General features: G+C 71.3%; 92 protein-coding genes and 1 pseudogene (1 of these 93 running past the window's edge). 65 read left to right on the top strand and 28 right to left on the bottom strand.

Annotation, left to right across the window (positions count from 1 at the left end; all coding sequences use genetic code 11):
- Positions 1–1021 carry the 5' portion of a homogentisate 1,2-dioxygenase gene (hmgA, locus tag ACWC09_RS12340; protein ID WP_450850457.1) on the bottom strand. Its footprint begins 296 nt before the window's first position, so 1021 of the gene's 1317 nt are visible here — the first part of the coding sequence; its start codon is at positions 1019–1021; its stop codon lies beyond the left edge, outside the window.
- Positions 1022–1181: 160 nt separating this feature from the next.
- Between hmgA and ACWC09_RS12335 the strand changes: the two genes are divergently transcribed.
- From ACWC09_RS12335 to ACWC09_RS12285, 11 genes are all read left to right on the top strand, one after another.
- Positions 1182–1877 (top strand): hypothetical protein, encoded by a 696-nt coding sequence (locus tag ACWC09_RS12335; RefSeq protein WP_450850456.1) that lies wholly within the window; start codon positions 1182–1184, stop codon positions 1875–1877.
- A complete protein-coding gene (locus ACWC09_RS12330) occupies positions 1874–2491 on the top strand; it encodes a TetR family transcriptional regulator (RefSeq protein WP_450850455.1) in 618 nt (205 codons plus the stop codon). Before ACWC09_RS12335 ends, ACWC09_RS12330 begins: the two co-directional genes overlap by 4 nt.
- Positions 2492–2559: 68 nt before the next feature.
- Positions 2560–3420, top strand: a complete 861-nt coding sequence (locus tag ACWC09_RS12325) for a hypothetical protein (RefSeq protein ID WP_450850454.1) — start codon at positions 2560–2562, stop codon at positions 3418–3420.
- Complete coding sequence (locus tag ACWC09_RS12320; protein WP_450850453.1) at positions 3401–8839, top strand: caspase family protein; 5439 nt, start codon at positions 3401–3403, stop codon at positions 8837–8839. Before ACWC09_RS12325 ends, ACWC09_RS12320 begins: the two co-directional genes overlap by 20 nt.
- A gap of 129 nt (positions 8840–8968) precedes the next feature.
- Positions 8969–11200: a molybdopterin oxidoreductase family protein gene (locus ACWC09_RS12315; protein ID WP_450850452.1), complete on the top strand. Its 2232-nt coding sequence runs from the start codon at positions 8969–8971 to the stop codon at positions 11198–11200.
- Positions 11201–11321: 121 nt separating this feature from the next.
- Positions 11322–12725: a CitMHS family transporter gene (locus ACWC09_RS12310; protein WP_450850451.1), complete on the top strand. Its 1404-nt coding sequence runs from the start codon at positions 11322–11324 to the stop codon at positions 12723–12725.
- A gap of 69 nt (positions 12726–12794) precedes the next feature.
- Positions 12795–14027: an MFS transporter gene (locus tag ACWC09_RS12305; RefSeq protein WP_450850450.1), complete on the top strand. Its 1233-nt coding sequence runs from the start codon at positions 12795–12797 to the stop codon at positions 14025–14027.
- Between the two features lie 63 nt (positions 14028–14090).
- The gene (locus ACWC09_RS12300; protein ID WP_450850449.1) at positions 14091–14270 is read left to right on the top strand and encodes a hypothetical protein; all 180 of its coding nucleotides are present in this window, start codon (positions 14091–14093) and stop codon (positions 14268–14270) included.
- A gap of 167 nt (positions 14271–14437) precedes the next feature.
- Complete coding sequence (locus ACWC09_RS12295; protein WP_450850448.1) at positions 14438–15772, top strand: ABC transporter ATP-binding protein; 1335 nt, start codon at positions 14438–14440, stop codon at positions 15770–15772.
- Between the two features lie 135 nt (positions 15773–15907).
- Positions 15908–17296, top strand: a complete 1389-nt coding sequence (locus tag ACWC09_RS12290; RefSeq protein WP_450850447.1) for an aldehyde dehydrogenase family protein — start codon at positions 15908–15910, stop codon at positions 17294–17296.
- A gap of 11 nt (positions 17297–17307) precedes the next feature.
- Positions 17308–18387: a Zn-dependent alcohol dehydrogenase gene (locus ACWC09_RS12285; protein WP_450850446.1), complete on the top strand. Its 1080-nt coding sequence runs from the start codon at positions 17308–17310 to the stop codon at positions 18385–18387.
- A gap of 56 nt (positions 18388–18443) precedes the next feature.
- On the opposite strand, the gene ACWC09_RS12280 is transcribed toward ACWC09_RS12285, so the two are convergent.
- From ACWC09_RS12280 to ACWC09_RS12270, 3 genes are all read right to left on the bottom strand, one after another.
- Positions 18444–19379 carry a DMT family transporter gene (locus ACWC09_RS12280; protein ID WP_450850445.1) on the bottom strand — a complete coding sequence of 312 codons (936 nt, stop codon included), beginning with the start codon at positions 19377–19379 and terminating at the stop codon, positions 18444–18446.
- Between the two features lie 305 nt (positions 19380–19684).
- A complete protein-coding gene (locus ACWC09_RS12275; RefSeq protein ID WP_450850444.1) occupies positions 19685–20407 on the bottom strand; it encodes an ArsR/SmtB family transcription factor in 723 nt (240 codons plus the stop codon).
- A 45-nt stretch (positions 20408–20452) separates the two neighbouring features.
- Entirely contained in the window at positions 20453–21094 is a 642-nt protein-coding gene (locus tag ACWC09_RS12270; protein ID WP_450850443.1) for a TetR/AcrR family transcriptional regulator, read from the bottom strand.
- An 88-nt stretch (positions 21095–21182) separates the two neighbouring features.
- Here ACWC09_RS12270 and ACWC09_RS12265 point away from each other — a divergent pair, with 88 nt between their 5' ends.
- From ACWC09_RS12265 to ACWC09_RS12255, 3 genes are all read left to right on the top strand, one after another.
- Complete coding sequence (locus tag ACWC09_RS12265) at positions 21183–22334, top strand: acyl-CoA dehydrogenase family protein (protein ID WP_450850500.1); 1152 nt, start codon at positions 21183–21185, stop codon at positions 22332–22334.
- A gap of 61 nt (positions 22335–22395) precedes the next feature.
- On the top strand, positions 22396–22641 hold the full coding sequence (locus tag ACWC09_RS12260; protein WP_450850442.1) for a YiaA/YiaB family inner membrane protein: 246 nt from the start codon (positions 22396–22398) through the stop codon (positions 22639–22641).
- A 128-nt stretch (positions 22642–22769) separates the two neighbouring features.
- On the top strand, positions 22770–23393 hold the full coding sequence (locus tag ACWC09_RS12255) for a TetR/AcrR family transcriptional regulator (RefSeq protein ID WP_450850441.1): 624 nt from the start codon (positions 22770–22772) through the stop codon (positions 23391–23393).
- A 28-nt stretch (positions 23394–23421) separates the two neighbouring features.
- Here the strand turns inward: ACWC09_RS12255 and ACWC09_RS12250 are convergent, their stop codons facing one another.
- Positions 23422–23883 carry a MaoC family dehydratase gene (locus ACWC09_RS12250; RefSeq protein WP_450850440.1) on the bottom strand — a complete coding sequence of 154 codons (462 nt, stop codon included), beginning with the start codon at positions 23881–23883 and terminating at the stop codon, positions 23422–23424.
- 107 nt (positions 23884–23990) lie between these two features.
- Here ACWC09_RS12250 and soxR point away from each other — a divergent pair, with 107 nt between their 5' ends.
- The gene (gene soxR, locus ACWC09_RS12245; RefSeq protein WP_450850439.1) at positions 23991–24461 is read left to right on the top strand and encodes a redox-sensitive transcriptional activator SoxR; all 471 of its coding nucleotides are present in this window, start codon (positions 23991–23993) and stop codon (positions 24459–24461) included.
- Positions 24462–24494: 33 nt separating this feature from the next.
- On the opposite strand, the gene ACWC09_RS12240 is transcribed toward soxR, so the two are convergent.
- The 3 genes from ACWC09_RS12240 to ACWC09_RS12230 all read right to left on the bottom strand — a co-directional run bounded on the left by ACWC09_RS12240 (position 24495) and on the right by ACWC09_RS12230 (position 27099).
- Positions 24495–25562 carry an RNA ligase (ATP) gene (locus ACWC09_RS12240; RefSeq protein ID WP_450850438.1) on the bottom strand — a complete coding sequence of 356 codons (1068 nt, stop codon included), beginning with the start codon at positions 25560–25562 and terminating at the stop codon, positions 24495–24497.
- A 91-nt stretch (positions 25563–25653) separates the two neighbouring features.
- Positions 25654–26385, bottom strand: coding sequence for a 3-keto-5-aminohexanoate cleavage protein (locus ACWC09_RS12235; protein WP_450850437.1), 732 nt, complete (start codon positions 26383–26385; stop codon positions 25654–25656).
- A gap of 111 nt (positions 26386–26496) precedes the next feature.
- A complete protein-coding gene (locus ACWC09_RS12230; protein WP_450850436.1) occupies positions 26497–27099 on the bottom strand; it encodes a hypothetical protein in 603 nt (200 codons plus the stop codon).
- A gap of 222 nt (positions 27100–27321) precedes the next feature.
- Here ACWC09_RS12230 and ACWC09_RS12225 point away from each other — a divergent pair, with 222 nt between their 5' ends.
- Positions 27322–30105, top strand: a complete 2784-nt coding sequence (locus tag ACWC09_RS12225) for a penicillin acylase family protein (protein ID WP_450850435.1) — start codon at positions 27322–27324, stop codon at positions 30103–30105.
- A 236-nt stretch (positions 30106–30341) separates the two neighbouring features.
- Here the strand turns inward: ACWC09_RS12225 and ACWC09_RS12220 are convergent, their stop codons facing one another.
- Both ACWC09_RS12220 and ACWC09_RS12215 read right to left on the bottom strand, forming a co-directional pair.
- On the bottom strand, positions 30342–31661 hold the full coding sequence (locus tag ACWC09_RS12220; RefSeq protein ID WP_450850434.1) for a serine-threonine protein kinase: 1320 nt from the start codon (positions 31659–31661) through the stop codon (positions 30342–30344).
- 81 nt (positions 31662–31742) lie between these two features.
- Complete coding sequence (locus ACWC09_RS12215) at positions 31743–32981, bottom strand: exo-beta-N-acetylmuramidase NamZ family protein (RefSeq protein ID WP_450850433.1); 1239 nt, start codon at positions 32979–32981, stop codon at positions 31743–31745.
- Positions 32982–33170: 189 nt separating this feature from the next.
- Here ACWC09_RS12215 and ACWC09_RS12210 point away from each other — a divergent pair, with 189 nt between their 5' ends.
- Genes ACWC09_RS12210 through ACWC09_RS12200 form a run of 3 tightly spaced genes read left to right on the top strand, consistent with a single transcriptional unit; the run spans position 33171 to position 36238 of the window.
- Positions 33171–33944 (top strand): SDR family oxidoreductase, encoded by a 774-nt coding sequence (locus ACWC09_RS12210; RefSeq protein WP_450850432.1) that lies wholly within the window; start codon positions 33171–33173, stop codon positions 33942–33944.
- On the top strand, positions 33941–35608 hold the full coding sequence (locus ACWC09_RS12205; RefSeq protein WP_450850431.1) for a class I adenylate-forming enzyme family protein: 1668 nt from the start codon (positions 33941–33943) through the stop codon (positions 35606–35608). The genes ACWC09_RS12210 and ACWC09_RS12205 overlap by 4 nt, the downstream gene beginning before the upstream one ends.
- Before the next feature lie 36 nt (positions 35609–35644).
- Positions 35645–36238, top strand: coding sequence for a TetR/AcrR family transcriptional regulator (locus ACWC09_RS12200; protein WP_356349793.1), 594 nt, complete (start codon positions 35645–35647; stop codon positions 36236–36238).
- A 385-nt stretch (positions 36239–36623) separates the two neighbouring features.
- On the opposite strand, the gene ACWC09_RS12195 is transcribed toward ACWC09_RS12200, so the two are convergent.
- The 3 genes from ACWC09_RS12195 to ACWC09_RS12185 all read right to left on the bottom strand — a co-directional run bounded on the left by ACWC09_RS12195 (position 36624) and on the right by ACWC09_RS12185 (position 39407).
- Positions 36624–37838, bottom strand: coding sequence for an acyl-CoA dehydrogenase family protein (locus ACWC09_RS12195; RefSeq protein ID WP_450850430.1), 1215 nt, complete (start codon positions 37836–37838; stop codon positions 36624–36626).
- Between the two features lie 6 nt (positions 37839–37844).
- Positions 37845–38882 carry a phosphotransferase family protein gene (locus ACWC09_RS12190; RefSeq protein ID WP_450850429.1) on the bottom strand — a complete coding sequence of 346 codons (1038 nt, stop codon included), beginning with the start codon at positions 38880–38882 and terminating at the stop codon, positions 37845–37847.
- Between the two features lie 228 nt (positions 38883–39110).
- Positions 39111–39407: a hypothetical protein gene (locus tag ACWC09_RS12185; RefSeq protein WP_450850428.1), complete on the bottom strand. Its 297-nt coding sequence runs from the start codon at positions 39405–39407 to the stop codon at positions 39111–39113.
- A 121-nt stretch (positions 39408–39528) separates the two neighbouring features.
- Between ACWC09_RS12185 and ACWC09_RS12180 the strand changes: the two genes are divergently transcribed.
- Positions 39529–40497, top strand: a complete 969-nt coding sequence (locus tag ACWC09_RS12180; protein ID WP_450850427.1) for an NADP-dependent oxidoreductase — start codon at positions 39529–39531, stop codon at positions 40495–40497.
- 7 nt (positions 40498–40504) lie between these two features.
- On the opposite strand, the gene ACWC09_RS12175 is transcribed toward ACWC09_RS12180, so the two are convergent.
- From ACWC09_RS12175 to ACWC09_RS12160, 4 genes are read right to left on the bottom strand one after another with little or no spacing between them, the layout of a single operon-like run.
- Complete coding sequence (locus ACWC09_RS12175) at positions 40505–40828, bottom strand: DUF202 domain-containing protein (RefSeq protein WP_450850426.1); 324 nt, start codon at positions 40826–40828, stop codon at positions 40505–40507.
- The gene (locus tag ACWC09_RS12170; RefSeq protein ID WP_450850425.1) at positions 40825–41217 is read right to left on the bottom strand and encodes a YidH family protein; all 393 of its coding nucleotides are present in this window, start codon (positions 41215–41217) and stop codon (positions 40825–40827) included. The genes ACWC09_RS12175 and ACWC09_RS12170 overlap by 4 nt, the downstream gene beginning before the upstream one ends.
- 10 nt (positions 41218–41227) lie before the next feature.
- On the bottom strand, positions 41228–41752 hold the full coding sequence (locus tag ACWC09_RS12165; RefSeq protein WP_450850424.1) for an NUDIX hydrolase: 525 nt from the start codon (positions 41750–41752) through the stop codon (positions 41228–41230).
- 32 nt (positions 41753–41784) lie between these two features.
- Positions 41785–42678, bottom strand: coding sequence for a DMT family transporter (locus ACWC09_RS12160; RefSeq protein WP_450850423.1), 894 nt, complete (start codon positions 42676–42678; stop codon positions 41785–41787).
- A gap of 409 nt (positions 42679–43087) precedes the next feature.
- Here ACWC09_RS12160 and ACWC09_RS12155 point away from each other — a divergent pair, with 409 nt between their 5' ends.
- The 4 genes from ACWC09_RS12155 to ACWC09_RS12140 all read left to right on the top strand — a co-directional run bounded on the left by ACWC09_RS12155 (position 43088) and on the right by ACWC09_RS12140 (position 47106).
- The gene (locus ACWC09_RS12155; RefSeq protein ID WP_450850422.1) at positions 43088–44038 is read left to right on the top strand and encodes a hypothetical protein; all 951 of its coding nucleotides are present in this window, start codon (positions 43088–43090) and stop codon (positions 44036–44038) included.
- Between the two features lie 32 nt (positions 44039–44070).
- Entirely contained in the window at positions 44071–45606 is a 1536-nt protein-coding gene (locus tag ACWC09_RS12150) for an APC family permease (protein WP_450850421.1), read from the top strand.
- A gap of 137 nt (positions 45607–45743) precedes the next feature.
- Positions 45744–46496, top strand: a complete 753-nt coding sequence (locus ACWC09_RS12145; protein WP_450850420.1) for a molybdopterin-dependent oxidoreductase — start codon at positions 45744–45746, stop codon at positions 46494–46496.
- On the top strand, positions 46480–47106 hold the full coding sequence (locus tag ACWC09_RS12140) for a cytochrome b/b6 domain-containing protein (protein WP_450850419.1): 627 nt from the start codon (positions 46480–46482) through the stop codon (positions 47104–47106). Before ACWC09_RS12145 ends, ACWC09_RS12140 begins: the two co-directional genes overlap by 17 nt.
- Here ACWC09_RS12140 and ACWC09_RS12135 read toward each other — a convergent pair.
- The 5 genes from ACWC09_RS12135 to ACWC09_RS12115 form a co-directional block, all read right to left on the bottom strand.
- Complete coding sequence (locus tag ACWC09_RS12135) at positions 47044–48111, bottom strand: hypothetical protein (protein WP_450850418.1); 1068 nt, start codon at positions 48109–48111, stop codon at positions 47044–47046. The genes ACWC09_RS12140 and ACWC09_RS12135 overlap by 63 nt on opposite strands.
- Before the next feature lie 102 nt (positions 48112–48213).
- The gene (locus ACWC09_RS12130; protein WP_450850499.1) at positions 48214–49242 is read right to left on the bottom strand and encodes an L-idonate 5-dehydrogenase; all 1029 of its coding nucleotides are present in this window, start codon (positions 49240–49242) and stop codon (positions 48214–48216) included.
- 24 nt (positions 49243–49266) lie between these two features.
- Positions 49267–50025 carry a glucose 1-dehydrogenase gene (locus ACWC09_RS12125; protein WP_450850417.1) on the bottom strand — a complete coding sequence of 253 codons (759 nt, stop codon included), beginning with the start codon at positions 50023–50025 and terminating at the stop codon, positions 49267–49269.
- A gap of 10 nt (positions 50026–50035) precedes the next feature.
- A complete protein-coding gene (locus ACWC09_RS12120; RefSeq protein ID WP_450850416.1) occupies positions 50036–51433 on the bottom strand; it encodes a GntP family permease in 1398 nt (465 codons plus the stop codon).
- A 45-nt stretch (positions 51434–51478) separates the two neighbouring features.
- A complete protein-coding gene (locus tag ACWC09_RS12115; RefSeq protein WP_450850415.1) occupies positions 51479–52000 on the bottom strand; it encodes a gluconokinase in 522 nt (173 codons plus the stop codon).
- A 139-nt stretch (positions 52001–52139) separates the two neighbouring features.
- Between ACWC09_RS12115 and ACWC09_RS12110 the strand changes: the two genes are divergently transcribed.
- Positions 52140–52841, top strand: a complete 702-nt coding sequence (locus tag ACWC09_RS12110) for a FadR/GntR family transcriptional regulator (RefSeq protein ID WP_450850414.1) — start codon at positions 52140–52142, stop codon at positions 52839–52841.
- A 20-nt stretch (positions 52842–52861) separates the two neighbouring features.
- Here the strand turns inward: ACWC09_RS12110 and ACWC09_RS12105 are convergent, their stop codons facing one another.
- Both ACWC09_RS12105 and ACWC09_RS12100 read right to left on the bottom strand, forming a co-directional pair.
- Positions 52862–53614, bottom strand: coding sequence for a hypothetical protein (locus tag ACWC09_RS12105; protein ID WP_450850413.1), 753 nt, complete (start codon positions 53612–53614; stop codon positions 52862–52864).
- 4 nt (positions 53615–53618) lie between these two features.
- Entirely contained in the window at positions 53619–54038 is a 420-nt protein-coding gene (locus tag ACWC09_RS12100; RefSeq protein WP_450850412.1) for a helix-turn-helix transcriptional regulator, read from the bottom strand.
- Between the two features lie 230 nt (positions 54039–54268).
- On the opposite strand from ACWC09_RS12100, the gene ACWC09_RS12095 reads away from it, so the two are divergent.
- The 7 genes from ACWC09_RS12095 to ACWC09_RS12065 all read left to right on the top strand — a co-directional run bounded on the left by ACWC09_RS12095 (position 54269) and on the right by ACWC09_RS12065 (position 64280).
- Positions 54269–55198 carry a hypothetical protein gene (locus tag ACWC09_RS12095; protein WP_450850411.1) on the top strand — a complete coding sequence of 310 codons (930 nt, stop codon included), beginning with the start codon at positions 54269–54271 and terminating at the stop codon, positions 55196–55198.
- A gap of 21 nt (positions 55199–55219) precedes the next feature.
- The gene (locus tag ACWC09_RS12090; protein WP_450850410.1) at positions 55220–56269 is read left to right on the top strand and encodes a hypothetical protein; all 1050 of its coding nucleotides are present in this window, start codon (positions 55220–55222) and stop codon (positions 56267–56269) included.
- A gap of 299 nt (positions 56270–56568) precedes the next feature.
- The gene (locus ACWC09_RS12085) at positions 56569–58050 is read left to right on the top strand and encodes a hypothetical protein (RefSeq protein ID WP_450850409.1); all 1482 of its coding nucleotides are present in this window, start codon (positions 56569–56571) and stop codon (positions 58048–58050) included.
- On the top strand, positions 58047–58520 hold the full coding sequence (locus tag ACWC09_RS12080) for a hypothetical protein (RefSeq protein WP_450850408.1): 474 nt from the start codon (positions 58047–58049) through the stop codon (positions 58518–58520). The genes ACWC09_RS12085 and ACWC09_RS12080 overlap by 4 nt, the downstream gene beginning before the upstream one ends.
- Positions 58521–58542: 22 nt before the next feature.
- Complete coding sequence (locus ACWC09_RS12075) at positions 58543–61548, top strand: carboxypeptidase regulatory-like domain-containing protein (RefSeq protein ID WP_450850407.1); 3006 nt, start codon at positions 58543–58545, stop codon at positions 61546–61548.
- 12 nt (positions 61549–61560) lie between these two features.
- Entirely contained in the window at positions 61561–62775 is a 1215-nt protein-coding gene (locus tag ACWC09_RS12070) for a hypothetical protein (RefSeq protein WP_450850406.1), read from the top strand.
- Positions 62772–64280: a M20/M25/M40 family metallo-hydrolase gene (locus ACWC09_RS12065; protein WP_450850405.1), complete on the top strand. Its 1509-nt coding sequence runs from the start codon at positions 62772–62774 to the stop codon at positions 64278–64280. Before ACWC09_RS12070 ends, ACWC09_RS12065 begins: the two co-directional genes overlap by 4 nt.
- Here ACWC09_RS12065 and ACWC09_RS12060 read toward each other — a convergent pair.
- Positions 64277–64738, bottom strand: a complete 462-nt coding sequence (locus ACWC09_RS12060) for a YchJ family protein (RefSeq protein ID WP_450850404.1) — start codon at positions 64736–64738, stop codon at positions 64277–64279. The two genes, ACWC09_RS12065 and ACWC09_RS12060, sit on opposite strands and share 4 nt — an antisense overlap.
- 372 nt (positions 64739–65110) lie before the next feature.
- On the opposite strand from ACWC09_RS12060, the gene ACWC09_RS12055 reads away from it, so the two are divergent.
- Genes ACWC09_RS12055 through ACWC09_RS11960 form a run of 20 tightly spaced genes read left to right on the top strand, consistent with a single transcriptional unit; the run spans position 65111 to position 94841 of the window.
- Complete coding sequence (locus tag ACWC09_RS12055) at positions 65111–66976, top strand: phage tail sheath family protein (protein ID WP_450850403.1); 1866 nt, start codon at positions 65111–65113, stop codon at positions 66974–66976.
- 35 nt (positions 66977–67011) lie between these two features.
- Complete coding sequence (locus ACWC09_RS12050) at positions 67012–67536, top strand: phage tail protein (protein WP_450850402.1); 525 nt, start codon at positions 67012–67014, stop codon at positions 67534–67536.
- Between the two features lie 23 nt (positions 67537–67559).
- A complete protein-coding gene (locus ACWC09_RS12045) occupies positions 67560–68303 on the top strand; it encodes a T4 family baseplate hub assembly chaperone (protein ID WP_450850401.1) in 744 nt (247 codons plus the stop codon).
- Positions 68296–69015, top strand: a complete 720-nt coding sequence (locus tag ACWC09_RS12040; protein ID WP_450850400.1) for a hypothetical protein — start codon at positions 68296–68298, stop codon at positions 69013–69015. Before ACWC09_RS12045 ends, ACWC09_RS12040 begins: the two co-directional genes overlap by 8 nt.
- A gap of 31 nt (positions 69016–69046) precedes the next feature.
- Positions 69047–69895 carry a DUF4255 domain-containing protein gene (locus ACWC09_RS12035; RefSeq protein ID WP_450850399.1) on the top strand — a complete coding sequence of 283 codons (849 nt, stop codon included), beginning with the start codon at positions 69047–69049 and terminating at the stop codon, positions 69893–69895.
- Positions 69896–69928: 33 nt separating this feature from the next.
- A complete protein-coding gene (locus ACWC09_RS12030; RefSeq protein ID WP_450850398.1) occupies positions 69929–71854 on the top strand; it encodes an ATP-binding protein in 1926 nt (641 codons plus the stop codon).
- The gene (locus tag ACWC09_RS12025) at positions 71845–72141 is read left to right on the top strand and encodes a hypothetical protein (protein ID WP_450850397.1); all 297 of its coding nucleotides are present in this window, start codon (positions 71845–71847) and stop codon (positions 72139–72141) included. Before ACWC09_RS12030 ends, ACWC09_RS12025 begins: the two co-directional genes overlap by 10 nt.
- A complete protein-coding gene (locus ACWC09_RS12020; protein ID WP_450850396.1) occupies positions 72138–78593 on the top strand; it encodes an eCIS core domain-containing protein in 6456 nt (2151 codons plus the stop codon). The genes ACWC09_RS12025 and ACWC09_RS12020 overlap by 4 nt, the downstream gene beginning before the upstream one ends.
- Complete coding sequence (locus ACWC09_RS12015; RefSeq protein ID WP_450850395.1) at positions 78590–79807, top strand: hypothetical protein; 1218 nt, start codon at positions 78590–78592, stop codon at positions 79805–79807. Before ACWC09_RS12020 ends, ACWC09_RS12015 begins: the two co-directional genes overlap by 4 nt.
- Before the next feature lie 24 nt (positions 79808–79831).
- Positions 79832–80518 carry a hypothetical protein gene (locus ACWC09_RS12010; protein WP_450850394.1) on the top strand — a complete coding sequence of 229 codons (687 nt, stop codon included), beginning with the start codon at positions 79832–79834 and terminating at the stop codon, positions 80516–80518.
- Positions 80519–80531: 13 nt separating this feature from the next.
- Entirely contained in the window at positions 80532–80885 is a 354-nt protein-coding gene (locus ACWC09_RS12005; RefSeq protein WP_450850393.1) for a hypothetical protein, read from the top strand.
- Positions 80878–82017 (top strand): hypothetical protein, encoded by a 1140-nt coding sequence (locus ACWC09_RS12000; protein ID WP_450850392.1) that lies wholly within the window; start codon positions 80878–80880, stop codon positions 82015–82017. The genes ACWC09_RS12005 and ACWC09_RS12000 overlap by 8 nt, the downstream gene beginning before the upstream one ends.
- 34 nt (positions 82018–82051) lie before the next feature.
- Positions 82052–82588 (top strand): phage baseplate assembly protein V, encoded by a 537-nt coding sequence (locus ACWC09_RS11995; RefSeq protein ID WP_450850391.1) that lies wholly within the window; start codon positions 82052–82054, stop codon positions 82586–82588.
- 21 nt (positions 82589–82609) lie between these two features.
- Positions 82610–82945 carry a hypothetical protein gene (locus ACWC09_RS11990; protein ID WP_450850390.1) on the top strand — a complete coding sequence of 112 codons (336 nt, stop codon included), beginning with the start codon at positions 82610–82612 and terminating at the stop codon, positions 82943–82945.
- Entirely contained in the window at positions 82942–83334 is a 393-nt protein-coding gene (locus ACWC09_RS11985; RefSeq protein WP_450850389.1) for a GPW/gp25 family protein, read from the top strand. The genes ACWC09_RS11990 and ACWC09_RS11985 overlap by 4 nt, the downstream gene beginning before the upstream one ends.
- Positions 83331–86444, top strand: coding sequence for a putative baseplate assembly protein (locus ACWC09_RS11980; protein WP_450850388.1), 3114 nt, complete (start codon positions 83331–83333; stop codon positions 86442–86444). Before ACWC09_RS11985 ends, ACWC09_RS11980 begins: the two co-directional genes overlap by 4 nt.
- Positions 86441–90208 (top strand): putative baseplate assembly protein, encoded by a 3768-nt coding sequence (locus tag ACWC09_RS11975; protein ID WP_450850387.1) that lies wholly within the window; start codon positions 86441–86443, stop codon positions 90206–90208. The genes ACWC09_RS11980 and ACWC09_RS11975 overlap by 4 nt, the downstream gene beginning before the upstream one ends.
- Entirely contained in the window at positions 90208–92346 is a 2139-nt protein-coding gene (locus tag ACWC09_RS11970; RefSeq protein ID WP_450850386.1) for a hypothetical protein, read from the top strand. The genes ACWC09_RS11975 and ACWC09_RS11970 overlap by 1 nt, the downstream gene beginning before the upstream one ends.
- Before the next feature lie 54 nt (positions 92347–92400).
- Positions 92401–93954 (top strand): DUF6519 domain-containing protein, encoded by a 1554-nt coding sequence (locus ACWC09_RS11965; protein WP_450850385.1) that lies wholly within the window; start codon positions 92401–92403, stop codon positions 93952–93954.
- Positions 93954–94841, top strand: coding sequence for a peptidoglycan-binding protein (locus ACWC09_RS11960; RefSeq protein WP_450850384.1), 888 nt, complete (start codon positions 93954–93956; stop codon positions 94839–94841). Before ACWC09_RS11965 ends, ACWC09_RS11960 begins: the two co-directional genes overlap by 1 nt.
- 37 nt (positions 94842–94878) lie before the next feature.
- On the opposite strand, the gene ACWC09_RS11955 is transcribed toward ACWC09_RS11960, so the two are convergent.
- Together ACWC09_RS11955 and ACWC09_RS11950 are read right to left on the bottom strand one after the other, a co-directional pair.
- Positions 94879–96249 carry a M1 family metallopeptidase gene (locus ACWC09_RS11955; RefSeq protein WP_450850383.1) on the bottom strand — a complete coding sequence of 457 codons (1371 nt, stop codon included), beginning with the start codon at positions 96247–96249 and terminating at the stop codon, positions 94879–94881.
- An 80-nt stretch (positions 96250–96329) separates the two neighbouring features.
- On the bottom strand, positions 96330–100196 hold the full coding sequence (locus tag ACWC09_RS11950) for a Pls/PosA family non-ribosomal peptide synthetase (RefSeq protein ID WP_450850382.1): 3867 nt from the start codon (positions 100194–100196) through the stop codon (positions 96330–96332).
- A gap of 377 nt (positions 100197–100573) precedes the next feature.
- On the opposite strand from ACWC09_RS11950, the pseudogene ACWC09_RS11945 reads away from it, so the two are divergent.
- Positions 100574–100732 (top strand): annotated as a pseudogene (locus ACWC09_RS11945) (TetR family transcriptional regulator); the annotation flags it as partial.
- A 382-nt stretch (positions 100733–101114) separates the two neighbouring features.
- On the opposite strand, the gene ACWC09_RS11940 reads toward ACWC09_RS11945, so the two are convergent.
- Positions 101115–101714 carry a ScbR family autoregulator-binding transcription factor gene (locus ACWC09_RS11940; RefSeq protein ID WP_450850381.1) on the bottom strand — a complete coding sequence of 200 codons (600 nt, stop codon included), beginning with the start codon at positions 101712–101714 and terminating at the stop codon, positions 101115–101117.
- A 99-nt stretch (positions 101715–101813) separates the two neighbouring features.
- Between ACWC09_RS11940 and ACWC09_RS11935 the strand changes: the two genes are divergently transcribed.
- From ACWC09_RS11935 to ACWC09_RS11880, 12 genes are all read left to right on the top strand, one after another.
- On the top strand, positions 101814–102788 hold the full coding sequence (locus ACWC09_RS11935) for a ScbA/BarX family gamma-butyrolactone biosynthesis protein (RefSeq protein ID WP_450850380.1): 975 nt from the start codon (positions 101814–101816) through the stop codon (positions 102786–102788).
- Entirely contained in the window at positions 102785–103756 is a 972-nt protein-coding gene (locus tag ACWC09_RS11930) for an NAD-dependent epimerase/dehydratase family protein (protein WP_450850379.1), read from the top strand. The genes ACWC09_RS11935 and ACWC09_RS11930 overlap by 4 nt, the downstream gene beginning before the upstream one ends.
- 421 nt (positions 103757–104177) lie before the next feature.
- On the top strand, positions 104178–104957 hold the full coding sequence (locus ACWC09_RS11925; protein WP_450850378.1) for an alpha/beta fold hydrolase: 780 nt from the start codon (positions 104178–104180) through the stop codon (positions 104955–104957).
- A gap of 129 nt (positions 104958–105086) precedes the next feature.
- Entirely contained in the window at positions 105087–105782 is a 696-nt protein-coding gene (locus tag ACWC09_RS11920) for a type 1 glutamine amidotransferase domain-containing protein (RefSeq protein WP_450850377.1), read from the top strand.
- Positions 105783–105823: 41 nt separating this feature from the next.
- Positions 105824–106510 (top strand): phosphoribosylanthranilate isomerase, encoded by a 687-nt coding sequence (locus ACWC09_RS11915; RefSeq protein ID WP_450850376.1) that lies wholly within the window; start codon positions 105824–105826, stop codon positions 106508–106510.
- A gap of 11 nt (positions 106511–106521) precedes the next feature.
- Positions 106522–107193, top strand: coding sequence for a uracil phosphoribosyltransferase (gene upp / locus ACWC09_RS11910; RefSeq protein ID WP_450850375.1), 672 nt, complete (start codon positions 106522–106524; stop codon positions 107191–107193).
- Between the two features lie 86 nt (positions 107194–107279).
- Positions 107280–107954, top strand: a complete 675-nt coding sequence (locus ACWC09_RS11905; protein WP_450850374.1) for an NAD(P)H-dependent oxidoreductase — start codon at positions 107280–107282, stop codon at positions 107952–107954.
- A 69-nt stretch (positions 107955–108023) separates the two neighbouring features.
- Positions 108024–112079 (top strand): amino acid adenylation domain-containing protein, encoded by a 4056-nt coding sequence (locus tag ACWC09_RS11900; protein ID WP_450850373.1) that lies wholly within the window; start codon positions 108024–108026, stop codon positions 112077–112079.
- 10 nt (positions 112080–112089) lie between these two features.
- Positions 112090–113037 carry a pseudouridine-5'-phosphate glycosidase gene (locus tag ACWC09_RS11895; RefSeq protein ID WP_450850372.1) on the top strand — a complete coding sequence of 316 codons (948 nt, stop codon included), beginning with the start codon at positions 112090–112092 and terminating at the stop codon, positions 113035–113037.
- Positions 113037–113999 (top strand): ribose-phosphate diphosphokinase, encoded by a 963-nt coding sequence (locus ACWC09_RS11890; RefSeq protein WP_450850371.1) that lies wholly within the window; start codon positions 113037–113039, stop codon positions 113997–113999. The genes ACWC09_RS11895 and ACWC09_RS11890 overlap by 1 nt, the downstream gene beginning before the upstream one ends.
- Before the next feature lie 47 nt (positions 114000–114046).
- The gene (locus ACWC09_RS11885; protein WP_450850370.1) at positions 114047–114769 is read left to right on the top strand and encodes a methyltransferase; all 723 of its coding nucleotides are present in this window, start codon (positions 114047–114049) and stop codon (positions 114767–114769) included.
- A 139-nt stretch (positions 114770–114908) separates the two neighbouring features.
- The coding region (locus tag ACWC09_RS11880) for an S-adenosylmethionine synthetase N-terminal domain-containing protein (RefSeq protein ID WP_450850369.1) at positions 114909–115343 on the top strand (435 nt) is incomplete at its 3' end.

The raw sequence follows: 115343 nt of genomic DNA, 5'->3' as shown, positions 1-115343 counted from the left end.
TCACGTTCCGGTGGAAGTACGGCGGCCGGAAGGTGTCCTCGCCCACCAGCCAGCGCGGCGCGAAGACCACGAAGTCGACGGCGGCCAGGCCCGGGGTGTCCGACGGGGACGTCAGCACCGTGAAGATCGACGGGTCGGGGTGGTCGTAGGAGATGGTGCCGATGACGTTGAAGCGGCGCAGGTCGTAGACGTACGGGACGTGGTTGCCGTGCCAGGCGACCACGTCGAGCGGGGAGTGGTCGTACGTCGCCTGCCAGAGGTTGCCGCAGAACTTGGTGACCACTTCGACCGGGCCCTCGACGTCCTCATAGGCGGCCACCGGTGCCCGGAAGTCGCGGGCGTTCGCGAGGCCGTTGGCGCCGATGGGGCCGAGGTCGGGGAGGCGGAAGGGGGCACCGTAGTTCTCGCACACATAGCCGTGGGCGGACCCGTCGAGCAGCTCCACACGGAAGCGGACGCCACGTGGGATCAGCGCGATATGTGCGGGCTCCACATGGAGTTGCCCGAACTCGGTGTGCAGCAGCAGTCCGCCCCGCTGCGGAACGATCAGCAGCTCCCCGTCGGCGTCGCTGAAGACACGGTCCATCGAGGAGTTGGCGTGGTACAGGTGCACGGCCATGCCGGTGCGCTGGGTCGCGTCGCCGTTGCCCCCCAGGGTCCACAGGCCGGCGAGGAAGTCGGTGCCGTCGGCGGGGTCCGGGAGGGGGTTCCAGCGCAGGCGGTTGGGGTCGGGGACGGACTCCGTGAAGGGGGCCGTGCGGATCCAGCCGTTGTGGGTGTGGGTGAACGGCGGATGGGCGGCGGAGGGGCGGATGCGGTAGAGCCAGGAGCGGCGGTTGTGGGCGCGGGGCTCGGTGAAGGCCGAGCCGCTCAGCTGCTCCGCGTAGAGGCCGAGGGGTGTGCGCTGCGGCGAGTTGCGGCCCTCGGGGAGGGCGCCCGGCACCGCCTCGGAGCTGTGCTCGTTGCCGAAACCGGAGAGGTAGGTCAGCCCCTCCGCGGTCTTGCGCGCGTCCCCGCTCATGATCGCTCCCTTGCGCATCGATTCCTATGTATCACCGTAGGATTGCGGTTTCGCGGGCGCAAGGGGTGCGCCGGACCTCCTCACCAGGGAGGACGGGGATCAGCCAGAACCAGCCTCCAGGGGGATCCGGCTGTCGGACCGTTGTTCTACGCTCCCGGACATGTCGTGGACGCGGGGACTTCTCGCCGTGCTCGCGGTCTGTGTCCTGATGCTGGCCGGATCCGTGGGGTGCGGCGCCAGTAATGCTCACGAGGGGACGGACGGGAAAGACGGTGCGTCGGTGTCACCTGTGGGCAAGGTGCTGGACGGTACGGACAAGGAGGGCCGGCATCTGCGGCAGGTGGACAAGAACGGTGCGCCCGAGGTCGGCATCGAGGTGCAGCCCGACACCGGCGACAGCTGGGACGTACGGCTGACCGTGCACCACTTCCGCTTCTCGACGGCCGGTACGAAGGCCGAGCCGGTGGTCGGCCGCGGCTTCGCCCGCCTCTACGTCGACGACCGCCTCGTCACCCGGCTGCGCACGACCGGCTACCGCCTCCCGGCCCGCCTGGTCCCGCGCGGCACGCACCATGTCACCGCCCGGCTGTACGCCGACGACGGCACGGTGTGGGCGGTCAAGGGCGAGCCGGTCGAGAGCACGGCCGACATCACGGCGTCGGAGCCCGCGCCGAGCGGGACACCCGGTGGTACGCCGGGTGCGGCCACGCCGAGCGGCACCCGCGGCGGCACTCCGAGCAGCACGCCCGGCGGTACTTCTGGCGGCACGACCGACACGACCTCGATGAGTGCACCGAGCATCAATCTCCGTACCGGGGGGCGAGGTTCACCGGACCGCGTCGGAAAGGCATCATGAAGTCCGTGCCCCAAGCGACATCGCTACGCCGAGCGCCCGTGCAGCGGCGCAGCGCAGAACGGCTCACCAGGATCCTCGACGCCTGCGCCGACCTCCTCGACGAGGTCGGCTACGACGCCCTGAGCACGAGGGCCGTCGCTCTGCGCGCCGGCGTCCCCATCGGCTCGGTCTACCGCTTCTTCGGCAACAAGCGGCAGATGGCCGACGCCCTCGCCCAGCGCAACCTCGAACACTTCACGGAGCGCGTCACCGAGCGCCTCAAGGAGCCCGGCGAGGGAGGCTGGCGCACCGCCATGGACGCCGTGCTCGACGAGTACCTGGCCATGAAGCGCACCGCGCCCGGCTTCTCCCTCGTCGACTTCGGCAACCAGATCCCGGTCGGCGCCCGCGACGCCGAACCCAACCACCGCGTCGCCGACCGCCTCACCGACCTCCTCTCCGGCTACCTCGACCGCGAGCCCGACGACGACCTGCGCCGCACCTTCCTGATCGCCGTGGAAACCGCCGACACCCTGGTCCACCTGGCCTTCCGGGTGTCCCCGGAGGGCGACGCGAGGATCATCGAGGAGGCTCGGGAGATGCTCAGGGCTTATTTGGCGCGGGTGCTGGACTGAGACGGGCGCGGGGCAGCCCTCGCGTTGCTATGGTGATCTGATCCTTGGGTCGTGCATGGGGGGCGGCGATGACTCGGGTGGTCTGCGTTCACGGGGTGGGTCAGCAGTACACGGGGGAGCGGGAGCTGCACGGCCTGTGGTACCCGGCGCTGGGCGACGGCCTGACCCGGGCGGGCGCGCCATATGATCTGGGGCCGGACGACGTCGGCTGTGTCTTCTACGGCGACCTGTTCCGCCCTCCGGGACGCACCCTCGCCGCCCAGGACCCGCCCCTGACCAGTACCGACGTGGCGGAGGGCTTCGAGACGGAGCTCCTGATCGCTCTGTGGGCCGAGGCCGGGCGCACCGACGCCGCCGTCGTACCGCCCGACGCCCGTACCCTCGCCCGCACTCCGCACACCGTCCAGCGCGCCCTGAACGCCCTCAGTCGTTCGCGTTTCTTCGCGGACGTCGCTCTGCGCGCTCTGATCCTGGACCTCAAACAGGTCCGCGCCTACCTGTGCGACCCGGCCGTGCGCGAGGCCGTCCAGCAGCGCGTCACCGCCGCCGTGACCGACCGCACCCGAGTTGTCGTCGGCCACTCCCTGGGCAGCGTGGTCGCCTACGAGGCGTTGTGCGCCCACCCCGAGTGGCCGGTACGCGCCCTGCTCACGCTCGGTTCTCCGCTCGGCGTACGCAACCTCGTCTTCGACCGGCTGTGCGCGGGGGACGGCCGGAAACCCGGAGACTGGCCCGGCGGTCTCGAGCAGTGGACGAACATCGCGGACGAGGGCGACGTGGTCGCGCTGGTGAAGGACCTGCGGCCGCTGTTCGGCCCCCGCGTCGCCTGCCATCTGGTTCGCAACGGCTCCCGGGCCCACGACGCGACCCGCTACCTCAACACGTCCGAGGCCGGCCGGGCGGTCGCCGATGGCTGCGCTCCCGACTGAGGCGCAGGCGCGCGCGGCCTCCGGCGCCGCGCCGGTTGCCCGGCGCTTCCTGATCTCCGCCGCCGTCACCGACGTACGCGCACACCCGGAGGCCGAACGCCCCGAACTCGCCGACGACGTAGGGCGGATCGACGACCTGTTCCTCGGCGAGCTCGGCTACCGCAGGGGCACGGAAGTGGGCCTCAACCCCACCAGGTCCCAACTCGTCGATGCCCTGCGCGCGTTCGCCACTGCACCGGACCGGCGTCCCGAGGACTACGTCGTCCTCTACCTCGCCACACACGGACTCACCGCTGAACACAGCGGACGCCACTACCTGCTCCTGCACGACAGCGACACCCACGACCTGCTGCACACCGCCCTGCCCACCGAGGAGTTGGTGGCCAACCTGTGGGAGGACACCGCCATCGAGCGGCTCCTGGTGCTCATCGACGCCTGCTACTCGGAAGAGGGCGCCGACAAGGCACTGCGCGGAGCCCTGGAGGCCCGGCGCTTCCGGGAACCGGTGACCGAACACGGCAGCACCGGCCTGGCCCTGGTCGCCTCTTCCCGACGCAAGGAGGAGACCTATGTCGGCGCCCTGTCGGCGGCCTTCACCCGGGCCGTGCACCGACAGGCCGTCGCCGGGCACGCGCCCGCCCACATCGGTCTCGACCTGGTGATGGCCGCCATCCGCACCGACCCCGAAGTGCCGCCCGCGCAGCGGCCGGTCTGGTCGCTCGCCGACGCCAGCGGCGGGATACCCGCCTTCCTGCCCAACCCGCGGCATGTTCCGGGCTCGGACGGTCTCAAGCTGGAGGAGATCGACCGCATCCTCGCCCTTGGCAGCCGTGAACGCGGCGCCCGGGAACAGGACATGCGCGACTTCTTCCTGCCGCGTGCCCGAGGGACGGACGTGCCCACCGAGGACGTGTGGAACTTCACCGGGCGGCACGCGGCGATCGGTGACGTCACCGCATGGCTCTCCCCGGCGCGCGCGGACGACCGGCTGTGCGTGGTCACCGGCGATCCCGGATCCGGGAAGTCGTCCCTGCTCGGACTGGTCGCCGTCCTCACCGACCCGACGCGTGCCGCGTCGGTGCCGCGCGCCGGACTGCCCGCCGCGCTGCCCGGCCCCGGCGCCGTCGACGAGCGGATCAACGCCGGCCATCTCTCCACCCGGCAACTCCTCGACGCGCTGTCCGCGGCCGCGGGCTGCGCCGCCGAGTCGCTCGGCGGCATCACCGCCCACCTCCAGACCAGAACCCGCCCGCTCGTCGTACTCATCGACTCCCTGGACGAGGCGCTCGCCCCGCGTGAGGTCGTCGACGAGCTGCTCACCCCCCTCACCGACCCCGAACGCCGCCTCCCCCTGCGGTTGCTGGTGGGTGCCCGCCCCCACGTCGCCGCCCGGCTGTCGGCCTCCGCCCCGCGCATCGACCTCGACTCCGAGCGGTACGGCGACCCGGAGGCCGTCCGTTCCTACGCCCGCAAGTTACTGTGCCCGCCCGGCTCCGCTCTGACGGTCGCTCCGCCCGGTCTGGTGAACGCCGTCGCGGAGGCCGTCGCGGAGGCCGCCGGCCGTTCCTTCCTGGTGGCCCGCATCACCGCCCGCATGATCGCCCGCGAACCGAGCCTGCCGGACCCGCACGACCGGCAGTGGCGGGACGAACTCCCACGGCTGCCGGGCGAGGCCATGGAACGCGACCTGGCACACCGCCTGGGAGCGGAGGCGGGCCGCGCCCGCGACCTGCTCCTGCCGCTCGCCTACGCCCAGGGCGCCGGTCTGCCCTGGGCAGGCGTCTGGCCCCGGCTGGCCTCGGCGATCACCGGCCGCTCCTACAGCGACGACGACGTCGTATGGCTGCGGCAGGAGGCGGGCTCGTACGTGGTGGAGAGCGTGGAGGGCGGCGGCTCGGTGTACCGGGTCTATCACCGGGCACTGATCGAGTACCTGCGGGAGGGGCGGGACCCGCAGCGGATCCAGAGAACGGTGACGGAGGTACTGCGGGATGTCGAACATCCCTATGTCCGACGGTATTTGGCACTGCACGCGGGGGAGGGCGGGGTGCTGGACCCGCTGGTGCAGGACGCCCGTTTCGTGTTGTCCTCCGACCCGGGTCGGCTTCTCGCCGCCTTGCCCCGGCTGCGGACGGCGGACGGGCACCGGGCGGGGCAGGCGCTGCGCGATCTGGAGCACATGCTCCGCGAGCATCAGGGGGCCGGACCCGACCCCGAAGCGCGGGCCCGGCTGCGGCTGGCGGCCGTGTGCCGCAGGGCGCAGCTCCTGGCGGACTCGTGCGACACGGGAGAGGAGCAACTGCCGTGGCGGGCACGGTGGGCGGCGTGGAATCCGAATGAGGGGGCGCGGCGCTATCCGGGGATGACGATCGGGCTCGGGTACGGGATCGTGGCTGCCACCGCCGCCGGGGCGCGGTATCTCGACCTGATGGCGCGGCAGGGCGCGACCTGGCACGACCTGGACGACGGATCGGTCCGCTCGGTCGGCCGACAGCCGGTCGGGTGGTTCCGGGCGACCTTGACCGCACCTCCCCAACTGTCCGGTACGGCCGCCGCGTTGTGGGTCGACCGTGATCGCGTCCTGAAGAAGGGGAGCGTGACGACGGGGGACTACGTGCGCCTGCTTCACCTGTGGGACGGGTACGACCACCGGGAGTACGTGCTGCCGTCGGGCCCGGACTTCGACTCCGAACCCGATCGCCGGGTGCCGGACCCGGGGGAGCAGTTGGTCCTGCTGGCCGGACGGGACGGCACACCCGAGGTGGCGGTCCTGAGGTTCCGCACGGGGCACGTCCTTGTTCACCGGCTCCTCGGACTCCGCCGCTATCCGCCCCTCACCCGCGCGCAGCGCCGGTCGCTGTACAGCTGGGAGATCGAGCAGTGGGAGGAGCTGGCCAACAGGCTGAGTGCCGATGTCCCCGAGGTCCTGGCACCGCAGGGCCCGGGAACACGCATCACCGCTTGCGCGGCGCCCGCCGGGATGCCGGCGATGTCACTCCTGCTGGGTTACGAGGACGGCCACGTCGCGCGGTACACGGCTTTCACCGACGAGCCCATGGCGAAGACGACCACCGGCCACGAAACCGCCGTCACCCACATCGATCTGGTGACCGGCCATCCGCAGGGCCCGCTCGTCGTCACGGCCGGCGCCGACCACACCGTCCGGGTGTCCTCCACCGCCACCGGTGCCCCCGTCAGAACCCTCCTGACGAGCGGCCATCCCATCGCCTCGCTGGCCATACGCCACGTCGGCGTGCAGTGGATCGTCGCCGTGGTCACCTCCGACGGACAGCTGCACCGCGTCGACCTGGACAGCGGACGCCCCATCGGCCTGTCGCAGCGGGTCGACGCAGGGAGGTCCGTGAGGGTCGCGGTCTTCGCCCTGGGATCGAACGACTGTGTGTCCGTCCAGGGCGACAACCGTGGTCTCCAGCTGTACGACCTGGTGACCGGGGACCGCCTGGCCGGGCAGGTCCTGCGGCACGCCGCGACGGCCGTGTGTCTGGCGGGCGACACGGTGTGTGTGGGCGGCTCCGACGGGGTCGTGCGCTTCTGGCCCACGGTCCACGCTGCGGACTCCGTCCATGTCACCGCCCACGATCGCCGCGTCCTGGCCCTGGGAGAGGTCCGCGGCCCGTCGGGCACGCCCGCCCTCGTCAGCGTCGGCGGGGACTACCGGATCCGTTGCTGGGACCTGGCCCGGCGGCACGAGCTGTGGCGGCGCGAGGTGCTGGACCCCGGGCGCTGGGAGGTCCCGCTGATCGGCTGCGCGGCCGTCGGACGCACGGCCGACGGGCGGGACTTCGTCGCCACAGGCGAGTACGGCGGACGCGTGCGGCTTCTCGTCCTGCGTGCCGGACTGCCGGTCGCCGAGCAGGAATTCACCGCCCCCGACATCGTCACGGCGCTGGAGACCGGCCGGGTCCGCGGCCGGGACGTGCTGGTGGCCGGCACCGACTCCGGCCGTATCGTCTGCTGGGACGTCGGCGCGGGCCGCATGTTCGTGTACGGCTCCCTCCCCGAGGAAGCCGTGTGGACCGCGAGTCTCGCCCTCGCCCCCGACGGCTCGGGGCGGCTGGCGGTCGGCGGATCCGACGGGACGGTGCGCGAGTGGTCGCTGCCGACGTGCCGGCCCACGGGGCCACCCCGTCACGCGCACCGGGGTGGCGTGAGCGCACTGGCGTACACCGCGGCAGGGCTCGTCGGCTTCGGCGACGACGCTCGCCTTGTGTCCTGCGTCGACGGCTGGGACCGCCACATGCCGGAGCCGGGTGTCTCCTTGCACGCGACGGACGACGGACTGCTGTGCGGGGACGAGGTCGGCCAGGTCTGGTGGATGCGGGAGACACCCGAGGGGCGGCACGTGGTGGAGGCGCTCGACGCGGTGCGGCCCGTGTCGGCCGTCGCGGCCGTGCCCCAGGACGGTGGACCGGCGGTCGTGGTGGGCGCGGCCGACGGCTCGCTCCAGGTGCGCGACGGCGAGCGGGGCGAACTGGTCCGGCGGCTGCGGCCGGTCGACCACAGCGCGGTGGAACAACTGGCCACGGTGGCCTGGCGCTCACCGGGCCGGGACGTCCGGTCCCTGCTCTTCTCCCGCAGTGAGTACGGCCTGCTGGAGTACTGGGACTTCGGGACCGCGAACACGGTCGCCTCGGCGGGCAGGCCGCTCGTGACGCCGGTGCCCCACCAGCACGAGGGGGCGCGTCTCGCCGTGGTGCCGGACGGGACCGGAGCGGAGTCACTGCTGTCCCTCCACGTGTGGCAGGCGGACTCGCCCCGGTACTTCCTGAACCCGGACGGGGACGGCCGTGTCTGCGTCCACGACGTCGCCCGGGGACCGCTCCCCGATCAGCCGTGCTCGGCACCCGGTGACGAGGGGATCTCGGACGCCGAGCTGCACGCGGTGCGGTGCGCCGGCCGTCTCCTGGTCCTGATGCCCGTCCGCGATGACGTACTGCGCGTGCTGGACACCACCAGCCGCCGCTGGGCATCCTTCTGGCTGCGTGACGACAGCCTGTGGCACGCGCTGGCCCTGGCGCCGGACGAACTGTTGCTGATCGGCGTCAACCGCACCAGGATCGTCCCCTGGGCGGCGCTGCGCGGACGTTTCACCGCACGCGGCGAGAGGCCTCCCGGACACCGCAGGCTGGGCCGCCGATGGCTGCCGGACCGGCGCCCGGCCCCCGAGCCTCGCGTCACGCACGAGTACGAGACACCAGGGCCGGCCAGGTTCGCCGCCCTGCTCCCCGGCGGCGAGGCCTTCGCCGTGGCCGGCTACACCACACTGACCGTCGTCGGCACCCGCACCGGCACGGTCCACCGCACCCTGGACCTCCCGTCCCCGTCCACGGCGCTCACCGTCGGCCCCGGCGGCGAACTGATCGTCGGCACCCGCAACGGACCGATCCTCTTCGACTGAGCCACCCGTCCGGCACCGCCCGGCTCGCGAATTCCCGACCTCACCCCTGACAGGCCTCCCCCGCATCCATACCGATCGGTATGCTCGGCCGCGTACGAGCGTCACAGCCGCCGCCCACCGGGAGGACCCGTGTCCCGCACCGCCCTGCGAATCTGCCCCCTCTGCGAGGCCACCTGCGGGCTGACGCTCACCATCGAGGGGACCCGGGTCACCGGGGCCCGCGGTGACCGTGAGGACGTGTTCAGCAAGGGGTTCATCTGCCCCAAGGGCGCCTCCTTCGGCGCCGTCGACGGGGACCCCGACCGGCTGCGCGGACCGCTCGTGCGCAAGGACGGCGAGCTGCGGGAGGCCACCTGGGAGGAGGCCTTCGACGCGGTCGCGGCCGGCATCCGGGGCGTGGCCGAGCGGCACGGCCCGAACTCCGTCGGCGTCGTCCTCGGCAACCCGAACGTCCACACCATCGCGGGCGGCCTCTACCCGACGGTGCTGCTCGGCGGGCTCGGCACCCGCAGCCTCTTCACCGCGTCCACGGTCGACCAGATGCCCAAGCACGTCTCCAGCGGACTGCTCTTCGGCGACGCCAACGCCATCCCCGTGCCGGACCTGGACCACACCGACCATCTCCTCCTCATCGGCGCCAACCCCCTGGAATCCAACGGGAGTCTGTGCACCGCCGCCGACTTCCCCGGAAAGCTCAAGGCCCTCAAGGCCCGCGGTGGCACCCTCACCGTCATCGACCCGCGCCGCACCCGCACCGCCAAGCTCGCCGACCGCCACATCGCGATCCGGCCCGGCACCGACGCGCTGCTCCTCGCGGCGATGGCGTACGTGCTGTTCGACGAAGGCCTCGTCGATCCGGGCGAGTTGGCGCCGCATGTCGAAGGCCTCGAGGAAGTCCGCGTGGAGGTGCGGGACTTCACTCCCGAAGCCGTCGCCGGCGCCTGCGACGTGGACGCCGACACGATCCGCGCCCTCGCCCGCGAACTCGCCGCAGCGCCGACGGCCGCCGTGTACGGCCGCATCGGCAGCTGTACCGTCCCGTACGGCACCCTCGGCAGCTGGTTCGTCGACGTCCTGAACGTCCTCACCGGCAACCTCGACCGGCCCGGCGGTGCGCTGTTCCCGCAGGCGGCCACCGACCGGACGCCGCGCCCCGCCGGTCCCGGCCACGGCTTCCAGCTCGGCCGCTGGCACTCCCGGGTGAGCCAACACCCCGAGGCCAAGGGCGAGTTGCCGCTGTCCGCGCTCGCCGAGGAGATCGACACCGCGACCCAGCAGGGCGAGCCGATCCGCGCCCTGGTCACCGTCGCCGCCAACCCCGTGCTGTCGGCGCCCGACGGAGACCGGCTCGACAAGGCCCTGGACGGCCTGGACTTCATGGTCAGCGTCGACCCGTACCTGAACGAGACCACACGCCATGCCGACGTCGTGCTGCCGCCGCCCCCGCCCTCCCAGAGCGCGCATCACGACTTCGCCTTCAACACCCTCGCCGTCCGCAACCAGGTCCGCTACACCCGCCCCGCGGTCCCGCTGGAGCCCGGCCGCATGGCCGAGACGGAGATCTTCGCCCGACTGATCCTGGCCGCGACCGGCATGCACGGCGCCGACCCCTCGGCCGTCGACGACCTGGTCATCGGCCAGACCCTGGGCAAGGCGGTCAAGGAGCCGCACTCACCCGTCCACGGCCGTGACCCGAAGGAGCTCGCCGGCCTGCTCACCGGCGAGAGTGGCCCCGAGCGCCGCATCGACATGATGCTGCGCCTCGGCCCCTACGGCGACGGCTTCGGCGTACGACCGGACGGGCTGTCGTTGGAGCGGCTGCTCGCGCATCCGCACGGCATCGACCTCGGGCCGCTGCGGTCGCGCCTGCCACAGCCGCTGAAGACCCGCAGCGGCAAGGTCGAGCTGCTGCCGCAGCCGATCGCCGACGATCTGCCCAGGCTCCGGCGCTCGCTGGACGAGCTGCCGGACGGGCTCGTCCTGATCGGCCGCCGCCATCTGCGCTCCAACAACAGCTGGATGCACAACGTCCCGGCTCTCACCGGCGGCTCCAACCGCTGCACGCTCCAGATCCACCCCGAGGACGCCGAGCGGCTCGGTGTGCGGGACGGGGAGGCCGTACGCGTGAAGGGGGCCGGGGGAGAGGTGACCGCGCCCGCCGAGGTCACGGACGGGGTGCGCCGGGGTGTGGTCAGCCTGCCGCACGGCTGGGGCCACGACCGGCCCGGCACCCGGCTCAGCCACGCCGCCGTCGACCCCGGCGTCAACGTCAACCAGCTCCTCGACGGCAGCCTCCTCGACCCCCTGTCGGGCAACGCGGTCCTCAACGGGGTACCCGTCCAGATCATGGCATCGCTGTGACCTGCAGTTTTGCGCTTATTGCTCACGCGTCACCATCTTGTTAACGGCGTTTGAACGGACCTAACGTCATCGCACCGCCTGCCCGGCGGGATGTTCAAGGGCGAACGTTAGGTATCCACTCATGCTGACCATCCTCGGCTTCGCCATGATCGCGACCTTCCTGGTCCTGATCATGCTGAAGAAGATGTCGCCGATCGCGGCGCTCGTGCTGATCCCGGCACTGTTCTGCGTCTTCGTCGGTAAGGGGGCGAAGCTCGGCGACTACGTCATCGACGGCGTCACCAGCCTCGCCCCCACCGCGGCGATGCTCATGTTCGCGATCGTCTACTTCGGTGTGATGATCGACGTCGGCCTCTTCGACCCGATCGTTCGGGGGATTCTCAAGTTCTGCAAGGCCGACCCGCTGCGGATCGTCGTCGGTACGGCGCTGCTCGCGGCGATCGTCTCGCTGGACGGCGACGGCTCGACCACCTTCATGATCACCGTCTCGGCGATGTACCCGCTGTACAAGCGCCTGAAGATGAGCCTGGTCGTGATGACGGGTGTCGCCGCGATGGCCAACGGCGTGATGAACACCCTGCCCTGGGGCGGCCCGACCGCCCGTGCCGCGACCGCGCTGAAGCTCGACGCCAGCGACATCTTCGTGCCGATGATCCCGGCGCTCGCCATGGGTCTGCTGTTCGTGATCGCCCTCTCCTACGTCCTCGGCCGCCGCGAGCGCAAGCGGCTCGGTGTGCTGACGCTGGACGAGGTGCTGGTCGAGGAGAAGGAGACCGAGACGGTGCTGGTGGGCGCCGGCGGCTCCGGTGACGGCAAGTCCCGGGCGGGCGGCGGGGGTTCGGGTGCCGGTGCGGACCTGCCCGAGGAGGACGAGGACCAGGGCCTCCAGGGCCTCGACCCCCACCGCCCCACCCTGCGCCCCAAGCTGTACTGGTTCAACGCGCTGCTCACGGTCGTGCTGCTCACCGCCATGATCATGGAGTGGCTGCCGATCCCGGTGCTGTTCCTGCTCGGCGCCGCGATCGCGCTCACCGTCAACTTCCCGCAGATGCCCGACCAGAAGGCCCGCCTCGGCGCCCATGCCGAGAACGTCCTGAACGTCTCCGGCATGGTCTTCGCCGCCGCCGTCTTCACCGGCGTCCTGCAGGGCACCGGCATGGTCAACAGCATGGCCGAGTGGCTCGTCGACAACATCCCGGACGGCATGGGCCCGCACATGGCGTTCGTCACCGGCATCCTGAGCATCCCGCTCACGTACTTCATGTCGAACGACGGCTTCTACTTCGGCATCCTCCCGGTGCTCGCCGAGGCCGGCCAGGCGCACGGCGTCTCGTCCCTGGAGATCGCCCGCGCCTCCCTCATCGGCCAGCCCCTGCACATGTCCAGCCCGCTCGTCCCGGCCGTCTACGTCCTGGTCGGCATGGCGAAGGTCGAGTTCGGCGACCACACCAGGTTCGTGGTCAAGTGGGCCGCGCTGACATCTCTGGTGGTGCTCGGGGCAGGGATTCTCTTCGGCATCATCTGACCTTCCGGAAAAGGGAATTCGGCCGGAAAAGGGAACTCGGCCGGAAAAGGGATTCAGGAGGACTTCACCATGGGGCCCGGTAGGAACCGCGGCTGGCTGCTCCGCCTCGTCGTCGCCTTCTCCTTCGCGCAGGGGGCGGTGTCGATGGCCCGGCCCGCCGTCTCCTACCGGGCCCTCGCGCTGGGCGCCGACGAGCGGGCCGTGGGCATCATCGCGGGCGTCTACGCCCTGCTCCCCCTCTTCGCCGCCGTACCACTGGGCCGCCGCACCGACCACGGCCGCTGCGCACCCCTGCTGCCGGTCGGCGTGATCCTCATCTCCGGCGGCTGCGTGCTCAGCGGCCTCGCCGGCTCCCTCTGGGCGATGGCCCTGTGGAGCGGGGTGATGGGCCTCGGCCACCTCTGCTTCGTGATCGGCTCCCAGTCCCTGGTCGCCCGCCAGTCCGCCCCGCACGAACAGGACCGCAACTTCGGCCACTTCACCATCGGCGCCTCCCTCGGCCAGCTGGTCGGCCCGATCACGGCGGGCGCGCTGATCGGCGGCCGGGACATGGCGGGCACGAGCGCGCTGGCGCTGGTCGTGGCGGGCGCGGGGGCGGCGGTCGCGTTCACCTCGCTGTGGCGCATCGAGGACCGGACGATGGTCACGTCCCGTTCCGCACCAGGCGATCGGGTGCCGGTGGGCAGCATCCTGCGGGCCCGGGGCGTGCCCGCGGGCATGCTCATCAGCCTCTCCGTGCTGTCCGCCACCGACATCCTCACCGCCTACCTCCCGGTGGTCGGTGAGCACCGGGACATCGCGCCGTCGGTGATCGGCGTCCTGCTCAGCCTGCGCGCCGGCGCGACGATCGCCTGCCGCCTGGTCCTGACTCCTCTGCTACGACTGCTCGGCCGCCCCCTGCTGCTCACGGTGACGTGCCTTCTCGCGGCCGTCCTGTGCGCGGGCATCGCGCTGCCGGTGCCGGTGTGGGGGCTCGGCCTGATGCTGGCCGCCCTGGGCTTCTGCCTGGGCGTCGGCCAGCCGCTCTCCATGACGACGGTCGTCCAGGCCGCCCCCGACGGCGCCCGCTCCACCGCCCTCGCGCTCCGCCTGACCGGCAACCGCCTCGGGCAGGTGGCCGCGCCGGCGGCGGCGGGCCTGGTCGCGGGGATCGCGGGGGCGGCGGCACCGTTCGTGATGCTCGGCGGGCTGTTGTTGCTGTCGTCGGGGGTGGCGCTGCGGTCACCCGCGCAGCCGAGGGAGGTGCCGGAGGCGGCGGAGCCCCGCCGGTCGGTGCCGGCCGTGTTCCCGCGGCGCAGGTGAAAGGGAGCCAGATGAACTGCGATGGGTAGGAACATCGTCTGACTCGGGACGGACCCTCACCCGGTGAGCAGGGTCGAACTGCAAGGCCCACTTCCCCGACCAGGAGGTCTACGGCGCCCGCACCGCCCCGAACTCCGGCTGATCACCTGCGGTGGCGCCCACGACCGCCGGACCGGACAGGCGGGCAACACGGTCGTCTTCGCGCACCTCACCGCGGTCCGAGGGCCGGGCCCCGCAGCCTGAAGGGGATCGTCCGTTTTTCTCGCAGGCTGAACCGAACCGCCCGAAGTCTTCCCCCGGCCGCGCACATTCCGTTAGCTTCCGTGACCCAGAGGCCTCGTACGAACCGCACGGGGCGTTCGGCCACGCGGAGCACCAAGCGCGCCAAGCAGCCCCCGGGGGCACCCCTCATGACACGCGCCATCTCTTTGCATGACATAAGCAAGACCTACACGCGAGGCGTTCGCGTGGTGGACCGGTTGTCGTTGGACATCGAGCCCGGCGAGTTCCTCGTCCTGCTCGGGCCGTCGGGGTGCGGGAAGTCGACCGTGCTCCGAATGATCGCGGGTCTGGAGGAGATCACGGAGGGCAGACTGCTGCTGGACGGCGAGGAGGGCAACGACCTGCTCCCCTCCGACCGGAACATGGCGATGGTCTTCCAGAACTTCGCCCTCTACCCGAACATGACGAGCCGCGGCAACATCGGCTTCCCGCTGCGGGTGGAGAACCCGGGCGAGGACCCGCGCCCGCGCGTCGACGCCACCGCCCGTATGCTCGGCATCGAGGACCTCCTCGACCGCTTCCCCAGTCAGCTCTCCGGCGGCGAACGCCAGCGCGTCGCGATGGGCCGGGCCATCGCCCGTCACCCCTCCGCCTTCCTGATGGACGAGCCGCTGTCCAACCTCGACGCCAAGCTGCGCAACCATCTGCGGGCCGAAATATCCAGTCTCACCCGGGAGCTGGGCGTCACCACGGTCTACGTCACCCACGACCAGGCCGAGGCCATGTCGCTCGGCGACCGGGTCGCCGTCATGCGGGGCGGCGTGCTCCAGCAGGTGGACACCCCGCGTGCCGTCTACGCCCTGCCCCGCAACGTCTTCGTCGCCGCCTTCATCGGCACCCCGCGCATCAACCTGCTGCGCGGCCTGGTCCGTGCCCCGCTCGACGGCGCCATGACCATCAGCCTCGGCAAACAGTTCCTGCGGCTGCCCGAACCCCTGTGCATGGACCACCAGTTGCTGCGGGTGCAGCAGGGCCGGGAGGTGATCGTCGGCCTGCGTTCGGAGGCGATCCGGATCGCCAAGCACAGCTCGGCCCGGCCGGGTGAGGTGCCGCTCACCGGTCTGGTCGAGCATGTGGAGTTCCAGGGGCACGAGGTCCTCGTCCACTTCAACACGGGGTCGTATCCCGCGGTGGTACCGGATCTGGAGGCCCCGCGTCCGGCGGTCCGCCCCTCTCGCCGCCGCGGAGGGCCGACGGTCCTCGGTCGCCTCCGCGAGCGGGCGGGGGCGTTGCGCGCGGGTCCGGTGGTCGTCATGGACGAGCTGCCGGACCTCGACCCGCTGCCCGCCTCCACCGAGCCCCGCCTCCCCGGCGACCTGGTCGTGCGGACGACCCCCGACATCGACCTCCGTCGGGGCCTCCAGGTCCCCCTGCTCGTCGACATCGCCCATCTGTTCGTCTTCGACCAGCACGGGGAACGGATCTGCCCGGCCCCTGACCACCTGCCGGAGCTGGATGAATAGCCACGGACGGGCTTCTCCCGGACACGGACGGGCTGCTCTTCAGGGGCGTCTGGCGTCCGAAAACTATCGCCGCTAGTTTATGTGGCTGTCGGTAGGTTGTGACGCGGACGACGCACCCCGCCCTGGAGGAGCACCATGAAGGCACACGACGGCCTCTACATCGACGGCGCCTGGCGCCCCGCCGCAGGTCAGGACAGGATCGACGTCGTGAATCCGGTCGACGAGCAGGTCATCGGCCAGGTCCCCGCAGGGACGGCGGAGGACGTCGACCGCGCCGTGCGGGCCGCCCGTGCCGCCCTCCCGGTCTGGTCCGCGACCCCGCCCGCCGAGCGGGCCGCCCGGCTGGGCGCCCTGAGGGACGTCCTGGTGGCCCGCAAGGACGAGATCGCCGAGACGGTCACCGCCGAGCTCGGCTCGCCGCTGCAGTTCTCGCAGAACGTGCACGCGGCCGTGCCGATCGCGGTCGCGGGCTCGTACGCCGAGCTGGCGGCGACGTACGCCTTCGAGGAGAAGGCCGGCAACTCGACCGTGCACCTGGAGCCGGTCGGCGTGGTCGGGGCGATCACGCCCTGGAACTACCCGCTGCACCAGATCGTCGCCAAGGTCGCCCCGGCGCTCGCGGCCGGCTGCACGGTCGTACTGAAGCCCGCCGAGGACACCCCGCTGGTCGCCCAGCTCTTCGCCGAAGCGGTCGACGAGGCCGGTGTGCCCGCCGGCGTCTTCAACCTGGTCACGGGTCTCGGCCCGGTCGCGGGGCAGGCGCTGGCCGAGCATCCGGGCGTCGACCTCGTCTCCTTCACCGGCTCCACCGCCGTCGGCCGGCAGATCGGCGCGACGGCCGGTGCGGCCGTCAAACGCGTCGCCCTGGAGCTGGGCGGCAAGTCCGCCAACGTCATCCTGCCGAGTGCCGACCTCGCCAAGGCGGTCAACGTCGGTGTCGCCAACGTCATGTCCAACTCCGGCCAGACGTGCAGCGCCTGGACGCGGATGCTGGTGCACCGGGACCGGTACGAGGAGGCGGTCGGGCTCGCCGCCACGGCCGCCGCGAAGTACGGCTCACGCATCGGCCCGGTCGTGAACGCCAAACAGCAGGCACGGGTGCGGAGTTACATCGAGAAGGGTGTCGCGGAGGGGGCGAGGGTGGTGGCAGGTGGCGCCGAACCTCCACGCGAACAGGGCTACTTCGTCTCGCCGACCGTCTTCGCCGACGTGACCCCCGAGATGACGATCGCCCAGGAGGAGATCTTCGGCCCGGTCCTGTCGATCCTCTCGTACGAGGACGAGGAGGACGCCCTGCGCATCGCCAACGGCACGGTCTACGGTCTCGCGGGCGCCGTCTGGGCCGGCGACGAGGCGGAGGCGGTGGCCTTCGCGCGCCGGATGGACACCGGACAGGTCGACATCAACGGCGGCCGCTTCAACCCCCTTGCCCCCTTCGGTGGTTACAAGCAGTCGGGCGTGGGCCGGGAGCTCGGCACGCACGGCCTCGCCGAGTACCTCCAGACCAAGTCCCTGCAGTTCTGAGGAGCGTTCACATGGTTCGCGCAGCCGTCCTGCCCGAGGTGGGCGCCCCGCTGGAGATCACCGACATCGAGCTCCCCGACCCGGGCCCCGGACAGGTCCGCGTCCGCCTCGCCGCCGCCGGGGTGTGCCACTCCGACCTGTCCCTGTCCAACGGCACCATGCGGGTGCCGGTCCCGGCGGTCCTCGGCCACGAGGGCGCGGGCACGGTCGTGGCCGTCGGAGAGGGTGTCACGGATGTCTCACCGGGGGACGCGGTCGTCCTCAACTGGGCGCCCTCCTGCGGCAGTTGCCACGCCTGCTCGCTCGGCGAGGTCTGGCTGTGCGCCAACGCCCTCAACGGCGCCGCCGACGTCTACGCCCGCACCTCGTCGGGCACCGACCTGCACCCCGGCCTGAACGTCGCCGCGTTCGCAGAGGAGACGGTCGTCTCGGCGGGCTGTGTCCTTCCCCTCCCCGAGGGCATCCCGCTCACCGACGCGGCCCTCCTGGGCTGCGCGGTCCTCACCGGCTATGGCGCCGTCCACCACTCGGCGAAGGTCCGGCCGGGGGAGACGGTCGCGGTGTACGGCGTCGGGGGAGTGGGGCTGGCGGCGCTCCAGGCGGCCCGTATCGCGGGCGCGGAACGGATCGTGGCCGTCGATGTCTCCCCGGAGAAGGAGGAGTTGGCGCGCGGCGCCGGTGCCACGGACTACGTCGTCGCGTCCGAGAACACGGCCCGTGAGATCCGTGGCCTGACCGGCAAGCAGGGCGTCGACGTCGCCGTCGAGTGCGTGGGCCGGGCGGCGACGATCCGCACCGCCTGGGACTCCACCCGCCGCGGGGGCCGCACCACGGTGGTCGGCATCGGCGGCAAGGACCAGCAGGTCACCTTCAACGCGCTGGAGATCTTCCACTGGGGGAGGACTCTGTCGGGCTGTGTCTACGGCAACGCCGACCCGTCGAAGGACCTGCCGGTGCTCGCCGACCACGTCCGGGCGGGCCGGCTCGACCTGGGCGCGCTGGTGACGGAGCGGATCGCTCTGGACGGTATCCCGGCGGCGTTCGAGAACATGCTGGCCGGTAAGGGTGGTCGGGCGTTGGTGGTGTTCTGACCCCAACACCACCAACCCCGAAGACCATCGACCCCGAACCCCATCAACTCTCCTGCCTACGGGACCTGTTCGGGCTCCGGCTGCTTCTCGGCGGCCGGGGCCCGGACGCTCCTGGGCCGCGATCGCGACACCGCCACACCGGCCAGGCACAGCACACCCCCGGCCAGCGTGAGCGGCCCCGGCACCTCTCCGAGCGCCAGCCACGACATGAGTACGACCAGAGCGGGCACCGCGTACGTCGTGGCTCCCATGCGGCTGGCCGTCGTACGGGCGAGGGCGTAGGCCCACGTCGTGAACGCGAGGGCCATCGGGAACACGCCCAGGTACACCATGTTGAGCGTCGCCGACACGGGCGCGTCGGCCGCCTCGTGGACCAGCTGCCCGGCGAACGGCAGGCACAGCACCGCGCCGACGAGACACCCGAACGTCGTCACCTGCAACGCGCCGGCCTGCGTGAGCGCCGGTTTCTGGGCGACGACGCCGCCCGCGTACGAGACGGCGGCGAGCAGACACAGCACGACCCCGAGCACCGAGGCCCCGCCCTCGCCCGACATCGACAGCCCCACCGCGACCGCGCCCGCGAACGACACCGCCATGCCGGCCAGCAGCCGGGGCGGCATCGGATCGCCGAGCAGCCGTGCGCCGAGCAGGGCGATGAGGATCGGGCCGATGTTCACGACCAGGGCGGCGGTACCGGCGTCCACCTGCTGCTCGCCCCAGTTCAGGACGACGCTGTAGAAGCCGAACCACAACACCCCGGATATCGCGATCCCGCGCCACGCGGACCGCGGCGGCAGCCCTTCCCGCCGTACGACCAGCATGATCCCGAGCATGAGCGAGCCGGAGAGCAGCCGACCCAGCGCGAGGGCGCCCGGCGAGTAGGCGGCGCCCGCACTGCGGATCGACACGAAGGCGGAGGCCCACAACACGACGGTGAGGGCTGCCGCGCCGGCTGCGAGGGGGGCGGGGCGAGTGCGGGTGGTGTTCATCATGCTCCCGAGGCTAGGAGGGGGTGGGGGCGGAGGGCTGGCGGATATCGGACGGTGGGTTGTGGGGCGGTTACGGGTGTGGGGGCTTCTGCCGGACGTCGGACGCCGGACGCCGGTGCCGGCTGAACGGGGCCGGTCGCGCAGTTCCCCGCGCCCCCGGGTGGGCCGCAGCCGGCGTTCCTCGCGATGTGCTCGGGACCTTCTCGAACTCCGCCCACCGCAGCTCCCTCAGGGGCGCGGGGAACTGCGCGACCGGCCACGACGCACCCGCACCCGGCGTCCGGCAGAAGCCCCCACCCCACTGGCCGTCACCGCAACGCCCCCGCCGAAATCCCCAACAGCTCCCCGAACTCCCGCTCCCCCGACGGAGTCACCCGCACGGCACGCGAAGACCCGATCCGCACACACCACCCCACCTCCAGCGCATGCCGACACAACGCGGCCCCCGCGACGCCGGCCAGATGCGGCCGCCGTTCCGTCCAGTCCAGGCAGGCCCGGGCCAGCGGACGCCTTCCCTTCCGCTCCAGCACCATCCCGGCCGCTCCGAACCACCTCACCCCCGCATCGGTCAGCGCACACCCCGTATCCACCCGCAACAGCCCGCGCAGCACCAAGGCGTCGGTCACCGCAATGCCCAGACGCCCGGCCAAGTGGTCGTAACACGTACGCCCCCGCGCCATCGCCGACCCCGCGCTCGACTCCCGAAGGGTCCGCGGCCGTACGACATCCCCCGGCCCCACCCGCGCCGCCAGATCCTCCACGAGCTGGGCCACCCGCGCGTCGGCGAGCCGTACATACCGGTGCCGCCCCTGCCGTTCCTCGGTCAGCAAGCCACCCGCGACCAGCTTGCCCAGATGCTCGCTCAGCGTCGACGGGGCGACCCCGGCATGCCGGGCCAGCTCACCCGCCGTCCACGCCCGCCCGTCCAGCAGTGCCAGCAGACACGTGGCCCGTGTCTCGTCGGCGATGAGCCCGGCGAGCCGGGCCAGCTGCGGTGCCTGAGGTTCCCTGGTGGTCATGCGGTCCAGCATGCGCCACGGACACTTCGGCGCTCACCGAACTGTCCCCGAGCCCGGCTATGAAGGCGGCCGTACCTGCTCGTACTGTCCCGTGAGGCCGTCCAGCAGCGCCGTCAGCCCTGTCTCGAAGGCCCGCTCGTCGATCTTCTCCTGCTGCTCGGAGAGCAGATGCGCCTGCCCGAGATGCGGATAGTCGGCAGGGTCGTAGGCCGCCGCGTCGTCCACGAAACCGCCCGCGAACGACCCCAGCGCGGACCCCATGATGAAGTACCGCATCAGCGCGCCGATCGACGTGGCCTGTGCCGCCGGCCACCCCGCCGCCACCATCGCGCCGTACACCGCGTCGGCGAGCCGCAGCCCGGCCGGCCGCCGCCCGGGGCCGGTCGCGAGGATCGGGACGATGTTCGGGTGGTCGCGGAGCGCGGCCCGGTAGGAGACCGCCCAGTCGTGCAGCGCGGTCCGCCAGTCCCGTCCGTCCTCGAACATCGACAGGTCGACCTGAGCGCTGACCGAGTCGGCGACGGCCTCCAGGATCTCGTCCTTGGTGCGGAAGTGGTTGTAGAGGGAGGGGCCGCTGACCCCCAGCTCGGCGGCGAGCCGGCGGGTGGAGACGGCCGCGAGGCCCTCCGCGTCCACGAGCGCGCGTGCCGTCTCGACGATCCGGTCGGTGCTGAGCAGGGGCTTGCGCGGTCGGGCCATGGCGCACATAGTAGGGCTGCGCTCAGAAACTAGCAGTGCTAATTTAAAGGTACGACTTTCAAGAATGTCTGTGTGGGGTGATCTCGTGGTGAACCTGGGGCTCAGCGAGGAGCAGGAGGCCGTACGGCAGCTCGCCCGGGACTTCGTGGAACGTGAGATCGCCCCGCATGTCATCGCCTGGGACCGGGCCGAGGAGGTCGACCGGGCCGTCGTCAAGAAGCTCGGCGAGGTCGGGTTCCTGGGGCTGACCGTCGACGAGGAGTACGGCGGCTCGGGCGGCGATCACCTCGCGTACTGCCTGGTCACCGAGGAACTCGGGCGCGGTGACTCCTCCGTGCGCGGGATCGTGTCCGTCTCGCTCGGGCTCGTCGCCAAGACGGTCGCCGCCTGGGGGAGCGAGGAGCAGAAACGGCGGTGGCTGCCGGGGCTCACCTCGGGCGAGTACGTCGGCTGCTTCGGCCTCACCGAGCCCGGCACCGGATCCGACGCCGGCAATCTCACCACGCGCGCGGTGCGCGACGGCGACGACTACGTCATCAACGGCACCAAGATGTTCATCACCAACGGCACGTGGGCCGACCTCGTCCTCCTCTTCGCCCGTTCCACCGACGCCCCCGGTCACAAGGGCGTGTCGGCCTTTCTGGTGCCGACGGACACTCCGGGCCTGAGCCGCCGCACCATCCACGGCAAGCTCGGCCTGCGCGGCCAGGCGACCGCCGAGCTCGTCCTGGAGGACGTCAGGGTGCCCGCCTCCGCGATGCTCGGCGAGGAGGGCAAGGGCTTCTCCGTCGCCATGTCGGCCCTCGCCAAGGGGCGGATGTCGGTCGCGGCCGGCTGTGTGGGCATAGCCCAGGCCGCGCTGGACGCGGCGGTGCGGTACGCCGGTGAACGCGAACAGTTCGGCAGGTCCATCGCGCATCACCAGCTCGTCCAGGAGCTGATCAGCGACATCGCCGTGGACGTGGACGCGGCCCGGCTGCTGACCTGGCGGGTCGCCGACCTGATCGACCGCGGGCAGCCCTTCGCCGTCGAGTCCTCCAAGGCCAAGCTCTTCGCCTCGGAGGCCGCCGTACGCGCCGCCAACAACGCCCTCCAGGTCTTCGGCGGCTACGGCTACATCGACGAGTACCCGGCGGGCAAGCTGCTGCGCGACGCCCGTGTGATGACCCTCTACGAGGGCACCAGCCAGATCCAGAAACTCCTCATCGGGCGCGCGCTGACCGGGGTTTCGGCGTTCTGAGTAGCTCGGCTGAGTATCTCGACGGATGTGGTACCGGCCACATCCGTCGAGGCTTGTCCTCATGAGTGACACATCGGGCAAGCAGCAGAACACCGCCGCCTTCTACGGCCAGGCCGTCGCCTCCTTCGCCGTCGCCATGGCCGCCACCGCCATCGGCATCTTCAAGCTGAACGCCGACGCCTGGGTCCGGGCCTTCCTGGGTGTCGCCGTGCTGTACCTCGTCACCTCCGCCTTCACCCTCGCCAAGGTGGTCCGGGACCGGCAGGACGCGGCGGAGCGCGCGTACCACCCCTTCGAACAGCTCTGAGCGGGCAGACTAAGCGCTCGCTCACCTTCGGCGGTATGGTGGGGGTTCGCCCGATCAAAAGGTGCGGCCCGAAGGGCCTCGTCGAGGGCGGTGGTGGGTGACGGGCGGGTGAGAGGGGCGAGCGAGTGATGACTACGGCGAAGGAGACGGCCGGCGGCGAAGTGGCGCCGTGGGGCGAGGTCACGCCCGACGCGGCCCGGCGTTTGCTGATGGCCGCGGTGGAGGCCTTCGCCGAGCGCGGGTACCACGCCACGACGACCCGTGACATCGCGGGGCGCGCCGGTATGAGCCCGGCCGCGCTCTACATCCACTACAAGACCAAGGAAGAGCTGCTCCACCGCATCAGCCGGATCGGCCACGAGAAGGCGGTCGAGATCCTGCAAACCGCGGCCGGCGGCGACGGCACGCCGAGCGAGCGGCTCGCGGACGCCGTCAGCTCCTTCGTCCGCTGGCACGCCGGCGGGCGGACGACCGCCCGGGTCGTGCAGTACGAACTCGACTCCCTCGGCCCGGACGCCCGCGCCGAGATCCTCGCGCTGCGCCGCCAGTGCGACGCCGAGGTGCGCGGGATCATCGAGGACGGCATCGCCTCGGGCGACTTCGACGTGCTGGACGTCAAGGGCACCACCCTCGCCGTGCTCTCGCTCTGCATCGACGTCGCCCGTTGGTTCAACGTCGACGGCCCCTGGACGCCCGACGAGGTCGGCGCGCTCTACGCCGACCTCGTACTGCGGATGGTGGGGGTCAAGTAGCCCTCCGGCCCGGGAGGCCTCCGAGGTCTCAGAGGTAGAAGCGGGCCACCGACTCCGCCACGCAGACCGGCTTGTCGCCGCCCTCGCGCTCCACGCTGTAGGCGACGGCCAGTTGGACACCGCCCGCCACGTCCTCGACGCCGCTGATCCTCGCGGTCGCGCGCAGTCGCGAACCGACCGGGACGGGGGCGGGGAAACGGACCTTGTTGGTGCCGTAGTTGACGCCCATCTTCACGCCCTGGACCTCGATCAGCTGCGGGCCGAACAGCGGCAGCAGCGACAGGGTGAGGTACCCGTGCGCGATGGTCGTACCGAAGGGGCCCGCCGCGGCCTTCTCCGGGTCCACGTGGATCCACTGGTGGTCGCCGGTCGCCTCCGCGAACAGATCGATCCGCTTCTGGTCGATCTCCAGCCAGTCGGTGTACCCCAGCTGCTCGCCCACCGCCGCCTTCAGCTCGTCGACGGAAGTGAAGATCCTCGGCTCTGCCATGTCCCGGCCTCCTCTGCCTCAAATGTCTAAGCAACTGCTTAGCATGGTCGGCCGTGAAACCAATGTCAACGGACGGCGGCCGGTACGGGGTGGGTAGGGTTCGAGGGGTGCCCCAGATTCCGGAGAAGATCCACGAGCTCACCGTAGGCCAGCTCGCCGCGCGCAGCGGTGCCGCCGTCTCGGCGCTGCACTTCTATGAGTCCAAGGGGCTGATCAGCAGCCGCCGCACCGCCGGCAACCAGCGCCGCTACTCCCGTGACGCCCTGCGGCGGGTCGCCTTCGTCCGCGCCGCCCAGCGGGTCGGCATCCCCCTGGCCACCATCCGCGAGGCCCTCTCCGAACTCCCCGAGGAACGCACCCCGACCCGCGAGGACTGGGCCCGCCTCTCGGAGGCCTGGCGCTCGGAACTGGACGAACGCATCAAGCAGTTGAACCGGCTGCGCGACCATCTGACCGACTGCATCGGCTGTGGGTGCCTGTCGTTGGACACGTGTGTGCTGTCCAACCCGGACGACGTGTTCGGCGAGCGGCAGAGCGGGTCGCGGCTGATGGTGGAGCGGCGGGGGAGGCGTACGTAGGCGTATGCAGGCCCCCGCAGCTCCCCCCGGCGCTCACTCGTACTCGGTCCCGCCCTTCCGGGTCAGGTACGCCGGGCTCACCGCCTTCGCGATCGCCCGGCCGCCCGTCACCGGGCTGTACCGCTCGACCGCGGGCCGGACCACGACCCCCTCCCGCAGATGGATCCCCCGCCCGGACACGGTCTCCCGCCCGCTCGCGACCTCCAGCACCCGCTCGATGTCGTACGGCCCCTCGTACAGCCGTGGCACCAACGGAAGCTGCCCGCCCAGCACTTCGGCGGCATCCAGCCAGCGCACCGTGCCGTCGATCTCCGCGGACACGTCGAACACGGCGTATCCCAGGGTCTCCCGTCGCCCGTCCGCGCCGTACGTCAGGTCCTGGACCCCCGCACCGTAGACCTCGCCGAAGACGCCGACCCGCCGCGCCCCCAGCCGTTCGGCAACCCGCGCGGCGACCTCGGCGACCCCGTGCCCCCGCACGGCCCGCCAGTACAGGTTCCGCGGATCCTCCTTCAGGGCAAGGGACTTGGCGCCGAACCCCTTGGACGAGACGTATACGCGTCCCTCACCGGCGACATGGGTCAGCAGGCACGCCGAGCCGTGCAGCTTCTCGGTCAGGACCACGGCCTCGCCCGGTGTGAAGATGGCCGGAAACCGCTGGATGTTCTCGATGTCGACCCAGGGCAGCAGATCGGGCGCGGACTCGACCTCCCCGCTCATCGTGGGCGGGATCGGCGGCACCCACTTGGTGATGCCGAGCGTCTCCGCGAAGTCGGTCCCGTTTAGTGCCGCCCGCGCCAGGTCGACGTCCGCCAGTGCCTTCGGCCGGCACACGATCCCCTGCGACAGCTCACCGCGCAGCCGCACCGCCTTGACCCGGTCGGAGTTGCTCCCCGCCAGGCGCCCGGTCAGTCCCAGCTCCTCGATCAGCCCGGCCGGCAGCACGGCCTGCTCGGGGATGTAGACGGCGGTCTCGCCGGTGCGGTACGCGCCTTTGGCGACGACGGCGCGATACAGGCCCACCTGGGCCAGTTCCAGCGCGTCGGCGTCCGGATGTTCGTGGATGGTCAGCACTTCGGCGGTGACGCGGAGCGTCGACATGGGACACCTCGGTTCCGGGGTCGTTCAGTTCGGTTTCATCGCCTCCAACTGTCCGTACGTGAAAAGGGTGGAGCGAGCGGATTTGGGCGTGCTAGCGTCCCGGGCTCCGATGCCGTACCAGTCCCTCGGCCACCAACTGGGCGTTGGACAGGGCCCGTTCGCCGTCCGGCAGGGTCAGTGTGTCCTCCAGGCCGATGCGGGTCGCGAGACCCAGCCGCCCCGCCAGCCGGAGCACCGGCCACGCGCCCGCGTCCTCTCCGTGCATTAGCACGGGGCGGCCGTGCGCCGGGCCGAGGTCGGCCAGGAGGGCTCGCGCGGTTCTCTCCGCCGTATCCGCCGCCGGGTCCGTCACCTCCGCCAGCACCCGCAACACCCGCCCCGCGAGCGGTGACACGGCGAACCGTGCCGCCCCGTCCGTCCCGGACCAGATGCCGGCCTCGACGCCCACGCCGAGGTCGAGCAAGGCGGCGGCGATCTCCTCCGCGCCCTCCTCGTGCCAGTTCACCGAGGCGTGGTCGGGCAGGGCGGGCAGGGCGGCCCAGCTCCGTATGCGCTCCAGACGGGCCGTCGGATCGGGCTCGGCCCAGGCGCCCGTGGTCACCCCGACCGGAACCGACACACGCGCCCGGATGGCATCGAGGGTCGGAGCGAGCACCCGGGGCGACAAGGAGTCATGCCCACACGGTGTCTTGGGATGGACATGGACATCCGTGGCCCCGGCCGCGACCGCCCGCGCCGCGGACTCGGCCATCGCCTCCGGAGTCAGCGGCACCATCGCACCGTCGGCGGACCCCCGCGGTCCGTTCAGACACACCTGCACCATGTCTCCAGCCTGCCGGCCGCCACCGACAACGACCCCTCGGCCGTGGGAGACAGAAGTCGACACGCAGCGACAGAACAGGGGGTGCGGCATCCCCGGCGCACCCCCGCCGTGCTAGGCCGAAACCAGCAGCCTTCCGCGCCTTGCGTCCGCCAGGGCCTCGGGCTTGAGCACGGGCCGTGGTACGAGAATTCCGCAGTGAGTGCAGACCGGACCGGTCGAGGGTTCGTGGTCCAGGTCGTACTTCCAGATCAGGCGCTCTCCGCCGCAGACCGGGCACTCCGCACCCGGTTTCCGCTCCAGGGCGGAGATCAGCCGGCGCAGTACCTCGGCCAGCGGTTCACGGGGGTGGACCCGCGGGTCGTCGCACCATGCGACACCGAAACCGCCCCAGGTCAGCCGGTGCCAGTCGTCCACGCTGCCCGGTCGGCGCAGCCCGTCGTGCTTTTCCTTCCGACGCCGCTCGGCGAACCCGACCTCGTAGGCCAGCCAGACCGAACGCGCCTCTTCCAACTCCTCCAGTGCGGCCACGAGCCGCGCTGGGTCGGGGGAGCGGTCCTCGGGACCGAACCCTGCCCGGGAGCACAAATGGTCCCAGGTCGCCCTGTGCCCGTAAGGAGCGAACCGCTCAAGGCACTTGCGCAGTGAGTAGCGCCGCAGTGCCAGATCGCACCGCGGGTCGCGGACCTGTCTCGCCAGACTCCGGAAACCGGCCATCGCCCTGCACCTCCGTCACACCTGCACCTGTACTTCGGTCACTTCGGCGTCGTCGAACGGACGTCGCCGAATAGACGTATCGACAAGCGATTCGGCTCCATCCGATTTCCGATGACCTCCATAAGCCGTCGTGCCGACTACCAAAACTTGACGCATGTTCATCTTCAATCTCGGGGATACCGCCGGTAACGTCCCGGCTCACCCTCGTCGGTAGGAGCTGCCATGCCACGGCGTACCCCACGCACCGCCCTTGACAGACTGAGAACTCCCGGCAGACTCTCCGGGTTCCTGAAGTCTGCATCCATATGCGTCCTGATTGCTGGCCTTTTGTCCCCACTTGCCCAGGCCACCGCGACGGCCGCGACAGCCTCGAACGACTACTGCGGCGGCCAGTGTTCCGACATCCTGCCGCCGGGCGAGAACGGCAACGCGACGCTCGCGCAGATCCTCCTCAACCAGGCCTTCGGCACTGAGCCCGACCATGCCGAGGACCAGCTCGGCCCCTACGCCAACCTGGCCACGGGGTCCTCCTCGCTCACCGACGCGAAGATCAACAACTTCTTCAACGACGCGTCGTTCGGGGTCGCTTCCGATCAAGTCGCCTCCACTGAGAGTCCCGCGGGTCGCAGCGACGTGACGATCGTCCGTGACAAGAAGACGGGCGTGCCGCACATCACCGGTACTACTCGATACGGCACCGAGTTCGGAGCGGGGTATGCGGCGGCCGAGGACCGGCTGTGGCTCATGGACGTCTTCCGTCACGTCGGCCGCGGTCAGCTGACCACCTTCGCGGGCGGCGCCGCCTCCAACCAGGGCCTCGAGCAGGAGTTCTACCGCAACGCCCCGTACACCGAGGCCGAGCTGCAGGCCCAGATCGACAACGCCGTCGCCAACAACGGCACCCGCGGTCAGACGGCCCTCGCCGACGCCAACGCCTACATCGCCGGCATCAACTCCTACATCGACGCCTCCGACAGCGGTCGCTACTTCCCCGGCGAGTACGTCCTCACCGGGCACAAGGACTCCGTCACCAACGCCGGGACGATCGACCACTTCAAGATCACCGACCTGGTGGCGCTGGCCTCCGTGATCGGTTCGCTGTTCGGCTCCGGCGGCGGGGGCGAGGTCAACAACGCGATCTCTCTGCTCGCCGCGCAGGACAAGTACGGGGTGACGGAGGGCACCAAGGTCTGGGAGTCCTTCCGCGAGCGCAACGACCCCGAGGCCGTCCTCACCGTCCACGACGGCTCCAGCTTCCCGTACGCCACCAAGCCGGACAGCCCCCAGGGTGAGGCCCTGCCCGACGCCGGCTCGGTGACCACGGAACCACTGATCTACGACGCCACGGGCACCGGCGCCAGCCAGAGCGCCGACGCGGCCTCCGCCGCGGCGACCGCGACCGCCCTCAGCTCGGCCAAACGCGGCATGTCCAACGCCCTTGTGGTGAGCGGCAAGTACACCGCGAGCGGCCACCCCATCGCCGTCTTCGGGCCGCAGACCGGATACTTCGCCCCGCAGCTGCTCATGCTCCAGGAGATCCAGGGCCCGGGCATCAGCGCCCGCGGAGCCTCGTTCGCGGGCTTGAGCATGTACGTCGAACTCGGCCGCGGCCAGGACTACTCGTGGTCCGCGACGACCTCCGGCCAGGACATCATCGACACATACGCGGTCGAGCTGTGCACGGACGACTACCACTACCTGTACCACGGCACCTGCACGGCCATGGACAAGATCGAGCAGGCCAACTCCTGGAAGCCCACCACGGCCGACGGCACGGCGGCGGGCTCGTACACGATGCGGGTCTGGAAGACGAAGTACGGGCCGGTGGAGTACAGAGCGACCGTCGGCGGCAAGAAGGTCGCCTACACCACCCTGCGCTCCTCCTACATGCACGAGGCCGACTCGATCATCGGGTTCCAGATGCTCAACGACCCCGACTACGTGAAGAGTCCGGGGACCTTCCAGAGCGCGGTGCAGCACATCAACTACACCTTCAACTGGTTCTACGCCGACTCCTCGCACACCGCGTACTACAACAGCGGCAACAACCCGGTGCGGGCGACGGGCGTGGACGCCGAGTTCCCGGTGTGGGCGCAGGCCGCGTACGAGTGGAAGAACTGGGACCCGTCCACCAACACGGCCGACTACACGGCCGCTTCGGCCCACCCCAACTCCATCGACCAGGACTACTACATCTCCTGGAACAACAAGCAGGCCCTCAACTACTCGACCGCGAGCTGGGGCGACGGCTCGGTCCACCGCGGCAACCTGCTGGAGGACCGGGTCAAGAAGCTGGTCGCGGCCGGCGGGGTGACCCGTACGAAACTGGTGCAGGCGATGTCCGACGCCTCGCTCACCGACCTGCGCGCCGAGGACGTGCTGCCGGACCTGCTGAAGGTGATCAACAGCAGTACGGTGACCGACTCCACGGCCGCGGCGGCCGTCACCAAGCTCCAGACCTGGCTGACGGCGGGCGGCAAGCGCACGGAGACCTCGGCGGGTTCGAAGAAGTACGCCAACGCCGACGCCATCCAGATCCTGGACGCCTGGTGGCCGCTGCTGGTGAAGGCCGAGTTCCAGCCCGGCCTCGGTGACGACCTGTACACCGCGTTCACCAACAACCTGTACATCGACGAGTCCCCGTCGGCCGCGCACGGGCCCACCGGCTCACACGCGGGAAGCTCCTTCCAGTACGGCTGGTGGAGCTATGTCGACAAGGACATCCGGTCGGTGCTCGGTCAGACCGTGTCCGGGCCGCTGGCCGAGCAGTACTGCGGCGGCGGCAGCCTCAGCTCCTGCCGGGACATCCTGATCAGCACCCTCAAGACGGCCGCCGGCACCTCCGCGTCGACCGTCTACCCCGGCGACAGCCTCTGCTCGGCGGGCGACCAGTGGTGCGCCGACTCGATCGTCCAGCGCACCCTGGGCGGCATCAAGCACTACAACATCAGCTGGCAGAACCGGCCGACGTTCCAGCAGGTGGTGGAGTACACCTCGCACCGCTGACACGTCACCCGCGCGATCATCGAGCGCGCACCGGGGCCGCCGCGGCATGGTGCCGTGGCGGCCCCGGACCGCGATCGACCGACTCCGTGATCGGGCGGGGCCGGGGGACCGGGCCGGTGTCGAACGCTCTGGACCCGGACGACATCCGGGCGCGCGGACGGCATCCCGGCGCCGTTGCCTTCCGCGCGGGCGACGAGTCGCCGGCCTGTCCGTTCCCGCCGAAGGCCGGCCGCGGGTCAGCCGATGCGGCCCGCCGCCAGCACCACCCGGGCCAGCTCCGGATGCACGATGTCGCTGTGCGCCCCGGTCGGTGGGCCGCCGCGGTTGACGACCGCGGCCGCGTCGATGTTCACGCAGCCCGATGCGGCCAGCGGTCCGCGCAACGCCGCTGCCAGGTCCAGGAGTTGGGTGTCCGGGATCGCCTGGACGCCGTCGTGGCCCATCGCTCCCCACTCGGCGCCGAGCGTCCGGCCCACGTCGAGGCCCACGACGGCGTTGGCCTCGTGCGCCATCCGCGAGGCCAGCGGGTACAGCGTGCCGAGCGCCTGGTCGAAGTGGGAGTAGCAGCACACCAACGGCCCGTCGATCCGGTTCTGCTGCCCCTGCAACACCCCTCCCGTGCGGGCGTCCTGCGGCAACCGGGCCGCGAACGCGTAGTGCGAGAACGCCCCTTGGAGCAGCGTCACCGACTTCACCGTGCGCACGCCCTCCGGCAGCCCTCGTAGCGCGAACGACACCAGCCGTCCGCCGAAGCTGTGCCCCACGAGGTGCACACGGACGTCCGGGGCCGCGGTCGCCAACTGCCCGACCACACGCCCGAGTCCCCGCTCGCCGACCGTCCCCGCGCGCCGTTTCATCGCGTAGTACGTCGCCTGCCGCAGCAGTTCCTTCGCCCCGTCCCAGGGATTCGGCAACGAGAACTCCTCCGGGTCGCCGCCGGCCCGAAGGGACGCCAGCGCCTGTGCGAACTCGTCGCAGAGGGCGGCCGTGTCTCCGGTGAACAGCACCGGCTCGCTCTGCGGGACGCCCTCAGCGAGCGTGTCCGCGGCGAACAGCGGTTGCGGTCCGCCCGGTACGACCTCCACCAGGAGCCCGACCAGCCTCCCGAACTCGTCGAGTTCGTTGTCGGGCCGCTGGTCCAGCATCCGCGCGATCTGGTCGACCACGGTGGCCCGCCCGGGGAACGTCTCCAGCAGCGCGTGCCGGGTGTCCTTGTCGAGCGCGGGCGCCGGGACCGCCTCCGCCTCCGTGGCCACCACGGACTTGGGGAAGTCGGGGATCGGTTCGTCGGAGAAGCGCATCGACGGCCAGATCACGCCGACGTACCCGATCCTCGCCTTCGGTGCGAACTTCGGGATCGGGGCGAAGAACCGCCGGTAGAGGGCGGTCGCGCCGGAGCGGTCGTTGTTCCAGCCGTGCGCGAAGACGATCAGGTCATGGACCCCGTGCCGTGCGACCTCGGCGAGCAGCGCGTCCCGTTCCCGGCTGTCGACGTCCCCGTCCGCGTCGAAGGTCAGCTCCCAGTAAGGCGTCACGCTCATTGCCGGCTGTGCCATGACGGGCCCCCTCGTCCCCCGTAGCAGTGCGATGTGGGCGCATCGTCCCGCTACCGGACGAGAAAGGCCATACGTCACGACTCACTTGTAGAGGAGGTATTCCTTTCGAATCCTCCGGAACGCGGCGAGCTCCTCCCGCCAGCCGGCCACCACGTCATCGGTGCTCGCGCCCGCGTCGATCGCGGTCCGCACATGCGTGGAACCCGTCAGCTTGTCGATCCAGTCGTCCGAGCGCCAAGCGAAGCCGTCCCAGACCTGTTGGGCGGTCACCAGCAGGGCGATGCCGGTGCGGACGGGGTCGTACGCGGCTCGGTCGTGCACATGGATCTGTACGCCGCCGATCGTCTTTCCCTGGAACTTGGAGAAGGTCGGTGCGAAGTAGGCCTCCCTGAAGTGCACGCCGGGCAGGGCGAGTTCGCCCACCTTCGCGGCCCAGCGGCCGTCGATCCCGTCCGCGCCGAGCAGCTCGAAGGGGCGGGTGGTGCCGCGGCCCTCGGACAGGTTCGTGCCCTCGAAGAGGCAGGTGCCCGCGTACACGAGTGCCGTGTCGGGGGTGGGCATGTTGGGACTCGGCGGGACCCAGGGGAGGGCGGAGGAGTCGTAGAAGTCGGAGCGGGTCCAGCCCGTCATCAGGACGGTCTGGAGGGGGACGGGGGTGGCGAGGAACTCTCCGTTGAAGAGGCGGGCCAGTTCGGCGACCGTCATGCCGTGCGCCTGGGAGATCGGCCGACGGCCCACGAAGCTCGCGAACTCCTTGTGGAGGACCGGGCCTTGGGCGGAGCGGCCGGTGACCGGGTTGGGGCGGTCGAGGACCACGACGCGTTTGCCGGCGAGCTGGGCGGCTTCCATGCAGTCGTAGAGCGTCCAGATGTACGTGTAGAAACGGGCGCCGACGTCCTGGATGTCGAAGACGATCGTGTCGACGGCGGAGGCGGTGAAGATGTCGGCGAGAGGCTGACCGCTCTTCAGGTAGGTGTCGTAGACGGGGAGTCCGGTGGCGGGGTCGTCGTAGCGGCCCTCGGAGCCACCCGCTTGCGCGGTGCCGCGGAAGCCGTGTTCTGGGCCGAAGACTGCGGTGAGGTTGACTCGGGGGTCTGCGTGCATGACGTCGACGATGTGGTGGACGTCTCTTGTCACGCCGGTGGGGTTGGTGACGATGCCGACGCGCCGGCCGTATAGGAGGGCGTAGCCGTCGGCCGCGAGGCGTTCGAAACCGGTGCGCAGTCGCCGACGTGCGGGGGCTGCGGTGGCCGGGGGTGCCGCGGTGAGGGAGGTTGCTGCCGTTGTCGCTGCGAGGAGGGCTCGTCTGGATAGGCGCATGGGGGGCACGGTATTGCTCCCGCGGGTTGTGGGGTAGGTGCGGGTGATTCGTGGCTTGTCGCGCTCACGCGGCGGAGCCGCACATCGATACGGCCCCGCTCCCCTTACGGCGTCGCGGTGGACCCTTTCTTGATACATACCGACCGGTTAGTCTGACGTGGCAGTCGGAGCCGCAGTCGAAGGAGACCGATGGTGGAAGCCGTTCAAGGTGCTGGTGTCGTTGTCACGGGGGCCGGAGGTGGGATCGGGGCAGCTCTTGCGCGGCGGTTCGCTGCCGAAGGGGCTCGGGTCGTCGTGAACGATCTTGATGGTGACCGGGCTTCGGCCGTCGCCGACGAGATCGGGGGCATCGCCGTGCCCGGCGACGCCTCCGCCGTCGTCGGTGCGGCTCGCGACGCGCTCGGCGGGACCGTCGACGTGTACTGCGCCAACGCCGGGGTCGGGTTCCAGGACGGGGTCGACGGGCTCTCCGCCGACGAGAAGTCCTGGGCGGTCTCCTGGGACGTCAATGTGATGGCACATGTGCGTGCCGCTCATGAGCTGCTTCCGGGGTGGCTGGAGCGGGGGAGCGGGCGGTTCGTGTCCACCGTCTCCGCCGCGGGGCTGCTGACCATGATCGGGGCGCCCTCGTACAGTGTGACCAAGCACGGGGCGTATGCCTTCGCCGAGTGGCTGTCGCTGACGTATCGGCACCGGGGGATCAAGGTGCACGCCATCTGTCCCCAGGGCGTCAGGACCGACATGCTCAGCGCCAGTGGGAGTGCGGGAGAGCTGGTGCTGCAGCCCACCGCCATCGAGCCGGCGGATGTCGCGGACGCCTTGTTCAAGGGGATCGAGGAGGATCGGTTCCTCATCCTGCCGCATCCCTTCGTGGCCGAGTTCTACCAGGCGCGGGCCGGGGAGCCCGACCGTTGGCTGGAGAGCATGAACCGGGTGCAGCAGAAGTGGGAGGACGTACGGTGACCGACTCCCGTTACGCGGCCAAGCCCTGGGAGGCTCTGCTGAGCGACGCCCAGCGGGCCCCCGTCGAGCCCGACGACACCCTGGTGCATGCCGTGCGCCGGGTGGTGGGAGAGGCTCCGGACCGTGCGTGTCTCGCCTACTTCGACGGGCGGCTCAGCTACCGGGAGGTCGACGAGCTGAGTGACTCCGTAGCCGGGCATCTCGCGGCGCGGGGGCTGGAGCGGGGGGACCGGGTCGCGATTCTGCTGCAGAACTCGCCGCTGTTCGTCCTCGCGCTGCTGGGGGCGTGGAAGGCGGGCGCCGTCGTCGTGCCCGTCAATCCCATGTACAAGTCGGGGGAGGTCGCCCACGTTCTGCGGGACGGTGAGGTGGCGGCCCTGATCTGCTCCGATCGGGCCTGGGAGTCGTATCTCAGGGAGACGGCCGCCGGCTCGCCCGTACGGATCGTGCTGACCGGGTGCGAGTTGGACTTCCAGACGCGTGGGGACGCGCGCGTGCTGACCTTCGAGAGGTCGCCGCAGGCCGGGGACGCGGCCGATCTGGCGACCGTGGCCCGGGCCGGGTACGAGGCGCCCGAGGGGCGTGAGCTCACCCCGGTCGACATCGCGCTGATCAGCTACACCTCGGGGACCAGCGGTACTCCCAAGGGCGCCACCAACACGCACGGCAACATCATGCACAACGCCGAGCAGCAGCGCCTCGGCCTCGGGCTGCCCGAGGCACCCGTCTTCTTCGCCATGGCGCCGCTGTTCCACATCACCGGCATGGTGTGCCAGCTCGCCGCGTGCCTCAACGACGCGGGCACGCTCGTCCTGGCGTACCGCTTCGAGGCGGGTGTCGTCCTCGATGCGTTCGCGGAGCACAGGCCGCACTACACGGTCGGTCCTTCGACCGCCTTCATGGCGCTGGCCGCGCACCCGGCCGTCACCCGTGAGCACTTCTCCTCGTTCCAGGTGATCTACTCCGGCGGGGCGCCGCTGCCGCCCGCGCTGGTGGAGAAGTTCCGGGCCGACTTCGGGCCGTACATCCGCAACGGCTACGGCCTGACCGAGTGCAGCGCGCCCTGCGCCTCCGTTCCCCCGGGCCTGGAAGCGCCCGTGGACCCGGCCTCCGGGACGTTGGCCGTCGGGCTGCCGGTGCGGGACGCGATCGTCCGTATCGTCGACGACCGGGGCGCCGAGGTGCCCTTCGGGGAGCAGGGCGAGATCGTCGTACGCGGGCCGCAGGTCGTGCCCGGGTACTGGCGGCGGCCGGACGCCACCGGCGAGACCTTCCCGGGCGGCGAGCTGCGCACCGGTGACATCGGGTTCATGGACGAGCAGGGCTGGCTCTACGTCGTCGACCGCAAGAAGGACATGATCAACGCGTCCGGCTTCAAGGTGTGGCCGCGCGAGGTCGAGGACGTCCTGTACACACACCCCGATGTGCGCGAGGCGGCCGTCGTCGGGGTGCCCGACGGGTACCGCGGCGAGACCGTGAAGGCGTACATCAGTCTGCGTCCGGGCGCCGAAACCGACCCCGATGCACTCGCCGTCTACTGCAAGGAGAGACTGGCCGCCTACAAATACCCGCGGCACGTGGAGATCCTGCCCGACTTGCCTAAGACGGCTAGTGGGAAGATCCTCCGTCGGGAGCTTCGTTCCCACAGGCAAGCTAGCGAATAGCACACGGTAGAACGCTCGGAAGGCAGGTGCGGCACAGTGCCCAGGACGACGGACGGAGACGGTACGCCCGTCCCGCAGAGGCTGGTGGCCGCCGCCACCCGGCTCTTCGCCGAGCAGGGCTACGATCGCACCTCGGTGCAGGAGATCGTCGAGGCGGCCGGTGTCACCAAGGGGGCGCTGTACCACTACTTCGGCTCCAAGGACGACCTCCTGCACGAGGTGTACGCGCGCGTGCTGCGCGTCCAGCAGGAGCGCCTCGACGCGTTCGCGAACGCCGACGAGCCGATCGAGAAGCGGCTCAGAGCCGCCGCGGCCGACGTCGTCGTCACGACGATCGAGAACCTCGACGACGCGATGATCTTCTTCCGGTCCATGCACCACCTCAGCCCGGAGAAGAACAAGCAGGTGCGCGCCGAGCGCCGGCGCTACCACGAACGCTTCCGTGCGCTGGTCGAGGAAGGGCAGGAGGCGGGGGTCTTCTCCAGGGCGACCCCGGCCGACCTGGTCGTGGACTACCACTTCGGTTCCGTCCACCACCTGTCGACCTGGTACCGCCCGGACGGCCCGATGAGCCCCCAGGAGGTCGCCGACCACCTGGCCGACCTGCTGCTGCGGGCGCTGCGGCCGTAACGGGCGGGCCACGGAGAGGCCGACCACGCCGTTGGGCCGTCCGTCGGCGATCAGCGCCAGTATGTTGCGCTCCCTGGGGGTGAGCGTCGCATACGGGTCGGGCTGTTGCGGTGGCCGGCCGAGCAGCCCAGCACCCGGCGGGCCACCCCGGGGCCGAAGATCGCCTCGCCGACGGCCACCGCGCGGATCGCGCGGACGATCTCGTCAGCTACATCAGCGCCGCCAACCGTTCGGCACCCAGAAGGAGCTGGGCAAGGGCAGCAACGGCGGGATGCGGGTGGAGAAGCGCACCAACGGCAGCTACTCGTTCAAGGTCGAGGGACGGGGGAATCAGGGCCGGTACGGGCGTGGAGGACGCCCCTACCGGCCCCGAACGTGCCCTGCACTACAGGTACTTCTTCAACTCCCGCCGCGCCAGCGACCGTTGGTGCACCTCGTCCGGCCCGTCGGCCAGCATCAGGGTGCGGGCGCCGGCGTACAGCTCGGCCAGCGGGAAGTCCTGGCTCAGACCGCCCGCGCCGTGCAGCTGGATCGAGCGGTCGATGATGTCGACGACCGTGCGGGGCGTGGCGATCTTGATGGCCTGGATCTCGGTGTGGGCGCCCCTGTTGCCGACGGTGTCCATCATCCAGGCCGTCTTGAGGACCAGGAGACGGAGCTGTTCCACGGCCACGCGCGCGTCCGCGATCCAGTTCTGGACCACGCCCTGCTGGGCCAGCGCCTTGCCGAAGGCCGTGCGGGAGACGGCCCGGCGGCACATCAGCTCGATCGCCCGCTCCGCCATGCCGATCAGCCGCATGCAGTGGTGGATACGGCCGGGGCCGAGGCGGGCCTGGGCGATGGCGAAGCCGCCGCCCTCCTCGCCGATCAGGTTCGTCACCGGCACGCGCGCCTGGTCGAAGACCACCTCGGCGTGGCCGCCGTGGTAGTGGTCCTCGTAGCCGAAGACCTGCATCGCCCGCCTGACGGTGACGCCCGGGGTGTCGCGCGGGACCAGCACCATGGACTGCTGGCGGCGGATGTCCGCGCCGTCCGGGTCCGTCTTGCCCATCACGATGAAGATCCTGCAGTCCGGGTTCATCGCCCCGGAGATGTACCACTTGCGGCCGGAGATGACGTACTCGTCGCCCTCCCGGCGGATGTGCGTGGTGATGTTGGTGGCGTCGGAGGAGGCCACCTCCGGCTCGGTCATCGCGAACGCCGAGCGGATCTCACCGGCCAGCAGCGGCTCCAGCCACTGCTTCTTCTGCTGCTCGTCGCCGAACTGCGTGAGCACCTCCATGTTCCCGGTGTCGGGAGCCGCGCAGTTGAGGGCCGTGGGCGCCAACTGCGGCGAGCGGCCGGTGATTTCGGCCAGCGGCGCGTACTGGAGGTTGGTGAGCCCGGCGCCGTACTCGCCGTCCGGGAGGAAGAGGTTCCACAGGCCCTGCCTGCGTGCCTCCGCCTTCAACTCCTCCACCACGGCCGGGGTGTCCCACGGGGACGCCAGTGCCGCCCGCTGCTCCTCCGCCACCGCCTCGGCGGGATAGACGTACTCGTCCATGAAGGCGAGCAGCTTGGCGCGCAGTTCCTCGGTGCGCGCGTCGAACGCGAAGTCCATGGCGGATCAGCCTTCCTGAAGGGTTGTCAGGCCGTGGTCGATGAAGACCGGGACCAGGTCGCCGATGCGGTCGAAGCCCCGGCCGACCGTCTGGCCCAGCGTGTAGCGGTAGTGGATGCCCTCGAGGATCACGGCGAGCTTGAACCAGGCGAACGCCGTGTACCAGGAGACGGCCGAGACGTCCCGGCCGGAGCGGGCGGCATAGCGCTCGATCAACTCGGCGGGGGCGGGGTGCCCCGGGGCCTCGGCGGTCGTGGAGACCGGGGAGTCCGGCATCCCGAGCGGCAGGCTGTACATCACCAGCAGACCCAGGTCGGTGAGCGGGTCGCCGAGCGTGGACATCTCCCAGTCCAGGATCGCCTTGATCCTGTCGACACCCTCGTTCGGCTCGCTGCCGATCAGGACGTTGTCCAGGCGGTAGTCACCGTGGACCACGGCCGGCGCGGGGGACGTGGGCAGCTGTCGGCCCAGCGTCGCGTGCAGTTCGTCGATGCCGGCCAGGTCGCGGTTGCGGGAGGCGTCCAACTGCTTGCCCCAGCGCCGCAGTTGGCGGTCCAGGAAGCCCTCGGGGCGGCCGAAGTCGGCCAGGCCCACCTCGCCGGGGTCGACGGCGTGCAGCTCGACGAGGGTGTCCACCAGGGACAGCACCGCGCCCCGGGTGCGCTCCGGGCCGAGCGGGGCGAGCTGCTCGGCCGTGCGGTACGGGGTGCCCTCCACGAACTCCATGACGTAGAAGGGAGCTCCGAGCACCTGCTCGTCCTCGCAGAGCAGCACCGGCCGCGGCACCGGCACCTCCGTCGGGTGCAGCGCGCTGATCACCCGGTGCTCGCGCTTCATGTCGTGCGCGGTGGCCAGGACATGGCCGAGCGGGGGACGCCGCACGACCCACTTCGACGTGCCGTCGGACACCGCGTACGTGAGGTTCGACCGTCCGCCCTCGATCAGCCGGCCGGTCAGGGGACCGTGCACCAGGCCGGGGCGCTCTCGGTCGAGCAGGCCGCGCAGCCGGTCGGGATCGAGACCTGGCGGGTGGTCGGGGCTCATCGGTGCTCCTCTACGGGCGCGTGAACGGGGCTCGACCCATCATGCCGACTGGTCGGTATGTCGTCCAGTGTGAAGGGTCAAAGTGATCGGAGCCACGATAGGCCGACAGCTCCCCGCCAAGGTACGGCGGGGAGCTGTCGGCGTTGAGTCTCGGCCAGCGGCCGGGTAGCCAGCGGCCGGGTAGCCAGCGGCCGGGTAGCCAGCGGCCGGGTAGTCAGCGGCCGGGCGTCAGTGGTCGTCCCAGTGGCCGTCGTGCGCGGCGTGCCGGTGGCCGTCGTGGAGGTAGTCGACGTGGTCGCCGTGCAGCACGCTCTCGTGCCCGCAGTCGTCGCCGTGCCGGTGGTCGTGGCCCTCGTGCGGGACATGCCCCTCGGGTTCGCACTCGTCCCAGTGGCCGCCGTGCTCGCGGTGCAGATGGCCGTCGTGCGCGTACTCGACGTGGTCCTCGTGCCGCACCTGGGCGTGTCCGCAGTCGGGGCCGTGCGCGTGGGCGTGGGAGGAGTGTTCCAGGTGAAGGGTGGTCATGGTGCTCACCTTCGGGGTACGGGTGATGACGACGGACAGGCTGCCATGCGAAGGGTGCATATCGGGGCATCCGGCGCCCATCCGGTTGCGTGGCGTGCGAGTACCCCGGAGGGTCGGTGGCATGAAGGGCATCAGCTACAGCCGGTACGGCGGACCCGACGTGCTCGAGTACGGAGAGGTGCGCGACCCGAAGATCGGTCCCGACGCGGTGCTGGTCAAGGTGCGCGCGGCGGCCGTCAACCCGGTCGACTGGAAGGCCCGCGAGGGGTACCTCGACGGGATGCTGGAGGCCGTCTTCCCGGTGGTCCCGGGGTGGGACGTCTCCGGGGTCGTGGTCCGACCGGGCGTGTCCGTCACGGAGTTCGCGGTCGGGGACGAGGTCATCGGGTACGTCCGCGAGGACTTCCTCTCCCGCGGCACCTTCGCCGAGTACGTCGCGGCTCCCGTCCGCACCCTCGCCCGCAAGCCCCGCAACCTCACCTGGGAGGAGGCGGCCGGGCTGCCGCTCGTGGGGCTCACCGCCTACCAGGTGCTGTACAAGGCGCTCCAGGTCAAGCGCGGCGAGACGGTCCTGGTGCACGCGGCGGCGGGCGGGGTCGGTTCCATCGCCGTCCAGCTGGCCCGGCACCTGGGCGCCCGGGTGATCGGCACGGCGAGTGAGCGCAACCACGATTTCGTACGGGGGCTGGGCTGCGAGCCCGTGCGGTACGGCGAGGGGCTGGCCGAACGGGTGCGGGGTCTGGCGCCCGAGGGTGTGGACGCCGTGTTCGACACGGTCGGCGGCGAGGCCCTCAAGGCCTCCGCGAACCTGCTGACCCCGGAGGGCCGCCTCGCGTCGATCGCCGACGGGGAGGTGCTCGGCTACGGCGGCCGCTACTGCTGGGTGCGCCCGGACGCGGAGGACCTGCTGCGACTGACCGAGCTGACGGAGCAGGGGGTGGTGTCCGTGCACGTCTCGGAGACGTTCCCACTGGAGCGGGCGGCGGACGCGTACCGGCTGAACCAGGAGGGGCGGACGCGGGGGAAGATCGTGGTGACGGTGGACTGGGAGGCGGAGGCGGAGGCAGCGGGGGACGAGGAGGGCGACTAGGGCTGCCCTAGAGGACGAGCGCCGCTCCGCAGGCCGCCACCGCCACCGTGCAGAGGACTGCCGCTGTCGCGTGCCGTGGGGCGAGCGCCCGGGGGCCGGTGGTGACCGTGAGGTCGTGGATGCGGCGGTGGGCGACGAACAGGAAGCCCAGCCAGAGGGCGCAGCACAGGGCGCAGGCGACGACGCCGGTCGCGGAGACGCCGCCGTGCAGTGCGGTCTTCACGGCCAGTACGGCGGCCACGGTGCTCGCGAGTGTCGTACGGCGCCAGGCGAGACGGGTCCGCTCGGGCTGCAGCCCGGGGTCGCGCTCGCGGTCCGCGGGAGCGTTCACCCCTCCCACCCCACCAGCACCACGACGACCATCGCCACGGCCACGACGGCGACGACCACGCTCAGCATCGCCGGGAAGCGGGAGACCGGGAGATCCTCCCCGCGCCGCATCGCCTGCTCGCAACGCATCCAGTGGTTGACCGCCCGCAGCGAGCACAGCACCCCGGCCCCGAGCAGCGCGAGCGCCAGCCCCACCCGCCAGGCCCAGCGCAGATCCGGCAGAAACTGATCCACCGCGAAGCCGCCGCCGATGAGGGCGAGTGCGGTACGCAGCCAGGCGAGGAAGGTGCGCTCGTTGGCCAGGGAGAAGCGGTAGTCGGGGGTACTGCCCTCTTCGCGGATCTCCTGGGGTTCGAACCAGAGGCGGACGGTCCGTGCGAATTCGATCACGGCGTCGACCTTACCGACCCGGTTTCGCCCGGTACTCCCTCAACCTCTCGTACGCCGCCAACCCGTCCGGCACCCACTCCCATTCCCCGAGCCGCCGCTCCACCTCCGCCTCCGGCAGGAAGTCGTGCCAGGCCACCTCCTCGACCTGGGGGCGGACCTCCAGGTCGCAGCGGACCTCGTACACCGCTGACCACCAGGTCTGGCCGGCGCCGTTGTCGTAGAGGAACTTGAAGAGGAAGCGGGGGGTCGGGAGGCCGGAGACGCCGAGTTCCTCCTCGGCCTCGCGCAGGGCCGCGTCGTCGTAGGACTCGCCCGCCCCGACCACTCCGCCGACGAACATGTCGTAGAGGGACGGGAAGACCAGCTTGGTCGGGGTGCGGCGGTGGACGAAGAGCCGGCCGGCGGCGTCGCGGGCCTGGATGAAGACACAGCGGTGGCGCAGGCCCTTGGCGTAGGCCTCGCCGCGCGGGGACTGGGCGATGACCTGGTCGTTCTCGTCGACGATGTCGAGGATCTCGTCTGCGGGGGTCGTCATGCCGCCATCCAAGCAGGACGGGTGGCGGCGCGTCAGTTGGGCTGGAGGTCGCGGATCCGCTCCGGTTTGCCCGCTCCCGTCGGCATGCAGGGGTGCATGCCGAGGAGGATGATCCCTGCGACGATCCCGGCCAGGCCCGCCGCCTCCCAGGCCAGCGCCCCGGTGTCGGTGCGCAGCCGGTCGCCCAGGAAGCCCACGCCGCAGAGGATGCCGGCCAGCGGCTGGGCGGCGGTCAGGGCGGGGAGGGACATGCGCAGCGGTGCCGTCTCGAAGGCGCTCTGGACGAGGATCAGGCCCGTGACGCCGAGCGCGACGACGCCGTACGGCTGCCAGCCGGTCACCAGCTCGGTGAGACCGCCCTCGGAGAAGCGCTGGCCGCTGACCCGGGTGAGGGCGTCCTGGACGCCGTAGAGGAGACCCGCCGCGAGGGCGAGGAGGACCGGGCCGGAGCTCAGGCGGGAGCGCTTCGCGTAGGTCGTGAGGAGGAGGGCGAGGCCGATCATGGCGCCGATGATCAGCCAGTGGCGGAACGGGTCGGTGACCGCGCTGCCGCCGCGCGGCTCGCCCGCGACGATGAACGTCGACACACCGCCCGCGAGCAGCAGGAGGCCCGTCCAGCCCTGTCGGCCGAGGGGTTGTCTCGTCTGCCGGCGGGAGAGGGCGAGCGCGAAGAGGAGGTTCGTGGCGAGGAGCGGCTCGACCAGGGAGATCTCGCCCTGGCTCAGGGCGATCGCGCCGAGGATCATGCCGACCACCATCAGGGCGATACCGCCCAGCCAGCGCGGCACCCGCATCAGGTCGAGGAGCAGCCGGGGCGAGAGGAAGTCGCCCAGGGGCGCGTGCTGGGCCGCGTTCTGCTGGAGCACGAACCCGAAGCCAAGGCAGCAGGCAGCGCTCACGGCGAGAATCAGAACCAGAACCGACACGCTGCGTACCTCGAGTCAGATAGGGCCGGGTCACGGGGTGCGTAGTGGGTGACTGTAGCGTCCCAAGGCCCGGCTTGCCCCTGGGAGTACGCGGATCCGAGCGGTCGACCCGGTCCCTTTCTCCCGTCGATCTTCGAGACCCACGGCGGTGACACGGGCGTTCCGCCATGGTGAGGGGCCTGGACGGCTCGCGCCATGGCGTACGCCACACGTGCCGGTGGGGACCGAGTGCGTTCGGTCATTGTCCGAATCTCAACTTCCCCGTACGTAACGGTAGTTCACGCGTGTAACCACCCTGCGGCCCTTGACGTAAACCCTTGGCTGGGGATTTGCTGTGCGTGATCAGTCGACCCCAGTCCGAAACCCCGAACCCCTGACGCACCGCCGCGTCGTGTGAGGAAGTCCCGCGGTGTCCCCTCCTCCGCCACCCCTCGGCCGGATCCGCAAGCGAGCCGCCCAGACCCTCGACACGGCCCTCGACGACGCCGAACTCGTCGCCGCCCGGGCCTCGTTGCGGCAGGGGCGGTGGCAGGCGGCGCGGTCGTTGCTCGTTCATACGGGCGACGACTGGGACCGTCGCGGACACCGGGCCGTCGTCCTCGCGCGGGAGCCCTACAGCGCCGCCTGGGCGCGGGACTGGCTGGTGGCCGAGCCCGACTCCGCGGACGCGGCCCTGTTGCTCGCGCTCGCCCTCGTCGAGCGTGCGCTGCGCGGCAAGGAGCCGATGGACCTCGCCCGCGAGGCCTGCCGGGAGGCCGTCGCGCGGGTACCGGGCGATCCCACTCCCTGGCTGGGACTGCTGATGCTGGAGCGGGAGCAGGGCGCCGAGAAGGAGTGCTTACGTCTCTTCGGCGAGGTCAGAAGCCGGTACGCCGACCACCACCACGCCCACCACCTGATCGTCTCCCGTCTCGCCGAGCGGCACTCCGGCGCCGGTCCGGACCCCCTGCACGAGGTCTACGACTTCGCCGACTGGGCCGCCCAGCAGGCCCCCGCCGACTCCCCGCTCGCCATCCTCCCGGTGATCGCGCACGCCGAGCGCTACCGCGTGCTGGCCGCCGCCGGGTTCGAGCCCGTCGACCCCGCCGCCTCACGCCACTGGAGCGGACGCCGGGCCCGGCAGGTGATGAAGGCCGCCTTCGACTGGTGGCTGGAGTGGGAGCAGGAGGGGCACCCGCGCCGGCTGGTCGACCTCAACTTCCTGGCGCACGCCAAGGTCTGCGAGGGGCGGGGTGCCGAGGCCGCCGCCCTCTTCCACCGGATCGGCGAACACATCACCCCGGCGCCCTGGTCCTACCCGCACCACGAGCCGCACTCCGCCTTCCGTGCCGCGCGCGCCGCCGCGCTCGGCTCGGCATGACAGACCGACGACGACAGAAAGATGGTCCGCCGATGACCACGGGCAATTCGAGTGCGAGCAGACCCGCCGCCATCAGTACCTATCTCGGCCAGGAGCGTGCCCTGCGCGCCGACCGCCTCGGCACGGGCGGCCTGCTGCTCTCCGTGCTCGCCGCGACCGCCCCTCTCATGGTGGTCGCGGGTGTCATGCCCACCACATTCGCGGTGATGGGGATCGTCGGCCAGCCGCTCCTCTTCGTCGTCCTCGGCGTGGTGCTGATCCTCTTCAGCGTCGGCTACGCCGAGATGAGCCGGCACGTCCACAACGCGGGCGCCTTCTACGCGTACATCTCCCGCGGCCTCGGCGGCACCGCCGGCGCGAGCGCGGCCCTCGTCGCACTGGCCGCCTACAGCGCCCTCCAGGTCGGCATCTACGGCATCTTCGGCTTCGAGGTCTCCGGGCTGTTCGCCACCTACGCGGACGTCGACCTCTCCTGGTGGATACCGGCACTGGCGGCCGTGGCGGTCGTCGGGGCGCTGGGCCTGCTGAAGATCGACGTCAACGCGCGCGTGCTCGGCGTGCTGCTGGTCGTCGAGGTGATCCTGGTCGTCGTCTTCGACATCGCGTCGATCGCCGACCCGGCCAAGCAGGGCCTCTCCCTGCACGCCTTCAACCCGGACACCCTCACCGGCGCGGGCGTCGGCACCGCCCTGTGCTTCTGCATCGCCGCCTTCACCGGCTTCGAGCAGGCGCCGGTGTACGCCGAGGAGACCAGCCGGCCGCATGTCCTCGTCCCGCGCGTGATGCTGCTCGCCGTCGCCTTCGTCACCGTCTTCTTCGCGATCAGCTCCTGGGCGTACACCGTCGCCACCGGCCCGTCCGCCATCGTGGGCACGTCACAGAAGGAGAGCGCCGGGCTGCTGTTCACCCTCACCGAGTCCCGGCTGGGCGGAACGTTCACGGACGTCCTGCACGTGCTGTTCGTGACCGGCATGTTCGCGGCCCTGCTCAGCTTCCACAACGTCGTCGCCCGGTACGCCTTCGCGATGGGCCGCGAGGGCCTGCTGCCGCGCGCCTTCGGCCGGACGACGGGGGCGAGCGGTGCGCCGGGTACCGGGTCCCTGTTGCAGACCGTCGTGTCGGCGGTCGTCGTGATCGGCTTCGCGATCGTCGACGACAAGCCCGTCGGCGACCCGACCGAGCCGGTCCTGCACCTGTTCACCTGGGCCGGCAACATCGGCGCCCTCGGCGTGATCCTGCTGATGGCCGCCGCCTCCGTGTCGGTCATCGTCTTCTTCGTCCGGCGCGGGGCCGCCGCCGCCCAGGCCCGCCGTCTGGTCACCTCCGCACTCGCCGCCGTCGCCCTGCTGGTGATCGCCGGCTACACGGTCAAGGACTTCGACGTCCTGGTCGGGGCGGGCCCCGACTCGGCCCTGAGCTGGGTGCTGCCCGGCATCATCGGCCTCGCCCTGGTCGTCGGCCTGGTCCAGGGCCTGGTCCTGCGCTCCCGCGCGCCCGAGGCGCACGCCCGGATCGGGCTCGGCAACGAGGCGTTCCGGCTGGACGAGGCGGCGCGCGAGGTGTCGTAGCGTCCGAGGACCGGGCGGCGGCAGACCGAGCAGCACGGTCGCGGCCGCCTGAGAATCACGTAAGAAGTGATGACGGAACCCTGACGAGCACCCGCGATTCCTGGTCCCGCCGGGGTCGCGGGTGTTCGAATGGAGACGTGAACTCAGAACCAACCGAGGAGCCCGGCAAGCCGCGGCCGCCCGAGGAGCGTGGCACACCGGTCGGCCGGCGGGTCTTTCTCGGCACCGTCGGCCTGGGCGCTCTCGGCGTGGTCGCCGCGCCGACCCTGCAGCGCGGTCTGGAGGGCTTCCTCGGCGCCGCGGCCGAGAAGGACCCCACCGGACTGACGGGCCTGCTGCCCAACGGCGGCGGCTTCCGCTACTACTCGGTCACCTCCTCGGTGCCGCACAAGAGCGCCTCGAACTACCGGCTCACGGTGGGCGGCCTCGTCGACCACCCGAAGACGTACACGCTCGACGACCTGCGCGCCCTGCCGCAGACCAGGCTGGTCAAGGACGTGCAGTGCGTCACCGGTTGGCGGGTCCCCGACACGCCGTTCGAAGGGGTGCGCCTCTCGCACCTGCTGGACGCGGCCGGAGTGCGCGCCAAGGCCGGGGCGGTGCACTTCACCTGCTTCGACGGCGCGTACACCGAGAGCCTCACCCTCGACCAGGCCCGCCGCTCCGACGTCCTGGTCGCGCTGCGCATGCAGAACAAGGACATCGGCCACAACCACGGCGGCCCGGTCCGCCTCTATGTGGCGCCGATGTACTTCTACAAGTCCGCCAAGTGGCTCTCCGGCATCACCGTCACCGAGCATGTGGAGCCCGGCTACTGGGAGCACCTCGGCTACGACGTCGACGCCTGGGTCGGCAAGTCGAACGGGCGGGACGATGACCCTACGAGCTGAGGCACACACCCCGCAGGCCACCCACGTCCCCCGCTTCGGCCCGGTGCAGAAGTGGGTGCACCGGACGACGGCGGCGCTGATGGGCGTGTGCGTGGTGACCGCCGCCTTCCTCTACGTCCCCCAACTCGCCGAGATCGTCGGCCGCCGCGAGCTGGTGGTCCGGGTCCACGAGTGCACCGGGCTCGCCCTGCCCGTGCCCGTCCTGGTGGGACTGGTCTCCCGCGCCTTCCGCGCCGACCTCGGCCACCTCAACCGCTTCGGCCCGCACGACAGGGTGTGGCTGCGCGCCGCCCTGCACCGGGACAAGCGGCAGTCCTCGCGACCGGCGGCGAAGTTCAACGCCGGGCAGAAGATCTACGCCTCCTGGATCGCCGGCGCCACGCTGGTCATGCTCGGCACAGGGCTGATCATGTGGTTCACCCACCTCACCCCGATCATGTGGCGGACCAGCGCGACCTTCGTCCACGACTGGCTGGCCCTCACCATCGGCATCGTCCTCGCCGGACACATCGGAATGGCGATCGCCGACCCGGAGGCGCGCCGGGGGCTACGGACGGGGCGGGTGAACCGGGACTGGGCCGAGCGGGAGCATCCGCTGTGGCGTCCCTGAGGACGGGGGAGGGGACGACGGGAGCGCGGCGGTGGGGGCCACGACCGTGAAGGCGTCCTTCAACCGGGCTTCGGTGGCGCCGTACTTCACGACCACGTCGACCGGGCGCGGATAGCCGCCGCCGAGCGACGGGACCACGGCCGCCAGCACCAGCCCGTCGCCCGTCTCCGACCGCGGCACCAGCGGTCCGGGCAGCTGCTGCCCGCCGATGAACACGCTGCCGAACCGCAGCAGTTCGGCGTGGTCGAAGTAGGTGCCCCGCAGCTGGATCCCGACCGTGTCGCCCGGTTCGGCCTCGCCGTCGCCGCCGGTGTCGACGCCGGCGATCGCGTAGGCACACGCGGGCGAGCCGCCCGAGGGGGCCTTCAACCGCACGCCGGCGCCCGGGTGTTGCCGGCGGAAGTCCAGCAGCCCGCCGAGTACGGCGTAGGCTGCACGGCCCTTGCAGGTGTCGACCTTGCCGGCCAGGGCGGTGTACTCCTTGGCGGCCGTCGTCCAGCTGCCCCCCTTGCCCTGGACGGCGAGGCAGGCGGTGGCGAGAGCGCGCAGGACTCGCCACTCCGGGTCCGTCGACGCCGGTGGGATCGCGTCGAGGGCGGCCCGGCACTGGCCGGGGTCGCGGAGGCGGTCGTAGCCGCTCGCCGGGTCGGGGACGGAGTCGGCGTCGGGTGAAGTGGGGCCGGGCGGAAGCCAGTTGGGGGTCTCGAGGAGCCTGGGGGCGGTGGACGAGGGGGTCGGGGAACTGCTCGGGGGTGCGGCGGTGGCGTGAGTGTGGCCCGGAGTGCTCGGAGGCACGGTGGCTTCGGCTTCCCCGGCGGGTGACTGACGGGGAGTGGGTGACGGTTGCGCACGCGGGCTGTCCGACGGTGCCACGGTGACGATCGTGCCGCGACCGCCCCCCGCGTCCGGCCGGCTCCTGCCGTCACCGGCGAAGGCCGCGACGGCCACCGCCACCGCTCCGACCACGAGCAGCCCCGAGATACGCATCCCGAGGGAAACCGCCATGACGCCCCCCGACACGGTCGTCCCCCCAGCCCAGGGGTCCCCTCATCATCGGGCCGACCGTGCCGGTGGGGAAGGCGTCTTGGGCTGATCCTTGTCGAATGTTCAGGAAGCGCCGAAGTCCAGCAGCACCTTGCAGGAGCGACTCCGGTCCGCGGCGAGGGCGAACGCCGACTCCGCCTCCGTCACCGGGACCACGGCGCTGACCAGCCCGTCGAACGCCGGCTCGGCCGCGAGCAGCCGCAGCGCCTCGTCGAACTCCGTGTCGAAGCGGAACGCTCCCCGCAGGTCGATCTCCCGGCTCACCACCAGATTCCCGGCGAACGGGCTCGGCCCCGGCGGCAGCATCCCCAGCTGGACCACGACCCCGCCGCGCCGCACCAGCCGCAGACAGGTGTCCAGACCCGCGGCCACCCCGGACGCCTCCACGGCCACGTCCGCCTCGGCCGGCCACCCGGCGTCCTCCGGGTCATCGGCCCGTACGAGGGTGTCGGCGCCGGCGATCCGGGCGTACTCCAGGGCGGCCGGGACCAGGTCGGTCACCGTGACATGGGCGGCGCCCGCCGCCTTGGCCGCCGCGACGACCAGGCAGCCGATGGGGCCGGCGCCGGTCACCAGGACGCGCCTGCCGGTCAGGTCACCGGCCCGGCGCACGGCGTGCAGGGCGACGGAGAGGGGCTCGGCGAGGGATGCCCGGCGGAGTTCCAGCCCCTCCGGGAGCGGTCTCAACTGGTCGGCGGGGACGACGACTTGGGCCGCGAAGCCGCCCTGGACATGCGGGTGGCGGGCCGCGCTGCCGAGGTAGCGGGTGTCCCGGCAGACGTTGCGGTGGCCCCCCACGCACTCCGGGCAGGCGTCGCACGGAGTCGCCGGGTGCACCGCAACAGCCGTACCGGCGACGGGTCCTGACGAACCGGCACCGTACGCGAGGACCGTCCCCACCACCTCGTGCCCCAGCAGCATCGGCTCCTTGAGGCGGAAGTCGCCGACTCCGCCGTGGCGCCAGTAGTGCAGGTCGGAGCCGCAGACGCCGCCGTAGCGTACGGCGACCAGGGCCTGGCCGGGGCCGGGGGAGGGGACCGGCAACTCCTCGACGCGCAGATCGTCCTGACCGTGGATCACACAACCGAGCATCGCCGTCATCTCAGAGGGCTCCTTTCACAGCACGCTCGTCATTCCGCCGTCGACATACAGCACCTGTCCGCTGACGAAGTCCGCGGCGGGCGAGGCGAGGAACAGCACGCCGCCCACCAGGTCCTCGGTCGTGCCCCAGCGGCCGGCCGGGGTACGGCGGCGCACCCAGGCGCTGAACTCCTCGTCCTGGACGAGGGCCTGGGTCAGTTCGGTCTCGATATAGCCGGGGCCCAGGCCGTTGACCTGCACGCCGTGCGGGCCCCAGTCGGCGCACATGCCCTTGGTCAGCATCTTCAGGGCGCCCTTGGTGGCCGCGTAGGGCGCGATGCCGGGACGGACCACCTCGCTCTGCAGGGAGCAGATATTGACGATCTTGCCGTGGCCGCGGGCCGTCATGTACCGGGCCGCCTCCCGGCCCACCAGGAACGCGCTGGTGAGGTTGGTGTCCAGGATGCGGTGCCAGTCGGCATCGGTGAACTCCAGGAGCGGGGCGCGCAGTTGCATGCCCGCGTTGTTGACCAGGATGTCGAGCGGGCCGACCCGCTGTTCGACGTCCGCGATGCCCGCCTTGACCGAGGCGCCGTCGGTGACGTCGAAGACCGCCGTGTGGACCTCGCCGGGCAGCTCCGCGGCCGCCTTGGTGAGGCGGTCGGCGTCCCGTCCGTTGAGGACCACCGCGCAGCCCGCCTCCGCGAGGCCGCGGGCGAGGGCCAGGCCGATGCCGCGGCTGGAGCCGGTGACCAGGGCCGTACGGCCGCTGATGTCGAACAGAGGATGACTCATTCCCGTACCCCTAAATGATCAGCGAGAGGAGCAGCACCAGACCGCCGGCCACCACCGAGATGATCGTCTCCATGACGGACCAGGTCTTGATGGTCTGGCCGACCTCCAGGCCGAAGTACTCCTTGACCAGCCAGAATCCGGCGTCGTTGACATGGCTGAAGAAGAGCGAGCCGGCGCCGATGGCGAGGACCAGCAGTGCGGTGTGGGCGGTCGACATGTCGGCCGCGAGCGGGGCGACCAGACCGGCCGCCGAGACCGTGGCCACCGTCGCCGAGCCGGTCGCGAGGCGGATGGCGACGGCGATCAGCCAGGCCAGCAGCAGGGCCGGGATCGACCAGTCCTTGGAGATGTCCAGGATCATCTGGCCCACGCCGGTGTCGATCAGCGTCTGCTTGAAGCCGCCGCCCGCGCCGACGATCAGCAGGATGCCCGCGATGGGCGCGAGGCCCTTCTCCACCAGCGGCGTCAGCCGCTCCTTGCCGAAGCCGGCGGGCCGCAGCAGCGTGAGGATACCGACCAGGACGGCGGCGAGCAGGGCGATCAGCGGGGAGCCGATGACGTCGAAGACGCGCTGGGTGAGGTTGGTCGGGTCGTCGATGACGATGTCGACCAGGGCCTTGGAGAGCATCAGGACGACGGGGAGGAGGAGGGTGGCGAGGGTGGCGCCGAAGCCCGGGCGCTTCTCCAACTCCTCGGAGGCGCGCTGCGGAAGCATCCGGTCGGGGGCCTGGACGTCCACCCAGCGGGCGGCGACCTTCGAGAACAGGGGACCGGCGATGATCACCGTCGGGATGGCGATCAGCACGCCGAGCGCCAGCGTGACACCGAGGTTGGCCTTCACCGCGTCGATCGCGACCAGCGGGCCGGGGTGCGGCGGGACCAGGCCGTGCATCACGGAGAGGCCCGCGAGGGCCGGGATGCCGATGCGCATCAGCGAGTAGTTGCCGCGCTTGGCGACCATCAGCACGACCGGGATCAGCAGCACCACGCCGACCTCGAAGAACAACGGCAGACCGATCACCGAGGCGATCAGCACCATCGCCCACGGCATCGCACGCCCGCTCGCCTTCGCGAGGATCGTGTCGACGATCTGGTCCGCTCCGCCGGAGTCGGCGAGCATCTTGCCGAGGATCGAGCCGAGGGCGATCAGCACGCCCACGCCGGCGACCGTGGTGCCGAGCCCGGTGGTGAAGCTGGCGATCACCTTGTCGAGCGGCGCGCCGGCGATCGCGCCCAGCGCCAGCGACCCGATGGTCAGGGACAGGAAGGCATGCAGCTTGAACTGGGTGATGAGCAGGACGATGACGGCGATGCCCGCCAGGACGGCTATGCCCAGCTGAGCGTGACCGGCCGAGGTGATCGGTTCCGGTGCGTCCGCTGCCAGCATCTCGACGCTGAGTCTGGTCACGGGGTTCCCTTGCAGGTACGGGGATGGGGGGAGGGGTGCGGGGGGTTACGGTGCGGTCGGTTCGGGGAGCTTCGAGAGGGCCTGCACGGCCCGCTCGGTGATCTCCTCCGGGCTGCCGCCGACGTCCACGGCGACGCCCGCCTCGTCCGGCTGGAGCGGCTGGAGCGTCGCGAACTGGGAGTCGAGCAGCGCGGTCGGCATGAAGTGGCCCTGACGGTGCGACATCCGGTCCTCGATCAGGGCGCGGTCGCCCGTGAGGTGCACGAAGACGACGCCGGGAGCGGCGGCGCGCAGCCGGTCGCGGTACGACCGCTTCAGCGCCGAGCTGCTGACCACCCCGCCGAGTCCGGCCCGCCCGTGCGCCCAGGCGCCGATGGCGTCGAGCCACGGCCACCGGTCGTCGTCGTCGAGCGGGATGCCGGCCGACATCTTGTCGATGCTGGCCTGCGGGTGGAAGTCGTCGCCCTCGGCGTACGGAACGCCGAGCCGGGACGCGAGCAGGGGACCGATGGTGGTCTTGCCGGTGCCCGCGACGCCCATCACCACGACTACATGAGGGGTGTTCACCGCTGCCTCGCTGTCTTCCTCGACGTCTTCTTCGACCGATGTCGACGTAACTGAAACCGATTAGGTACGACGAATTCAAGAGTCTGTGACAAATAAGTCTGACTTTTTGGGAGCGTGATCTGCCCCGTACTCTGAGTGCATGAGCACACCGGGCCGGGGGCTGCACGGCCATGTACTGGACACCCTCGGCCCCGCGATCACCGCGGGCGAGTATCCGCCGGGCAGCGTTCTGCGTACGGACGAGCTGGCCCAGCGTTTCGACGTGTCACGTTCGGTGATGCGGGAGGCCGTTCGGGTCCTGGAGTCCATGCACCTGGTCGAGTCGCGCCGGCGGGTGGGTGTGACGGTGCAGCCGAAGTCCGCGTGGAACGTCTACGACCCGCAGGTCATCCGCTGGCGCCTGGCCGGCGCCGACCGCCCCCACCAGCTGCGTTCACTGACGGTCCTGCGCTCGGCGATCGAGCCGGTCGCGGCGGGCCTGGCCGCACGGCACGCGACCGCGGAGCAGTGCGCCGAGCTCACCGAGTGCGCCCTCGGCATGGTCGCCAACTCGCGCGGCCACAAGCTGGAGGGGTACCTCGTCCACGACATGGCCTTCCATCGGGTGATCCTCACGGCGTCGGGCAACGAGATGTTCGCCCGCCTCGGCGACGTCGTGGCGGAGGTCCTCGCGGGCCGTACCCACCACGAAGTCATGTTCGAGGACCCCGACCCGGCCGCCGTGACCCTGCACGTCCAGGTCGCGGAGGCGGTCCGGGAGGGAGACGCGGCCCGCGCGGAGGAACTGACCCGGGAGATCACGGTGGGGGCGCTTCAGGAACTGGACATCCTGGCGCCGTAAGAGCGGGAGGCGGTGGGCGGCTATCCGTCCGTGCCCTGCGCCGTCACGCTGAGCGGCAGCATGACGAAGGCGTCGACCGTGGCGTCGTCGGACCACGATCCGGCCGGCAGCTCGACGGCCCTGCCCCCGACGGTCAGCCTGGCGTGGGAGAGCAGCGCACCCCCCGGCCGACCGCCGCCGCGCACGGGCTCGGCGGTGAAGTACTGCACCAGCAGCGCCCCGGTGACCCGGGTGCCGACCTGCTGGAGGAGCTTGCCGGGGAGCGTCCACTCGACGCCGTAGTACGGCGCCCCGCCCATGACCCGGTGGATCCTGCGCACGTACCAGGCGTCCCTGCCGACCTGCGGCGCGCTGCGCAGCTTCAGGTGGGCGATCGCGGCCGAGGCCGCGCTGAGTCCGGGCAGCGGGGTCACATTGGCCGCTATCTCACCGGCCACCCCCACCGCCGGCGCGAGCGCGTTCAGATCCTCGGCCAGAGCGGTGCGCCATTCCCGCTCCTCCTGCACCGGAGGCAGGTGGTACACCAGCGCCTGGACGTCCTTCACCCGCCAGCGGTCGACCGCCGGGAACAGCAGCCGGACCTCCGCCCTGTCGGGCGCGTCCCCCGTGTACCCGAGCGTCCAGACGTAGAGATACGGGGTGAACTCCTGCGAGGGGGCGGGGTCGGTGCGGAACAGACTGGCCAGCGGGACGGAGACGGGGTCGCTCTCACCGTAGAGCTCGAGCCAGTTCGCCTCGTTCGGCTGGGACCAGCGGTCCCATCGGGAAACCATGGTGCTACCCCTCCGGCATCAGCTGAGGCTGCGTCAGTTCGACCGGATCGGGCCCCAGCCGCTGATCTCCCGACGTCAGCCGGCTGACCATCGCCGCCCGGGACGTCACGTCGAGCTTCACGAAGATACGGCGCAGATGGGAGGCCACCGTCCAGGTGCTGATCTCCAGCACCGAGGCGATCGTCTTGTTGGGGTGGCCACAGGCGACCATGCGGGCGATCTCCAGCTCACGGGGGCTCAGTAAGGAGACGGGCCCGGTCCGGTCGCCGCGCAGGACCAGGCAGCGCACGCCGTCCATCTCCAGGTCCAGCAGCACATGCCCGTCGCCCGCGGCGAGCTTCGCGATCAACTCCAGCGCCAGCGCCTCGACTTCGGCACCGGTCTCCTCCCTGGCCAGTAGTCCGGTACCTGCCCCGTCCGCCATCGCCGGCCCCCTTGCCTTCAGCGGAGTGGAACCTCACCCGGTTCCACGCCAGTCGGCATGCAGCGCACTTTAACAGCGGGCGCGACCCCTATGTGCCCCATTTGCGTGTAGCACGTCCGAGGGACGCTCATCCGAACGCGACCGGTACGGCCGACCGCAGGATGTGCGACTGGTGGTCCAACTCCTGGGTGACCAAGGTGAGTTGTCCGACCGCGTGACGAGAGGCGGCGATGCAGATGCGGCAGGCCGAGCTGGAGTACGAGGACGAAGCCGCCCTGGAGAGCGAGTTCGAGGGCGCCGGCGAGGAGGAGTACCTCTACGAGGAAGAAGGCGAAGAGGAGGGCGAGGAGTTCCTCGGCCGGATCGCCGGTGCGCTCGGGGGGCTCCTGGGCGAGGGTGAGGGCGAGTTCGAAGGGGAGTACGAGGGCGAGTTCGAGGACGAGGCCTTCTTCCGCCGTATCCGCTCCTTCGTCCGCCGCGCCGCCCCGATCCTGCGCCGTGTCGCCCGCGTCGCCGCCCCGATGGTGGGCACCGCGATCGGCGGGCCGCTCGGCGGGGCCCTCGGGAGCGCCGCCGCGCGTGCGCTGGGCGAGGGCGAGTTCGAGGAGGAGTACCTCTACGAGGAGGAGGGCGAGGAGGAGTTCGAGGCGGAGGCCGAGGAGGAGTCGTCCCGGCCGCTGACCCAGCAGGAGGCCATGGCCGAGATGATGGCCGCCGTCGCCGCGCAGGCCCAGACCGAGGCCGAGGCCGAGGCGATGATCGGCGCCGCCACCGTGAGCGCGCTGTCCGCCCGGGACCGGGCCGTTCTGCGCCGGCTGCTGCCGCACCTGGTGCGGGCCACCTGTGTGCTCACCCGGCTGCTGCGCCGGCAGCGTGCCACCCGGCCCGCCGTGCGTGCCGTGCCGCTGATCGTCCGCCGTACCGCCCGAGTCCTCGGCGCCCGCGCCGCGGCCGGCCGGCCCGCGGACCGGCGTACCGCTGCCCGGGTGATGGCCGGGCAGACCCGCCGGGTGCTGGGCAGCCCGCAGCAGACGGCCCGGGCGCTGCAGCGCAACGTGCGTGCCGCGACCGCGGTCCGCGCCACCAGCCCCGCCGCCCGCACCCGCCGCCCCTACGCGGGCGCGCGGCCCCGCCGCCCCGGCCACTCGGCCCTGCGCTGAGCCACAGGAAGGACTGCGGCCATGAGCACGACCACCAACGGAGCCGGTCCCAGGACGTCCGGCGCGGCGCCGCTCCCCGAGCTGGAGGGGGAGTGGGAGAACCTCTACGAGGCCGAAGCCGGCCTGGAGAGCGAGTTCGAGGGCGAGGAGTTCCTGTCCTCCCTCGCGGGCCTGGCCGGCCGCGCGGCGCGCTCGGCGCTGGGAGCGCTGAGCGGCGGGGACTCGGAGGAGGAGTATCTCTTCGAGACGGAGGGCGAGTTCGAGGAGGAGTACGAGGACGAGGCCTTGTACGAGGGGGAGTTCGAGGAGGAGTCCCTCCACGAGAACGAGGCCCTCTACGAGTACGAGGGCGAGTTCGAGGGCGAGTCCGAGTCCGAGTACGAGGCCGAGGGCATGACCAACCCCCTCCGCCGGATCTACCCGGACGCCCTGATGGAGCACCTCGGGCATGCCGCCGCCGAGACGGAGTCCGAGGAGGAGGCGGAGGCGTTCATCGGGGCGCTCGCGCCCATCGCGGTGGGCCTGGTCCGCCGGGCCGCACCGGCCGTCATCCGCAGCGCCCCGCAACTCGTACGCGGCCTCGCGGGCGTGACCCGCACCCTGCGCCGCAACCCCGCGACGCGGCCGCTGGTCCGGGCGCTCCCCACCATCGCCGTACGCACGACCCGCAGCCTGGCCCGACAGGTGGCCCGGGGCCGTCCGGTCACGGCGCGTTCGGCGGCCCGCACGCTGGCCGGGCAGACGGCGGCCGTGCTGTCCGACCCGCGTCGCCGTCGGGCGGTGCTGCGGCGGGCGCGGGCGGTGGATCGCCGCTACCACCAGGCGGTACGGTCCGGGGCGCCCGTCGTGGCACCGGTTTCGTCCGCCGCGGTCCGCTCGCTGGCAGCGGGCCCCACGAGCACGGCCGCGCCGGGACTGCGCGGACGGCCGACGGTCGTGCCGGGAACGCGGCGGCGGTACGCGCCGCGCCGCGTGGCCGCCCGTCCCGCCGGCCTGCCGCCCATGTCCGTGGCATGGGTTCCGGTCCCCGCGTACCGGCCGGTGCGTTCGCGCGGGCCGTACGGCGTTTGACGGGGGCCGACGATGACTGCACCCACGCGCTGTGGCCGGGGCCGGACGGTCCCCTCCGGGAGGTCGGACCGTGCTGCCTCGGCCGGCCGGAGGTGGGTGCCGCGCCATGGCGTAGGGCGGCTGCGGGTGCGTCGTGGCCGGTCGCGCCCGCGCGGCGGTAGCCGCACATGCGATACAGCTCCGCGCCCCTTGGGGGCGTGCACGGGACCCGCGCTGCGGTGGGTCGTCGGTCGCGGTGGGCGCGGCACGGCTGCCGGCGCCGGGACCGGCCGCTCCCGCAGTCTGACCGGAGGTCGGCGATGACCGCACCCACGGCCCGCGACCGGGTCCGGACTTCAGGCAAGGGGACGTCCCGCTCCAGGGTCCGTCCGGTGTTGGCCGCACAGGCCCGGATCTCCGTGTCCGACGCCGGGACTGCCCGTTCCCCACGTCAGGTACGGCCGACGCCGACCGCGCAGGTCCGCACCCCCGACCCCGGCACCGCCACCGTCCAGTCCGGTCGGCCCCCGCGCCGCACCCCCGTCGTCGTCCCCGTCCGCCAACCCTGGCTCCGTGCACAGGGGTTGAACGTCACCCGGCACGCCGCCGCGCTGCGGCCCTTCCGGGCCGGGGAGTTCGGGTCCGGGGCCGCCGCGCCCACCGCCGGTCATCTCCAAGCGGTCAACGCCCTGTTGGGCCAACTGCGTGGCGAACTGCTGCGGCAGAGCGAGCAGGTGCGGCGGTTGGCCCGTAGTGCCGCGGCGCAGCCGGAGAGCCGGCGGTTGCAGGGGCTGCTCACCGCCAAGGAGCAGGCGCACGACTGGGTGCGTGAGGTCGAGCGGATCTGGGATTTCTATTTCGAGTTGTTCGGGCAGCGGCAGTCGGTCTTCGCCGACGCCCTGTTGTCCTGCGACCGGATCGCTCTGTCCTGTTACCAGGCCGCCTATCTCGGCGTCGGCGAGGCCAAGCCGCTGCCGGCCCCACCGCCGTTCTCCTTCATGCGCACCGGGTTCTCCCCGGCCACCTTCCGCCGTGGCATCCCCCTGCGCCGCCTCGGCCGCCGGCTCAACCCGTTCCCGCTCGTCCAGTTGCCCTATCACCGGCTCGTGAACCCCTGGACCCTGGGCGCGGTGCTCCACGAGGTCTCCCACAACCTCCAGAGCGACCTCGGCCTCGACAAGGCCGTGCCCCGCGCCGTCGCCCGCCGACTCCTCGACGAGGGCTGCCCGCCGGCCGTCGTCCGCACCTGGGTCCGCTGGAACCGCGAGATCTACGCCGACCTGTGCGCCCTGCTGCTCGGCGGCCCCGCCGTGGTCGGCTCCCTGCTCGACGTGATCGGCCGCGCGCCGGCGACCGTCCTGACGTACAGCCCGGTGGGCCCGCATCCGACACCCTGGTTCCGCGCGTGGATCTCGATCGAGCTGCTGCGGAGGATGGGGTTCGAGGAGCAGGCCGAGCGGTACGGGCGGCTGTGGGCGTCGATCTACCCGGACCCGCGCGCCGGCACGCTCCCGCGCGAGCTGCTCGCCACCTTCGCCGGGGCCCACCCGGCCGTCGTCGACGCCCTCTGCTTCCGTCCGTTCCCGCAGCTCGGCCGCCGTAGCCTCGCCCGGGTGCTGCCCTTCGGCAGCAAGGAGTACGCGATGCAGCGGGAGGCCGCCGAACGACTCGCCGCCGGCACCGACCCCGGCATCATCCCGGCCCGCTTCCTGATCGGCGCCACCCGGTCCGCCCTCGACCGCGGCCTCGCCCGCCCGGGCGTGATCACCCGCAACTTCTACACGGAACTGGCGAGGCGATGACGGTGACCCTCCAGTCCGCCCACGAGGCCCTCACAGCGGCCCTGCACCGCCTGCGCGACACCACGCGCGAACTGGAACTGATCGCCGTGTCCGACCAACCCCGGGGCGGGGGTGTGGTGTTGGTGGACGAGGTCGCCGACGCCGCGCTGGAGACGAGCGGTGCGGCCGAGCTCGCGGTCACTGTCGCGCAGGGGGACTCCGGGCCCACCGTGGCGCGGAGCCAGTGGTACGTCCACACCCTGGGCCGCGTCCTCGTCGACCGTCTGGCCGCACCCGAACGCCTCGCCGAACTGGGCGCGCTGGGCAGCGAGTTCGGCCGTGAGGCCGGTGCCTGGGCGGACGAGGTGGTCCGCTGCGTGCACGCCTGCCAACAGGCGCTCTGGAGCGACGTCCTGCCCGCGGCCCTCGCCTACTGGCAGGAGATCGCCGCGCTGAACACCACGTGCTCCACGTCCGGCGTACGCCGCTGACCTGGAGAGGAAGGAGAGCACGATGCCGAAGCTCACGATCCGGGTCTTCCTCAGCCCGCGCCGCGTGGACGAGAAGGAGCCCGACCGGTGGCGCGAAGGATGGCCCACCCCCTCCGGCGTCGTCCTCCAGCTGACGCGCGGCAATCCGCCCGGGGACGATGAGGAGGAGTGCGGGCCGATCGTCCTGCACGGCTCGGACGAGCACGGCCTCCTCCGGCACAAGAAGGTGCCGGCCGGGCGGTACCGGGTCGACGTGCTGCACGGGCCCGCGCAGTTCACCCATCCGCTGGTGACCCACGGCGGGGCCGACGACCGCCACCACATCGAGGTGCCCGAACACCGGCCCGCCGAGGCGGAGATCGTCCTGCTGCCCGCCGAGAACGAACGGCTCTTCCAGCTCCACGCCCTCTTCGAGTCGGGCGAGCCGATCTCCGGTGCGGAGATCAAGGTGCGGGGCAGGCGGTTCGTCGGCGGGGCGGACGGCGCTGTGTACGCGGCCTGTCCGGACGAGCTGGTCACCGTCATCCCGTGCGACCACCCCGGCGCCCGGGCCGTCGCCCGCGACGGCGCCTTCGAGGCCAACCGGGCCGGTGTGAAGGGCGGGAAACCGCCCGAGTACGGCGTCGACGTCTACTATCGGCCCGCCCCCGCCCGGCTCACGGTCACCCCCCGGTTCAGGGACACCCCGCTCTCCGGTGTGGTCCTCGAACTGACCCGGCACGACGACCCCGACGCCGAACCGGAGCGCCGGGCCACCGACTCCGTCGACCCCACCTGCGTCTTCGACGACGTCCCCGCCGGCCGTGTCACCGTCGCCGTCGTCGACACCTCCGCCGCGACCTACGGCACCACCCGGCGCTCCGTCGTCGCCGTGCCGGGACAGCACCGTGCCAACCTGACCGTGCGCCCGGGCGACGACCTCGACCTGTCCGGCTCCTTCGCCTTCGAGCTGTCCACGACGGCCACCGGCACGCTGACCGGTCTGGTGACGGACCGCGCCGGCGTCCCGCTGCACGGCGTCGAGATCGCCGCCCGCCAGAACGACCGCCTGGAGCGCGCCAGGACCGACGTCAACGGCCGCTACACGCTCGACGACCTGCCCGCCGCCACCTGGACCGTCTCCCTCGCCCGCTCACCGGTGACGGTCGGCGGCCGGACGCTCGTCGCCGACCCGCCCGAGGGCGTCACCGCGACCGTCGCCGAACAGCGCACCAGCGAGGCACCCGACCTGGTCCTCGGCGAGGAACCGCACATCATCTTCGGCTTCGTCCACGACGAGAGCGGCCAGCCCCTCGACTTCGCGACCGTCGAGATCCGTACCGCCGACGGAGGAGCACTCCTCGGCACCACCCAGACCACCGACAAGGGGTACTACGAGTGGGCCGCGCCCACCGCCGGCAGGTTCCTGCTGAGCGTGGCGAGCCAGGACGGCAGGCCGGTGCGCCGGTTCCCGGTGGAGGTGCACTCGACGACCCGGATGGACATCACACACCGCGTCAACGGCAGCTCCGGCCCGCCGTCCGGCTCCACGCCCCCGCCCACCCCCGACCAGAACCTGGTCGACCTGTCGACCTTCCCGGTGCTCACCGAGGAGATCGGCACCTCGGGCGGCCGGGCCTCGGCCTCCGGCACCGTCGACCGCGCGTCGGGATACGGACAGACCGTCGAGGGCGCCCTGCGCGACGTGCTCGGCTGGCGGCCGGGCTCCAACACGTCCGGATTCCAGGCCGCGTTGGCCGGTGCCTTCGAGCTGCGTGAGGTGGAGGGGCACACCGAGTTCACCTGGCATCCGCGCGGCTACGCCGTCCAGGCCGACCTCGGCGCCCTCACCGGCGCCCAGGCCAGCATCTACCAGCGCGCCAAGAACGCGCTGGACCAGATCACCCCGCTGCTCGACGGCCTCACCCCGCTCGATCCGGCCGCCGACCCACAGGACACCGAGGCGGTACGGTCCATCGTCCGCGCCGAACTCGGCGAGCTGGTCGACGAGTTGGCGGTCGAGGGCGGCCCGCGCATCCAGCGCGTGGACGAGCTGTTCACGCTGCTGCTCGGTTCCCGCAACCCCGGCACCCGGCTGGACCCTGACACGGTGGGCGGTCAACTCGCCCAGCTGCGGGACCGGTTCGGCCTGTCCACCGCGCGCGTCGGCACGCTCGACGAGGAGCGGATCGTCACCAACTTCCGTATCGTCGTCGACCACGTTCTCTCGCTCGCGGCCGGCTGGGACGTGGACCGCAACCTGTTCGCCGGGACCACCTCGCAGACCTCGCTGGGCACGATCCTCATCCAGCTCTCCCGCAGCCTGGACGTCGTCGCCCAGTCCGTGGAGGAGACGGTCTTCGCGCTGGACTCGGTCTTCGTGGACGCGGCCCAACGCCAGACGATCCAGCTGCGGTTCAGCGACGGCACCGCGACCACTCCGGCGACTCCGCCGATCCTCCTGTCCGACCTGCTGGACTGGGTGGTCCGCGTCTCCACCATGGAGGGACCGCGGCTCATCCAGGACGCCGGCAAGGACGGCGTCATCGCGATCGCGCCCATGCTGGACCAACTGGCCCGGCTGATCCAGCTCACCGAGCAGCTGGTCACGCCTCCGGTCAGCCAGGGAGGCGACCGGACGCTGCCCGACGGCATCCGAACTCCGCGCGTGCTGAGGGCACTTCGCGAGCTCGGCGGCCAACTCGACGACGCGAAGCGGCTGGCGGGCGCAGTGCAGCGGCCCGAGGCCGTGGAGATCGTCTTCGTCGACGCCGCCGGTGCCGGCGGCGACGGGATCTCCACGACCGTGACCGTCGTCGGCCGCGGCTTCGTCCCCGCCTCGGAGGCCGTGCTCACCGCCCTCGGCCGGCCGCAGTTCGGGGAGTTCCGCTCCACGAAGCCCGTGGACCTGGGCCAGTCCAGCCGCGCGACCTTCACCTTCGGCTTCCTGCCCAGCGGTACGGCGCCGACCGCTCCGATCACCTGGCTGATCACGGTGGTCAACCCGGGCGGCATTCGCAGCAACACGGTCGACGCCCTGACGACCTGACGGAGGAGACCCATGGCGAACGAACAGGACTACCAGGCCTTCCTCGACCGCATCGCGGCCCTCCGGGAGACCGTCACCGACCGGCTGTCCGCGCAGCTCGTCGCCGATCCGCAGCTGGCGGACGTGCTGACGAAGCAGATCGACGACCTGCTGCAGTCCGCGGTCAAGGCGGACCTGGAGCAGAAGCCGCCGCCGGACAAGGGCCTCGCCCAGCTGGTCGGCATCGGCGACCAGGCCGCCGACGCGCTCGGCAAGACGCGGCTGCCGCAGGCCATCGAGCCGTACGACGAGACGGTGTCGTCCGAGCGGCTCGTGGCGATGGGCGACCTCTACTACATCTACCAGCACGAGATGATCGGCGTGTTCCGCGCCGTGCAGAAGCTGCAGGAGCTGTTCCGGGCGGGTGCCGTGTACCTGTCCAGCGGTGCGGGCGCGTACGCGCTCTACCAGTTCGACCGCCGCGAGGTCCTGCGCTACACCCGCCGGGACCGACTGGCCGCGTACCGCCGGGCGTTCGGCTACGGCAGGGCGCCCGTCCCCGCCGGCTCCCGCGCCAACAGCGACTACCACGGCCTGTTCGAGCACTTCGTCAACCAGGTCGCCCTCTTCCACCGCGACAAGCGGATCGCGGACGTGGTGCGGGAGCGTGCCTACGATCCGAGCTTCGGCAGCATCGCCGTCGTCCGCCGGGCCGGCCTGGACCTGCGCAACAACCTGAAGTTCACCTCGTACGGCCATGTCAACGTGCTCCGCGTCGAGGTCATGCAACTCCTCGACGAGGCGTACCGCATCCTCGGCTCCGACGACATCAAACGGCTCTACGGCGCCGACACCGCCTGGGACGTCGTCGAGATCGTGCTGGCCCAGTACTTCGGCGAACGCCTGGTCACCTCGCCGCGCCAGCGCATGGCGATCGCGGGCCGCGAGGTGCTGCGCTGGCTGGCCCAGCCGCATCTCCTCCAGACCCAGCGGGCGAAGTTCGAGACGCTGTTGCTCGAGATCGCGGAGAGCGCGGAGGAATGGCTCACCAGCGCCCAGTCGCTGGGCGTCGCGGTCCGCCAGGAGGACCGCAGGGGCATGCCCTGGGACCGCTCCGCCGCCCCGGTGGCAGGCGCCCAGCGCGTCACCCGCCCCCGCCCACCGGCACCACCGGCGGTCCGGGGCACCGGGCCGGTCGGCGGTACCCGAGGCCGTGTTCCCGCGCACCTCAACGGGGCACGTGTGTGATCCGAAGCCGTGATGCCGGCGCGGATCCGGTGCGCCGAGCACCGGTGGACACGGTTCGGCCCGCTGCGCTGGGCCGAGTCCCCGGCAGGGGTGCGGAGGCCGCTCACACGGGCGGCGCCGCGCCCCTCGGGGGCGGTCCCACGAAGGGAAACCGTACCGGCGCGGCCCTGCACCACGCCCACACCCGCCGCCCCCACACCCTCGCCCACCTCCGCGACCTGCTCCGCCACCCCACCGTCAGCGCCAGCCCCGCCCGCCACCCCGACCTGCACAGATGTGCCGCCCGACTCGCCGTGCACCTCCGCCGTATCGGGCTCGACGCCGTCGCCGTGCGGCCGGGGCGCGTCGCCCCCGTCGTCACCGGCGAGTGGCTGCGGCGCCCCGGCGCCCCCGTGGTGCTCGTCTACGGCCACTACGACGTCCAGCCCGCCGGACCCCGCACCGCCTGGGCCAGGGACCCCTTCCGCCCGACGTTCGACGGGGGATACGTGTACGCACGCGGCGCCAGCGACGACAAAGGGCAGCTCGTCGCTCAACTCGCCGCGATCGAGGCGTGGTTGGCGACCGGCGGGCCGCCGGTCAATCTGCGGATCGTGCTGGACGGGGAGGAGGAGATCGGCAGCCCCACGCTCCGGCACGACCTGCACCGCGACCCCGCCCACCTGCGCGCCGATCTCGCCGTGGTCTCCGACACCCGTATGCGGGACCCGCACACCCCCGTCCTCGTCACCGGTCTGCGTGGCTCCCTCGCCGTCCGCCTCGACGTGACCGGCCCCGCCACCGACCTGCACGCCGGTGCCTACGGCGGTGCGGTGGCCGAGCCCGCCCAGGTGCTGTCCGCGCTGGTGGCGAGCCTGCACCGGCCCGACGGTCGGGTCGCCGTCGAGGGTTTCCACGACGGTGTACGGCCCCTTCGCCCGGCCACCCGCGCCCGCCTCGCCCGCGACGGACCCACCGACCGCCGGCTCCTCGCCCCGGCCCGACTCCCTTACGGACACGGCGAACCCGGGTACTCCGCCTTCGAACGCACCACCGTCCGCCCGGCCGTGGTCGTCACCGCTCTCCGAGCCGCCGCCCGATCGGCCATCCCCCGCCGGGCCACCGCCGAACTGAGCATCCGCCTGGTCCCCGATCAGCGCCCGGCCACCGTGCTCCAGAACCTCCGCACCCACCTGGCGCGGCGCATCCCGCACGGCGTCAGGGCGCGGCTGACAGTGCTGGCCGCCTGTCCGCCGTACCGCCTCGACCACCGCGACCCGGGCGTCGCCGCCGTATGCCGGGCCACTGCCCCCGTCTTCGGCCGGGCGCCCCTGCTGCTGCCGTCCGGGGGCTCCATCCCCTTCGTGAGCGACCTCGCGGCCACCTCGGGCACCCAGACCCTCCTCCTGGGCTTCGGCCTCCCCGGCGACCGCATACACGCCGCGAACGAACGCTTCGCCCTCGGCCGCCTGCACAGGGGAACGGACACATGCGTCCGGCTGTACGGGGAACTCGGCGCCTTCTAGCCGTCGAGGAAGTCCCCGTCCACGTACACCCACGCACCGTCGACCCGCTCGAAGCGGCTGCGCTCGTGCAGCGCACCGCCCTTGAAGGACGCCCGGAACGTCACCGTGCCGGTGGTGTGGAAGGCCGTGCCTTCGGTCGTGGCGAGGATCTCCAGGCCCGTCCAGCGCATGCCCGGGTCGAAGTCGACCCGGGCGGGACGGGTCCTGGGGTGCCAAGTCCGCAGCAGGTACTCCTCGTTGCGCTTCACGAAAGCGCTGTAGCGCGAACGCATCAGGGTCTCGGCGGTCGGGGCCGCGGTCTCACCCATGGGGGTCCCCCCGGTCGAGGTTGTTCGAGACTGGGGGAGGAATCGGCCACAGCACTTCTCGTACGTCTCCGCAAGACCGCAAGGGCAGGGGGGGTTGTGAACTGGGGCGGAGCCGTGCTGCCGCCTGGATTGCGAGGTACGTCGGGACATGGGGTCCATTCTGCTGCACCAAGCGCTGTGTGAATTCTGTGAACCAGCTGCTCCGACACGTGCGCATCATGTGCGGGTCGTACACGCCTCCCTTCACCGAACCTTCCTTCGGACTGGCGCGAACCCGCCTTGCTTCTGCAACGGCCAACTCCCCAAGGTGGGTTGAGCACTTGAGCATCAGGAGTCACAAGCGCGTGTGCTTGACCCGGACGGCAGTCCGTCCGGGGCAATGACGGGGGAAACTGATACGGGGTGCGCGGACCGGCGCGAACAGGGCGTGTCGGGTGACTTCCGTGCGCTGTCGTGAAGAGACCTCTCCCTCTGCCGCCTCTTGGTGCCAACACCGGTGCCTGAGAAGGGATAGGAGGGGGAATGCCGACGAATGCCGTGAGCGCCGCGAGGCCGACTTATCCGGGCGTCTACGTCGAAGAGCTTCCCAGCAGCACCCGCACCATCTCCGCCGTGACCACCTCGGTGACCGCCTTCGTGGGGCACACCCGGCGCGGCCCGCTCAACGAGCCGGTGCGCGTCACCGGGTTCGCCGACTTCGAGCGCCGCTTCGGCGGCCTGAGCGCACAGAGCCCGCTCGCCTACGCGGTCCACCAGTTCTTCGGCAACGGCGGCTCCGTCGCCGTCGTGGTCCGGGTCGCCAAGGCCGGCAGCGGCAAGGCGGCCTGTGTCGCACTGGAGTCCACCGAGGGCCACAGCGAGAGCCGGGTCCTGGAGGTGCACGCCAAGGAACCCGGCGTGTGGGGCAACGGCCTGCGCGTCGCCGTCGACTACGACACACCCGCCCCCGACGAGACCTTCAACCTGCGGGTCTACGACGCCAAGGGCGACGCTCGCGAGAGCTTCACCGGGCTGTCCACCGACGCCGACAGCGGGAGTTACGCGCCGACCGTCATCAACGCCGGCTCGCGGCTCATCCGCGTCGAGGTCGTCGGCGACGGGCGCCCGGACCCGTCCGGCACCGTCTCCAAGCCCTTCGGCCATCAGCTGCCCGACCTCGCCGTCGACCTGACGGTCAAGATCGGCGACGTGGAGCGCGAGTTCAAGCTCTACGAAGCCGACTGCGACGGCGAAGCCCCGTCCACCGTGGCCGAGTTGGCGCTGCTCCTGGAGCGCAAGCTGCGGGCGCTGCCCGACGCGCCCGGCAAGCACGCCTTCGCCGGCGTCGAGGTCACCGCCTTCGGCCGCCGCATCCAGGTGGTCGCCGGCTCCACCGACCCCGAGGACGTCGTCCGCTTCCTCGGCGAGTGCGCCAACGACCTGGGCCTGGAGGCCTCGGTCAACCCGCCGGTGTTCCCGCTGGAGGGCGGCGAGGACGGCGAGGCACCGGGGCCCCGTGACCTGATCGGCTCCGAGGCCGACAAGACCGGCATCCAGGCGCTGCGCGGGGTGGCCGACGTCAACCTGCTGTCGCTGCCCGAGCTGGCCTCGTACGAGAAGATCGAGGACGCGCTCACCGTCGTATCGGCTGCTCAGCGGTTGTGCGAGGAGCGGCGGATCTTCCTGCTCGTCGACGCGCCGAGCACCTGGGTGAGTGTGGACGGCGCCCGTGCCGGGCTGTCCGCCTTCGACGCCGTGCGCGGCAACCACGCCGGCCTGTACTTCCCGCACATCCAGCTCACCGACCCGCTCACCGGGCGGCTGCGTGCCTTCCCGCCGTCCGGCGCGATCGCCGGAGTCGTCGCGCGCACCGACTCCGAGCGCGGTGTGTGGAAGGCGCCCGCCGGCACGGATGCGCAGCTCGTCGGAGTGCACTCGCTCACCGTCGATCTGACGGACCGTGAGACCGGCCTGCTGAACCCGCTGGGTGTCAACTGCCTGCGCACGTTCCCGGTCACCGGCCCGCTGGTGTGGGGCGCGCGCACGCTGGAGGGCTCCGACGCCCTCGACAGCGCGTGGAAGTACGTGCCCGTGCGGCGGCTCGCGCTGCATGTGGAGGAGAGTCTCCAACGCGGTCTGCAGTGGGTCGTGTTCGAGCCCAACGACGAGAGCCTGTGGCAGCAGATCCGGCTGTCCGCCTCCTCGTACCTGCACACGCTCTTCCGCCAGGGCGCCTTCCAGGGCAGCACCCCGCGCGAGGCGTACTTCGTCAAGTGCGACAGCGAGACCACGACGGACGAGGACGTCGCCAATGGCGTGGTGAATGTCCTGGTGGGCATCGCGCCGGTGCGTCCGGCCGAGTTCGTGGTCGTCAAGATCCAGCAGACGTCGGGGCAGTTCGCGCTCTAGCGGCCCGCCGACGAATGGAGAGCTGAAGGAATCCGATGGCTGAGTTCACGGTCAACGCGCATCGCTTCGACCCCTACAAGAACTTCAAGTTCCTTGTCCTGTGGGACGGTCGGACGGTCGCCGGCATCAGCAAGATCAGTCCGCTGAAGCGGACCACCGAGGTCGTCAAACACCGCAACGGCGGCGACCCCTCCTCCCCGCGCAAGTCGCCGGGCCGCTCCGAGTTCGAGGGCATCACTCTCGAACGCGGGGTCACCCACGACCCCGAGTTCGACCGCTGGGCCAACAAGGTCTGGCAGGTCGGCGCGGGCCTGGGAGCGGAGGTGTCCCTCGCCGACTTCCGCAAGGACATCGTCATCCAGGTCCTCAACGAGGCCGGTCAGGTGGCCGTGTCGCACAAGCTGTACCGGACCTGGCCGAGCGAGTACCAGGTCCTCGGCGAGATGGACGCCAACGCCAACGCGGTGGCCATCCAGTCGCTGAAGCTCGAGTGCGAGGGCTGGGAGCGGGACTACGAGGTGCCCGAGCCGGAGGAGCCCTCCTTCCTCAATCCGGCCTGAGACAGGGGCAGTCGGTGGAGGACATGGCGATCACGGGGGCGGCCGGACTGCTGGCCGCCTGGGAGAGCGGGCTCGGCGAGGGGCCGACCGGCCGCGCGCTGCTGCTGCACCGCACGGCGCGGCCCGACGTCGAGGCGTCCAGGCTGCCCGTCGTGCCCGTGGGGGAGCGCGAGGCCGACCTGTTCGCGCTGCGCCGGGCGCTGTTCGGCGAGCGGATGCAGGTGCGGCTGGAGTGCCACGCGTGCGGTGAGGACATGGAGTTCGACCTGGACGCGGGGGAGTTGGCCCGGTCCCTGGGCGGCTCTTCCCCGGTCCAGGCGGTCGAGGCTGCGGTACGGGTCCAACAGGACGGCTGGCACGTCGAGTTCAGGCTGCCCGGGGTCGCCGACCTGGACGCGGCGGCCCGCTCGGCCGACCCGCGCGCCGCGCTGCTCGCCCGGTGTCTCGTCTCGGCGGAACGCGACGGAACGGCCGTACCGGCGGGGGAGTTGCCCGCGTCGGTGCAGCGCCGGATCGCCGAGGCCGTCGAGGCGGCCGACCCGGGTGCCGACCTGACGCTCAACGTCGCCTGCCCCGAGTGCGGCGCGGCCACCCCGGCCGAGCTGGACATCGCCTCCTACCTCTGGACCGAACTGGACGCCTGGGCACGGGACGTGCTGCTCGACGTCCATCTGCTCGCCACCGCCTACGGGTGGAGCGAGCCGGAGATCCTGGCGCTCAGCCCGACGCGGCGCCGCTACTACCTGGAGCTGTGTGCCGATGTCTGACACCCGGGGTGCCCCGGACTTCCTCGACCGGCTGATCGCGCGCCACGCCGGCCCGCGACCGGCCGCGGCGCGGGTACGGCCCCGGCTGCCCGGCCCCTTCGAGCGGGTCGAGGCGGTCCGGGCCGCCGCGCCGACGCCGGACGAGGACACGCTGCTGTGGCCCGCCGCCACACCGTCGGCCGCACCGCCGGCGGAGGCGGTCCGGCCGACGGCCGCTCCGGTGCCGCGCACCCACACGGAACGGGAGCGGACCGTCGTACGGACCGAGCGGGCGGCGGAGCAGCAGGCCGCGCGTCCGGCACCCGCGCTGCCCGAAGCGCCCCTGCTGCGGCCCGCCGCGCCCGTCGCACCGCCACGGGCCCTGCCCGAGACCGGGCGGCGGGCGGCGGGCCGGGGACGCGCGGAAGGCGCGCCCTCACAGACCGCGGCGGCCCTGCCCATCCCCCCGGGCACGGACGCCGCCCCCACCGTCGTGTCGGCGGCGCCGCGACCCGGCGCCGCCGACACGACGGCAGCCCGCGACGCCGTACGGCAGGCGGCGGCGCGGCGACCGGGGAGGCCGACCGAACAGGTCGTGCAGGTGCAGATCGGGCGGCTGGAAGTGACGGCCGGGGACGCGTCGGCCGACAGCGGACGGCGGCGGACGCCCGCGAAGGAGCGGGCCGGGGCGACCTTGAGTCTGGCGGACTACCTGGCCCGGGGGCGCGAGTGAACAGGACGAGCGGAACCGAGGAACTGACGTCATGAGCAACGCACTTGCCATCGCCCATGTCACCCAGGCGCTCGCCCTGCTGATTGAGAACAACGTGGGGCCGGAGTTCGGGGAGGCCGTCAAGGTCGAGCCGCGCAAGCCACCGGCCGACCCGCAGCTGGAGCAGCCGACCATCTCGGTGTTCCTCTACCAGGTCACGCCCAACACCTCGCAGCGCGGCAACGACCTGCCGACCCGCGCGTCCGACGGCACGCTGGTCAAACGGCCGGCCGCCGCGCTGGACCTGCACTACGTCATCAGCGCCTACGGCGACGAGAAGGAACTGGTCGGGCAGCGCCTGCTCGGCTCCGTCGTGCGCACCCTGCACGAGATCCCGGTCCTGCCGAAGGACGTCATCGAACAGGCCGGTGAACGGCCCTACTTGGCGGGCAGCGACCTCGCCGAGGCGGCCCAGCGGGTGCGGTTCACGCCGACGGTGATGGACATCGACGAGACCTCGAAGCTCTGGGGGATGCTCTACCAGACCCCGTACGCCCTGTCGGTCGTCTACCAGGCGACGCTGATCTACATCGACGGCCGCGAGACGCCGGTACCGGGCAAGCCCGTGGAGCGGCCGGAGGTGCGGGTGCTGCCGTTCGGGGCACCGGGCGCACCGGTCCCTCCGGGAGCGGAGCCGAAGGCTGAGGTTCCGTCAAGCAAGGGTGACGCAGGGACCGTGGCGAAGACCGGGACAGAACCCCCCGCCCCCGTGACCGCCAAGAAGGCCCCTTCCAAAGCCGTTGCCAAGACCGCCGCCAAGGCTCCCGCGCGCACACGCAAAGCGGCGCCCCGGGCCACCAAGGCCGCCCCGCGCCAGGGCGACGACACCACGGAGAAGTGAGCCGGCATGGAGACGACGGGGGCAGGTGAGGACATGGGAACACCCGAGCAGGGCACGACGCTGACCGCGGAGATCCGGCGCGTCCTGGCCCGTGTCGACGCACACGCGGCGCGGTCGGCGAAGAAGGACGCCGTTCCCGGTGCCCAGCTGGTACCGGCCGACGGTCCCGGCATCGCTCCCCTCGACGCCCTCCTCACCTGCTTCAGCCTCACCCCCTTCGAGCGCGACCTGCTGCTCCTCACCGCCGCCCACGAGTTGGAGCCGACCACCGCCGCCCGGTGCGCCGCGGCGGCCGGTGATCCCGAGCGGGCGTACCCCACCTTCTCGCTCGCCCTCGCCGCGCTCGCGCAGCCGCACTGGAGCGCGCTCACGCCCGTCGCACCGCTGCGGCGGTGGCGGATCGTCGAGCTGGACGACGAGTCGCGGCTGACGACCTCGCGGCTGCGGCTGGACGAGCGGATTCTGCACTTCCTGCTGGGCTCCCCCTACCTGGACGCCCGGCTGCACGGTCAGCTGCGCCGCACGCCGGTGCCGGACGCGCTGTCGCCGTCGTACGACCTGGCCGCCGACCGGCTCGCCGAGGGCTGGACGAACGGGGCCGACGCGCCGCTGGTGGAGATCACCGGCGGGGACCTGCGCAGTCGGGCCGACATCTCGGCCGCCGCGGCCGCCCGGGCGGGGCTCGGGCTGTACGCGATGAGCGCCGAGGACATCCCGTCCGCCCCCGCCGAGCGCGACCGGCTCGCCCGGCTGTGGCAGCGCGAGGCGATCCTGCTGCCCGCCGCACTGCTCGTCGAGGCGGGCGAACTGGACCGGGACCAGCGGGCGGCGACCGAGTCGTTCCTGGCGGGCGCGGCGGTGCCGGTCGTCGTGTCGAGCGAGGACCCGCTGCGGTCCGAGCGGTCCTACGGGGCCCGGGTGGCCGTTCCCCGGCTGGACGACGAGGAGCAACTCGGCCTGTGGGCAGGCGCGTTCGAGGAGATCGACCTGGACGAGGGCGAACTGCGTTCCCTGGTCGCGCAGTTCCAGCTGCCGCCGCACGTCGTGCGTTCCGCCGCGGCCACCGTACGGCGCAGGCTCCCGCACGAGGACGAGCCGGACGCCGCCGAACTCGCCTGGCGGGCCGGTCTCGACGAGGCCCGGATCGGCATGGACGAGCTGGGGCGGAGGATCGAACCACAGGCCGGCTGGGGGGACCTCGTCCTGCACGAGCGGCAGACGAGCGTGCTGCGGGAGATCGTCGCGCATGTCCGGCAGCGGGCAACCGTCCACCAGGAGTGGGGATTCGGCGCCACCCTGCGGCGCGGACTCGGTGTCACCGCCATGTTCGCCGGCGGCTCCGGCACCGGAAAGACCCTCGCCGCCGAGGTCATGGCGAACGAACTCGGCCTCGACCTCTTCGTCATCGACCTCTCCCAGGTCGTCAGCAAGTACATCGGCGAGACCGAGAAGAACCTCCGCCGGGTCTTCGACGCCGCCGAACGCGGCGGCGCGCTCCTCCTGTTCGACGAGGCCGACGCGCTCTTCGGCAAGCGCAGCGAGGTGAAGGACAGCCACGACCGGTACGCCAACCTGGAGGTCAGCTATCTGCTGATGCGGATGGAGGCATACCGAGGCCTCGCCGTCCTCACCACCAACATGAAGAGCGCCCTCGACACGGCGTTCCTGCGCCGCATCCGCTTCGTCGTCGACTTCCCCTTCCCGGCCGAACACGAACGCGCCGAGATCTGGCGCCGGGTGCTGCCCCCGCAGGCCCCGGTCAAGGACATCGACCCGGCCCTGCTCGCCCGACTCACCGTCGCCGGCGGCTCGATCCGCAACATCGCCCTGTCGGGCGCCTTCCTCGCCGCCGAGGAGGGCGACCGGCTGCAGATGCGGCACATGCTCGCCGCCGCCCGCACCGAGTATCTGAAGCTGGAGCGCTCCCTGACGCCGACGGAGGTCCGCGGATGGGTGTGAGACGTACTCCGGAGCGTGAACCCTCGGCGATCCGTATCGAGGTCGGCGAGCTGGTGCTCGACGGCTTCCGGGCCGATCCCGAGCGCGTATCGGCCGCGTTCGAGAGCGAGTTGACCCGGCTCGTACGGCTGCACGGCGTGCCGTTGGCCGCCGACGGCCCGCTCGCCGTCGACGCCCTGTCCGGGCTGCCGCCCCTGCCCGCCGGGCTCTCCGCGCGGCGCCTCGGGCAGGAGCTGGCCCGGGCCGTGCACGAGGGGCTGAGCGGGCACGGGGAGGTGAGCCGGTGAGTTCACCCACGCAGGACGCCCGTGCGGAGCGGGCCGCCGAGCAGCGGCGCCGCAAGCGCAGGGAGAAGGCCGCCAAGTCCCGTACACCCGAGCCGAAGAACATCGTCAGCGGCGCCGGACAGCCTCTCGACCCCGGTCTGCGCCGGGAGTTGGAGGAACAGCTCGGCCACGACCTGAGCCGCGTACGGCTGCACACCGGCCGGGACGCCGGGCAGCTGACCGAGCTGCTGGGTGCGGACGCGGTCGCCGTCGGCCAGGACGTCTTCTTCCGCGAGGGCGCCTTCCGGCCCGGCACCGAGCAGGGACGGCGCCTGCTCACCCATGAGCTCCAGCACACCGTGCAGAACCCGCACGGCCTCGGCGCGCTGCGGGCCGGCCGCGAGCTGGGCGCCGTAAGCCTGCCGCAGCAGGCCGTCGAACGGGAGGCGGAGGCCGCCGCGCAGGCGGTCGTACAGCCGGATGCGGCGACGGAGGCTCCTCAGGTCGAGGAGGGGCGGGCCACTCCCGGCTGGCTGCGGTACGCCACCGTGGACGCCGACCGCATGCGCGCCGAGGCCATCGACCCGGCGACCCTCGTGGACCGGCTCGCGGGCCATGTGCTGCGCTCCCTGCGCGGGGACCCGACCGATGCCTCGGGCCGCGTACGGCTCCAACTCGCCCGGATGTCGGAGCAGTTGGAGGACGCGGTCGTCGAGCGGCTGGAGGACCGGCTGCTCACCCCCGAGTACGACCGGCTGCTGGAGATCGCCGAACAGGCCCGGCCCGGGCCCGTCGAACTCCAGCCCGCCGAGGCGCCGTTGCCGGAGGTCGACCTCTTCGCTGAGCTCGGTGTCGAGCGCACCCAGTGGCAGAAGAAGCAGGAGTCCGCCCGGAGTTCGGCCGACCGGCGGGCCGACGACTCCCGCGCGGAACAGCGGGACGCCAGGGCGCGCGACGAGAAGAGCGGCAGCGACCGCAGCCGGGCGCGGGCGGACGCGGCCACCGAGGACCAGGAGGCCGTCCGGCGCACCGAGCAGGAGGACGAGCGCAACGCCTCCCGGCAGTACGACAAGGAGGAGCAGCAACAGACCGACGAGCAGGCCGCCGCCGACCGCGAGCGCACCGACCAGGCCTCCGACGCACGGACCCAGGGGCAGCAGGACGGTACCGAGCAGGCCAAGGAGGAGCGCAAGGAGCAGCGCGAGCGGGAGGAGGCCGACCCGGAGCAGGCGAGTGCCCCCGGGGCCGACAAGCGCAAGGAGCGGGACGCCCAGACGCAGCCCGCCGCCGGTTCCCGCAACGAGCGGCCCGACCCGAAGCAGAAGGCCCAGCCCGGCCCGGTACGTCCGGAAAAGGTCGACGAACGCGCCGAGCAGCCCGACTCCGCCCTCTCCGAGCACGGGCTCAACGAGAAGGACGAGGACGGTGGCGCCGAGCCCGAGGTCCGCGAGGAGGAACGGCCGCTCGGCCTCGAAGCGGGCGCCGACAGGGAGGTCGCGGGCGAGGAGGACGAGGGCGCCCGGACGGCGGGCGCCGAGGACGAGCCCGCCATCAAACCCGAGGACCATCTCCCCGAGGCCGACCTCGACCTGTCCGCCGTACCGACCGCGGACCGGCTCGAACCGGGCGCCGCGGAACCGTCGTTGCCCTCCTTCCCGGCCCCGCCGCCGACCAAGGCGGAGCGGATCGAGCAGGAGCGGGAGAAGAACGAGCAGGACCAGGGCGAGGATGACGCCGGGCCCGAGCCGAAGGCCCCCGGTCAGGACGAGGGTCCCGTCGAGGGCGAGGCGCCGCAGCCCGAGAACGGGCCCGCCGCGCAGGCGCAGGACCGGGGCACCAAGGACCTTCAGGAGACGGAGAAGCCGCTCGACCAGGAGGTCGGCCCCGATCCCGCGACCGAGGACAAGGAGCGGCCCGAACCGGAGGCCGAGAAGCCCGACCCGGAGCAGCAGCAGGAGAAGCAGCAGGACAAGGACGCCGAGGACTCCGGGGCGGACGGCGACGACGAGCGGCCGGACGCCAAGGACGAGGAGGCGGAGAAGAGCGAGGAACAGGAGCGTACGGCCGTGGAGGCGCGGTCGGTCGGCGGCGGGGCGACGCCGCCCGTCGCGGCCGCCGTCTCCCGGCCCGCCGGTGCGCAGACGCCGAGGACGGCGGTCGAGGACCGCGACCCCTCGCCCGCCGCCCGCCGTGGCGCGGAACCGCCGAAGTCGGAGCGTGAGGCGCCGCCCGCCAAGAGCCAGGTGCCCAAGGAGAGCGGTCCCGGCGCCGCGCCGCGCGGGCCCGTCGGGGCCGCCGAGAAGACCGGTCCCGCCGTCGCCACCGGACCCGGTGCCGCGCCGTCCGTAGCGCAGGCCGCGGTGAGTCCGGCCGCCGAGCAGACCGACGTACCCGGGCAGTCCGCCGAGACGGACACGCCCCGGCCCGAGGCGTCCCTGGAGAAGGACGGCGGCGGGTGTGCCCCTCCGGCACCCGCGCCCGAGAAGGACGAGGGCGGACAGGGCAGTTGCGGGGGCGGCGGGGGAGAGACCGCGCCCGAGGAGAAGCAGGAGGAGCCGCCGGACGTCTCCGGGCAGGACCCCAAGACCGCCGTGGTCACCGTGAGCCGGCTGGCGCCGGACCAGGCGGCCGCCGCCATGCCCGGCGTGGACAGGGCCGCGGACAAGAAGATCGGCGAGGAGCAGAAGCGGCTCGCCGCCGATCCGCCGACGCGTGAACGGCCCTCCGGTGCGCCGCAGACGCGTTCCGCGCCGCCCGAGGCCGCGCCCGCGGCGGCCCAGGTGACCGGCAAGGTGGAGCGGGTCGGCCCGCCCGACCAGGGCGACAAGCAGCAGGCCAAGGGGGGCGTGAAGGCCGAGGGCAGGGCGCCGACGGCCGATGTGGCGCCGCCACCGGCGCCCGCCGTGCCCGACAAGGGGCTCAGCGAGGCCGAGGCGAAGAACGTCGAGGCCGCGGCCGACGCGGTCCCGACCACCGACCCCGAGCTGGAGAACAAGACGGTCGGCCCGGCGCCCAAGATCCGTCTCGAGGGTGCCAGCGATCCGACCCGCACCGACGACCAGGCCAAGGCGCTCAAGGACAAGCAGTCCGAGCTGCAGACGACGGGCCGCACGGACGCGGCCGCACCGCTCGGCGAGGACCAGATCTTCCCGAACGCGCCCCGCGAGGAGCTACGGGGCAAGGCGTCCACCGGCGGGGGCGGCAAGGCGGGCGCCCTGGAGGCCACCCCCGCCCCCAAGGCCGGTGTGGGCGCGGTCGCCAAGCAGGAGAAGGGCGCCGAGATCACCGCCGGCGGCGGCAAGGCGCAGGGCGATCTCGATGCCAGGGACAAGGAACACCAGCAGGGCGAGCAGCAGGCCAAGCGGGACAAGCAGGCCGAGATCGACCGCCAGGTCGAGCAGAACACCGCCCAGCAGACCGCGGAACGCGGCCGGGCCGCCCAGGAGGCGCAGAAGCAGCGCGAGGACTGGCGGACCGAGCAGGACAAGAAGATCGAGGACGCGGACCAGCGGTCCGGCGACGAGCACGACAAGAAGAACAAGGAGATCGTCAAGGCCCGCGACGACAAGGACAAGGAGGTCGGGGAGCGCAAGGACCAGGACAACGCGCGGATCGACACCGAGCGCGAGAACGCCGAGAAGGAGGCCCGGAAGAAGAAGGAGGAGAAGAAGCCCTCCGGGGGCCTGTTCGGCTGGATCGCCGACAAGGTCGCCGACTTCTTCAAGGGCCTGCTCGCGGCCGTCACCGCGGTCTTCGACGCCGCCCGCAAGGCCGTCAACGGCATCATCGACAAGTTCAAGGAGTGGGCCGACCAGGCCATCGACTTCGTACGGGACCTGGCGGTCAAGGCGATCAACGCGCTGGCGGATGTCCTGATCGCCATCGGCGACACGCTGCTGGCCGCCTTCCCCGAACTCCGTGACCGCTTCCGCAAGGCGATCGAGGGTCTGCGGGACGCGGCGATCGCGACGGTGAACCAGCTGGCGGACGGCCTGAAGAAGGCGGTCAACACGCTGCTGGACGCGTTGGCGGCGGGCCTGAACAAGCTCCTGGACGTGCTCGAGGCCGGGATCAAGGCGGTCATCAAGGCCTATCAGGCGATCATCGTCGGCGCGATCAAGTTCGCGCAGGCGGCGATCGAGGCGCTGGGGAAGTTCGCGGCCCTGGTCGCCGACATCGCGCCCGATCCGGGCGGCTGGATCTCCAAGGCGGGCAGCGCGGCCAAGACCGGTATCACCGACCACCTCTGGGGCGCCATCAAGGTGGCGGTCAAGGGATGGTTCGACACGAAGGTCGAGGGCATCCTCGGCCTCGGCAAGGCCGTCATCGACGTGCTGGTCAAGGGCTGTGTGTCGATCAAGCAGATCGGCAAGATGGCGTGGGACGCGGTGATCGCGTCCCTCCCCATGATGATCGCGTCCCTGGTCATCGAGAAGGTCGTCTCGATGATCATCCCGGCGGCCGGGGCGATCCTCACCATCATCCAGGGCCTGATGGCGGCGTGGTCGACGGTCAGCTCGATCCTGTCCGCGTTCTCGAAGTTCTGGGCATACCTGAAGGCGGTGAAGGCGGGCCCGGCGGCCTGCCTCTTCGCGGAAGCGGTCGCCGCGGGCGTAGTGGCCCTCCTGGACTTCATCACCAACTTCCTCCTCCAGAAGCTCTCTTCGGCGACGAAGGGCGTCGGCAAACGCCTCAAGGGCATGGCCCAGAAGATCATGGACGGGCTGAAGAAGGTCGGGGGCGGGGCGAAGAAGGCGGCGGGCTCCGCGGTCAACTCGGCGCGGGGGGCGTTGCGCAAGGCCCGGCAGGCCCTGTCCAGGTCCGGCGAGGAGCCGAGGCCGAAGGGCAGGCCGTCACCCGACCCGAAGTCGCCGGTGAAGCCGAAGGACCATGCCACACCCAAGGCGCCGGCGAAGAAGCCGGACGCGGCGGAGGCGAAGCCGAGGGAGAAGGCACCGGAACAGGAGAGGACGCCGGAGCGGGAGCCGTCGAAGGACACACCGGACCGGGAAAGGGAGCCTGCCAAGGAGCGGGAACCCGCGAAGGACCATGACAAGGCCCCCGAGACCACCCCGAAGAAGAAGCAGAAGGAGATCGAGGGCCCCAAACCGACCAAGTCCAGGCAGCCCAGGTCCCCGGTCGGCAAGGCCGTCTCCAAGGCCAAGGGTGCCGTCAAGTCGGCCCTGAAGAAGGTCGGCAACGCGGCGAAGACACTGGGCCGGAAACTGAAGAAGTCCAAGCTCGGCAAGGCGCTCAAGAACGGGGCGTCGAAGCTGCGCAACTTCCTCAAGCGCAAGAAGGACCAGTTCCGCGACCACAAGAAGCGGCAGCACGAGCAGAAGAAACGGAAGCAGGACCAGCGCAAGAAGGACGAGAAGTCCAAGGAGTCGAAAGAGGCGCGGCTCCAGAAGGTCGCCGCGCGAATCCGACCGAAGCTGCGGGCCATTCTGCAGCGAGGGATCCTCCGTACCTCCATGCAGGCAGTGCTCGCGGCCATGCGGGTGTGGTACCGCCTCACAGGTCTGGATCTGCGCGGTTCGAGCGTCGTCGAAATCGCGGCGCGGCTCAACCCGGAGGAAAACGTCGGTGAGGCGGACCAGCTCGAGGGCGAGGACGCGGCAGCCGCCTTGGGCGAGGGGACGACGCCCCGGACACCGGACACCGAACAGGTACGGCAGCAGCAGACCGGCCGCCTGCGCGAGGAGGCCCAGGCCCAGCGGCCTCCTGGCGGAGGCAGTGCCCAGCAGGCCCGCAACGGACAGAGCCAGGCCACATTCGATCCGGCCCTGCAGGAGATCCTCGACTACCCGTTCACGGTCGACGACGAGTTCGTGAAGGTCGGCGAGACCAACAGCTACCAGGGCACCCGGAAACGCCAGCGCCGCGACAAGCGCCTGCGTACGAAGCGCAACCTCGCGCTGACCGAGCAGTACACGGCGGACCACATCCCCTCCGGGCGTGCCGTGATACAGGCGGCGCAGGACAAGGCCATTGCTGACGCCGCCGCCACGGACGACGAGTTGCAGCGCATGTTGGAGGACGACGAGGCCGGCATTCTCACCAGGCAGGAGAAGGAGGATCTCGAACAGCGCAAGAAGAAGATCCTCAACGGCAAGTTGTTGCTGGCCCGGGACAAGAGCCAGGGCCGGAAGAAACATCAGAAGGAAGCGGACAACAAATACAAGCAGGCGCTGACGCTGCTCATACCGGAGCGGATCCACAAACTCGGCCGCACCTGGGGCGGAAGGAACCAGCCCGCCCAGTACGAGCGCGACGCCCAGGACCTCACCCGGGCCGCGAGATTCGATTTCCAGCGCTATCTCACCGTACTGTCGACTCCGCCCGAAGTGCTCACCAAGGAGTATGTGGCGCATTTCGCCCGGCACTACAAGAACCTGGTGGACCAGGGGCAAATACGTTACTCCCGGGCAATCGACAGAATGCTGATCTACTACTGGAAGAAAGCAAAGTGACGCACACGCAGATCGACAGCATCATGGCGAGCAAGCGGCTGTCCGGACCCGAGAAGCGGGATCGGATCTTCGCGCACCTGGCCGGTCAGCCGGACCGCGGCGTCCACGAGGCCACCGAGCTGCTCCGCACCACCGAACACAGGCACGTGGCCGAGTATCTCGCCCAGTACCTCGAACTCGTCCCCGGCGCCGCCGAGGAGAAGACCCGCGCGGCGGAACGTCTGCGACAGCACCCCGTGCTGGTGCGCTCCGCGGCTCGCCTGGTGCCCTGGTTGCCCGGCGACCTGCTCGACGGCTTCATCGCCGACTACCTGGACATCGGCGAGCCCAAGTCCCCGGTGTCCAACGTCCTGTACAGCATGGCGGTCTACACGCCCGAGCGCCTGCGCCAGTACCAGGACCGGATCGAGAACGAGCATGTCCAGCTGGGACTCCTGTCCGGAGCGCCGGACGCGGCTGTCGACGCGCTGACCGAGGAGTGGCACCGCGAGGGCGACCCGGCCGCGCTGATCCAACTGGCCCTGGCCCGGACCGAGTACGCCCTGGCGCGGGTGCGCTCTCTCCGGGAGGAGATCGGCGCCGATCCTGTCTGGGAACTGCTCGTCGAACTGGCCGGAGGCCTCCCGCGCATGGAGGGGGCGGCCGCCCATGAGCCGGCGTTCATGGGATTCGTCGTGGAGGCTGGAGCAAGCCCGCATGTGGTCGGAGCGAGCGTGACCGGCGAGGTGCCGATCTGTCCCTCCTGCGAGAGGCCCACCGCGCCCCTGCTGTCCCTGTCGGCGCAGTCTCTTCCCTACGAGCTGGCCCACGACCCGGTCTTCTACTGGTACTCCTGCCGGTGCGGCGCGCTGGACTCCACCACGGTGCGCATCGACCCCGTTGGGCTCACCGTCTACTACGCCCCGCACGGTCCCGCCGACCCCCAACTCAGCCTCACCGGCGCCGAGCGCTCACTCCTCCTCGAAGAACACCCCAATCAGCGGGGCGTGAGCGTGCGCGCGGTACCGGGAGAGACGCTGCACCAGGTGGGCGGGCTGCCGCAGTGGCGAGAGGCGGACAACCACCCGCGCTGCCCCGAATGCCACGACGCCATGCCCTTCATCGCCTACATGGACAGCAGCCGCAGTCCGTTCGGAAGCCTGGACTTCGGCGGAATCGTCTACTGCTTCTGGTGCGACGGATGCCGCGTTTCGAGCACCAAGGTCCAAGGCTGAGCGACTGCGTATCCAGGAGAACTCATGACCCGCTACGCCGACATCCCCAAACCCATCCGCTCCGGCATCGTCGTCGTCGACCCCGACACCGGCACCCCCCAGCGCATCATCGTCCTCCAGTTCAACCCGGACACCCTGGAGCGCAGCATCGCCCCCCAGTCCGCCGGGGACAGCGGTGACTCCGGGAGTGGCGGTACCGGGAGCGGGGACCGGAACGAGGCGTTGCGGCTCAAGGGGCCCGCCGAGGAGACCTGGAAGTTCACCGCTGAGATCGATTCCACCGACCAGTTGGAGATCGCGGCGCCCGACGGGATCCATCCGCAGCTCGCCACGCTCGAGATGCTCGTGCAGCCGACCACCGCGCAGTTGCGCGCCGCGAGCCGGCTGGCGCAGAACGGGACCATCGAGATCAGCCCGATCGAGATGCCGCTCACGCTGTTCACCTGGGGGAGCAAGCGGGTCATGCCGGTGCGGCTGACCGAACTGTCCGTCAACGAGTCCGCCTTCGACGTCAATCTCAATCCGATCCGGGCCTCGCTGAGCATCGGCATGAAGATCCTCACCGTCAGCGATCTGCCGGCCGGGCATCGCGGGGCCGACCTGTACATGGCCCACCTCGCGCAGAAGGAGCGGCTCGCCGCCGCCGCGCGGGGCGGGAGTCTCGGGGCGCTCGGGCTGCCGGGCGCGGACGTACTGAGCGGAAGGGGCTGAGGAGGAACACGCCATGGCCGAGATCGAATCGTACGAGAGCGCTCTGGGCGCGATACCCGGTGCCCATCCCTACCCCCGCACCAGCCGCTACCACGACGCCGAGATCGGCGTGCACCGGCTCCCCGACGGCACCGAAGTCCGTTACGCCAAGCGCCGTTTGCTGCCCCCGCTCGACGCGCAGGCGACGCAGGAACACGTCGTCGGGGCGGGCGAGCGGCCCGATCTGCTCGCCCAGCGCTTCTTCGGCGACCCCGGCCAGTGGTGGCGGATCGCCGACGCCAACCCCGTACTCGACCCACGGGAGTTGACGGACGAGGCCGGACGGATCATCGACGTCCCCGAGCCCGGAGGACACCGGCGTGTCTGAACAGCCCGTCGGGCAGGGTCCCGTCCACATCACGCTCCTCATGGGGCCCAAACTCGTCCGGCCGGTGCCGGCCGAGGTGACCGAAGCACTGCTGTCCGCGCAGATCACGGCCACGGCCGGCGAGCGGAGCGGCTTCCAGCTCGCCTTCGACCTCACCAAGAACGGCGTCATCAACCAACGGCTGCTCCCCGAGGGCTTCTTCGACCCGAAGACGCGGCTCGTCGTCACCGTCAGCGTCCGCGGCACCCAGGACGTCCTCTTCGACGGACTCGTCGTACGTCAGGAGGTCGGCGCCAGCAACCAGCCGGGGCACTCCACCCTCACCGTCACCGGCGAGGACCTCACCCTGCTCATGGACCTGCAGGAGCGCACCGCGCGCTACCCCAACCTGCCGCCCTCGCAACGGGTGCTCGCGATCCTCCAGCGCTACTCCGACTACGGCATCCGACCCGACGTCTACGCCGAGAAGATCGCCCAGCCCCCGCACCAGGACCTGCGTGTCCACTACCAGACCGGCACCGACCTGCAGTACGTCACCGATCTCGCGAACGCCAACGGCTACACCTTCTACCTCGAACCCGGCCCGGGCCCCGGCCAGTCCTCGGCCCGTTGGGGCCCGGAGGTCCGCCTAGGCATCCGCCAGCACGCCCTCAACGTCAACATGGACGCCAACACGACCGTGGACCAACTGACGTTCGCCTACGACGGGACCGCGAGGGAGGAGCCGCAGGCCCGTTGGCAGGACCCGGGGACCAGACAGACCACCCTTCTGCCGCAGCCGGCGATCAGCCCTCTGCGCCCGCCCCTCGGCCGCCGCCCCACGCCGGCCCTCAAGCGCAAGACGCTGTCCGGCACCGCCAAGCAGCAGCGCGAACAGGCGGAGGCCGAACTCCTCGCCCGGGCGGCCGTGTCCGCCGACGTCGTCTCCGGCTCCGGCTCGCTCGACGTCAACCGGCACGGCTACCTCCTGCAGCCCCGCCAGCTGGTCGGCGTACGCGGCTCGGGACGGGCGTACGACGGCGACTACTACGTCAAGTCCGTGACGCACAACCTGCGTCCGGGCTCGTTCCAGCAGAACTTCACCCTCTCCAGGGAGGGACTGGAAGCCCGCAGCGACTACGTCCGGCCCTAGACCACAAGTCCCCGTCGATCAGGAGCAGTTCAGCATGGCGGCACCCAACAATCGCTACCTCGGCAAGTTCCGCGGCCGGGTCGTCGACAACAACGACCCGCTGCGGATCGGCCGTATCACCGCCGAGGTGCCCGACGTCCTCGGCGACGAGGCGTCCACCTGGGCGCTGCCCTGCCTGCCGTTCACGGGACCCGAGGCCGGCCAGTTCGTGGTGCCGCCGCCCGGCTCCGGCGTCTGGGTCGAGTTCGAGCAGGGCGACCCCAGTTTCCCTGTCTGGACCGGGTGTTGGTACGGCACCGCCGACGAGCTGCCGCCCGACGCGCGCCGCGAGCTGCAGGCGAACTCGCCCAGCAAGCCGGTCGTCGTGCAGACCCCGGCCGCGCACAAGTTCGTCATGAACGACACCGCCGGCCCCGAGCAGGGAATCCTGCTCCAGGCGCAGGGCGGTGCCTACATCCGCATCACCAGGGAGACCGTGGTCATCGCCAACGGAGCGGGCGCCGAGATCCTGCTGCAGGGCGACCACGTGACCATCAACCAGGGCCAGTTGACCGTTCAGACGAAGCGATAGCGACAACGGGGGAGAAGAGAAGTGTCCGGGAGTCTGCTCGACGCCGGCGCCGTGATCGGCTGCCCGCACGGCGGCCGCGCCACCGCCGCCACCACACCCTCCGGCGGCGTACGCATCGGGGGCGCCGCCGTCGCCACGGGCGCGCACGCGTACGTCGTCACCGGCTGCCCCCACACCGTCGCGGGGAGGCCCTCGCCGTGCGTCACGGTCCGCTGGACCGCCGGCGACAGCGGCGTCACCGTCGACGGCGCACCCGTGCTGCTCGACACCTCGGCGGCCCAGTGCCTCACGGCGGCCCTCGTGCCGCAGGGACCGCCCGTGGTCCAGGCCGCACAGCGAAAGGTCACCGTCCGATGAGCCGCGCCACCCGCCGACACCCGCGCACCGACATCGCGTTCCCCTTCCACGCCGACCGCCGCGGCCGCACCGCGCACGCGGGCCACGCCGAGCACGTCCACGACCTCATCGAGCAGCTGCTGTTCACCAGCCCCGGCGAGCGCGTGACGCGCCCCGACTTCGGCTGCGGGCTCCTGGACCTGGTCTTCGCGCCGAACAGCCCCGAGCTGGTCAGCACCCTCGAACTCTCCGTGCAGGCCTCGCTCCAGCGCTGGCTCGGCGACCTCATCGACGTCGTCGCGCTCGACATCGTCAGCGACGACAACTCCGTACGCGTCTATCTGTCGTACGTCCTGCGGGCCACCGGCAGCCGCACCGACGACGTCTTCGAGGGGAGGGCCACCGCATGACCACCGCCACGTCCCGCCGCGCGAAGGCAAGGGCCGCCCAGCTCAACGGAGTCGACGAGGTCGAGGTGAGCGACGACGGGCTGCTGCTCACCGTCACCTTCCTCGGCAAGGCCCCGCACGGCCTCGGCCCCGAGAACGTCCGCGTCGACGGCGGCCGCCGCGTCACCGGCATCACCGCCGTCGACGTCAGCGTCGAGCGCGAGGAGGACCCGGAGCTCGACGACCGGCTCTACGTCACCCTCGACAAGGCCGGAGACACCTCCCGCTACCGCCTCTCCCTCGTCGAGACCGACCCGTACGGCCGCCCCGGCACCGAGCCCTACCGCGGCTTCGACCAGCGCTACCACACGGCCCCCTTCTCCTTCCGCCCCGACTGCCCCACTCCCTTCGACTGCAAGGAAGAAGAGCAGCGAGAGGAGAACTTTCCCGCAGCGCCCGTCGTCGACTACACCGCCCGCGACCACGACACCATCCGCAAGCTGCTCCTGGACCGGCTCGCGCTCACCACCCCCGACTGGGTCGAACGCAACCCGGCCGACCTGGGCGTCACCCTCGTCGAGCTGCTCGCGTACACCGGCGACCAGATCAGCTACCAGCAGGACGCGGTCGCCACCGAGGCCTACCTCGACACCGCCCGCCGCCGCGTCTCCGTACGCCGGCACGTCGGGCTCATCGACTACGCGATGCACGACGGGTGCACGGCACGCGCGTACGTCACCGTGGAGACCGCCGGTGACACCACCCTGGCGCCCGGCACCTTCCGCTTCGCCTCCGTCGACGTCCGCACCCTCGATCCGCACGACCGGCCCGAGCCGGGCACGGTGATCGACGAGATCGACCTCGGGGACCTGGACGAGCGCGGCTCGGTGGAGGTCTTCGAACCGGTCGTCGCCGCCGACCCGTTGGAGCTGAAGGTCGCGCACAACGCCGTCCGCCTGTGGACCTGGGGCGGCGAGGTCCGCGCCCTGCCCAAGGGCGCCACCTCCGCGACCCTGCGCGACGAGTGGGAGGACCCGGAGACCTGCCGGGACCGTCAACTGGCACTGAGGCCAGGTGACTTGCTGGTCCTGGAGGAGGTGAAGGGCCCGCGCACCGGCACCCCGGGCGACCAGGACCCGACCCACCGCCAGGCCGTGCGCCTGACCTCCGTCACACCCACTGTCGACCGTATCGAGGACCAGCCGGTCCTGGAGGTCACCTGGGCAGCCGAGGACGCCCTGCGCTTCCCGCTCTGCCTCACCACGCGCGGCGGCCGCGACTGTCTGCCCGTCGAGGACGTGGCCCTGGCCCGCGGCAACGTCGTCCTCGTCGACCACGGCCGCTCCGGTCCGCACGACACCGTCACCGTGCCGCCCGTACCGGCCGTCGTCGCGCCCTGCGGGCCGACCGCCTCCGGCTGCGACGACCGCGAGGAGGGCAATGCGCCCGCCCGGCTCGTCAACTCCCTCACGGACAAGGCGGAGAGCGGGGAAGCGCTCGCTCCCGACGACGTCCGGGAGCTCTTCGAGGTGGTCGGCGAAGCGGCGACCGTGCGCGCCGGAATCGGTCTGGAACGGGCCGGGCAGCGACACGTGGGGGCACCCCCGGCCGGAGGCTGGGGGAGAGTGGTCCCGGGGACGGCGTACGCCCAGGCGGCTGCCCTCCGGACGCTGCTCGCGCAGTCCGTCTACCCGGGCATCCTGCCCCGCTTCCGGCCCGTCCTCGGCCGTGCGCCGGTCGTGCAGGCCGTCCCTTACCCGGACGCGCAGGTCGTGGCCGCGGGGCAGGCCGAGCGGATCGCCGCGATCCCGGTCCGGGTCCGGCAGCGACTCGTCGAGCTGTGGCGCAGCGCCCGTGACCGGGACGGGCTCGGCGACGAGGAGATCGCCGAACTCGCCGTGATCTTCGGGCTGAAGGTGATCGAGCGATTCGAGCTACGGGTGCATCCGGTGCGCGCACTGCGCGAACTCCTGTACAAAAGCGACGAGTTGCTGGACGGCAAGCTCCGACGGGTCGAGGTGCTCGCGGCACGGGCCCGTGCGGGCACGGTCCTCGACGGGCACATCGCCTGGGAGATCGCGCACAGTTGGGGTCCGCCGTACGCGACCGGACTGCACCCCGACGAGCCCGTGCTGCGCGGTCCCGCCACGGCCGCCCTCACCCAGGATCCCCGCGCCGCCCTGCCGGCCGTCCGCATCGAGGACGGCGAGCCGACCTGGGCGCCCAGGCGCGACCTGCTCCACAGCGCCCCGCGCGACCGGCACTTCGTCGGCGAGCTGGAGGACGACGGCCGCCTCGCGCTGCGCTTCGGCGACGGCCGCCACGGCGCGAAACCCACTCCGGGTGCCCGCCTCGCCCTGCACTACCGGCTCGGCGGCGGCATCGCCGGCAACGTCGGCGCGGAAGCCATCAACCACCTGGTCATCCAGAGCGACTGTGAGCATCCGCCGGCCGCGGTCGTCCGCAACCCGCTGCCCGCCACCGGCGGCACCGAGCCCGAACCCGTCGAGCAGGTACGCCAGCTGGCCCCCCTCGACCTGCGCCGCACCCGCCTGCGCGCCGTCACCGCCGAGGACTACGCGGCCCTCGCCGCAGAGCTCCCCGGCGTGCAGCGCGCCGCCGCCGAGATCCGCTGGACCGGCAGCGTCCAGGAGGCACACATCGCGATCGACGCGTACGGCGGCGGGGAGCCGTCGGCCCGGCTCCTCGCGCAGGTCGAGCAGTCCCTGGAGGCGTACCGGCGCATCGGCCACGACCTCGTGGTCGGCCCGGCCCGGCTGGTGCCGCTCGACATCGCACTGAGCGTGTGCGCCGCGCCAGGTCATCAACACGGGCAGATCCTGGCCGAGTTGTACCGAGTGCTGGGAAGCGGTCGGCAGGGCTTCTTCCAGCCGGACGCGCTGACCTTCGGGGAGCCGGTGCGGCTCAGTCGTCTGGTCGCCGTCGCAGCGGCCGTCCCGGGTGTGCAGAGCGTCCAAGTGACCAGGTTGCGGCGGCTGTTCGAGCAGGACCGAGGAGAGAGGGAGGACGGCGTGCTGCGGCTCGGCCCGCTGGAGATCGCCAGCTGCGACAACGACCCGGACCGGCCGGAGAACGGCCGGCTGGCGATATCCCTGGGAGGTGCCCGATGAGCGCGTCGTGCTCCTGCGGGGGAGCATGCGGCGGCCACGACGAGCGCCTCGCCCCCGCCCCGGTCCACAACCCGCCCGGACGCACCGCCCTCGACTACCGCGTCGGCGCGTACGGGTCCTTCCTGGCGGCCTTGCTCGACCGGCTCGCCTCACCCGCCTACCCGGCCCTGGAAGGGCTCACCGTCCGCACCCCGGACGACCCGGCGATCGGGCTGCTGGACGCCACGGCCGTTCTGGGCGACCTGCTGACCTTCCACTCGGAGCGGATCGCCGACGAGGCGTACATCCGAACGGCCAACGAGCACCGGTCGTTGGTGCTGCTCGGTCGGCTGGTGGGGCATCGGCCGCGACCGGGTGTCGCCGCGGCCACCCATCTCGCGTACAGCCTTGAGCGTGATCCACGTGCCGAGACCCTGGCCGTGGTGATTCCCCGGGGAGCGCGGAGCCAGAGTGTGCCCGCCTCCGCCGAGGAGGAGTCCCTCACCTTCGAGACGAGCCGGGACCTCACGGCTCGGTGGGACTGGAACGAGCTCAAGGTTCGTCGTCGGCGGCCGTCGCTGGTCACGCCCGAGGACCTGGAGAAGCGGTCCGAGCTGTTCGTCGAGGGGACGGCCAACGCGCTGCGGACCGGGGACCAGTTGCTCTTCGTCTTCGGCGAACAGGCCGGTGGCGAGCGGAAGTTGCTTCAGGTCGCGGATGTGCGGATCGATCGGGACGACGACCTTACGGCGATCACCCTGCCGAAGTCCGCGCCGGCCACGTTGAAGGAGCTGGTGGACGAGGTGCGGCGGTGGGTGGCTGAGCCTGCGATGCCGGGCGAGCCGGGGGATGAGCCGCCTACGCCTGAAGTGCCGAATCCGCGGCCGGTGAGTCGGCTGATCGAGGACTTCGAGGATCAGGTGTTGGCGCCGTTGCGGGATGCGTTGGATGCGGTGAAGACGCCGGAAGGGCTGGCGGGTGTTCTTGCTGAGCCTGTCGCGCGGCTTGGTGAGGCGGAGGTGTTGGCGGAGCCTTGGGAGGATGTGGCCGCATGGTTTGAACAGCTGCAGGCGGTTCTGGTGGAACTTGCCGAGCGGGCCATGGAGTTGGCGCCGGCGCAGGACGCGGATCAGAGTGCCGCGAAAGGTGGATCGGCGTCTGCGGCGCCGTCCGGGCTGGTCGCGCCCCGCGGCGGAGCCGCCGATCGATACAGCCCCGCGCCCCCTGGAAACAATCCCCGTACCGCTGCCTTCCAAGCGCTGTCCGCCGTGCTCCCCGCGCTGCGCTCCACGAAGCCGCCAGTCGCGGAGACCCCTTTCGGGCGTCCCGACCCCGCCCCGCTCCTCGCCGCCCTCCATCCCTCCCTCGGCAGCCTCTACCCCGCCTGGCGCAGGGCCGCCGCCCCCGCCACCGCCCAGCTTCTCCGCGACCTGCTCGCCATGCGCGTCACCGCTGCCCCCTTCGGTGCCACCGCCCCGCTCAAGCCGGTCCAGGACGAGAACGGGCGGGTCATCCGCAGCGCGGACTGGCCGCTGACCGGAGCAGTGCTCACCGGCATGCGGATCGTTTTCGACACCGCCGGGAAGGCTCCGGTGCGGGCCGAGTTCCAGTACGTCGAGGGGAACAGTTCCGATCAGCGGGCCGTGACCCTGCCGCTCGCCCAGCAGGTCAGCTTCGGGCTCGGGCCGGGGCAGGTCGATCTGTCGAGCCGCGGTGCCCAGGAACCCGGTGTCACCGTCGGCCTCCGCGACGGGCTGCCCGAGCGCGGTCTGTTCGTGTCCCCGCCGGACGACGACGGACTCGTCCATGTCGGCATCAAGAACGGCACGGAGGAGCGGATCCCCCTGCGGCCGGGCATCCCCCAGCAGTTCACCCACGGCGAGTACGAGGTGAGCCTGCGGTACACGGTGGGCAGCACCGAGCCCAACGTCGAGGTCGTCATCGCCAGCAAGCCCGAGCCGGTCAACCGCCGTGTGCTGCAACTGGATTCGGTGCACACCAGCATCACCGTCGGCAGTTGGGTCGCGATCCAGCGGCCGTCGAAGGGGGCGCAGGGCGGCATACCCGGCGACGCCGGACTGGCCTTCGTCACCACACAGGTGGTCTCCGTGCGTACGGCGGCCTACACCAACTACGGCATCACCGGCCGCGGCACCGAACTCACCCTCGCCGACCCGTGGTTGGACGAGTTCGACGTGCTGTTGTCGCACATCCGGGACACCACCGTGTACGCCGGAGGCGAGCCGCTGCGCCTCGCCGACGAGCCGCTGGGCGAGGAGGTGCACGGCAACGAGATCGAACTCGCCGAGCTGTACGACGGGTTGCGACCGGGGAGGACCCTCGTCGTCACCGGTGAGCGCAGCGACATCCCCGGCACGACCGGCGTCACCGCCACCGAGGTCGTCACCGTCGCCGCCGCCGACCCGGCCGTCGATCCCCGACTTCCCGGCGATCACGTCCACACCCGCCTCACCCTCACCACCGACCTCGCCCACCGCTACCACCGGGCGACCGTCCGCATCCTCGGCAACGTCGTCGAGGCCACCCACGGCGAGAGCCGCGAGGAAGCCATCGGGAGCGGTGACTCCGACCGCACCAACCAGACCTTCGCACTCTGGCAGTCCCCGCTGACCTGGCTGGCCGACGACAACCCCCTCGGCGCCACACCGGTGTTGGAGATCAGGGTCGACGGCGTCCTCTGGCACGAGGTCGACAGCCTCGCCGGACGCGGCCCGAACGAGCGCGTCTACATCAGCGGCACCGCCTCCGACGGTCGTACGACCGTCACCTTCGGCGACGGCATCCACGGCGCCCGTCTGCCCAGCGGCCACGAGAACGTCCACGCCCGCTACCGCTTCGGCACCGGCAAGGCGGCGAATGTGGCGGCCGACCGGATCACCCAGGCACTCACCCGGCCGCTCGGGGTCAGCGCGGTCACCAATCCGCGCGCGGCGACCGGCGGCGCGGACGCGGACGGGCCCGGGCTGACCCGCCGTACCGTCCCGCTCGCCGTCTCCGCCCTGGACCGGCTCGTCTCCGAGGCCGACTACGAGGACTTCGCCCGCTCCCGCGCCGGCATCGGCCGGGCCGCCGCGCGTGAACTCTTCGACGGGCGGCGGCGCGTGCTGCACGTGACCGTCGCGGGTACCGACGACGTGCCCCTCGACGGCGACTCGGACACCCTGAACGCCCTGCGTGGGGCGCTCACCGAGTACGGCGACCCCAACCTCCCCGTCCGTGTGGACGTACGGGAGCTGGTGCTGCTGCTCGTCTCCGCCAAGGTGAAGGTCGCTCCCGACCATGCCTGGGAGTACGTCGAGCCCCGGCTGCGGGCCGCCCTCCTGCGCCGACTCGGCTACGAGGGACGGGAGTTGGGACAGCCCGCACGCCTCTCCGACCTCCTTGCCGCGGCCCACACCGTGCCCGGCGTCGACTACCTGGACGTCGACGTCTTCACCGGCATCCCCGCGTCCGTCACGCCGGACGAGCTGGCCGCCCTCCTCGCCGACCCCGGGGAGCCCCGGTCGAGTGTCCCCGCGCACCCGGCGACGTACCAGGAGAAGATCCACACGGTGCGTGCCGCAAACGGCGAGACCCTGTCGGAGATCTGCCACCGCTACGGCATCCCCCTCGCCCGACTCCTGCGCCTCAACCCCGACATCACCGACACCCGGCGCCTGAAGAAGGGCCGGTCGGTGTTCGTCCTCCGCGGCATCCGCCCCGCGCAACTCGCGCTTCTCTCCCCGCACGCCGCGGACACCCTCATCCTCACGGAGGTCAAGTGATGGCCGCGCATTCGGCGGATGTCCAGTTCGACACGGCAGCCCCGGTGACGTCCCGCGAGCCGGACGGCCTCGCCGCCCTGCTGCCCCGCTGGCACCTGCTGCGCGACGCCGAGGAGGGCGAGCCGCTGCGCGCCCTCCTCGCGGTGATCACCGAGCAGCTCGACCGGGTCCGCGACGGCGTCGAGCAGGGCTACGAGGACCTGTTCGTCGAGACGGCCGCCCCCTGGGTGCTGCCCTACCTCGGCGACCTGGTCGGCTACCGCACCCTGCCCGGCTACGAACGCGTCCTCACCACCGGCCTGCACGACGGTGGCCGTGCCGCGCTCGCCGAGGCCGTCGCCCCGCGCGCGGACGTGGCGGCGACCGTCGCCAACCGCCGCCGCAAGGGGACGCTGCACCTCCTGGAGGAGATCTCCGAGCAGGTCGCCGACTGGCCCGCGCGGGCCGTCGAGCTGTCCCGGCTGGTCTCCCACCACCAGTCGGTGAAGCTGTACAGGGACACCGGAAGGGGGCGTCTGCCCGACCTCCGCGACGGCTCGGCGCTCGCGCTCGCGGGTGGGCCCTTCGACACCACGGCCCGCACGGCCGACATCCGCCGCGCCGACTCGGAGCGCAAACAGGGGGGTTGGACCCCCGCCGGAGTCGCCCTCTTCGTCTGGCGGCTCAAGGCCCACTCGCTCACCTCCTCCCCGGCGTACTGCATCGACCGCGCCCGCAACCTCTACACCTTCTCGATCCTCGGCAACGACAGCCCGCTGGCCACCAAGCCGGTCCCGGAACCGTCGCCCCCGCACATCGCCACCGTCGACAACGTCCCGGCCTTCATCACCCGCCGCCTCCTCCACGACCGGCTGCTGGACTACTACGGCCCCGGCAAGAGCTTCGTCATCCGGCGCGACGGCGAGGACAGGCCCGTACCGCCGTCGGACATCGTCGTCGCCGACCTGTCCGACTGGCGGTACCGGCCGAAGCGCGGGCAGATCGCCGTCGACCCCGAGCTCGGGCGGATCGCCTTCGGGGCGCGGTCGGCGCCCCGGCAGGGCGTCTGGGTGGACTACCACTACGCGTACGGCGCCGACACGGGCGGCGGCGAGTACGAGCGGCCCGACCGGGTGGACCGGCCCGACGCGACCTTCTACCGGGTCGGACCGGGACAGCCGTACCGCCAGATCATGGACGCGTACCGGGCCTGGCAGAGCGAGCGCGGCCCCGAGCGGACCGGCATCATCGAGATCACCCACAGCGGCGCCCACCAGGAGCAGCTGGACTTCGACCTCGACCCCGGCGACCGGCTGGAGCTGCGTGCCGCCGAGGGCACACGGCCGGTGATCCGGCTGCTCGACTGGTACAGCAACCGGCCCGACGCCCTCAACATCCGTGCGGTGAACGAGGACTGCGCCCCGCACGAGCGACCGCGCGTCGTCCTCGACGGGTTGCTCGTCGCCGGGCGCGGCATCAACGTCACCGGTCCGATGGGCGCCGTCGTCATCCGGCACAGCACCCTCGTCCCCGGCTGGTCCCTGGAGCCCGAGTGCGCACCGCACTCGCCCGAGGAACCCAGCATCGTCCTGGAGCGCACCACCGCCTGCCTCCAGGTCGAGCACAGCGTCCTCGGCACCATCGAGGTCATCGGCGACGAGGTGGGCGAGGACCCGCTCGACATCCACCTTCGCGACAGCATCCTCGACGCCACCGGCCACGACCGCGAGGCCCTCTCCGCCCCGGACTGCCGCCACGCCCACGCCGTGCTGCACCTGCACCGCACGACCGTCATCGGCGAAGTCCACACCCACGCCGTGGAGTTGGCCGAGAACTCGATCTTCACCGGCACGCTGCACGTGGCCCGGCGCGGCATCGGCTGTCTGCGCTACTCGGCCGTACCCGCCGGCTCGCGCACCCCGCGACGCCATCGCTGCACCGACGTACGGCCGTTGTTCGCCTCGGTGCGCTACGGGACGCCCTGGTACGGGCAGTTGGCCGACCGCTGCTGCGAGGTGATCAGGCGGGGCTCCGACGACGGCGCCGAACTCGGCGCCTTCCACGACCTGTACCGGCCGCAGCGCGAGGACGGTCTGCGCGCGCGGCTCGGGGAGTACACGCCCGCGGGCACGGACGCCGGGATCTTCTTCGTGACGTGAGCAGTGCCGCCGTACGACCCACCCGCACTTTCCTGAACCAGGGGGACCCCCTTCATGCACGCTGATCTCTCCCGACTCACCTTCCGGCCGGAGCGGCACTACTCCGCGGTGATCGCCCAGCAGGGCCGCGTCCAGCTCGACGCCGACGCCAACGAGCAGACCGCGATCCAGCTGTACCGCAGCCGCGCCCTCGCCGCCGACCTGATCGGCCGCTACGGCGGGCCGCGCGACGCGGCGGGCTTCCGTGTCGAGTACGTGGGCGGCAAGCACGACATCGACACCCTCCACATCCACGGCGGCCGGTACTACGTCGACGGCATCCTGGTCGACGCGGACCGCCCGGCGCCCGGAGTGCCGGTGCCGGACGAGGAGGCGGAGGAGCAGGACCCGCCCGCGACCGCGCCGCCGTACTGGACCTACTGGGACCAGCCCGACGCCTACCGCGACCCGGAGAAGCCCGGCGACCGGCTGCCCTCGCCCGCGCAGTCGCCGTTCGTGGTCTATCTGAACGTCTGGGAGCGCTCGGTGACCGCCGCCGAGGACCCGGCGATCCGGGAGGTCGCCCTCGGCGCCACGCTGCCGGACACCGCGGCCCGTGTGAAGGTCGTCTGGCAGGTACTGCCGCTCTCCCTGGCCGCGTTGGCGATCGAGGACGCCGACCCGTCGAAGGAGGTCGTCCGCGCGGCCTTCGAGAAGTGGGCCAAGGGGCAGACCCTGTCGTCCGGCCGGCTGGCCGCCCGCAGCGAGCGGCCCGACCACGCCGACGAGGACCCGTGCCTGGTCAGGCCGGACGCCCGGTACCGCGGACCGGAGAACCAGCTCTACCGGGTCGAGGTGCACGCGGGCGGCGAGGCGAAGGACGCCACCTTCAAGTGGTCCCGCGAGAACGGGTCCGTGGTCTTCCCGGTCGACGAACTCGACGGTACCTGGGTTCAGTTGGCGTCCCTCGGCCACGACGACAAGCTGGACCTGGACGTCGGCGACCACGTCGAGTTCACGGACACGGCCTACTCCTCGCGGCTGGAAGCGCTGCCCCTGCTGCGAGTCGAGGAGCTGGACCTGCCCGGCCGTCGCGTCCGGCTTTCGGCCGAGCCCGAGCCGGGCGTCGGGCGGCTGCCGGACCTGAACCCCTTCCTGCGCCGCTGGGACCAGCACGAGGGACCGAAGCGCAAGGGCCGTACGACCACCCTCAAGGGTGGTGCCGTGCCGGTCACGGAGGGGGAGTGGCTGCCGTTGGAGGACGGGGTCGAGGTGTACTTCGCCAAGGGCGGCGGCTACCGCACCGGCGACCACTGGCTGATCCCCGCCCGCACCGCCACCGGCAGCGTGGAGTGGCCCACGGACCCCGCTCGCCGTCCGCTGCTCCAGGGCCCCGCCGGCATCGCCCGGCACCTCGCGCCGCTCGCGCTGGTCAAGGGCGAGGAGAGCGCCGTCGACCTGCGCCTCGCCTTCGCACCGCTGGCCAGCCGCATCCCCGCCGCCGACGAGGCGACCCTCGCCGCCGAGGAGCAGGCGCGCCGGGAGGAGGCCGCGGCCGAGGACCCCTCCCACGGGAGGTCGCAGACGACGGCGGAAGCGGAGGCGGCGGCGGCGGAAGGAGACAACTGATGGCCACCCCCCTGGGCGCGTCCAAGCTGCTGGAGATCCTGCGCGCGGAGGGCCTCACGGTCCACGAGGTGCGCAACTGGCGTACCCACAACCGCAATACGAAAGGCCCATGGGGCCCGGTGAACGGCGTGATGATCCACCACACCGTCACCTCGGGCACGGACGCGTCCGTGAACATCTGCTACAACGGCTACTCCGGCCTGCCCGGCCCGCTCTGTCACGGCGTCATCGACAAGAAGGGCGAGATCCATCTCGTCGGCAACGGCCGTGCGAACCATGCCGGGTTGGGCGACAGCGACGTCCTGCGCGCCGTCGTCAACGAGTCGAGACTCCCGCACGACAACGAGGCCGACACCGACGGAAACCGGCACTTCTACGGCTTCGAGTGCATCAACCTCGGTGACGGCAAGGACCCTTGGCCCGAGGCGCAGAAGGAGGCCATCGAGAAGGTGTCCGCCGCGATCTGCCGCCACCACGGCTGGAGCGCGGCCTCGGTCATCGGCCACAAGGAGTGGCAGCCGGGCAAGCAGGACCCACGCGGCTTCACCATGGACGGGATGCGCAAGCGGATCGCGGAGCGGCTGGCCGGCACGTCCCCGGCACCGGGCCCGGATCCGAAGCCCACGCCCACCAAGCCGTCGTACGCACCCTTCCCGGGCGCCGGCTTCTTCCACGCCGGGCAGAAGTCCCCGGTCATCACGGCCATGGGCAAGCGCCTGGTCGCCGAGGGCTGCGACCACTACGAGGACGGCCCCGGTCCCGAGTGGACCGACGCCGACCGTGAGTCCTACAAGGCCTGGCAGCGCAAGCTCGGCTTCAAGGGCAAGGACGCCGACGGCATCCCGGGCAAGGTCAGCTGGGACAGGCTGAAGGTGCCCGCCTCCTGACGAAAGGCGCCGGCCTCCCTGACGCCGCCGCGCCCGCCTACGCCGACTCGGCGTTGGTGGGCGGGTGCGTCGGACGCGCCGGGATCTGGGTGGGCAGCGGAGGCAGCCGGGTGCCGTGCACCCATGCCCCGAACACGTCGTCCAGCGACTCCTCCACGAACCGGTTGACGTGGGCCGTGAACGTCGTGGTGGTCACGGCCCCGCCCCGGTGCAGCCCGGCCCAGCCGCGCAGCATGCGGAAGAAGGCCTCGTCGCCCATCGCGCAGCGCAGCGCGTGCAGGGCCAGGCCGCCGCGCTCGTAGAGCCGGTCGTCGAACATCGACTTCCGCCCCGGGTCGGACAGCCGCAGATCCTGCGGCAGCGAGGACAGCAACCGGTGGGCGGAGGCGGCCAGTTGCTGGGCGCTGCGCCCCCCGGACCGCTCCGACCACAGCCACTCGGCGTACTTGGCGAACCCCTCGTTCAGCCAGATGTGCCGCCAGTCCGCGATGGACACGCTGTTGCCGAACCACTGGTGCGCCAGCTCGTGCGCCACCAGCCGCTCCGAACCCCTCGCCCCGTCCACGTGGTTGGCGCCGAACAGCGACAACCCCTGTGCCTCGACGGGGACATCGAGCTCCTCGTCGGTCACGACGACCGCGTACTCGTCGAACGGGTAGGGCCCGAAGATCTCCTGGAACAGGTCCATCATCTGCGGCTGCCGCGCGAAGTCCCGGGAGAACTCCGGCAGTAGATGCGCCGGGATGTGCCCGTGCTGCGGCACCCCGCCCGGTCCCGGGTCGCCCAGCAGCACCGTCTGGTACTTGCCGATCGCCAGACCGACCAGATAGCTCGACGTCGGGGCAGCCTGCTCGTACACCCAGGTCGTCGTGGACGCACGCGTCGTACGCGTCAGCAGCCGCCCGCCCGCCACCACCGCGTACGCCGACGGTGTGGTGATCGAGATCTGGTACGAGGCCTTGTCGGCGGGCCGGTCGTTGCACGGGTACCAGGACGGTGCCCCGATCGGCTGGCTCGCCACCAGCGCCCCGTCCTCCAGCTCCTCCCAGCCGAGCCCGCCCCACGGGCTGCTCACCGGCTTGGGGTTGCCCGACCAGTGGACCTCGACCGTGAAGGCGGCGCCCGGCCGGACCGGCTTGGCCGGGCGGACCCGGAGCTTGCCGCCGCGGTGGGTGTAGTGCGGCTGGCGGCCGTCGACCCGCACCCGGCCGATCTTGAAGTCGGACAGGTTGAGGAAGAACTCGGCGAGCGGCGACCGGCCCGCTATCGCGTTGATGCGGACCGACCCCGCCAGCCGGTTCGGACCCGGGCGGTAGTCGAGCGCGAGCTCATACCGGTGCACCCGGTAACGCGCGTCACCGTGTTCCGGAAAGTACGGATCCGAACCCGCCGCCTGCTGAACCGCCACTGCCGCTTCTGCTCCCTGCGCCCTGAGGCCACTCCGTAGTTCCGTCGGTGCCCCGCTCACCGACACCGAGTGGCCCGCGTTCAGGGCCGCCATGCCTCGATCGGGTTGCCGAGCCAGCGGGTGTCGTCCGGGACGGACTCCGCGGCCATGACGAGCGACGCGGGACCCAGGGTCGTACGGGCCCCGACCGTGCTGCCGGGCAGCACGATCCCGCCAGGGCCCAGCGTGGCGCCCTCACGGAGAACAACAGTATCCGTCCGCAAGATCCGGTCGTGGAAGAGGTGGGTCTGGAGCACGCAGCCGCGGTTCACGGTCGCCGCGTCCTCCAGGGTCACCAGATCGGTCTCCGGGAGCCAGTAGCTCTCGACCCAGACGCCCTTGCCGATGCGGGCGCCGAGGCCCCGCAGCCAGGCCGTCATCACCGGCGTACCCGGCACGGAACCGGCCAGCCAGGGCACGGCGACGACCTCGACGAAGGTGTCGGCGAGCTCGTTGCGCCAGACATAGCCGCTCCACAGCGGGTGCTCACCCGTGTGGTGCCGTCCGACGAGCAGCCACTTCGCGACGATCGAGACCAGCCCGGCCACGCCGCCGGCCGCGAGCAGCACCAGCCCGGACAGCAGCGGAGCCCAGGGCCCGAGCAGGCACAGCAGCGCCACCGTCCCGACCGCCAGCGCGGCCGAGCAGAACACCGGCACGATCCGGCACAGCTCCACCAGCCCACGCGCCCACAGCAGCCGCGCCGGCGGGTCGTACGTCCGGCTCTGGTCGCCCGCGGAGGCGTTCCGCGGCAGCTTCACCGGCGGCAGGCCGAGATACGAGCTGCCCTTCTTGGCCTTCTTCGGCGTCGCCGACAGCACACCCACGAGCCCACCGTCCGGCACGCTCCGCCCCGGCGCGGTCATCCCGGAGTTCCCGAGGAACGCCCGCCGCCCGATCTCCGCGCGCCCGATCCGCATCCAGCCGCCGCCGAGCTCGTACGGCGCGGTCAGCGTGTCGTCGGCCAGGAACGCGCCCTCGCCGACCGTGGTGAGGCTGGGCAGGGCCAGCACGGTGGACACCTCGGCGCCCCGCCCGATCTTCATTCCGAGCAGCCGCAGCCAGACCGGGGTGGCGAGCCCCGCGTACAGCGGGAAAAGGGTCTCGCGCGAGCGGTCCATCAGCTGTGTGACCGTCCAGGCCTGCCAGCCGATCCGGCTGTGCGTCGGGTGCGTGCCCTCGCGCAGGCCCAGGCTCAGCAGGCGCACGGCGACCAGGATCAGCAGCGCGTACGCCGCCCCGAACGCCGGCGTGGCCGGGACGAGGGCGAGCGCGGCACCCCGCAGGGGCGCGGCCGGGTCGACGAGGGCGTGCGCCACGAGGAAGGCCGCCCCGCCCGCGATCAGCGGGAGCGCGGAGAGGGCGAGGCCCGTGAGGCCGTACATCACGCGCCAGTACGTGCCCCGCTGCGGGCGCTCCTTGGGCCAGTTGCGCTTGGCCTTGCCGAGCTTGACGGCGGGCGCGCCGGCCCAGCGCTGGCCGGTCGGGATCTGCCCGGTGACGGCCGAACCGGGGGCCACCTCGGCGCGCTTGCCGACCCGGGCGCCCGGGAAGAGGATGCTGCGGGTGCCGACCGTGGCGTGCGCACCCACCTTGACCTGGCCGATCTCCAGCCGGTCGCCGTCCAGCCACCAGCCGGACAGGTCGACCTCGGACTCCACGGCAGCGCCCCGGCCCAGCTTGAGCAGGCCGGTGACCGGCGGCAGCGAGTGCAGATCGACGTCCTGGCCGACCTTGGCACCCAGCGCACGGGCGTACCGCTCCAGCCAGGAACCGGTCAGCGAGGTCGCCCCGGTGAACTCGGCCAGTCGCTCGGCGGTCCACAGACGCAGGTGGACGCTGCCACCGCGCGCGTACCGGCCGGGCTCGACACCGCGCAGGAGCAGCCGCGCACCGCCGGCGGCGACGGCGAGGCGTCCGGGCGGGCTGAAGAGCAGCACGGCCCCGGCCGCCAGCAGCCACCAGGGGGCCGTCGGCAGCCAGGAGTAGGCGGTCAGGAGGTTCCCGAGCGCGGCCAGCACGATCGTCCAGCGCAGGCCGAGCAGCGTGAACAGCGGGACGAGGAGCAGCAGTTGGATCACCTTGGCGCGGGCCGGCACCGGGGCGATCGTGCGCTGGGCGCCGTCGTCCTGCGCCGACTCCTCCAGATGGCGGGCCAGCTTGCGCAGGGTCGGCTGCTGGTAGATGTCGAGGACGGCGGCGCTCGGGTAGCGGGTGCGCAGCTTCGTCGTCAGCTGGGCGGCGGCCAGGCTGCTGCCGCCGATCGCGAAGAAGTCGTCGCGGGCGCTGCCGACGGGGATGCCCAGGACCTCGCTCCACTGCTCGGCGAGCCAGGCCTCGGTGCCGTAGAGCTGCTCGGCGGGGCCGCCGGTCTCCAGGCCCTCCAGGGGCCACGGGAGGGCGTTGCGGTCCACCTTGCCGCTCGTCCGGGTCGGGAGGTCCTCGACCGGTGCCAGGAGCGGCACGAGGGCGGCGGGCAGCTCGGCGCGCAGCTTCTCGACGGCGGCCGCGTGGTCCCAGCCGTCCTGCGTGACGACGTAGCCGACGAGGAGCTGGTTGCCGCTGCGGGCGGTGCGCACGGCGGCGGCGGCACCGGCGACGCCGGGCAGCGCCTGAAGGGCCGCGTCCACCTCGCCGAGCTCGATCCGCCGCCCGCCGAGCTTGATCTGCTCGTCGGCACGCCCCAGGAAGACCAGTCCCTCGGGCTCGGCCTTGACGAGGTCACCACTGCGGTACGCGCGCTCCCAGCCCAGCGACTCGAGGGGTGCGTACTTCTCCGCGTCCTTCTCGGCGTCGAGATACCGGGCGAGTCCGACGCCACCGATCACCAACTGGCCGCTCTCGCCCATCCGGACGGGCAGGCCGGCCTCGTCCACGACGGCCAGCTCCCAGCCGTCGAGCGGCAGCCCGATCCGGATCGGCTCCTCGCCGGACAAGAGGGAGGCACAGGCGACGACGGTGGCCTCGGTCGGCCCGTAGGTGTTCCAGACCTCGCGGCCCTCGGTCACCAGCCGCTGCACCAGCTCGGGCGGGCAGGCCTCGCCGCCGAAGATCAGCAGGCGGACGTCGTTGAGGGTCTCGGGCTCCCAGAGCGCGGCGAGCGTGGGGACCGTGGAGACCACGGTGATCTCCTGCTCGACCAGCCAGGGGCCCAGGTCGGCCCCGCTGCGGACCTGTGAGCGCGGCACCGGCACCAGACAGGCGCCGTAGCGCCACGCCAGCCACATCTCCTCGCAGGACGCGTCGAAGGCGACCGACAGGCCCGCCATGACCCTGTCACCGGGACCGATGGGGTCGTCGGTGAGGAACAGCGCGGCCTCGGCGTCCACGAACGCGGCGGCGCTGTGGTGGCTGACGGCGACGCCCTTGGGCTTGCCGGTGGAGCCGGAGGTGAAGATGATCCACGCGTCGTGCTCGACGCCGGGGCGGGCGGCGGGGACCTCGGCGCGACCGGTGACGGTCAGCCGGTGCCCGGCGCCGATGACGGCCCGTACGTCGGCCTCGCCGAACACCAGCTCGGCCCGCTCGTCCGGGTCCTCGGCGTCCACGGGGACGTAGGCGGCGCCGGCGGCGAGGACGGCCAGGATGGCGACGTAGAGGTCGTTGGTGCCGGAGGGGACGCGGACCCCCACGCGGTCGCCGAGGCCGACGCCCGCGGCGGCGAGGCTCCTGCGCAGGTGCTCCACCTCGGCGGCCAGGGCCCGGTAGGTGAGACGGACGGTGCCGTCGTCCAGGGCGAGTTCGTCCGGGAACGAGCGGACGGATGCGTCGAAGATGTCGACGAGCGTGCGCGGGGAGGCCGCCTGACCTCCCGAAAAGCGTGCGGTGTCGCCGAACTGTTGGTGGATCTCAGCACTGAGTTCTTCGTCGAGCAGGCCGAGAGCACTGCTCTCGTGTATGGCTGCCATCGGTCCTCGCGTCTCGATCCCGGAAGCCTCCGGGGCGCTGGCGGGCCCGCAGGTCTGCCTGGGGTTGTCCTCCTCCAGCTCCGTAACAAACCGGAAATTTTATACGACGCTAGGTTCCGGTGGGCGGATCGGCCACTCGGGAGGGCCGTCCGGGACTGCGGCGGACCGCCCGCGACCGTTGTGACCTGCGTCTTTCACTCAGAAGAGAGATGGCCCACACCGTCCGTGAAGGCACCGGACGCGGATGGCTTGCTTGCGGCGATCAGCTGTACGAGAAGTGCGTGCAGAAATCAGGCAGTGTTGTCTGTTTCGTGGTTTGGGTGCAACGATGGCAGCGCTCATTATGGCCATCTCGTCGGAGAGGACTGTGGTAGCGGATGCACCCCCGAGCTGAGCAGACCCGTTACGAACTCATCCGTGCCGCCGCGCTGTTGATCAGGTGCACCGGACTCCGGTCCGCCGGGCTGAACGCGATATCCCGTGACGCCGGGGTGAGCCGGGGAGCCCTGAACTTCCACTTCCCCACCAAGGGCGCCCTGGCCGCCTCCGTCTACAGCGAGGCGCACGCCGACGTGATCTCCCTGCTCGACGCCGCCTTCGCCAACCCGTCGACCGAACCGGCGGCCCGCTTCGGCGACGCGCTGTGGCGTGCCGCCCGGGAGGATCCCGTGATCGGGGCGGGTCTGCGGCTGACGGCCGACGGCACCGAGGAGCCGGCCCCGAGACTGCGCGAGGAGGTGCTGGAGGCGCTGCATCAGCGCACCGCCGCATGGCTGCGGGACCGCCCGGACATGGCCGCCGTCGCGGACCTGGTCGTGGTGATCACGGCCGGCCTCGAGTCGCTGAGCCGGGTCAAGGTGCACTGGTGGGACCCGGACAGTTCCTCCCGGGTGTGGGACCTCGTACGGCCGCTGCTCGCTACGGCGGAGTTACCCGAAGGCGCAGAAGCAGACCCGGCACCGCAAGGCCGGGAAGAACCAGCCGCCACATCGCGGACACCCGTTCCAGCAGGTCCCGGCGTTTCGAGTACACATGGGAAACCAGCTGCACACCGGTGAACGAGCCGACGATGAACTCCGTGGTCTCCTCGATGTCGAGCCCGGGCAGCAGTTCCCCCTTCTGCGCCGCCAGTTGGAGCTGGCGGTACACCGCGTCCTCGGCCGCCCGGTAGGGGCGGCTGCCGGGGCTGCGGAACGACGTCTGCTCCACCGTCAGCCGTACGCCCGCCCGCAGTATGGGATCCGCCTGCAGCCTGCGGGCGTACTCGAAGGTCAAGTCGATGAGCGACTGCAGCCCGAGGTCCCGCTCCGGCGCCTTCAGCGCCTCGGACTGGGCGTCCACCAGGGCCACGGCGATGGACTCCTTCGACGGGAAGTGGTGGTACAGCGCTCCCCGGGTCAGACCGCAGCGCGTGATGATGTCCGTCGTGCTGGCACCCTCGTAGCCGAACTCGTCGAAGAGCTCCGCCGCGGCCTCGAGGATCGTCTGCCGGGTTCTGATGGCTCGTTCTTGACGCACCAATTCATGGATCCTCTGCAAAAGAGACAGGTCGGCCTGTAGCGTACGACGCGACCGTTAGCACATGTGTACAGGGGACTGTCTTCGGAGACCACATTCATGCAGAAGGATCTCAAAGCGGACACGTGTACGGCCCAACAGGCAACACAACTTCAACATGAACGTCATACAACGGGGGTGCGGCGTACGCGGGAGCGGCTGACGCGGACCGTTCCCCGAGAGTACACACACCGGGCGGCGGTGGCCGAGGTGTTCCTCACGGACTGGGAGCCAGGACGACCTGACGGTTTCGTGGTGAGCGCGCAGTGGCCCCGCGGACACTCGTTCTTCGCGCCGCGCGCCGGCTGCCAGGACCCGCTGCTCGTCGCCGAGTCCGTCCGCCAGGTGGGCTCGCTCCTCGCGCACGCGGAGTTCGATGTCCCTCTGGGGCATCAGTTCCTGATGCGCAAGCTGTCCTACACCGTCGCGCCCGAGGGTCTGGCCACCGCTCCCGTTCCCACCGAGGTGGAGATGAGGGTGACCTGTCACGATCTGGCCAGGCGCGGTGGCCGATTCACCGGAATGCGCTACCGGACGACCCTCGTGCGCGACGACCGTACGATCGGCTTCGCCGAGGCGGAGTTCAGCTGCCTCACGCCCGAGGTCTACCGGCGGTTGCGCGGACCCAGGCCGACCAGCGCGGCTCCGGTGCGCAGCCGCACGGTCGACCCCGCCTCGGTGGGCCGTGCGCTGCTGTCCGACGTGGTGCTCCTCGAGCCCGAGGGCACCGCACACCGCTGGCAGCTGCACGTGGACACCCTGCACCCGATCCTCTTCGACCATCCGGTCGACCACATACCGGGCATGGTGCTGATGGAGGCCGCCCGCCAGGCGGCCCAGGCCGTCCACACCCTGCCGGTACTCACACCGGCCATGGACAGCACGTTTCTGCGCTACGCCGAACTCGACGCTCCGTGCTGGATCGACGCCGAGGTGGAGGAGTCCACCAAGGAAGGGCCGGCACTCGTCCACGTCACGGCGACACAGAACGACAGCGTCGTGTTCACCGCGCAAGTCACGACATGGCACCTGTGACGCGACGTCACGGCAACCAGCGCCATGAAGCCGCCGGCCTCCTGATCACGGGGGCCGGCGGTTTCGTCGGCAGCCGTGTGGCGCGCCGCGCCGGCCAACTGCCGGACGGGCGGCCCCCGCTGCGGGTGCTGGCCCACCGGCGCACGCTTCCCGAGGCGCGCGGTGCGGTGGAGGTCGTCGCCGGCGATCTGGGCGATCCGGGTTCGCTGCGCGGTCTGTGCGAGGGCGTCGGGACGGTCGTGCACTGTGCCTCGCTCGTGGGCGGCACCGAGGAGGAGTGCGAGGCCGTCAACGTCCGTGGCACCGAAGCGCTGGTCGAGGAGGCGCGGCGGGCGGGGGTGTCGCGCATCGTCTATCTGAGTACCGCTTCCGTCTACGGGCGGGGCACCTTCCGTGACGCGCGGGCGGAGGACCTGGTGCGCAACCCCGGCTCGCCCACCTCCCGCACCCGGGCCGCCGCCGAGGACCTGGTCCTGGCGGCCGGCGGCACGGTACTGCGCCCCCACATCGTCTACGGAACCGGCGACCGCTGGGTCGGGCCCGGGCTCGTCGCCCTGGTCCGTGCGATCGGCGGGAGCATCCGGGGCCGGCCGGCCCCGATGTCCGCCATCGACGTGGACGATCTGGCCCGGGTCGTCCTGGAGGCCGCTCTCGCGCCCGGGGACCGGCTGAAGGCGTCCGTGTACCACGCCAACCATCCGCATCCGACGACCGCCGGTGCCCTCCTGCGCGGTTTCGCCGGGGTGGCCGGACTCCCGCTCGCCGACGGTGCGTTGACGTACGAACAGGCGGCGGAGCGGTTGCGTGCCCTCGGCCGGTCGACCCATCCGCTCGACATGATGGCCACGGACCACTGGTTCGAGAGCGACCGGATCTGGTCGGACCTCGGGGTGGTTGCGGGCGTCGGCTTCGAGGAGGGCCTCGCCCGCCACACCGCCTGGTACCGGTCGACGCTGTGTTTCAAATAAAACAGGCAAGTCTGCCTCCGTATAGCGTCCTCGACGCTATGTCTGGGTAACCGGACCGTGTACTGCGGGTATCTCTTTGTGCCGATTGGTACCCCATTTGGAGGGGGAATGGACGGTTCCGGGTAGCGTCCGCTTGTTCGAAAGTAGAGCGTTGACAAACAGGCAGTACTGTCTGTTAATGTTCCTTCGTCAGTCAGACCTGCCGCGGGCCGCAGGCGGTAATTCCGCCCCCGCATCGAGCGCGCCACCCCTCGCACCTCGTCACCTGACGCCCGGCCGCCGGGCGGGACCGTGAGTCCGGGCGTGGTTTCCTGCCGCCGTCCTCGATCGCTCGACGGTGTGAAAAACAATCCGCGCACACCAGGCGAAACGTCACTGGTGCAGTCGCGTCCACTTCACGATCCAGAAGGGATGATCAGCCATGCCTACGATCACCGTGGGAAGCTCTCGCATCCAGTACCGAGTCGCCGGCTCCGGTCCGGCCCTGATGCTGGTCCACGGCGTCGGCAAGGGCGGCGAGGCGGCCTTCGGGCACCTGGTCGACCGGTTCGCGCAGCGCAACACGGTCATCCTGCCCGACCTGTCCGGCAGTGAGGCGGCCGAGGACGACGGCGGCGCCCTGACCATGGAGCAGCTGGCCGACGAGGCCGGCGCCGTGATCGAGCACGCCGGGCTCGGCCCGGTCGACCTGGTGGGCTTCTCGCTCGGCGGGTCGGTCGTGGCGGCCACGGCGGCCCTCCACCCGGACAAGGTCCGGCGGGTGATTCCCGTGGGCGGCCTCGTGCAGACGGACCGCTACATGGAGAACCTGATCGGTCTGACGCTGAGCCAGAAGCACGACCCCGTGGCCTTCGGCCGGGTGCTGACCACCACCGCGTTCAGCCCGAGGTACATCAACAGCCTCGACAGCCTGGAGGAGATCGACGCGATGGGTGCGCACCTGAGCCCGTCGACGGGACGCATCCGGCAGCTCGAGCTGCTGGTACACACCGATATCCGGGATCTCGTCGGAAAGATCCAGGCGGAGACCCTGGTCATCGGCTGCAACCCGGACGCGGCCGTGCCGACGCAGCACTCCCGTGACCTGCACGCCGGGATCCCGAACGCGTCGTACGTCGAGTTCGACAGCGGTCACATGGTGCTCGTCGAGCAGCCCGACGAGTTCGTGCGCGTGATCAACGAGTTCATCCACAAGCCCTGACCCACGGTCATGTCCCCTGCCGGATGGCGTGCGTGGACGCGGCCCTGTCGGCAGGCCCGCTCCTGGGCCGCGCCCGTGCCCACCGGCAACCCCGCACGTCCGGTTCACAAGAGATCAGGAGGAGCAGTGGTGAAGATACTGCTGGCGGTCAGCAGCCATGACGTTCTGGGAGACACGGGAAACAGGACGGGCTACAGCGTTTCGGAAGCGGCCCATCCGTACCACGTCTTCGTGTCCGCGGGCCACGAGGTGGACTTCGTCTCGGTACGCGGTGGCGAGCCGCCGGCCGTGGTCTTCGACGGGGAGGAGGACGACCCGGAGATCGTGGCCTTCCTCGCCGACGAGACCGTCCGGGCCAAGCTCGCGGCGACCCGGCCCGCCTCCCAGGTCCGAGCGGACGAGTACGCGGCGATCTTCTACGTCGGCGGACACGGCGCGATGTGGGACTTCCCCGGGTCCCCGGACCTCGCCCGGCTCGCGGTCGGGATCTACGAGCGCGGAGGCGTGGTCTCCGCCGTGTGCCACGGTCCCGCGGCGCTCGTCGACCTCCGTCTGTCGGACGGTTCCCTCCTCGTGGAGGGGAAGCGCGTCGCCTCCTTCACCAACGAGGAGGAGCAGACCCTGGGTCTCGTCGACGTCATGCCCTTCCTTCTGGAGGACCGCCTCAAGGAGCGCGGCGCCCTCCACACCAAGGCGCCGAACTACGTCGCGCACACCGAGAGCGACCACCGTGTGCTGACCGGCCAGAACCCCGCGTCGGCCGCACCCCTCGCCGAACTCGTCGTGGCCGAACTCAAGAACGCGGCAGGCACCCTGCCTCGCTGACCGTTTCGCACGCTGCCCCGTTTCCGGAAAGGGAGAGCACGATGCAGAACTTGATCCAAGTCGCGGGAATCATCGACCAGGCCGAAGCGGACATGATCATCGAGGAGGGGGCGGACTGGCTCGGGTTCGCGCTGCGGCTGCCCGCGAAGAACGAGGACCTCTCCGAGGCGGACGCGGCCGCCATCGTCAAGGCGATCCAGCCGAAGAACAAGGGCGTCATCATCACCTATCTGACCGACGCCGACGAGATCCGGACCTTCTGCGCCGACCTGGGCGTCGGCGCCATCCAACTGCACGGCGACGTGGCGCCCGCGGAACTGCGCCGGCTGCGGACCCTCGCCCCGGACCTCTTCCTCCTCAAGAGCCTGGTGGTGAAGGCGGACAACATCGACGAGCTGGCCAAGACGGTCGACGACGCGGCCGAGTTCGTCGACATGTTCATCACCGACAGCTTCAACCCTGCGACCGGCGCCAAGGGCGCCACCGGCCTGGTGCACGACTGGGACATCAGCGCCGAGCTGGCGCGGATGTCGCCTCGGCCGCTGATGCTGGCGGGCGGCCTGAACCCGCACAACGTCGCGGAGGCCATCGAGAAGGTCCGTCCGGCGGCCGTGGACGCGCACACCGGCCTGGAGGACGCGACCGGCCGCAAGGACCGGCTCAAGGTCCGTACGTTCGTCGCGGAGGCGCGCAGGGCCTTCGACCGGATCGCCGGCGAGGTCGAATAGAGGTGACGGGAATGGCCACCGAGGCGACCGCGCTCCAGGACACGGTGCACCTTCTGCCGCAGACCAAGCAGTTGCGCGCACTGCACAGCGTCATCCGTGACCGGCACGCCGAGCGGAGGGACTTCGTCCCCCACGCGGGCCGGATCATACGCCAGTTGATCGAAGCGGGCCTGGAACTGCTGCCGTTCGAGCCGTACGAGGTGCAGACCCCCGTCGGCAGGACCTATCACGGCCTGCGCCTGGCCCCCGAGATCTGCGGGGTGTCCATCGTGCGCGCGGGGGACAGCATGGAGACGGAGCTACGCGCGATGATGCCGGAGGTCCGGCTCGGCAAGATCCTCATCCAGCGCGACAAGGTGACGAAGCTGCCGCGCCTGTACTACTCGGCACTGCCGGCGGACATCGCACGCCGTCATGTGCTGCTGCTCGATCCGATGCTCGCCACCGGCGGCACCGCGCTGGCCGCGATCGAGGTTCTGCGCGAGCGGGGCGTGCCCGAGGAGCACATCGTGTTCGTCAACCTGCTCTCGTCGCCCGAGGGGATCAAGGCCGTCCACGAACGCTGCCCACGCGTGCGGATGGTGACGTCGTCCATCGAGGAACGGCTGGACGAGAACGCCTACATGCAGCCGGGCATCGGCGACTTCGGCGACCGGTACTTCGGGACGGACCTGCCGGCCTGAGCGCGACCGGTCCGTCGCCGTGCGGGTGACCGGCGCCCCGCGTCCGTGTCCCACCCGGCTGTACGCACTCATCCAAGGAGCACACCATGACCACCGCGGGTGCCGACGGCGTCACCAAAGCAGCCGTCATCTACTACTCCGGAACCGGCAACGTCCACAAGCTCGCCACGGCCGCCGCCGAGGCGGCCGAGAAGGCCGGTGCGCGGACCCGGCTGCGCCGGATACCCGAGTACGTCAACGAGTCCCTGGCGCCCGAATTCGCCGAGTGGACCGAGGCCTGGGCGGAGAACGCCGAAGCGATCAAGGACGTACCGACCGCCGCCGTCGACGACCTCGACTGGGCGGACGCGATCCTGCTGGGCGGCCCGGGGCGGTTCGGCCTCATTCCCGCGCCGCTCAAGCACTTCATCGATCAGGCGTGGCCGCTGAACGCGCGGCGCGGACTGGTCAACAAGGTCATGTCGTCGTTCACCTCGACCGGCGCCCCGCACGGCGGTCAGGAGAGCACGATCCTGTCGCTGAACAACGTCTTCTACCACTGGGGCGGAATCATCGTGCCGCCCGGCGTCACCGACGACATCGTGATGGCGCCGAGCAACGGCAACCCCTACGGGGTCAGCTCGGTCTCCGGCCGGCAGGCGATCCCGGGGCGGCTCGCGGAGAACGTCACCGAGGACAACCTGGCCGCGATCGCCCACCAGACCCGGCGCGTCGTCGAGATCGCCTCGGCACTGCGACTCGGATTCGCGGCTGGTTTATGAGGACGCCCAGGGTCGCGGCCGTCCCCGCGGGGCCGGCCTCCTGCCACTCATTCGATGGGGGAATGAAAGATGCCAGACAACGGATCCAGGCCGGAGCCTTCTGAGAACACGACCCTTCCCGATCTGCTCCGTGCGCAGGCGGCCCGCCGGCCGGACGACACGGCGGTCGTGTACGGCGAGGACCGTCTGACCTACCGCGAACTGGTCCGCGGAAGCGGACGGTTGGCAGGCTGCCTGCACCGTCTCGGCGTGGGCGTCGACGACCGCGTCGGTCTGTTCGTGGAGCCGTCGCTGGACCTGATGACGGGTGCCTGGGGAATCCTGTTCGCGGGCGGCGCCTATCTGCCGCTGTCGCCGGAGTACCCCGAGGAACGCCTGCGTTACATGATCGAGGACTCCGCCACCCAGGTCATCCTGACCCAGGCGGACCTCGTGGACCGGCTTTCCGCGCTGGCACCCGAGGGCACGGCGATCGTCACGCTGGAGGACGCAGAGGGCTGTGGCCCGGCGCCCACCCGGCCGGCCGCGGAGAACCTGGCGTACGTCATCTACACCTCCGGCAGCACCGGCAGGCCGAAGGGCGTGATGATCGAACACCGCAGCATCGTCAGCCAGATGCGCTGGCTCGCGGCGACCTACGGGCTGGACCACGACAAGACCGTGCTGCAGAAGACGCCCATGAGCTTCGACGCGGCCCAGTGGGAGATCCTCGCGTCGGCCTGCGGTGCCGTGGTCGTGATGGGCAGCCCCGGCATCCACCGGGACGCCGAGCGGCTGATCCACACCATCAGGACCCATGACGTCACCACGCTGCAGTGCGTTCCGACCCTGCTGCAGGCGCTGCTGGACACCTGCGAACTGCCCACCTGCACCTCGCTCACACAGATCTTCACCGGCGGCGAGGCGCTGACCAAGTCGCTCGCCCGGGAGTGCCTCGACACCATGCCGCGGTGCGAGCTGGTCAATCTGTACGGGCCGACCGAGTGCACGATCAACTCGTCGGCGTTCACGGTGGACCGGGTCGGCGTCGGTGAGGGACCGAACTCCCTCTCCATCGGTGCCCCCGTGCACGGCACCACGTACCACATCCTCGATGCCCGGGGATCCGAGGTGGCCGTCGGTGAGGTCGGTGAGCTGTACATCGGCGGGATCCAGCTGGCGCGCGGCTATCTGCATCGTCCCGAGCTGACCGAGCAGCGGTTCGTGCACAACCCGCTCGGTGACGGCAGGTTGTTCCGCACCGGCGATCTGGCCTACTGGAATGCCGACGGCACCGTCCAGTTCGTCGGCCGGGCGGACAACCAGGTGAAGCTGCGCGGCTTCCGCGTCGAGTTGGACGAGATCAAGCTGGCGATCGAGACCCACCACTGGGTCAAGCACGCCGCGGTGATCGTGAAGGAGGATCCGCGTACCGGCTTCCAGAACCTGATCGCCTGCGTGGAGCTGAATCCCAAGGAAGCGGCCCTGATGGACCAGGGCAGCCACGGCGCGCATCACCAGTCAAAGGAGAGCAAGCTCCAGGTCAGGGCGCAGCTGTCGAACGGCGGCGTCCGGGACGCCGCGCGGCTGAGCGGCCGGCGGGTGGTCGACCTGCCGGGCAGAACGGCCACCCAGGCACAGCGCCGACAGGCGTTCGCGCGCAAGACCTACCGCTTCTACGAGGGCGGGCAGGTGACCAAGGACGACATCCTCCGGCTGCTCGAACGCCGGGTCACCGGCGGACGGCCGCGCGCCCTGTCCGCGGTCGGCCCCACCGAACTCGGCGAGATCCTGCGGTACTTCGGACAGCACCAGAGCGAGGAACGGCTGCTGCCCAAGTACGGTTACGCGTCGCCCGGATCGCTCTACGCCACCCAGCTCTACCCGGAGATCGCGGGGATCGGCGACCTGCCCTCGGGGATCTACTACTACCACCCGGTCGACCACCGGCTGGTGTTGATCACCGAAACACAGGGCGCCGCCGAACCGAGCGTGAAGCTGCACTTCCTCGGCAGGAAGCGGGCCATCGAACCGGTCTACAAGAACAACATCCGGGAAGTGCTGGAGATCGAGACCGGCCACATGGTCGGCCTGTTCGAGGAGATCCTGCCGCCGTACGGTCTCGACATCGTCGGCCTGGACTTCGCACCGGGCACGAAGGACCGCCTGGACGTCGCCGAGGAGGACTACTACCTCGGCACGTTCGGACTGGTCCCGTACGCCGGGCCGCGGCCCGAGGACTCGCTCGACCTCTACGTCCAGGCCCACCCCGGCAAGGTCGACGGCCTGCCGGCCGACCTGTACGCCTACGCGGACGGACGACTGGAGCGGATCTCCTCCGAACTCGTCCTGCGCAAGGAGGTCATCGCCATCAACCAGGCGGTGTACGACCGGGCGAGCCTGGGCATCTCGGTGGTCAGCCGAGCCGGCCAGGACTGGCGGCGGTACATCGATCTCGGCCGCGCGCTGCAGCACCTGTCGATGAACGATGTCGGCCTCGGGTTCATGTCGTCCGGGTACAGCTCGAAGAGCGGCGACGACCTGCCGTCGGCCCGGAAGATCGACGGCATCCTGCGCGCCCTCGGCCGGGACACCGGGCCGTCGTACTTCTTCGTGGGCGGCCGGGTGAGCGAGGAACAGCGGCTGCACGAGGGCATGAGGGAAGACGTCGTCCACATGCGGGGCCCGGCGGAGATGATCCGGGAGGACCTGGTCAACTTCCTGCCGGACTACATGATCCCGAACAAGGTTGTGGTGCTGGACGAACTGCCGACCACCGCCAACGGCAAGATCGACGTCAAGGCACTCGCCGCCTCCGAGAAGACCGACGCGGGCACCGACGACCGGCCCTTCGTCGCACCCCGCACCACCGTCGAACGCCGGATCGCCCAGCTGTGGAAGGTGGCGATGAAGCGGGAGACCGTGTCGGTGCAGGAGGACTTCTTCGCCTCCGGTGGCAACTCGCTGATAGCGGTCGGGCTGATCAACAAGATCAACCGGGAGCTCGGGGCGGCACTGCCGCTCCAGGTGCTGTTCGAGTCCCCGACGATCGAGGCGCTCGCCCGGCGGGTGCAGGGCGGGGACGAGGTGCGTTCCTCCAGGCTGGTCCCGTTGCAGCCCGAGGGGCCGGGAAAGCCGGTCTACTGCTGGCCCGGCCTGGGCGGCTACACCATGAACCTGCGACAGCTGGCCGCGAGGATGGGCACCGACCGGCCCTTCTACGGGGTGCAGGCGCACGGCATCAACGTGGACGAGGAACCGCATCTGACGATCAGGCAGATGGCGGCCGACGACGTCGAGATCATCAGGCGGCTGCAGCCGGAAGGCCCCTACACCCTGTGGGGGTACTCCTTCGGGGCACGTGTCGCCTTCGAGACCGCGTACCAGCTGGAGCGGCTGGGGGAGAAGGTCGAGCACGTGGTCCTGATCGCCCCCGGATCGCCCAAGGTCCGTTCGACGTGCGGTCTGGAACGCAACGCCACCTACGCCAACAAGGCCTACGTGAAGATCCTGTTCTCGGTCTTCGCCGGCACGACCAGCGGTCCCCTGGTGGACGAATGCCTTGCCGTGGCCGAGGACGACAAGAGTTTCGCCGCTTTCGTCAGCACGCGTTTCCCGGGTCTCGACATCGACCTGGTGCTGCGGATCATCCAGGTGGTGGGGACGACGTTCGAGTTCAGTTACACCTTCCGTGAGCTGACCGAGCGACAGATCAGCGCACCCATCACGATTCTCAAGGCGCAGGGCGACGACTACTCGTTCCTGGACGGCGTCGACGGCTACGCGGCCTCGCCGCCGACCATGGTCGACCTCCGGGCCGACCACTACTCGATCCTCAAAGATCCCGACGTCGAGGAGCTGGCGACGGCCATCCGACGGCGTCTGGGCCTCCAGAAGGAGACCGTCATGCCGCACGTCAACATCAAGCACTTCCCGGTGCCGCTCAGCGACGAGCAGCAGTACCGGCTCGTCTCTGCCGTGACCGAAGCGGTGACCACGGCCTTCGGCTGCGACGAGGGCGTGGTGTCGATAGCGATCGAGCCGATCGACAAGGACCGCTGGAACGAACAGGTCTACATACCGGAGATAGTGAACCGTCGGCACATACTCAGCAAGGTGCCGAACTACGGCCCGGACGCCGGCTGAGCCGATGACCATGAATTCCCCACGACACCGGCAGATCCCCGTCGAGTTCAGTGCCGAGGTGCGCGACGCGCTCCACGAGCGGCGCCCCGTGGTGGCACTGGAGTCCAACGTCATCACCCATGGCCTGCCCTATCCGGACAACGCCGCGACCGCCCGGAAGGTGGAGGAGGCGGTCCGGGCCGGCGGTTCGGTCCCGGCCACGATCGCCGTCGAGAACGGCCGGATCGTGGTCGGCATGACCGACGCCGACATCGACCGGTTCGCCTCCACGCCCGGCATCCCCAAGGTCAGCAGCAGGGACATGCCGGTCGTCCTGGCCCAGGGTCGGATGGGCGCGTTGACCGTCGCCTCGTCCCTCGTGGCGGCCGAGCTGGCGGGCATCCCGTTCTTCTCCTCGGCCGGGATCGGCGGGGTGCACCGGGGTGCGGAGAGGACCATGGACGTGTCCTCCGACCTCATGCAGTTCACCCGGTCCAAGGTCGCGGTGGTCTGCGCGGGCGCGAAGAAGATCCTCGACCTCGGCCTGACGCTGGAGTACCTGGAGACCCAGTGCGTGCCGGTGGTGTCGTACCGCTCCGACGACTTCCCGGCCTTCTACTGCGTCTCCAGCGGGCTGCGCAGTCCGCTGCGTCTGGACGACGACGAGGTGATCGCCCGGTCGATCGAGAACCACTGGGCGCTGGGCAACAACAGCGCCTTCCTGATCACCACGCCGGTCCGGCCGGAGGACGCCATCGACGGCGACGAGGTCGACGCCGCCCTGACCGAGGCCATGCGCGCGGCCGAGCGGGACGGTGTGCGGGGACAGGCGATCACGAAGTACCTGATGCGGGCGGTGGACCGGGCCACGGAAGGCCGCTCGTCCAGGGCCAACATGGCCGTGCTCGTCAGCACGGCCGAGGTCGGCGGCAGGCTCGCCGCGGCGCACGCCCAGTACCGGAAGGGCGTGCACGGCTGATGGGCGCCGAGAACATCAAGCTGTTCGCCGGGCGCAGCCATCCCGAGCTGGCCGAGGAGGTGGCCAAGCATGTGGACGTGGCGCTGACACCGCAGTCGGTGTACGACTTCGCCAACGGCGAGATCTTCGTCCGGTTCGAGGAGTCGGTGCGCGGCAGCGACGCCTTCGTCCTGCAGAGCCACTGCGCGCCGATCAACCAGTGGATCATGGAACAGTTGATCATGGTGGACGCGCTGAAACGCGCGAGCGCCCGGCGGATCACGGCGATCATGCCCTTCTACGGCTACTCCCGGCAGGACAAGAAGCACCGCGGCCGGGAGCCGATCTCCGCCCGGCTCATGGCCGACCTGGTCAGAACGGCGGGCGCGGACAGGATCATGACCGTCGACCTGCACACCGCCCAGATCCAGGGCTTCTTCGACGGCCCGGTCGACCATCTGCTCGCGCAGAACCTGCTGGCCTCGTACGTCGGCGACAAGTACGGCGGCGCCTCCGTCACGGTGGTCTCCCCGGATGCCGGGCGGACCAGGCTGGCCGAGAAGTGGGCCGACCATCTGGGCGGCCGGCCGATCGCGTTCGTGCACAAGACCCGCGACCCCGACCGGCCCAACCAGACCGTGGCGAACCGCGTCGTCGGCAAGGTGACCGGTCAGCTGTGCGTCCTCATCGACGACATGATCGACACCGGCGGCACGATCGCCAAGGCCACCGAGATCCTGCTGGCCGAGGGAGCCGCCGACGTCGTCATCGCCGCCACCCACGGAGTGCTGTCCGACCCGGCCGTCGAGCGGTTGTCGAGCTGCGGGGCATGCGAGGTGGTCGTCACCAACACGCTGCCGATCCCGGAGGCCGAGCGCTTTCCGGAACTGACGGTGCTCTCCATCGCCCCCCTGCTGGCCAGGGCGATCCGCGAGGTCTGCGCGGACGGCTCGGTGACCAGTCTCTTCGACGGACACGCATAGCCGACAGGCCGGCCCGTAATCCCACTACCCGAGAGGTCTCCCGGAACATGACATCACAGCAGCAGAACGGCGTCGGTACGGTCGACGGATACCGGCCGCTGATCCCGGAGGAGCAGGTCGAAACGGTTCTGGAACTGCGCAAGATCCTGTCCGGGGGAGGCGCCCCGGACGAAGCCGCGACGACCGTTCCCTTCCTCGGTCTGACCCTGACGGTTCCCGCACAGGTCATGACTCCCTGCCCGGTGTCCCCGATACTCGGCGGAGCGATCTTCGCCGAGGTCGAGGAAGGCGACCGGGTCCTGGACATGGGCACCGGCAGCGGATCCCTCGCGATCATCGCCGCCGCCAAGGCGTCCGAGGTCCTCGCCGTCGACATCAATCCGCACGCCGTGGAGGCCGTACGCGCCAACGCCGAGCGGAACGGTGTCGCCGACCGGGTCGAGGCGCGCCTCAGCGATGTCTTCGGCTCGGTCGAGGGCACGTTCGACCTGATCGTCTTCAACCCGCCGTTCCAGTGGTTCGCGGCCCGCGACGTGGCCGACTCCGCCACCACGGACGAGAGTTACGGCGCCCTGACCAGGTTCTTCCGCCAGGCCAGGGAGCACCTCGCGGACGGCGGACGCATGATGATCTTCTTCAGCACGATGGGGGACGTCGACTACCTCCAGAAGCTCATCGAGGACGAGGGGTTCCGGCACGACGTCGTGTTCCGGACCACCCGGCCGGTCGCCGACGTGCCGGTGGAGTTCTCCTGCCACCGCCTGTCGTGACCGCGGGCTGAGCTCGGTGGTGGCTTCTTCGCCGGCTCCCGGAGTCGGTGAAGAAGCCACCACCGGCGGCCATGGGGCACCGCACATCCGTAGGTTCCGCCCACCGGCTCGGTGGCCGTACAACAGGAGGAAGCCGCCCTTGTCCCGTCGTCTGTTCACCTCGGAGTCCGTGACCGAGGGACACCCTGACAAGATCGCCGACCAGATCAGCGACACCATCCTCGACGCGCTGCTGCGGGAGGACCCGACGTCCCGGGTCGCCGTCGAAACGCTGATCACGACCGGTCAGGTGCATCTGGCCGGCGAAGTCACCACCAAGGCCCACCCACCCGTCGTCCGGCTGGTGCGCGAGAAGATCCTGGAGATCGGTTACGACTCCTCGGCCAAGGGCTTCGACGGCGCCTCCTGCGGGGTGTCGGTGTCCATCGGCGCGCAGTCCCCGGACATCGCCCGGGGCGTGGACACCGGCGGTGCGGGTGACCAGGGCCTGATGTTCGGCTACGCGACCGACGAGACGCCGACCCTCATGCCGCTGCCGATCTTCCTGGCGCACCGTCTGGCGAAGCGCCTCTCC

It is taken from the genome of Streptomyces sp. NPDC001617 (assembly GCF_053596855.1).
Note: the sequence above shows the minus strand (reverse complement) of the source record. Positions and strands in the feature narration are given on the sequence as shown.

What these genes read in the sequence shown, in the direction of transcription:
- ACWC09_RS12335 (WP_450850456.1), top strand. Translation starts at nt 1,182, where the DNA reads ATGTCGTGGACGCGGGGACTTCTCGCCGTGCTCGCGGTCTGTGTCCTG.
- ACWC09_RS12330 (WP_450850455.1), top strand. Translation starts at nt 1,874, where the DNA reads ATGAAGTCCGTGCCCCAAGCGACATCGCTACGCCGAGCGCCCGTGCAG.
- ACWC09_RS12325 (WP_450850454.1), top strand. Translation starts at nt 2,560, where the DNA reads ATGACTCGGGTGGTCTGCGTTCACGGGGTGGGTCAGCAGTACACGGGG.
- ACWC09_RS12320 (WP_450850453.1), top strand. Translation starts at nt 3,401, where the DNA reads ATGGCTGCGCTCCCGACTGAGGCGCAGGCGCGCGCGGCCTCCGGCGCC.
- ACWC09_RS12310 (WP_450850451.1), top strand. Translation starts at nt 11,322, where the DNA reads ATGCTGACCATCCTCGGCTTCGCCATGATCGCGACCTTCCTGGTCCTG.
- ACWC09_RS12305 (WP_450850450.1), top strand. Translation starts at nt 12,795, where the DNA reads ATGGGGCCCGGTAGGAACCGCGGCTGGCTGCTCCGCCTCGTCGTCGCC.
- ACWC09_RS12295 (WP_450850448.1), top strand. Translation starts at nt 14,438, where the DNA reads ATGACACGCGCCATCTCTTTGCATGACATAAGCAAGACCTACACGCGA.
- ACWC09_RS12290 (WP_450850447.1), top strand. Translation starts at nt 15,908, where the DNA reads ATGAAGGCACACGACGGCCTCTACATCGACGGCGCCTGGCGCCCCGCC.
- ACWC09_RS12285 (WP_450850446.1), top strand. Translation starts at nt 17,308, where the DNA reads ATGGTTCGCGCAGCCGTCCTGCCCGAGGTGGGCGCCCCGCTGGAGATC.
- ACWC09_RS12280 (WP_450850445.1), bottom strand. Translation starts at nt 19,379, where the DNA reads ATGATGAACACCACCCGCACTCGCCCCGCCCCCCTCGCAGCCGGCGCG.
- ACWC09_RS12275 (WP_450850444.1), bottom strand. Translation starts at nt 20,407, where the DNA reads ATGCTGGACCGCATGACCACCAGGGAACCTCAGGCACCGCAGCTGGCC.
- ACWC09_RS12270 (WP_450850443.1), bottom strand. Translation starts at nt 21,094, where the DNA reads ATGGCCCGACCGCGCAAGCCCCTGCTCAGCACCGACCGGATCGTCGAG.
- ACWC09_RS12260 (WP_450850442.1), top strand. Translation starts at nt 22,396, where the DNA reads ATGAGTGACACATCGGGCAAGCAGCAGAACACCGCCGCCTTCTACGGC.
- ACWC09_RS12255 (WP_450850441.1), top strand. Translation starts at nt 22,770, where the DNA reads ATGACTACGGCGAAGGAGACGGCCGGCGGCGAAGTGGCGCCGTGGGGC.
- ACWC09_RS12250 (WP_450850440.1), bottom strand. Translation starts at nt 23,883, where the DNA reads ATGGCAGAGCCGAGGATCTTCACTTCCGTCGACGAGCTGAAGGCGGCG.
- ACWC09_RS12240 (WP_450850438.1), bottom strand. Translation starts at nt 25,562, where the DNA reads ATGTCGACGCTCCGCGTCACCGCCGAAGTGCTGACCATCCACGAACAT.
- ACWC09_RS12235 (WP_450850437.1), bottom strand. Translation starts at nt 26,385, where the DNA reads ATGGTGCAGGTGTGTCTGAACGGACCGCGGGGGTCCGCCGACGGTGCG.
- ACWC09_RS12230 (WP_450850436.1), bottom strand. Translation starts at nt 27,099, where the DNA reads ATGGCCGGTTTCCGGAGTCTGGCGAGACAGGTCCGCGACCCGCGGTGC.
- ACWC09_RS12225 (WP_450850435.1), top strand. Translation starts at nt 27,322, where the DNA reads ATGCCACGGCGTACCCCACGCACCGCCCTTGACAGACTGAGAACTCCC.
- ACWC09_RS12220 (WP_450850434.1), bottom strand. Translation starts at nt 31,661, where the DNA reads ATGGCACAGCCGGCAATGAGCGTGACGCCTTACTGGGAGCTGACCTTC.
- ACWC09_RS12215 (WP_450850433.1), bottom strand. Translation starts at nt 32,981, where the DNA reads ATGCGCCTATCCAGACGAGCCCTCCTCGCAGCGACAACGGCAGCAACC.
- ACWC09_RS12210 (WP_450850432.1), top strand. Translation starts at nt 33,171, where the DNA reads ATGGTGGAAGCCGTTCAAGGTGCTGGTGTCGTTGTCACGGGGGCCGGA.
- ACWC09_RS12195 (WP_450850430.1), bottom strand. Translation starts at nt 37,838, where the DNA reads ATGGACTTCGCGTTCGACGCGCGCACCGAGGAACTGCGCGCCAAGCTG.
- ACWC09_RS12190 (WP_450850429.1), bottom strand. Translation starts at nt 38,882, where the DNA reads ATGAGCCCCGACCACCCGCCAGGTCTCGATCCCGACCGGCTGCGCGGC.
- ACWC09_RS12185 (WP_450850428.1), bottom strand. Translation starts at nt 39,407, where the DNA reads ATGACCACCCTTCACCTGGAACACTCCTCCCACGCCCACGCGCACGGC.
- ACWC09_RS12180 (WP_450850427.1), top strand. Translation starts at nt 39,529, where the DNA reads ATGAAGGGCATCAGCTACAGCCGGTACGGCGGACCCGACGTGCTCGAG.
- ACWC09_RS12165 (WP_450850424.1), bottom strand. Translation starts at nt 41,752, where the DNA reads ATGACGACCCCCGCAGACGAGATCCTCGACATCGTCGACGAGAACGAC.
- ACWC09_RS12150 (WP_450850421.1), top strand. Translation starts at nt 44,071, where the DNA reads ATGACCACGGGCAATTCGAGTGCGAGCAGACCCGCCGCCATCAGTACC.
- ACWC09_RS12140 (WP_450850419.1), top strand. Translation starts at nt 46,480, where the DNA reads ATGACCCTACGAGCTGAGGCACACACCCCGCAGGCCACCCACGTCCCC.
- ACWC09_RS12135 (WP_450850418.1), bottom strand. Translation starts at nt 48,111, where the DNA reads ATGGCGGTTTCCCTCGGGATGCGTATCTCGGGGCTGCTCGTGGTCGGA.
- ACWC09_RS12130 (WP_450850499.1), bottom strand. Translation starts at nt 49,242, where the DNA reads ATGCTCGGTTGTGTGATCCACGGTCAGGACGATCTGCGCGTCGAGGAG.
- ACWC09_RS12125 (WP_450850417.1), bottom strand. Translation starts at nt 50,025, where the DNA reads ATGAGTCATCCTCTGTTCGACATCAGCGGCCGTACGGCCCTGGTCACC.
- ACWC09_RS12110 (WP_450850414.1), top strand. Translation starts at nt 52,140, where the DNA reads ATGAGCACACCGGGCCGGGGGCTGCACGGCCATGTACTGGACACCCTC.
- ACWC09_RS12105 (WP_450850413.1), bottom strand. Translation starts at nt 53,614, where the DNA reads ATGGTTTCCCGATGGGACCGCTGGTCCCAGCCGAACGAGGCGAACTGG.
- ACWC09_RS12100 (WP_450850412.1), bottom strand. Translation starts at nt 54,038, where the DNA reads ATGGCGGACGGGGCAGGTACCGGACTACTGGCCAGGGAGGAGACCGGT.
- ACWC09_RS12095 (WP_450850411.1), top strand. Translation starts at nt 54,269, where the DNA reads ATGCAGATGCGGCAGGCCGAGCTGGAGTACGAGGACGAAGCCGCCCTG.
- ACWC09_RS12090 (WP_450850410.1), top strand. Translation starts at nt 55,220, where the DNA reads ATGAGCACGACCACCAACGGAGCCGGTCCCAGGACGTCCGGCGCGGCG.
- ACWC09_RS12085 (WP_450850409.1), top strand. Translation starts at nt 56,569, where the DNA reads ATGACCGCACCCACGGCCCGCGACCGGGTCCGGACTTCAGGCAAGGGG.
- ACWC09_RS12080 (WP_450850408.1), top strand. Translation starts at nt 58,047, where the DNA reads ATGACGGTGACCCTCCAGTCCGCCCACGAGGCCCTCACAGCGGCCCTG.
- ACWC09_RS12075 (WP_450850407.1), top strand. Translation starts at nt 58,543, where the DNA reads ATGCCGAAGCTCACGATCCGGGTCTTCCTCAGCCCGCGCCGCGTGGAC.
- ACWC09_RS12070 (WP_450850406.1), top strand. Translation starts at nt 61,561, where the DNA reads ATGGCGAACGAACAGGACTACCAGGCCTTCCTCGACCGCATCGCGGCC.
- ACWC09_RS12060 (WP_450850404.1), bottom strand. Translation starts at nt 64,738, where the DNA reads ATGTCCCGACGTACCTCGCAATCCAGGCGGCAGCACGGCTCCGCCCCA.
- ACWC09_RS12055 (WP_450850403.1), top strand. Translation starts at nt 65,111, where the DNA reads ATGCCGACGAATGCCGTGAGCGCCGCGAGGCCGACTTATCCGGGCGTC.
- ACWC09_RS12050 (WP_450850402.1), top strand. Translation starts at nt 67,012, where the DNA reads ATGGCTGAGTTCACGGTCAACGCGCATCGCTTCGACCCCTACAAGAAC.
- ACWC09_RS12045 (WP_450850401.1), top strand. Translation starts at nt 67,560, where the DNA reads ATGGCGATCACGGGGGCGGCCGGACTGCTGGCCGCCTGGGAGAGCGGG.
- ACWC09_RS12040 (WP_450850400.1), top strand. Translation starts at nt 68,296, where the DNA reads ATGTCTGACACCCGGGGTGCCCCGGACTTCCTCGACCGGCTGATCGCG.
- ACWC09_RS12035 (WP_450850399.1), top strand. Translation starts at nt 69,047, where the DNA reads ATGAGCAACGCACTTGCCATCGCCCATGTCACCCAGGCGCTCGCCCTG.
- ACWC09_RS12030 (WP_450850398.1), top strand. Translation starts at nt 69,929, where the DNA reads ATGGGAACACCCGAGCAGGGCACGACGCTGACCGCGGAGATCCGGCGC.
- ACWC09_RS12025 (WP_450850397.1), top strand. Translation starts at nt 71,845, where the DNA reads ATGGGTGTGAGACGTACTCCGGAGCGTGAACCCTCGGCGATCCGTATC.
- ACWC09_RS12010 (WP_450850394.1), top strand. Translation starts at nt 79,832, where the DNA reads ATGACCCGCTACGCCGACATCCCCAAACCCATCCGCTCCGGCATCGTC.
- ACWC09_RS12005 (WP_450850393.1), top strand. Translation starts at nt 80,532, where the DNA reads ATGGCCGAGATCGAATCGTACGAGAGCGCTCTGGGCGCGATACCCGGT.
- ACWC09_RS11995 (WP_450850391.1), top strand. Translation starts at nt 82,052, where the DNA reads ATGGCGGCACCCAACAATCGCTACCTCGGCAAGTTCCGCGGCCGGGTC.
- ACWC09_RS11985 (WP_450850389.1), top strand. Translation starts at nt 82,942, where the DNA reads ATGAGCCGCGCCACCCGCCGACACCCGCGCACCGACATCGCGTTCCCC.
- ACWC09_RS11980 (WP_450850388.1), top strand. Translation starts at nt 83,331, where the DNA reads ATGACCACCGCCACGTCCCGCCGCGCGAAGGCAAGGGCCGCCCAGCTC.
- ACWC09_RS11975 (WP_450850387.1), top strand. Translation starts at nt 86,441, where the DNA reads ATGAGCGCGTCGTGCTCCTGCGGGGGAGCATGCGGCGGCCACGACGAG.
- ACWC09_RS11970 (WP_450850386.1), top strand. Translation starts at nt 90,208, where the DNA reads ATGGCCGCGCATTCGGCGGATGTCCAGTTCGACACGGCAGCCCCGGTG.
- ACWC09_RS11965 (WP_450850385.1), top strand. Translation starts at nt 92,401, where the DNA reads ATGCACGCTGATCTCTCCCGACTCACCTTCCGGCCGGAGCGGCACTAC.
- ACWC09_RS11960 (WP_450850384.1), top strand. Translation starts at nt 93,954, where the DNA reads ATGGCCACCCCCCTGGGCGCGTCCAAGCTGCTGGAGATCCTGCGCGCG.
- ACWC09_RS11950 (WP_450850382.1), bottom strand. Translation starts at nt 100,196, where the DNA reads ATGGCAGCCATACACGAGAGCAGTGCTCTCGGCCTGCTCGACGAAGAA.
- ACWC09_RS11935 (WP_450850380.1), top strand. Translation starts at nt 101,814, where the DNA reads ATGCAGAAGGATCTCAAAGCGGACACGTGTACGGCCCAACAGGCAACA.
- ACWC09_RS11925 (WP_450850378.1), top strand. Translation starts at nt 104,178, where the DNA reads ATGCCTACGATCACCGTGGGAAGCTCTCGCATCCAGTACCGAGTCGCC.
- ACWC09_RS11915 (WP_450850376.1), top strand. Translation starts at nt 105,824, where the DNA reads ATGCAGAACTTGATCCAAGTCGCGGGAATCATCGACCAGGCCGAAGCG.
- upp (WP_450850375.1), top strand. Translation starts at nt 106,522, where the DNA reads ATGGCCACCGAGGCGACCGCGCTCCAGGACACGGTGCACCTTCTGCCG.
- ACWC09_RS11905 (WP_450850374.1), top strand. Translation starts at nt 107,280, where the DNA reads ATGACCACCGCGGGTGCCGACGGCGTCACCAAAGCAGCCGTCATCTAC.
- ACWC09_RS11900 (WP_450850373.1), top strand. Translation starts at nt 108,024, where the DNA reads ATGCCAGACAACGGATCCAGGCCGGAGCCTTCTGAGAACACGACCCTT.
- ACWC09_RS11895 (WP_450850372.1), top strand. Translation starts at nt 112,090, where the DNA reads ATGAATTCCCCACGACACCGGCAGATCCCCGTCGAGTTCAGTGCCGAG.
- ACWC09_RS11890 (WP_450850371.1), top strand. Translation starts at nt 113,037, where the DNA reads ATGGGCGCCGAGAACATCAAGCTGTTCGCCGGGCGCAGCCATCCCGAG.
- ACWC09_RS11885 (WP_450850370.1), top strand. Translation starts at nt 114,047, where the DNA reads ATGACATCACAGCAGCAGAACGGCGTCGGTACGGTCGACGGATACCGG.